Source organism: Streptomyces sp. NPDC014656, assembly GCF_043084305.1.
Lineage (GTDB): Bacteria > Actinomycetota > Actinomycetes > Streptomycetales > Streptomycetaceae > Streptomyces.
The window spans coordinates 395276-510618 of record NZ_JBIBZN010000005.1; the positions used below are offsets into that span (position 1 = coordinate 395276).

At 73.9% G+C, this 115343-nt stretch carries 95 protein-coding genes and 3 pseudogenes (1 of these 98 cut by a window edge); 52 read left to right on the plus strand and 46 right to left on the minus strand.

Annotated elements, in window-relative coordinates:
* The first annotated feature begins 19 nt into the window (after positions 1-19).
* Positions 20-1990, plus strand: a complete 1971-nt coding sequence (locus ACF1ED_RS15210; RefSeq protein ID WP_391760418.1) for a helix-turn-helix domain-containing protein — start codon at positions 20-22, stop codon at positions 1988-1990.
* Positions 1991-2116: 126 nt separating this feature from the next.
* Positions 2117-3853, plus strand: coding sequence for a fibronectin type III domain-containing protein (locus ACF1ED_RS15215; protein ID WP_391760420.1), 1737 nt, complete (start codon positions 2117-2119; stop codon positions 3851-3853).
* A gap of 15 nt (positions 3854-3868) precedes the next feature.
* On the opposite strand, the gene ACF1ED_RS15220 is transcribed toward ACF1ED_RS15215, so the two are convergent.
* The 7 genes from ACF1ED_RS15220 to ACF1ED_RS15250 all read right to left on the minus strand — a co-directional run bounded on the left by ACF1ED_RS15220 (position 3869) and on the right by ACF1ED_RS15250 (position 11905).
* A complete protein-coding gene (locus tag ACF1ED_RS15220) occupies positions 3869-5359 on the minus strand; it encodes a hypothetical protein (RefSeq protein WP_391760422.1) in 1491 nt (496 codons plus the stop codon).
* 40 nt (positions 5360-5399) lie between these two features.
* On the minus strand, positions 5400-5807 hold the full coding sequence (locus tag ACF1ED_RS15225; protein ID WP_391760424.1) for a type II toxin-antitoxin system PemK/MazF family toxin: 408 nt from the start codon (positions 5805-5807) through the stop codon (positions 5400-5402).
* A gap of 100 nt (positions 5808-5907) precedes the next feature.
* Entirely contained in the window at positions 5908-6252 is a 345-nt protein-coding gene (locus ACF1ED_RS15230; RefSeq protein ID WP_391760426.1) for a hypothetical protein, read from the minus strand.
* Positions 6253-6427: 175 nt separating this feature from the next.
* Positions 6428-8821 carry a beta-glucosidase gene (locus ACF1ED_RS15235; RefSeq protein WP_391760428.1) on the minus strand — a complete coding sequence of 798 codons (2394 nt, stop codon included), beginning with the start codon at positions 8819-8821 and terminating at the stop codon, positions 6428-6430.
* Positions 8818-9636, minus strand: a complete 819-nt coding sequence (locus tag ACF1ED_RS15240) for a carbohydrate ABC transporter permease (RefSeq protein ID WP_391760430.1) — start codon at positions 9634-9636, stop codon at positions 8818-8820. Before ACF1ED_RS15240 ends, ACF1ED_RS15235 begins: the two co-directional genes overlap by 4 nt.
* Positions 9636-10583, minus strand: coding sequence for a carbohydrate ABC transporter permease (locus ACF1ED_RS15245; protein ID WP_391760432.1), 948 nt, complete (start codon positions 10581-10583; stop codon positions 9636-9638). Before ACF1ED_RS15245 ends, ACF1ED_RS15240 begins: the two co-directional genes overlap by 1 nt.
* Positions 10584-10600: 17 nt before the next feature.
* Positions 10601-11905, minus strand: a complete 1305-nt coding sequence (locus tag ACF1ED_RS15250; protein WP_391760434.1) for an ABC transporter substrate-binding protein — start codon at positions 11903-11905, stop codon at positions 10601-10603.
* A 153-nt stretch (positions 11906-12058) separates the two neighbouring features.
* Here ACF1ED_RS15250 and ACF1ED_RS15255 point away from each other — a divergent pair, with 153 nt between their 5' ends.
* The 3 genes from ACF1ED_RS15255 to ACF1ED_RS15265 all read left to right on the plus strand — a co-directional run bounded on the left by ACF1ED_RS15255 (position 12059) and on the right by ACF1ED_RS15265 (position 17136).
* The gene (locus ACF1ED_RS15255) at positions 12059-13180 is read left to right on the plus strand and encodes a LacI family DNA-binding transcriptional regulator (RefSeq protein ID WP_391760436.1); all 1122 of its coding nucleotides are present in this window, start codon (positions 12059-12061) and stop codon (positions 13178-13180) included.
* Positions 13181-13662: 482 nt separating this feature from the next.
* Complete coding sequence (locus ACF1ED_RS15260) at positions 13663-16107, plus strand: SpoIIE family protein phosphatase (RefSeq protein ID WP_391760438.1); 2445 nt, start codon at positions 13663-13665, stop codon at positions 16105-16107.
* 222 nt (positions 16108-16329) lie between these two features.
* Entirely contained in the window at positions 16330-17136 is an 807-nt protein-coding gene (locus tag ACF1ED_RS15265; protein WP_391760440.1) for a nucleotidyltransferase domain-containing protein, read from the plus strand.
* A 358-nt stretch (positions 17137-17494) separates the two neighbouring features.
* Here the strand turns inward: ACF1ED_RS15265 and ACF1ED_RS15270 are convergent, their stop codons facing one another.
* A complete protein-coding gene (locus ACF1ED_RS15270; protein WP_391760442.1) occupies positions 17495-18034 on the minus strand; it encodes an ATP-binding protein in 540 nt (179 codons plus the stop codon).
* A 551-nt stretch (positions 18035-18585) separates the two neighbouring features.
* On the minus strand, positions 18586-19854 hold the full coding sequence (locus ACF1ED_RS15275) for an NAD(P)/FAD-dependent oxidoreductase (protein ID WP_391760734.1): 1269 nt from the start codon (positions 19852-19854) through the stop codon (positions 18586-18588).
* Between the two features lie 255 nt (positions 19855-20109).
* Here ACF1ED_RS15275 and ACF1ED_RS15280 point away from each other — a divergent pair, with 255 nt between their 5' ends.
* Entirely contained in the window at positions 20110-20505 is a 396-nt protein-coding gene (locus ACF1ED_RS15280) for a helix-turn-helix domain-containing protein (protein WP_391760444.1), read from the plus strand.
* Positions 20506-20515: 10 nt separating this feature from the next.
* On the plus strand, positions 20516-21073 hold the full coding sequence (locus ACF1ED_RS15285) for a hypothetical protein (RefSeq protein ID WP_391760446.1): 558 nt from the start codon (positions 20516-20518) through the stop codon (positions 21071-21073).
* Here ACF1ED_RS15285 and ACF1ED_RS15290 read toward each other — a convergent pair.
* From ACF1ED_RS15290 to ACF1ED_RS15335, 10 genes are all read right to left on the minus strand, one after another.
* The gene (locus tag ACF1ED_RS15290; protein WP_391760448.1) at positions 21037-22020 is read right to left on the minus strand and encodes a SigB/SigF/SigG family RNA polymerase sigma factor; all 984 of its coding nucleotides are present in this window, start codon (positions 22018-22020) and stop codon (positions 21037-21039) included. The genes ACF1ED_RS15285 and ACF1ED_RS15290 overlap by 37 nt on opposite strands.
* A gap of 96 nt (positions 22021-22116) precedes the next feature.
* Positions 22117-22647, minus strand: a complete 531-nt coding sequence (locus ACF1ED_RS15295; protein WP_391760450.1) for a hypothetical protein — start codon at positions 22645-22647, stop codon at positions 22117-22119.
* Positions 22648-22939: 292 nt separating this feature from the next.
* Positions 22940-23209: a DUF1905 domain-containing protein gene (locus ACF1ED_RS15300; protein ID WP_391760452.1), complete on the minus strand. Its 270-nt coding sequence runs from the start codon at positions 23207-23209 to the stop codon at positions 22940-22942.
* A 16-nt stretch (positions 23210-23225) separates the two neighbouring features.
* Complete coding sequence (locus tag ACF1ED_RS15305; protein ID WP_391760454.1) at positions 23226-23591, minus strand: VOC family protein; 366 nt, start codon at positions 23589-23591, stop codon at positions 23226-23228.
* A 358-nt stretch (positions 23592-23949) separates the two neighbouring features.
* On the minus strand, positions 23950-25194 hold the full coding sequence (locus tag ACF1ED_RS15310; protein ID WP_391760456.1) for an MFS transporter: 1245 nt from the start codon (positions 25192-25194) through the stop codon (positions 23950-23952).
* Positions 25191-25865, minus strand: coding sequence for an ABC transporter ATP-binding protein (locus tag ACF1ED_RS15315; protein WP_391760458.1), 675 nt, complete (start codon positions 25863-25865; stop codon positions 25191-25193). Before ACF1ED_RS15315 ends, ACF1ED_RS15310 begins: the two co-directional genes overlap by 4 nt.
* Positions 25862-26818 (minus strand): ABC transporter ATP-binding protein, encoded by a 957-nt coding sequence (locus tag ACF1ED_RS15320; RefSeq protein WP_391760460.1) that lies wholly within the window; start codon positions 26816-26818, stop codon positions 25862-25864. Before ACF1ED_RS15320 ends, ACF1ED_RS15315 begins: the two co-directional genes overlap by 4 nt.
* Positions 26799-28604: an ABC transporter permease subunit gene (locus ACF1ED_RS15325; RefSeq protein ID WP_391760736.1), complete on the minus strand. Its 1806-nt coding sequence runs from the start codon at positions 28602-28604 to the stop codon at positions 26799-26801. Before ACF1ED_RS15325 ends, ACF1ED_RS15320 begins: the two co-directional genes overlap by 20 nt.
* Before the next feature lie 125 nt (positions 28605-28729).
* Positions 28730-30256 (minus strand): ABC transporter substrate-binding protein, encoded by a 1527-nt coding sequence (locus ACF1ED_RS15330; RefSeq protein ID WP_391760462.1) that lies wholly within the window; start codon positions 30254-30256, stop codon positions 28730-28732.
* 185 nt (positions 30257-30441) lie between these two features.
* Positions 30442-31323 carry a winged helix-turn-helix transcriptional regulator gene (locus tag ACF1ED_RS15335; RefSeq protein WP_391760464.1) on the minus strand — a complete coding sequence of 294 codons (882 nt, stop codon included), beginning with the start codon at positions 31321-31323 and terminating at the stop codon, positions 30442-30444.
* 138 nt (positions 31324-31461) lie between these two features.
* On the opposite strand from ACF1ED_RS15335, the gene ACF1ED_RS15340 reads away from it, so the two are divergent.
* The 3 genes from ACF1ED_RS15340 (at position 31462) to ACF1ED_RS15350 (ending at position 34587) form a co-directional block, all read left to right on the plus strand.
* Complete coding sequence (locus tag ACF1ED_RS15340; RefSeq protein WP_391760466.1) at positions 31462-32718, plus strand: MFS transporter; 1257 nt, start codon at positions 31462-31464, stop codon at positions 32716-32718.
* A 515-nt stretch (positions 32719-33233) separates the two neighbouring features.
* The gene (locus ACF1ED_RS15345) at positions 33234-33953 is read left to right on the plus strand and encodes a helix-turn-helix domain-containing protein (RefSeq protein WP_391760468.1); all 720 of its coding nucleotides are present in this window, start codon (positions 33234-33236) and stop codon (positions 33951-33953) included.
* A 79-nt stretch (positions 33954-34032) separates the two neighbouring features.
* The gene (locus ACF1ED_RS15350) at positions 34033-34587 is read left to right on the plus strand and encodes a dihydrofolate reductase family protein (protein ID WP_391760470.1); all 555 of its coding nucleotides are present in this window, start codon (positions 34033-34035) and stop codon (positions 34585-34587) included.
* A gap of 105 nt (positions 34588-34692) precedes the next feature.
* On the opposite strand, the gene ACF1ED_RS15355 is transcribed toward ACF1ED_RS15350, so the two are convergent.
* Positions 34693-35073, minus strand: a complete 381-nt coding sequence (locus tag ACF1ED_RS15355; protein ID WP_391760472.1) for a hypothetical protein — start codon at positions 35071-35073, stop codon at positions 34693-34695.
* Positions 35074-35352: 279 nt separating this feature from the next.
* Between ACF1ED_RS15355 and ACF1ED_RS15360 the strand changes: the two genes are divergently transcribed.
* Positions 35353-36090, plus strand: a complete 738-nt coding sequence (locus ACF1ED_RS15360; protein ID WP_391760474.1) for a barstar family protein — start codon at positions 35353-35355, stop codon at positions 36088-36090.
* A gap of 319 nt (positions 36091-36409) precedes the next feature.
* The gene (locus ACF1ED_RS15365; protein ID WP_391760476.1) at positions 36410-37093 is read left to right on the plus strand and encodes a class I SAM-dependent methyltransferase; all 684 of its coding nucleotides are present in this window, start codon (positions 36410-36412) and stop codon (positions 37091-37093) included.
* A 60-nt stretch (positions 37094-37153) separates the two neighbouring features.
* Here the strand turns inward: ACF1ED_RS15365 and ACF1ED_RS15370 are convergent, their stop codons facing one another.
* On the minus strand, positions 37154-37546 hold the full coding sequence (locus ACF1ED_RS15370; protein WP_391760738.1) for a GNAT family N-acetyltransferase: 393 nt from the start codon (positions 37544-37546) through the stop codon (positions 37154-37156).
* Between the two features lie 108 nt (positions 37547-37654).
* Positions 37655-38563 (minus strand): EamA family transporter, encoded by a 909-nt coding sequence (locus tag ACF1ED_RS15375; RefSeq protein WP_391760740.1) that lies wholly within the window; start codon positions 38561-38563, stop codon positions 37655-37657.
* 51 nt (positions 38564-38614) lie between these two features.
* Between ACF1ED_RS15375 and ACF1ED_RS15380 the strand changes: the two genes are divergently transcribed.
* Positions 38615-39127, plus strand: coding sequence for a MarR family winged helix-turn-helix transcriptional regulator (locus ACF1ED_RS15380; protein ID WP_391760478.1), 513 nt, complete (start codon positions 38615-38617; stop codon positions 39125-39127).
* Between the two features lie 217 nt (positions 39128-39344).
* Positions 39345-39920, plus strand: a complete 576-nt coding sequence (locus ACF1ED_RS15385) for a hypothetical protein (RefSeq protein WP_391760480.1) — start codon at positions 39345-39347, stop codon at positions 39918-39920.
* Positions 39921-40087: 167 nt separating this feature from the next.
* On the opposite strand, the gene ACF1ED_RS15390 is transcribed toward ACF1ED_RS15385, so the two are convergent.
* From ACF1ED_RS15390 to ACF1ED_RS15405, 4 genes and pseudogenes are all read right to left on the minus strand, one after another.
* A complete protein-coding gene (locus tag ACF1ED_RS15390; RefSeq protein ID WP_391760482.1) occupies positions 40088-42199 on the minus strand; it encodes an MMPL family transporter in 2112 nt (703 codons plus the stop codon).
* Positions 42200-42355: 156 nt separating this feature from the next.
* A pseudogene (locus ACF1ED_RS15395) lies at positions 42356-42760 on the minus strand (CoA-transferase); the annotation flags it as partial.
* 79 nt (positions 42761-42839) lie between these two features.
* Positions 42840-43373 (minus strand): hypothetical protein, encoded by a 534-nt coding sequence (locus tag ACF1ED_RS15400; protein ID WP_391760484.1) that lies wholly within the window; start codon positions 43371-43373, stop codon positions 42840-42842.
* A gap of 377 nt (positions 43374-43750) precedes the next feature.
* Positions 43751-44353: a TetR/AcrR family transcriptional regulator gene (locus ACF1ED_RS15405; RefSeq protein WP_391760486.1), complete on the minus strand. Its 603-nt coding sequence runs from the start codon at positions 44351-44353 to the stop codon at positions 43751-43753.
* Between the two features lie 137 nt (positions 44354-44490).
* Between ACF1ED_RS15405 and ACF1ED_RS15410 the strand changes: the two genes are divergently transcribed.
* The 10 genes from ACF1ED_RS15410 (at position 44491) to ACF1ED_RS15455 (ending at position 56222) form a co-directional block, all read left to right on the plus strand.
* The gene (locus ACF1ED_RS15410) at positions 44491-45984 is read left to right on the plus strand and encodes an APC family permease (RefSeq protein WP_391760488.1); all 1494 of its coding nucleotides are present in this window, start codon (positions 44491-44493) and stop codon (positions 45982-45984) included.
* A gap of 5 nt (positions 45985-45989) precedes the next feature.
* The gene (locus ACF1ED_RS15415) at positions 45990-46862 is read left to right on the plus strand and encodes a carbon-nitrogen hydrolase family protein (protein ID WP_391760490.1); all 873 of its coding nucleotides are present in this window, start codon (positions 45990-45992) and stop codon (positions 46860-46862) included.
* 290 nt (positions 46863-47152) lie between these two features.
* Complete coding sequence (locus tag ACF1ED_RS15420; RefSeq protein ID WP_391760492.1) at positions 47153-47959, plus strand: MBL fold metallo-hydrolase; 807 nt, start codon at positions 47153-47155, stop codon at positions 47957-47959.
* A gap of 107 nt (positions 47960-48066) precedes the next feature.
* Positions 48067-48543 (plus strand): nuclear transport factor 2 family protein, encoded by a 477-nt coding sequence (locus ACF1ED_RS15425; protein ID WP_391760494.1) that lies wholly within the window; start codon positions 48067-48069, stop codon positions 48541-48543.
* A gap of 127 nt (positions 48544-48670) precedes the next feature.
* The gene (locus tag ACF1ED_RS15430; RefSeq protein WP_391760496.1) at positions 48671-49411 is read left to right on the plus strand and encodes a class I SAM-dependent DNA methyltransferase; all 741 of its coding nucleotides are present in this window, start codon (positions 48671-48673) and stop codon (positions 49409-49411) included.
* Between the two features lie 108 nt (positions 49412-49519).
* A complete protein-coding gene (locus tag ACF1ED_RS15435; protein ID WP_391760498.1) occupies positions 49520-50146 on the plus strand; it encodes a DUF6338 family protein in 627 nt (208 codons plus the stop codon).
* Entirely contained in the window at positions 50146-50292 is a 147-nt protein-coding gene (locus ACF1ED_RS15440) for a hypothetical protein (protein WP_391760500.1), read from the plus strand. The genes ACF1ED_RS15435 and ACF1ED_RS15440 overlap by 1 nt, the downstream gene beginning before the upstream one ends.
* A gap of 3 nt (positions 50293-50295) precedes the next feature.
* Positions 50296-53814, plus strand: coding sequence for a CHAT domain-containing protein (locus tag ACF1ED_RS15445; RefSeq protein WP_391760502.1), 3519 nt, complete (start codon positions 50296-50298; stop codon positions 53812-53814).
* A gap of 211 nt (positions 53815-54025) precedes the next feature.
* The gene (locus tag ACF1ED_RS15450; RefSeq protein WP_391760504.1) at positions 54026-54274 is read left to right on the plus strand and encodes a DUF6479 family protein; all 249 of its coding nucleotides are present in this window, start codon (positions 54026-54028) and stop codon (positions 54272-54274) included.
* A 148-nt stretch (positions 54275-54422) separates the two neighbouring features.
* On the plus strand, positions 54423-56222 hold the full coding sequence (locus ACF1ED_RS15455) for an FG-GAP repeat domain-containing protein (protein WP_391760506.1): 1800 nt from the start codon (positions 54423-54425) through the stop codon (positions 56220-56222).
* Between the two features lie 75 nt (positions 56223-56297).
* Here the strand turns inward: ACF1ED_RS15455 and ACF1ED_RS15460 are convergent, their stop codons facing one another.
* Together ACF1ED_RS15460 and ACF1ED_RS15465 are read right to left on the minus strand one after the other, a co-directional pair.
* A complete protein-coding gene (locus tag ACF1ED_RS15460; RefSeq protein WP_391760508.1) occupies positions 56298-56903 on the minus strand; it encodes a dihydrofolate reductase family protein in 606 nt (201 codons plus the stop codon).
* A gap of 237 nt (positions 56904-57140) precedes the next feature.
* On the minus strand, positions 57141-57803 hold the full coding sequence (locus ACF1ED_RS15465; RefSeq protein ID WP_391760510.1) for a deoxynucleoside kinase: 663 nt from the start codon (positions 57801-57803) through the stop codon (positions 57141-57143).
* Between the two features lie 405 nt (positions 57804-58208).
* Here ACF1ED_RS15465 and ACF1ED_RS15470 point away from each other — a divergent pair, with 405 nt between their 5' ends.
* Positions 58209-58772: a dihydrofolate reductase family protein gene (locus ACF1ED_RS15470; RefSeq protein ID WP_391760512.1), complete on the plus strand. Its 564-nt coding sequence runs from the start codon at positions 58209-58211 to the stop codon at positions 58770-58772.
* Between the two features lie 33 nt (positions 58773-58805).
* Here ACF1ED_RS15470 and ACF1ED_RS15475 read toward each other — a convergent pair whose 3' ends face one another.
* From ACF1ED_RS15475 to ACF1ED_RS15490, 4 genes are all read right to left on the minus strand, one after another.
* Entirely contained in the window at positions 58806-59720 is a 915-nt protein-coding gene (locus ACF1ED_RS15475; RefSeq protein ID WP_391760514.1) for an AAA family ATPase, read from the minus strand.
* A gap of 2 nt (positions 59721-59722) precedes the next feature.
* Entirely contained in the window at positions 59723-60940 is a 1218-nt protein-coding gene (locus ACF1ED_RS15480) for an RNA ligase (protein WP_391760516.1), read from the minus strand.
* 108 nt (positions 60941-61048) lie between these two features.
* On the minus strand, positions 61049-63580 hold the full coding sequence (locus tag ACF1ED_RS15485) for a collagenase (protein ID WP_391760518.1): 2532 nt from the start codon (positions 63578-63580) through the stop codon (positions 61049-61051).
* A 276-nt stretch (positions 63581-63856) separates the two neighbouring features.
* On the minus strand, positions 63857-64717 hold the full coding sequence (locus ACF1ED_RS15490; RefSeq protein ID WP_391760520.1) for a TauD/TfdA family dioxygenase: 861 nt from the start codon (positions 64715-64717) through the stop codon (positions 63857-63859).
* 483 nt (positions 64718-65200) lie between these two features.
* Here ACF1ED_RS15490 and ACF1ED_RS15495 point away from each other — a divergent pair, with 483 nt between their 5' ends.
* Positions 65201-66709 carry a right-handed parallel beta-helix repeat-containing protein gene (locus ACF1ED_RS15495; RefSeq protein WP_391760522.1) on the plus strand — a complete coding sequence of 503 codons (1509 nt, stop codon included), beginning with the start codon at positions 65201-65203 and terminating at the stop codon, positions 66707-66709.
* Between the two features lie 24 nt (positions 66710-66733).
* Here the strand turns inward: ACF1ED_RS15495 and ACF1ED_RS15500 are convergent.
* Positions 66734-66829: pseudogene (locus ACF1ED_RS15500) on the minus strand (winged helix-turn-helix transcriptional regulator); the annotation flags it as partial.
* 256 nt (positions 66830-67085) lie between these two features.
* On the minus strand, positions 67086-69314 hold the full coding sequence (locus ACF1ED_RS15505) for a sigma-70 family RNA polymerase sigma factor (protein ID WP_391760524.1): 2229 nt from the start codon (positions 69312-69314) through the stop codon (positions 67086-67088).
* Between the two features lie 392 nt (positions 69315-69706).
* Here ACF1ED_RS15505 and ACF1ED_RS15510 point away from each other — a divergent pair, with 392 nt between their 5' ends.
* Together ACF1ED_RS15510 and ACF1ED_RS15515 are read left to right on the plus strand one after the other, a co-directional pair.
* Complete coding sequence (locus ACF1ED_RS15510; protein WP_391760526.1) at positions 69707-71212, plus strand: pectinesterase family protein; 1506 nt, start codon at positions 69707-69709, stop codon at positions 71210-71212.
* A 62-nt stretch (positions 71213-71274) separates the two neighbouring features.
* On the plus strand, positions 71275-72771 hold the full coding sequence (locus tag ACF1ED_RS15515; protein ID WP_391760528.1) for an RICIN domain-containing protein: 1497 nt from the start codon (positions 71275-71277) through the stop codon (positions 72769-72771).
* A 236-nt stretch (positions 72772-73007) separates the two neighbouring features.
* On the opposite strand, the gene ACF1ED_RS15520 is transcribed toward ACF1ED_RS15515, so the two are convergent.
* A complete protein-coding gene (locus ACF1ED_RS15520; RefSeq protein WP_391760530.1) occupies positions 73008-73586 on the minus strand; it encodes an HPP family protein in 579 nt (192 codons plus the stop codon).
* A gap of 213 nt (positions 73587-73799) precedes the next feature.
* On the opposite strand from ACF1ED_RS15520, the gene ACF1ED_RS15525 reads away from it, so the two are divergent.
* Entirely contained in the window at positions 73800-74072 is a 273-nt protein-coding gene (locus ACF1ED_RS15525) for a DUF6296 family protein (RefSeq protein WP_391760532.1), read from the plus strand.
* A gap of 490 nt (positions 74073-74562) precedes the next feature.
* Here the strand turns inward: ACF1ED_RS15525 and ACF1ED_RS15530 are convergent, their stop codons facing one another.
* The gene (locus ACF1ED_RS15530) at positions 74563-75792 is read right to left on the minus strand and encodes a serine hydrolase domain-containing protein (RefSeq protein WP_391760534.1); all 1230 of its coding nucleotides are present in this window, start codon (positions 75790-75792) and stop codon (positions 74563-74565) included.
* A gap of 376 nt (positions 75793-76168) precedes the next feature.
* Between ACF1ED_RS15530 and ACF1ED_RS15535 the strand changes: the two genes are divergently transcribed.
* A complete protein-coding gene (locus ACF1ED_RS15535) occupies positions 76169-76939 on the plus strand; it encodes a MerR family transcriptional regulator (protein ID WP_391760536.1) in 771 nt (256 codons plus the stop codon).
* A 147-nt stretch (positions 76940-77086) separates the two neighbouring features.
* Here ACF1ED_RS15535 and ppk2 read toward each other — a convergent pair whose 3' ends face one another.
* The gene (ppk2, locus tag ACF1ED_RS15540; protein WP_391760538.1) at positions 77087-78070 is read right to left on the minus strand and encodes a polyphosphate kinase 2; all 984 of its coding nucleotides are present in this window, start codon (positions 78068-78070) and stop codon (positions 77087-77089) included.
* A gap of 64 nt (positions 78071-78134) precedes the next feature.
* The gene (locus tag ACF1ED_RS15545) at positions 78135-80096 is read right to left on the minus strand and encodes an acyl-CoA dehydrogenase (protein WP_391760539.1); all 1962 of its coding nucleotides are present in this window, start codon (positions 80094-80096) and stop codon (positions 78135-78137) included.
* Positions 80097-80269: 173 nt separating this feature from the next.
* Between ACF1ED_RS15545 and ACF1ED_RS15550 the strand changes: the two genes are divergently transcribed.
* The 3 genes from ACF1ED_RS15550 (at position 80270) to ACF1ED_RS15560 (ending at position 83724) form a co-directional block, all read left to right on the plus strand.
* On the plus strand, positions 80270-81964 hold the full coding sequence (locus ACF1ED_RS15550) for an alkaline phosphatase D family protein (RefSeq protein WP_391760541.1): 1695 nt from the start codon (positions 80270-80272) through the stop codon (positions 81962-81964).
* A gap of 306 nt (positions 81965-82270) precedes the next feature.
* Positions 82271-83470 (plus strand): cytochrome P450, encoded by a 1200-nt coding sequence (locus tag ACF1ED_RS15555; protein WP_391760543.1) that lies wholly within the window; start codon positions 82271-82273, stop codon positions 83468-83470.
* A 50-nt stretch (positions 83471-83520) separates the two neighbouring features.
* Complete coding sequence (locus ACF1ED_RS15560; RefSeq protein ID WP_391760545.1) at positions 83521-83724, plus strand: ferredoxin; 204 nt, start codon at positions 83521-83523, stop codon at positions 83722-83724.
* Positions 83725-83937: 213 nt separating this feature from the next.
* Here the strand turns inward: ACF1ED_RS15560 and ACF1ED_RS15565 are convergent, their stop codons facing one another.
* Positions 83938-84333 carry a hypothetical protein gene (locus tag ACF1ED_RS15565; RefSeq protein WP_391760547.1) on the minus strand — a complete coding sequence of 132 codons (396 nt, stop codon included), beginning with the start codon at positions 84331-84333 and terminating at the stop codon, positions 83938-83940.
* A 577-nt stretch (positions 84334-84910) separates the two neighbouring features.
* Here ACF1ED_RS15565 and ACF1ED_RS15570 point away from each other — a divergent pair.
* The 16 genes from ACF1ED_RS15570 to ACF1ED_RS15645 all read left to right on the plus strand — a co-directional run bounded on the left by ACF1ED_RS15570 (position 84911) and on the right by ACF1ED_RS15645 (position 105348).
* Positions 84911-85885: a nitrilase-related carbon-nitrogen hydrolase gene (locus ACF1ED_RS15570; RefSeq protein WP_391760549.1), complete on the plus strand. Its 975-nt coding sequence runs from the start codon at positions 84911-84913 to the stop codon at positions 85883-85885.
* Between the two features lie 747 nt (positions 85886-86632).
* Positions 86633-87814 (plus strand): ROK family protein, encoded by a 1182-nt coding sequence (locus ACF1ED_RS15575; RefSeq protein WP_391760551.1) that lies wholly within the window; start codon positions 86633-86635, stop codon positions 87812-87814.
* 398 nt (positions 87815-88212) lie between these two features.
* Positions 88213-89736: a sugar ABC transporter ATP-binding protein gene (locus ACF1ED_RS15580; protein ID WP_391760553.1), complete on the plus strand. Its 1524-nt coding sequence runs from the start codon at positions 88213-88215 to the stop codon at positions 89734-89736.
* The gene (locus tag ACF1ED_RS15585; RefSeq protein WP_391760555.1) at positions 89733-90764 is read left to right on the plus strand and encodes an ABC transporter permease; all 1032 of its coding nucleotides are present in this window, start codon (positions 89733-89735) and stop codon (positions 90762-90764) included. The genes ACF1ED_RS15580 and ACF1ED_RS15585 overlap by 4 nt, the downstream gene beginning before the upstream one ends.
* Positions 90765-90906: 142 nt before the next feature.
* Entirely contained in the window at positions 90907-91950 is a 1044-nt protein-coding gene (locus ACF1ED_RS15590) for a substrate-binding domain-containing protein (RefSeq protein WP_391760557.1), read from the plus strand.
* 75 nt (positions 91951-92025) lie between these two features.
* Positions 92026-93264, plus strand: a complete 1239-nt coding sequence (locus tag ACF1ED_RS15595; protein WP_391760559.1) for a Gfo/Idh/MocA family protein — start codon at positions 92026-92028, stop codon at positions 93262-93264.
* Positions 93265-93293: 29 nt separating this feature from the next.
* Entirely contained in the window at positions 93294-94301 is a 1008-nt protein-coding gene (locus ACF1ED_RS15600; RefSeq protein WP_391760561.1) for a sugar phosphate isomerase/epimerase family protein, read from the plus strand.
* 432 nt (positions 94302-94733) lie between these two features.
* Positions 94734-95852: an inositol-3-phosphate synthase gene (locus ACF1ED_RS15605; protein ID WP_391760563.1), complete on the plus strand. Its 1119-nt coding sequence runs from the start codon at positions 94734-94736 to the stop codon at positions 95850-95852.
* A 59-nt stretch (positions 95853-95911) separates the two neighbouring features.
* Positions 95912-96946 carry an SCO3242 family prenyltransferase gene (locus ACF1ED_RS15610; protein WP_391760742.1) on the plus strand — a complete coding sequence of 345 codons (1035 nt, stop codon included), beginning with the start codon at positions 95912-95914 and terminating at the stop codon, positions 96944-96946.
* On the plus strand, positions 96943-97821 hold the full coding sequence (locus tag ACF1ED_RS15615; RefSeq protein ID WP_391760565.1) for a sugar phosphate isomerase/epimerase family protein: 879 nt from the start codon (positions 96943-96945) through the stop codon (positions 97819-97821). The genes ACF1ED_RS15610 and ACF1ED_RS15615 overlap by 4 nt, the downstream gene beginning before the upstream one ends.
* Positions 97818-98447 (plus strand): EboA domain-containing protein, encoded by a 630-nt coding sequence (locus ACF1ED_RS15620; protein ID WP_391760567.1) that lies wholly within the window; start codon positions 97818-97820, stop codon positions 98445-98447. Before ACF1ED_RS15615 ends, ACF1ED_RS15620 begins: the two co-directional genes overlap by 4 nt.
* A complete protein-coding gene (locus ACF1ED_RS15625) occupies positions 98447-99295 on the plus strand; it encodes a TatD family hydrolase (protein ID WP_391760569.1) in 849 nt (282 codons plus the stop codon). The genes ACF1ED_RS15620 and ACF1ED_RS15625 overlap by 1 nt, the downstream gene beginning before the upstream one ends.
* A 9-nt stretch (positions 99296-99304) precedes the next feature.
* Positions 99305-100474 carry a metabolite traffic protein EboE gene (gene eboE, locus ACF1ED_RS15630; RefSeq protein ID WP_391760571.1) on the plus strand — a complete coding sequence of 390 codons (1170 nt, stop codon included), beginning with the start codon at positions 99305-99307 and terminating at the stop codon, positions 100472-100474.
* The gene (locus ACF1ED_RS15635) at positions 100471-101874 is read left to right on the plus strand and encodes an alkaline phosphatase family protein (RefSeq protein WP_391760573.1); all 1404 of its coding nucleotides are present in this window, start codon (positions 100471-100473) and stop codon (positions 101872-101874) included. The genes eboE and ACF1ED_RS15635 overlap by 4 nt, the downstream gene beginning before the upstream one ends.
* Before the next feature lie 58 nt (positions 101875-101932).
* Positions 101933-103093, plus strand: a complete 1161-nt coding sequence (locus ACF1ED_RS15640) for a sugar phosphate isomerase/epimerase family protein (protein WP_391760575.1) — start codon at positions 101933-101935, stop codon at positions 103091-103093.
* Positions 103094-103227: 134 nt separating this feature from the next.
* Positions 103228-105348, plus strand: coding sequence for a PQQ-dependent sugar dehydrogenase (locus ACF1ED_RS15645; RefSeq protein WP_391760577.1), 2121 nt, complete (start codon positions 103228-103230; stop codon positions 105346-105348).
* A gap of 105 nt (positions 105349-105453) precedes the next feature.
* Here the strand turns inward: ACF1ED_RS15645 and ACF1ED_RS15650 are convergent, their stop codons facing one another.
* Both ACF1ED_RS15650 and ACF1ED_RS15655 read right to left on the minus strand, forming a co-directional pair.
* Positions 105454-109227, minus strand: coding sequence for a hypothetical protein (locus tag ACF1ED_RS15650; protein ID WP_391760579.1), 3774 nt, complete (start codon positions 109225-109227; stop codon positions 105454-105456).
* Between the two features lie 416 nt (positions 109228-109643).
* Positions 109644-110042, minus strand: coding sequence for a hypothetical protein (locus ACF1ED_RS15655; RefSeq protein ID WP_391760581.1), 399 nt, complete (start codon positions 110040-110042; stop codon positions 109644-109646).
* A gap of 301 nt (positions 110043-110343) precedes the next feature.
* Here ACF1ED_RS15655 and ACF1ED_RS15660 point away from each other — a divergent pair, with 301 nt between their 5' ends.
* The 3 genes from ACF1ED_RS15660 to ACF1ED_RS15670 all read left to right on the plus strand — a co-directional run bounded on the left by ACF1ED_RS15660 (position 110344) and on the right by ACF1ED_RS15670 (position 112216).
* Positions 110344-110823, plus strand: coding sequence for a hypothetical protein (locus ACF1ED_RS15660; protein WP_391760583.1), 480 nt, complete (start codon positions 110344-110346; stop codon positions 110821-110823).
* A 187-nt stretch (positions 110824-111010) separates the two neighbouring features.
* Positions 111011-111385, plus strand: coding sequence for a VOC family protein (locus ACF1ED_RS15665; protein ID WP_391760585.1), 375 nt, complete (start codon positions 111011-111013; stop codon positions 111383-111385).
* Positions 111386-111517: 132 nt separating this feature from the next.
* The gene (locus tag ACF1ED_RS15670) at positions 111518-112216 is read left to right on the plus strand and encodes an alpha/beta fold hydrolase (RefSeq protein WP_391760587.1); all 699 of its coding nucleotides are present in this window, start codon (positions 111518-111520) and stop codon (positions 112214-112216) included.
* Between the two features lie 50 nt (positions 112217-112266).
* Here ACF1ED_RS15670 and ACF1ED_RS15675 read toward each other — a convergent pair whose 3' ends face one another.
* The 5 genes and pseudogenes from ACF1ED_RS15675 to ACF1ED_RS15695 all read right to left on the minus strand — a co-directional run.
* Positions 112267-112449 carry a hypothetical protein gene (locus ACF1ED_RS15675; protein ID WP_391760592.1) on the minus strand — a complete coding sequence of 61 codons (183 nt, stop codon included), beginning with the start codon at positions 112447-112449 and terminating at the stop codon, positions 112267-112269.
* Between the two features lie 118 nt (positions 112450-112567).
* On the minus strand, positions 112568-112957 hold the full coding sequence (locus ACF1ED_RS15680; RefSeq protein ID WP_391760593.1) for a hypothetical protein: 390 nt from the start codon (positions 112955-112957) through the stop codon (positions 112568-112570).
* An 81-nt stretch (positions 112958-113038) separates the two neighbouring features.
* Positions 113039-113520 (minus strand): annotated as a pseudogene (locus tag ACF1ED_RS15685) (transposase); the annotation flags it as partial.
* A gap of 42 nt (positions 113521-113562) precedes the next feature.
* Positions 113563-113793 carry an e9imm peptide gene (locus tag ACF1ED_RS15690; RefSeq protein ID WP_391760595.1) on the minus strand — a complete coding sequence of 77 codons (231 nt, stop codon included), beginning with the start codon at positions 113791-113793 and terminating at the stop codon, positions 113563-113565.
* A gap of 532 nt (positions 113794-114325) precedes the next feature.
* Positions 114326-115343 carry the 3' portion of a hypothetical protein gene (locus ACF1ED_RS15695; RefSeq protein ID WP_391760597.1) on the minus strand. The gene runs 8 nt beyond the window's last position, so the window shows 1018 of its 1026 coding nt (coding positions 9-1026); its start codon lies off the right edge, out of view — the gene reads right to left on this strand; the stop codon is at positions 114326-114328.

A 115343-nucleotide genomic window follows, 5' to 3' on the forward strand; every position in this document is an offset into this window, starting at 1 on the left:
CCCCCCGCCAGGAGGCCCCATGACCGCCGGCCGTCGCGCCGACACCCGCAGACCGTCGCCCACCGAGGCCGCCGCGCGCCGCGTGCTCGACCTCCTGGCCGCCGGCGCCCCCGGCGAGGAGCTCGCCGCGCAGCCCGCCCGGGCCAGGGCCGCGGGCGCCTCCCCGGACGAGGTCGCCTGGATCGAGGAGACCTGCGGGACCGCGCTGGCGGTGCGGCGGGTGCTCGACCAGTACCGGCGCCGGGAGGCGGAGCTCGTCGCGCTGTACGACACCGCCGGGGACCTGGCCGGACTGCGGGACCTCGACGCCGTCCTCCGCGCCATCGTCCGGCGGGCCCGTACGCTGCTCGGCTCGGACGTCGCCTATCTGACGCTGAACGACCCCGCCGCCCACGACACGTTCATGCGGGTCACCGAGGGATCCGTCTCGGCGGCCTTCCAGCAGCTCCGCCTCGGGATGGGGGAGGGCCTGGGCGGCCTGGTCGCGCAGACCGCCCGCCCGTACGCGAGCACGGACTACCGCACCGACCACCGCTACCGGCACACCGGGACCATCGACGACGGCGTCGCGGAGGAAGGGCTGCGCGGCATCCTCGGCGTCCCCCTCCGGCTGGGAGGGGAGATCATCGGCGTCCTGTTCGCGGCCGACCGCACCCCGCGCGAGTTCACCCCCGACGCCATCGCGCTCCTCGCCTCGCTCGCCGACCACGCCGCCGTCGCCATCGACAGCGCCCGCCGGCTGGACGAGACCCGCACCGCCCTCGCCCGGCTCGAAGCCGCCAACGCGACCGCCCGCGCCCACAGCGAGGCACTCCACCAGGCGTCCGACGCCCACGACCGGCTCTCCCGGCTGGTGCTGCGCGGCGCCGGGACCGACGAGGTCGCCGCCGAGATCGCGGCACTGCTGGGCGGGGGAGTGGCCGTCCACGACACCGACGGCAGCGAACTCGCCCGCGTCGGCACCGGACCGGTGACGCCCTCCGCCGCCAACCTGGCGGCCGCGCACACGGAGGGCCGCGCGGTCCGCGCCGACGGCGTCTGGACCTGCGCCGTCCTCGCCGGCGCCGAACCCCTCGGCAGCATCGTGCTGACCGGCCGCGGCGACCTGCCCGAGGCGGACCGGCGCCTGTTCGAACGGTCGGCGCTCGTCACGGCGATGCTGCTGCTGATCCGCCGCTCGGTCGCCGAGACCGAGGACCGGGTACGCGGCGAACTCCTCGACGACCTGCTCGCGGGCCCCGCCGCCTCGGCCCACTGGGACCCGGACAGCCTCGCCCTGCGCGCCCGGCGCCTCGGCGTCGACCTCGCCCGCCCCCACGCCGTCGCCGTCGTCGACTGCGAACCCGCCCTGCGCGCCCGGCTCGCCGCCGAGGCCGCCCGCGTGGTGCGCGGCCTCGGCGGACTCGCGGGCACCCGCCAGGGCCGTACCGTCCTGCTCGTGCCGTGCGACCGGACCCGTGCCCTCGCCCGTGACCTCGCCGCCGGCCTCGCCCGGGGCATCGGCGCACCCGTCACCGTGGGCACGGCCGGCCCCGGCACCGCCCCCGACCGCCACGCGGCCCTCCACGCCGAGGCGCTCCGGTGCCTCACCGCGCTCCACGCCCTCGGCCGCACCGGGGAGGGCGCCGACGTCGCCGCCCTCGGCTTCATCGGCGTCCTGCTCGGCGACCGCGCGGACGTCGCCGCCTACGTGGACCGCGTCCTCGGCCCCGTCCTCGCCTACGACACCGAGCGCGGCACCGAACTCGTCCGCACCCTGCACGCCTACCACGACCAGGGAGCGAGCCTCGCCCGCGCCAAGGACGCCCTCCACGTCCACGTCAACACGGTCGTACAGCGCCTCGACCGCGTCGCCCGGCTCCTCGGCCCCGACTGGAACACCCCCGACAGCGCCCTGGAGATCCACCTCGCCCTCCGACTCCACCAGCTGTCCCGCACCACCCCCGGGACGCCCGCCCCGGCACCGGAGGCGACCGGCCGGACGGCCTGATCCCTCCGCTTCTATGGCAAGGCGCGACACAACCCGGGCGGTGGAAGTGGTGGGACGACATGTGGGCCGCGATCCCCGTCGTTCACCAGGATGTCGCCATCTCTCACCCCCCGTCTGGAGATGCGCATGAAGATCAGGAAGTTCCTCGTCGCCGCCCTCGCGGCCGTCGGCATCGCCGCCACGACGGCCGGTGGCGCGACGGCCGCCGTCCCGGCTCCGACCGCCGGGTCGCTGCGGCAGTACGACATCAGCGCGACGTACGTGAGCGGGCTTTCGTCCGGCGGGTTCATGGCCAACCAGATGCACGTCGCGTACTCCGACGTCCTCGACGGCGCCGGCATCTTCTCGGCGGGCCCCTACGACTGCGCGCAGAACAACCTCAACACGGCCCTGTACGGGTGCATGGACACCTTCATGGCCCGCAAGACCCCAGCCCAGCTGGAGCAGTTGACCCGCGACCGGGCCACGGCCGGGAAGGTCGACCCGGTCGCGAACCTGTCCGGGGACAAGGTGTGGCTGTTCCACGGCACCAACGACAGCACGGTCAAGGCACCGGTGAACGACGACCTCGCCACCTACTACCGCGACTTCGGCGCGGACGTCGTCTACGACAACACGTCCGCCTCCGGCCACGCCTGGGTCAGCCCGATCGGCCCCAACGCCTGCACCTCCACCAGCTCGCCGTACGTCAACAACTGCGGCGGCGACCCGGTCGAGGAGATGCTCACCCACCTGCTCGGCGGCGTGAACCCCGCGAGCTCCTCCGCCCTCACCGGCCAGCTGGTCCGGTTCGACCAGAGCGCGTACACGCCCGGCGGCAGCCCGAGCGCCATCAGCATGGGCGACGAGGGCTTCGCCTACGTCCCCCGGTCCTGCCAGAGCGGCGCCTCCTGCAAGCTGATGGTCACCCTCCACGGCTGCTACCAGTACTTCGGCCTGGTCGGCAACGCCCTCATGGACAAGGCCTACCTCAACGAGTACGCCGACACCAACGACCTCGTCGTGCTCTACCCGCAGGCCACCACCATGACCGGCAACCCGCGCGGCTGCTGGGACTGGTGGGGCTACAAGTCCGCCGACTACGCCCAGAAGAGCGGCCCGCAGATGACGGCCGTGATGAACATGGCCAAGGCGCTCGGCGCCGGTGCCACGACCACCACCCCGGCCCTGCCCGCGCCGGCCGGCCTGACCGCCACCACCACGGCCGGCACCGCCGCGCTCACCTGGAACGCGGTCCCGGGCGCGGCTTCCTACCACGTCTACCGAGACGGCACCAGGGTCAACTCCGCGCCGGTCACCGCCGCCGCCTACACCGACTCGGGACTGACCGCCGGCACGACGTACGCCTACGCCGTGGCCGCCGTCGACGCCTCCGGCACCGTCGGCACCAGGTCCGGCGCGGTGCACGCCACCACCACCGGCACCCCGGCCACGCTCCCCGCCCCGACCGGCCTCACGGTCACCGGCACGACCTCCACCGGCGCCTCGCTGTCCTGGAACGCGGTCCCGGGCGCGGCCTCGTACGCCGTCTACCGTGACGGCACGAAGGTGAACGGCGCTCCGGTCACCGCCGCCACCTACACGGACAGCGGGCTGACCGCCGCCACGGCCTACTCCTACGCCGTGGCCGCCGTCGACGCCTCCGGCACGGTCGGCGCCAGGAGCACGGCCGTCACCGCCACCACCGCCCCCGCCGAGGCGTGCGTGACCGCCAGCAACTACGCCCACACCACGGCCGGCCGCGCCCACCAGTCCGGCGGCTACGCCTACGCCAACGGCTCCGGCCAGAACCTCGGCCTGTGGAACGTCTTCGCCACCAGCACCATCAAGCAGACCTCCCCCGGCTACTGGGTCACCTGCTGACCCCGGCCCGCCCCGTCACGCGGGGGCGGCCCCGCCCAGGCAGTCGTCGAGGAGCGCGTGCATGCGGGCGACGGGGAGCGACGGATTGGCCGCGGCGCCCTCCGCGGTGTCCGGGGCGGCGAGGAGGACCTCCAGGGCCTCCGGCGCCAGCCCCGGGTTGGCGGCGGCCGCCCGGCGCACCGACGGGTCGGGGTCCGTCACCGGAGGGTCGGACAGGGCGGGATCGCCCGCGGCCACGGCCCGCACCTGCGGATCCGGATGGCCGATGAGGTGGGCCGTGCCGGTGCGGGGGAAGGCGGGCAGGGTCAGCAGGTGCGGGCGGTGGACGGGGTGGGCGACGAAGACGTCCAGGAGGAGGCGCGGCGGAGCCAGGGGGTGGTGGCAGGCGAGGCGGATCCGCACCTCCTCGTCCTCGTCCCGCGCGAGGGTCGCGGCGAGTGCGGCGGGCAGGCCGGGCCAGCTCGCGGCGACCTGCCGGAGCAGCGGCTCCCCGGACCCGGCGCAGGCGGCGAACCACTCGTCGGGAGGCTGGGGGACGTAGTCGGTGATCGGACAGGTGCAGTCCCGGCCGTGGCCGACGATCCTGTTCATCACGTCGTGTTCGGCCCAGGTGCGGGAGAAGGGCTGGATCCGCGCGCGCTCCCGCACCCCTTCGTGCGGGTCCTCCCTCAACTCCGCGACCAGCTCGGGCGCCAGGTCAGGGCGGGTGGCGACCATCGCGCGGAACCTCGCCGCGGGATGGCGGGCGAGCCGGGCGACCGCGTAGCCGGGGGCGTGGCGGTTCTCGGCCAGGGCCGTCAGCAGCAGGTCGTCCGAGAAGCACCGCTCGACCATCGCCGGCGTCAGCGCGCACCCGCCGTACACGAAGCCCCACCCGCGCGCCTCGTAGGACGGCGCACGGGCCTCCACCTCTTCCGGGTCCAGCACCCAGGCGTGCTCCCGCGCCGACCGGCGGACGGTGGGGTCGGGGTCGTCGAGCAGCTTCGCCCGCTGCTCCGGGGTGAGCAGCCCCCACCCCCAGGTGGCCTGTATCCGGAGCTCGGGGTGCTCGCGGTCGGCCAGGGAGTGGCGGAACGACAGGGAGACCTGGCCGGACCCGTCGAGCCCCGAGGCGATCTCGTTCGCCGTGACCCGGCCGTCCTCGCCGCCGTCCTCGGCGGTCAGCAGGGTCACGAGGACCTCGTCCGGGAGCGGCCGGACCCGTCGGGGGGACCGGGGGCGGGGGCCGTCGGCGAGCCAGGCGCGGACGATTCCCGACGGGTCCTGGGCCAACGGGACGAGCGCCCGCGGGTCGACGTGGTGGTTGCGGGCGAGGGCGCCGCGGATGGCGCGGTCCGGATGGCGCAGGGCCGCGTCGAGCGCGGCGCCGGGCAGGTCGCGCCCCTGGCACATGGCCGGGCCGGTCTCACCGGCCGCCCGGTCCATCAGGCGTATCAGGACGTCGGAGGGCGCCGCCGGGTTGAAGGCGACGCCGCGCAGCCACAGCGGGCGGAGAGACGCGGACATCGCGTCATCCTGTCACCTCGGGGGAGGTGGTCTCGGCAGGTCACCCGTCGACCGCTCCGGAACGGAGGGCCGCCTTCATCGCCTCGAACCCGGCGGCCGTCATCGGCGTCCACTCCCTCGGCCGCGCGGCGCGCCGGAGGGCCGCCTCCACGGCGTCGAGCTTGGCGGAGGACAGCGCGCCGGCCCGCTCGATGAGGTCGTCGCGGGTCAGGGTGGCCGTCCAGGTGCACGGGGTGGAGCCCGGGTGGGGGAAGGCCCATCGCAGCACGCCGTCGAAGGGCAGTCCTTCGGAGGGGCCCACGGGCACTTCGACGCCGAGGCCGGCCAGGTCGATTCCCGCCGGAGGGACGACCTGCATGGCCCGGAAGCCGGACGGCTCCTCGTCCGAGAGCAGCACGACCGGCCGCCGCTCGTCGAACACGGCCCACCAGACTTCACCGCGACGCATGGGTCCTCCTGGCAGGGGCTGGGGGCGAACGCCGGCCGAAAGGCCCCAGCGTAGCCCCGCGGGCGGCGGCCGGTCCGGGATCGGCCGCCGCCCGCGTCCGTCAGGAGAAGACGACCGACCGGACGAGGAGCCGGTCCGAGGCGCCGCCGCCCGGACGGATGCTGTAGAAGGCGTCCCCCGAGCAGTCGGCCTCCAGGAAGACCACCGCCGTCGCGTCCGTGCGGTTCTTCGGGGCGTAGGCGGGCGAGCCGGGCTCGGAGCCCGGTCCCTGGATGTTGACGCAGGTGCCGCTCTCGGGGTTGTTGAGGAAGCCGACCGCCTCGTAGCCGTCGGACGTCCGGTACGTGTAGCGGAACTGGCCCTCGGCGGCGGACGCCGGTCCGGGGGCGGTGACGAGGAGGAGGGCGGCGCCGGTGGCGGCGGCGAGGGCGGAGCGAAGACGCATGGGGTTCCTTGTTCGCACGGGTGGGCAGTACGTGCGAGCGCTGCCCCTCGCGGCGGCGGGGCAGTCCCGCTGTCACCCGTACGGCCGTCGCGGAATCGTTTTGTCCGCCCTCGAACGGCGGGAACGGCTCGGGCCCGCCCGTGGGACGAGGGCGGGCCCGAGCCGTTCGGTCAGGTCAGGCGGTGGCCTCCGTCGGACGGGACGCGAAGGCCGCGTGCAGGTGGCGGGTGTGGTCCGGGGTGCGGACCGGGCCGGTGAGGGTGACCCGGGCGGTCAGGCGGGGGTCCGTGCTGGAGGCGGACAGCCTGAGCTCCAGCTCGCCGGGTTCGACGCGGCGGACGCCGTCGCGGCCGGTGAAGGAGGCGAGGTCGGCGGGGACGGTGACCTGGAGGCGGCTGCTCTCGCCGGGGGCGAGGTCCAGCCGGTGGTAGCCGATCAGGCGCTGGACGGGCTGGACCACGGAGGCCACCGGGTCGTGGAGGTAGAGCTGGACGAGTTCCGTGCCGGCGCGGGCGCCGGTGTTGCGGACCGTGAGGGCCAGGGTGAACGCCCCGTCCGTGGGCGCCGACTCGTCGGCGACGGTCAGGTCCGTCCACGCGAACGTGGTGTACGTCAGCCCGTGGCCGAAGCCGTAGGCCGGCGTGGGGTCGATGCTGGAGACCTCGCTCGCCTGCCCCAGGCGGGCGGCCAGGTAGGTGGACGGCTGGGCGCCGCGGTGGCGGGGCACGCTGACGGGCAGCCGGCCGCTCGGGTTCGTCCGCCCGCTGAGGACCGACGCGACGGCGGCGGTGCCGGCCTCGCCGGGGAAGAACGCCTGGAGGATCGCGGCGCTCTCGCCGGCCGCCCGGCCGAGCGCGTACGGGCGTCCGGCCAGGAGCGTCGTCACGACCGGCGTGCCGGTGTCGAGGAGGGCGTCGAGGAGCTGTTGCTGGACGCCGGGGAGGGCGAGGGACTCCGCGTCGCAGCCCTCGCCGCTGGTGCCCCGGCCGAAGAGGCCGGCGCGGTCGCCGAGCGCGGCGATCACGAGGTCGGCGCCGCGGGCCAGGGCGACGGCCCCGGCGATGCCCGACGCGTCGGGGTCGTCCACGCCGCAGCCGGTGGCCGTGACCAGTTCCGCGTCCGGGAACTCGGCCCACAGCGCGTCGCGCAGCGTCGGCAGGCCGATGCCGAGGGGGACGTCCGGGTGCTGTCCGCCGACGTGGACGGGGAAGGAGTAGCAGCCGAGGACCGCCGTGGGGCTGTCGGCGTTGGGGCCTATCAGCGCGATCCGGCGGGGGGTGCCCGGGTCGAGGGGGAGGATGCCGTCGTTGCGCAGGAGGACGACCGCCCGCTCGGCGACCCGGGCGGCCAGCTCCCGGTTCGCGGCCGGGTCGAGGTCGATGGTGCCGCGGAGCGTCTCGGGGTCCGCGGCGGGGCCGACGCCTTCGAGGGCGGCGGGCACGGGGGACCAGCCGGGGTCGAGGAGGCCGAGCTCGACCTTCTGGGTGAGCACTCTGCGTACCGCGCGGTCCACGAGGTCCAAGGTGACCTCGCCCTTCTCGACGGCTTCGAGGAGCGGGGCGCCGAAGGTCTTCACGGTGGGCAGCTCGACGTCGACGCCGGCGGTCAGCGCGGCCGCGGCGGCTTCGCCGAAGGTGCCGGCCACGCCGTGCAGGGTCTTCAGGAAGGCGATGCCGAAGTAGTCGGCGACGACGGTGCCGGTGAAGCCCCAGGTGTCGCGGAGCAGCCCGGTGAGCAGGTCCGCGTCGGCGGCGGAGGGGACGCCGTCGGTGTCGGTGTAGGCGTGCATCACCGACCGGACGCCGCTCTCGCGGACCGCCATCTCGAACGGCGGCAGGATCACGTCCGCGAGCTCGCGGCGGCCCATGCCGACCGGCGCGAGGTTGCGGCCCGCCCGGGAGGCGGAGTAGCCCGCGAAGTGCTTGAGGGTGGCGACGATCCCCGCGGACTCCAGGCCCTGGACGTAGGCGGTGGCGAGGGTGCCGACGAGGTACGGGTCCTCGCCGATGGTCTCCTCGACGCGCCCCCAGCGGGCGTCGCGGACGACGTCGAGGACCGGGGCCAGGCCCTGGTGGACGCCGACGGCCCGCATGTCCCGGCCGATGGCCGCCGCCATCTCGCGGATCAGGCCGGGGTGGAAGGTCGCTCCCCAGGAGAGGGGGACCGGATAGGCGGTGGCCCCCCAGGCGGCGAAGCCGGCCAGGCACTCCTCGTGGGCCACGGCGGGGATGCCGAAACGGTTGGCGGCGGCGATCCGCCGCTGGGTCCGCAGGAGGGAGAGGGCGCCGACGGCGGGGTCGACGGGGACGGTGCCGAAGGGGCGGGTGAGCTGCCCGAGGCCGTCGGGGAGGAGCGCGTCGAGGTCGACCGCCTCCTCCATGTCGTGCTGGTGCGGGGCGACTTCGGCGCCCTCGTCGGACGCGCCGACCCAGATGCCGAAGAGCTGGGCGATCTTCTCCCGGAGCGTCATCGCCCCGAGCAGGGCGTCGACGCGCGCCTCGGTGCCGAGTCGGGGGTCGTTCCAGGCGGGGAGCGGGGACTGGGGCTCTGTTGCCACGGTGGCGGTCACTTTCCTCCGACCCCCATCAGACCCTGCACCAGGGCACGACGGGCGAACAGATAGACGAGCAGGATGGGGAGCATGGACAGGACGACGGCCGCGAGGAGGCCGGGGATGTCGACGCCGTGCTCGGTCTGGAAGTCGTACAGGCCCATGGTGATGACCTTGTTCTCCGAGGACTGGGTGAGCACGAGCGGGAACAGGAAGCCGTTCCACGCCTGGAGCGAGGAGAAGACGACGATCGTCGACAGGCCGCTCTTCGACAGGGGCAGCACCAGGTCGCGGAAGATCCTCCGGGGGGAGGCGCCGTCGACGGTCATCGCCTCGTACAGCTCGGGGGTGATGTCCCGCATGACGCCGGAGAGGATGAGGGTGCAGACGGGCATGGCGAAGGCGGCGGTCGGCAGGATGACGCCGAGCAGGTTGTCGTACAGGCCGGCCTCGTTGATGAGGTAGAACATCGGCACGATCACGGCCTGGGACGGGATGGCCAGGCCGAGCAGGAAGAGCCGGAAGACCCTTCCGGTGGCCTTGCCGTCGCTGCGGACGATGGCGTACGCGAGCGGCGGGACGAGGACCAGGATGATGGCCACGACGGCGACGGTGACGACGACGGTGTTGAGGAAGTACTGCGCGAAGCCGTCGTTGAGGTCGTTGACGTAGTTGTCGAGGGTGAGGTTCTTCGGCAGGCCGAGCGGCCCGTTGGCCGCGTAGTCGGCCCTGCTCTGGAAGGTGGCGACCAGCATCACGTACAGCGGCAGGCCGACGACGAACAGCCAGACGAGGGAGCCGAATCCGGCGAGGTAGTGGGGGCGCTTCCGCATCAGACGCCCTCCATGGTGCTGCGCATCTTGTCGTAGCCGCTCAGTTTCACCATGACGAGGGAGACGAGGGTGGCGACGAGGACGAGGAGGAGCGCGATCGCGGAGGCGGCTCCGAAGTCGAAGCTCTTGAAGGCCTTCTGGTACATGTAGTAGGCGCTGTTCGTGGTGTCGGTGCCGGGCCCGCCCTGGGTGAGGATCAGCACGGTGTCGAAGGTCGTGAGTCCGCCGACCACCATCAGGATCGTCGAGGTGATGACGGTGTTGCGCAGCTGCGGCAGGGTGATGTGGAAGAACTGGCGGTAGCGGCCGGCGCCGTCGATCTGCGCGGCCTGGTACAGCACCTGGGGGATGGCCCGGGCGGCACCCTGGTAGAGCAGGGTGTGCAGGGGCGTGAACTGCCACGTGCTGACGAAGACCAGGACGCCGAGGGCACTGGACTGCACGCCGAAGAGGTTGCCGTCGCCGAACAGCCACGTCGCCTGGGAGGGGACGCCGAAGTTGGGGTCGAGCACGGCTCGCCACAGGACGGACACGGCGGTGATGGAGAGCAGCAGCGGGACGAAGTAGATCGCGGAGAGGACGGCCCGGTTGCGCTGGTGGCCGGCGGCCCACACGCCGAGCAGGATGCTGATCGGGGTCTGGACGGCGACGCCGAGGACGGTGAGGAGCAGGCTCAGCCAGAGGCTCTTGACCATCACGGGGTCGTCGAGCAGCTTGCTCCAGTTCTCCAGACCGGCGAACTCGGGGGAGCCGAGGCCGTTCCAGCGGGTGAAGGAGAGCACGACGACCAGGGCGAGGGGGACGAGGGCGAACAGGCCGAAGAAGACGGCGGCGGGCGCCGCCCAGGCGAAGCCCGGGCGGCCCACCCCGGTGCCGGGGCGATTCGGCCGCCTCCGGGTCCCGGGCTTCTCGACGCTGTCCACGGCGGGGGCTGTGGCAGTGGTCATGTCAGACGTTCCGGTGGTCAGGCCGCGGGCAGGCTCTGCATGGCGGCGATGAAGGCGTCGGTGTCCATCTGTCCGTTGAAGAACTGCTGGACGGCCTGGTGGATCGTGGTCGTGGCGGCCGGAGGGAACGCCTGGTCCCAGGAGAGCTGGAAGGCGGGCGCCTTCTTCACCAGGTCGTACTGGAAGGCGGAGTAGGCGGGGTTCGCCGAGGTGTCCAGGAACTTCTCGGTGTTGGTCGTGGTCGGCAGGTTGCCGACCGAGAGCTGGGCCTTGACGAACTCGTCGGAGTACATGAGCTTCAGGAACTCGGCGACGGCCTCGGGGTGCTTGGTGGTCTTCACCACCGAGTAGAAGTTGTTGGTGTTGCCGGCGACGTTGGCCGGGTCGCCCTTGCCGCCCTCGACGGTCGGGAAGGCGCCGTAGCCGAGGTCGTTCTTCACGAAGTCCGGGTGGGCGTCCTGGAGGGTGGAGTACTCCCACGAGCCCATGAGCTCGAACGCGGCCTTGCCGGTGGCGAGGAGGGCCGGGGAGCCGCCGTCGGTGAACTTCACCGAGTCGTAGTTGCTGCCGAAGGCGCCGGCGTCGATCAGCTCCTTGAGCTTGCCCAGTGCCTTCTTGCTGTCCTCGCTCGCCCACGCCTCCTTGTCGCCGCCGACGGCCTTCTGGAAGAGCTCGGGGCCGGCCACCCGGTCGTAGAGGTACTGGAACCACATCTGGGTCGGCCACTTGTCGCCGCCGCCCAGGGCGATCGGGGTGACGCCCTTGGCCTTGAGGGTCTTGACGGCGGCCAGCAGCTCGTCCCAGGTGCGCGGGGCGCTCAGGCCCGCGTCCTTCAGCACCTTGTCGTTGCTGAACAGCAGGACGGGCTGGGTGCCGCGCATGGGGACGCCGTACGGCTTGCCGTCGACGACCGCGGTGTTGAAGACCGACGGCAGGAAGGAGGACTTGAGCTCCGGGGTCTTGGCGATGAAGTCGTCGAGTGGCATCAGCAGGCCGGCGTCGACGTAGGGCTTGATGCTGCCGCCGCCCCAGTTGAAGAACACGTCCGGCGCCTGCTTGCCGCTGATGATCGTCTGCAGCTTCGACTGGTAGTCGGCGCCGGGGATGGTGTCGAGGACCGCCTTGACCTTCGAGGTCTTGTTGAAGGTGTCGACGAGCTGCTTCTCCACCTTGTTCGTCGCGTCGCCGTAGACCAGCACGTGGATCGTGTCGGAGTCGCCGGAGGCGTCACCGGGGCCGCCGCAGGCGGCGAGGGAGAGGGTCATGGCGAGCGAGGCCCCACCGACGGCAGCGGTTCTCAGCAGCTGTACGGGTCGCTTCATCGGCTCTCACCTTTCGAAAGAGTTTCGGTGATGTTTCCGAAACTTCATGCCCGGGACGGTAGGGTTGTCGTCGTGAAGCGGTCAACCCTCCGGGGGTGCGTTACCAAAGCGTGACCAATCTGGAGGTCCGAAGGCGTGCCTTATGCTGCTCGGATGCGAGATGACGAGGACACGCGGCGGATCACGCTGGCGGAAGTCGCCCAGGAAGCCGGCGTATCGCTTTCGACAGTTTCGAAAGTCCTCAACGGCCGGCAGGACGTCTCGCCCGTCACCCGCGGCAAGGTGGAGCGCCTGCTGGAGGCGCACTCCTACCGGCGGACCACCCGGGCGGCCGGCGAGGCACCGCTGATCGAGCTCGTCTTCCACGAGCTCGACAGCGTGTGGTCGATGGAGCTGATCCGAGGGGTGGAGAACCTCGCCAAGGCGCACCAGGCGAGCGTCGTCCTGACGGAGAGCGGCACCCGCCACGCCCCGGCCGCCGACTGGATCGAGGGAGTGCTCCAGCGCAGGCCCATCGGCGTGGTCCTGGTGTTCTCCTCCCTCCCCGACGCCGTCAAGCGCCAACTCGGCGCGCGGTCCATCCCCTTCGTCATCGTCGACCCGGCCGGCGACCCCGAACCGGACGTGCCGTCCGTCGGCTCGGCGAACTGGTCCGGCGGCGTCGCCGCGACCCGCCACCTCGTCGACCTCGGCCACCGCCGCATCGGCATCATCACCGGACCCGAGGACATGCTCTGTTCCCTGGCCCGCCTCGACGGCTACCGCTCGGCCCTGAACATGGCCGGCATCGCCCCCGACGCCGCGCTCGTCCGCTACGGCGACTTCCACGTCGAAGGCGGCTATCGGCACGCCATGGAACTCCTCCGCGCCCCCGACCGGCCCACCGCGATCTTCGCGGGCAGCGACCTCCAGGCCCTCGGCGTCCTCGAAGCGGCCCGGGTCTGCGGCCTGCGCGTGCCCGAGGACCTCTCCGTCGTCGGATACGACGACGTGATGATCGCCCGCTGGTCGAGCCCCGCCCTCACCACGGTCCACCAGCCGCTGCGCGCGATGGGCGAGGAAGCGGTCCAGATGCTGCTCCGGCTGCGCGCCGGGGAGCCCTCGGTGACCCGCCTCGAACTCGCCACCAGCCTCGTCGTCAGGAACAGCACGGCACCGCCGTCGAGGGGGACGGGCGCGGGGACGGAGCAGGGGGAGACCGGGACGGAGCAGAGGGGGACGGGGGCGGAGACGGGCGCCGAGCGGTCGCGGCCCGCGACGCCCGGCCTCCGCTGAGGTCCGCCCGCGTCCGGTCGCGGCGCGGTTCCGACAGCCCGTGACCGGGGGCGGAGCCGCCGGGCTCTCCGCCGCCGGAGCCGCCGAGGATGCCGAGGATGCCGAAGCCGTCGAGGACGCCGAAGCCCTGCGAAAGAGTTTCGGCTCCCCTCTCGCAGCAGTTCCGGGCGGCACGAATCAGCCCTCTGCGGGGCTGGAATCGGGGCAGGGCCAGAGCCGGGGGCAGGTCGGGGCCGGGGGGCGGAACCGGGGCGGAACCGGGGTGGGGCCGGTAGCGAGGCCAGGGCCGAAGGCGGGGGCCAGGGCCGGGGCCGGGACCCGGAGGCCGCGACTTCCCGGAGCAGGATCACCACGTCCGTCCGAGCGGGAACGGAGGGCCTGAGGGAGACTGGACGCAGGCGGGCCACAGCGGACAGGGCCGTCATCGCACAGGGCCGGCCGTCCGCAGGGCTCGGCCCCCGGAATCCCCGTGGAGGACCGCGATGGCGCTCTCCGGCTCCGCCTCCCCGCCCCGCGACCCCTCCGGCGCGCCCGAAGCCGTCACGGCCACGGCCGACGAGCACGGCATCGTCACCGGATGGAGCGAGGGCGCCACGCGCCTGCTCGGCTACCGCCGCGAAGACGTCGTGGGACGGCCCCTCCGCGAGCTGCTCGCCGACGACGCGCAGGCGATCGGGGAGCGGGTGGCCGGCCGGCGGACCTGGAGGGGGCCGGTCACCGCCCGCCACCAGGACGGCCACCGGGTCACGGGCGAACTGATCGCGCACCGCCGCCTGGTGCCGGACGGAACCGACTGGCTCCTCGTCTGGGGCGGCGCCCAGGAGCCGCTCGCCTCACCGGACGGCCTGCCCGTCGAGTGGTGCTTCGCCCAGGCGCCCTGCATCATCGCGGTCTTCGACGCGAACCTGCGGTACGTCCACGCCAACGCCGAGGAGGAGCGGGCCGTCGGCCTCTCGGAGGCGCAGCTCCGCGGACTGCGCGTGACGCAGGCGGTCCCGGACCCGGAGTGCGAGAGGATCGAGCGGGCCATGCGCCGCGCGATGGAGACCGGCGAGCGCCAGTACCTCGAGATCCACCTGCGCGTCGCGGGCGCGCGGCGCGCGCACGCGTGGACGGTCCACCTCGCCCCGCTGACCGACCCGGACGGTCGCGCGTGCGGAGTGGGCCTCGCGGCACAGGACACCACCGAGCAGGACGAGGCCCGGCGGCGCCTGCTGCTCCTCAACGAAGCGGGCACGCGCATCGGCACCAGCCTCGACATGGCCCACACGGCCCGACAACTCGTCGAACTGGCCGTTCCCCGGCTCGCCGACGCCGCCGTGGTGGACCTCCTCCCCGCCCTCGGCGCGGCGACGGAGCCGCCCCGCACCCCGCTCGCCGACCCGGTCGCCCTCCGCCGCGTCGCCCGGGAACCCGCCCTCCAGGACGCGGCCGGCGCCCCGGAGGAGCCGGTCGACGCCTTCCTGCCCGTCGAGTGGCTGACGGTGCGGGAACCGACCGTGTACCGGCCGGACGACCCCGTCCTCGCCCGGTGGGCGCGGTACGACCCCCAGGCCGCCCGGCTCGTCGGGGAGGGCGCCCACGAGGTGATGGCGGTGCCGCTGCGGGCCCGAGGGACCACCCTCGGCACGGCCCTCTTCCTCCGCCGCGGCCCCTCCGCCCCCTTCGTACGGGAAGACCTGCTGCTCGCCGGAGAACTCGTCGCGCGCACGGCCGTCTCCGTCGACAACGCCCGCTGCTACGCCCGCGAACGCGCGATCGCCGTGACCCTGCAGCGCAGCCTGATGCCCCGGCGGCTGCCCGACCGGACGGCGGTCGAGGTGGCCTCGCACTACCTGCCCGCCACCGCCCGGGCGGGGGTGGGCGGAGACTGGTTCGACGTCATCCCCCTCTCCGGCGCCCGGGTCGCCCTGGCCATCGGGGACGTGGTGGGCCACGGGCTCCAGGCCTCCGCCGCCATGGGCCGGCTCCGCACCGCCGTACGCACCCTGGCCGACATGGACCTGCCGCCCGACGAACTGCTCACCCACGTCGACGACCTCATCGTGCGCCTGGCCACGGAGGAACCCGGCGACGGGACCCACGTCCACGGCGAGATCGGCGCCACCTGCCTCTACGCCGTCTACGACCCGGTCTCCCGCGCCTGCACCCTCGCGAGCGCGGGACACCCGCCGCCCGCGCTGCTCCGGACGGACGGCACGGTGGAGTTCCTCGACCTGCTCGCGGGGCCTCCCCTCGGCCTGGGCAGCCTGCCGTTCGAGGCGACCGAGATCGAACTCCCCGAGGGCTCCCTGCTGGCGCTGTACACCGACGGCCTGATCGAACGCCGCGACCGCGACTTCGGGAAGGGACTGGAGACGCTGCGGCACGTCCTCGCCCGGCCCGCCGACTCCCTCCAGGACGTCTGCGACGCCACGGTCCACGCGATGCGCCCCTCCCGCCAGGACGACGACGCCGCGCTCCTCCTCGCGCGCACCCGCGTCCTGCCGCCCGGCCGCGTCGCCACCTGGGACGTACCGCCCGACCCGACCGCCGTGGCGCCGGCCCGCCGCGATGTCCGCGACCAGCTGACCGCCTGGGGCCTGGAGGAGCTCTCCTTCGTCACCGAGCTGATCGCCAGCGAGCTCGTCACCAACGCGATCCGCTACGGCCGGCCGCCCGTCCGGCTCCGGCTCATCCTCGACCGCACCCTCATCTGCGAGGTCACCGACAGCAGCGGCGCGGCCCCCCGCCTCAGGCGCGCCAGGACCTTCGACGAAGGCGGACGGGGCCTCCTCCTCGTCGCCCAGCTCACCCGGCGCTGGGGGACCCGTTACGCCCGGGGCAAGACCATCTGGGCGGAGCAGGACCTCCCCGACGGCCCGCCGGCCCCCGACGGGCCGCCACCCGGGGACACGGCCGTGACCGAGCCGCCCCCGGCGGCTTGACGGCCCCCTCGCCCGCGTCCGGTACGACGAGGGGAACGCCGCCGCGCTCGGCGCCACCGAGAAGGCCCCGGCCGCCCGGCCGCGCCGCTACGACCCCGCCGCTACCGACCGCACGGAGCGCCTGAGTATCCGAGCGCCGGCCGGAGCCGGCACGGCTCGGCACGCCCCCGGGACCCCGAAACCCGTTCGCGCGCGGAGGGGGCGGTGCGGCAGGGTTCCGTCATGACCGGTGAAGGGCTGGACGACGACGGATTCATCGCCCGGGAGGGCTCCCTGAGCCGCGTCCCGGAGGAGTTCACGCCCGTGGTGGCCGCCGCACGCGCGCTGATCGCCGAGACCTTCGACGACGACCGGCTGCACAGTGCCTACCTGTACGGCAGCGTCCCCCGCGGCACCGCGGTCCCCGGCGTGTCCGACCTCGACCTGCTGCTCGCCCTGCGCCAGGAGCCGACCCGCGCCGACCGCGCGGACGCCGACGCGCTCGAAGCCGCGCTCGACGCCTCGTCCGGGCAGATCGACGGCGTCGGCGTCCTCCTCTTCGGCACGGGCACGCTGCTGAGCGAACTCGAACGCCACGACCTCGGGTGGTTCGTCGCCTGCCTGTGCACCCCGCTGCTCGGTGACGACCTCGCCGCCGCCCTGCCCCGCTACCGCCCCACACCCCTGCTGGCCCGCGAGACCAACGGGGACCTCGCCCTGGCCCTGCCGCGCTGGCGCGAGCAGTACGCCGCGGCCTTCACGGACGCCCGGCGCAGGACGCTCAGCCGCGCCGTCGCCCGCCGCATCGTCCGCAGCGGCTTCACCCTGGTGATGCCCCGCTGGGGCGGCTGGACCAGCGACCTCACCCGATCCGCCGAGGTGTTCGCCCGCTACTACCCCGAACACGCCGCGCGGATGCGCCTGGCCGCGGCCACCGCCCGCACCCCGACGGCCGACCCGGCGGTCCTCGGCATGCTGATCGATGAACTCGGCCCCTGGCTGGCGGCGGAGTACACGGCCGTCCACGGACACAAGACGCCCCGGACCTGACACCCGCCCCTGGCGCGACCGGCTTCCCGAAGGGGCCCGCGCCGCCGACCGCACCGCCGGATACGGGTGGGCCACCGCTCTCGCCCCGGCCCGCCTTCCTCGCCCGGCCGTGTCGCACCGGTTCCGGCCGGAGCGGTTCCCCTCCGGGGGGCGTCACCGTCACCCGAGGCCGCCCGGAGGCCTTGGTCCGGTGAGGGCGCCAGGACGGCGGCCGCCCCGGTGCCGGCGAGTGGAGGTTCCGGCCGGGCTTCGGTCTCGTGCGCGGTCATGACCGCGGATCCCAGCCCGTGCCACCCGGACCGGCCCGGCGCGGCGCGACCGTCCGGAGCGGACGACTCGCCGTCCACGGGAAGGTCGTTCATGTCGTTCCCGGCGCCGTGGGCAGCGCCTCCGCGATCCGGAGGGCGGCTTGTGCGGGGGTGAGGTGCGTGGTGTCGACGACCTCCGCCTCGGCGTGCAGCCATGTGCGGGCGGCCTCGGCGTAGGGCTCGAGGTGGCGGAGGCGGAAGGGGGAGTCGGGGCCGATGACGGTGTCGCCCGCGATGCGCCCGCGGAGGGTGTCCTGGTCGGCGTGGAGGACGAAGTGCCGGACCGGAATGGCGTGCCGGGCGAGGCCCGAACTGATCTCGCGCCAGTACGGCTCGACCAGGACGGTCATGGGCACCACCAGGGTGCCACCGGTGTAGTCGAGGACGCGCCGGGCGGTCTCGACCACGAGGGGCCGCCACGGCGGCCAGTGCTGGAAGTTGTCCGTGGCGGGCAGACCCGGCGTGATGTCCATGAGCGTCTCGCCCACCTTCTCGGCGTCGAACACCCGTGAGTCCGGGATCAGTCGCTGTACGAGCGCGCTGGTCGTCGTCTTGCCGGCGCCGTGGGTGCCGTTGAGCCATACGATCATGGGACTCGACGCTAGCGTCACGCGGCCCGGGGGAACAGGCCCGGCGGAGGGGCCGCTCCGCTTCCGAGGCTCCGGGGCCGGGGGCGGGGGCGGGGGCGGGGCCGGGTGGTCGTCGCGCGGCCCGAGGCGGCCGGGACCGGCCACCGGCTTGTCCGGAGACGAGTGGCGGAGCCGGACCGCCGGGGCGTGCGGGACCGCCGGTCCGTCCGCCTGGGTCCGCGCGTCGCGTTCCGCGCGCCGTTGGGCGCGCTCCTCGAACTCCTCGGAGGCGATCGGCCCCCAGCGGTCGGTGACTCCGTCGGCGTGGACGAAGAGGTCGGTGGGGGAGCGTCGGCCGTCGCGGAGGGAGACGTGCCGCCGGGTGGCGGGTGCCCGGACGCCGTCCACGGCGCGACGGGCGATCCGTCCGCCGGCCGTCCCGCGACGGGAGCGCGGGCGCCGCGCCAGCCGCCTCACGCGCGCGGATCGGCGGGCGGACCGGGACCGTCCGGCGAAGCGGTGGACGCGTGAGGACGTCAGGTGACCGGCGGACGAGCACGCGGTGTCCGTCGTCAGCCGGTCTCGCTCCCGGTGGGCGCGACGGGCTGGAGGGGTTCGGCCGCGGGCCGCGTCCGCGGGCTCGGGGAAGCCGTCGTCGCGGCGGCCGGTTCCGGCGCGGTGGTCAGACGGTGCTTGAGCTTGGGCAGGCCGAAGGTGGGGTGGGAGGTGCTCCACAGCGCCATCCGGAGGATGCCCGCCTTGAACCGTGCGGCGTTCCGCCCGCCCAGGTACTTCGGACGGGCCCGCGCGGCGTGGTCGACCGGCTGCAGGATCCCGTCGCTCCGCCCGAGGCTGATGTGGTTGCCGACGTACGCCAGGCCGGTGTGCGTGACCTCGCGGCCGGTCAGGCGCGCCACGATCGCGGTCGTGGCCTGCCGGCCGGTGAAGCCGGCCGAGGCGCAGGACATCGGCAGGGGAAGGCCGTTGTCCCCGAGGACGTGGGCGCTGTCGCCGACCGCGTAGACGTTCGGGTGCGAGACGGAGCGCATGGTGCGGTCGACGACGACACGGCCGTCGTCCGCGACCTCCAGCCCGGCGGCGGAGGCGATCGGGGAGACCGCGAACCCGGCCGCCCACACGGTCGCGTCGGACGGCAGGACGGTGCCGTCCGCACACCGCACCCCCGCCGCTTCGACGGCCACGGCCTCGGTGTCTTCCAGCACGCCGACGCCCAGCCGGTCACAGGCTCGCCGCAGGTGGTCGCGGGCTCCGGCCGAGAGCGGGCTGCCCAGCGTGCCCCGCGCGACCAGCGTCACCGACAGGCCGGGCCGGGACTCGGCGATCTCGGTGGCGGTCTCGATCCCGGTCAGGCCGTCGCCGACGACGCACACCCGGCCGCCCCCGCCCCGTGCCTCCAGACCGTCCAGACGTTCGCGCAGCCGCAGCGCGGAGGGGCGCCCGGCGACGTCGAAGGCGTGCTCGGCCGCGCCCGGGACGCCGTGGTCGGCGCCGTGACTGCCGAGGGCGTAGACGAGCGTGTCGTAGCCGACCGAGCCGCCGCCGCCGGCTTCGGTCACCTCGACGACCCGGCGCCCGGGGTCGACGGCGGTGACCCGGGCCAGACGCAGCCGGACCCCGGTTCCGGTGAAGACGTCGGTGAGCTGCGGGGCGTCGATGTCCTGGCCGGCCGCGAGCTGGTGCAGCCGCAGCCGCTGGACGAAGTCCGGCTCGGCGTTGACGACGGTGATCTCGGCGTCCTCCGGGGACAACCGGCGGGCCAGGGTCCCGGCCACGTAGGCCCCGGCATAACCGGCGCCGAGGACGACGACGCGGTGCTTCATGACGCTCCCGTGGGACATTGCTTCCTCCTGTGCCTCGATGCGTTCGCCCTCAAGACACCGCGCCCCCGGCGGCTGTGACAGGAAGTGACGCAGGTCACTGCGGTTACCGCGGCCTCCATGGCGGGGCGGCGGTGGGAGGACCCTCTGTCGTACGGCCACACCGTCTTCGATGCATGCGAATTTCGTATACCTGATGTTAATTCGGTATGCGTGTTGGGTGCGGAAGAGGTTCTCAGGCTGACGGCGGCAGCGCTCATGTCACGGGCGGGGGAGCGGCAGGGGGACCTGGCCACCGCGATCGGGCTTTCCCGGGCGCAGGTGTCGCGCAAGCAGAGCGGCGCGGCGCACTGGTCCCTGGACGACGTCGACCTGCTCGCCGCCCACTACGGCCTTCCCGTCCTCGGCCTGCTCGCGGGGCCGACCCGTGCCGTGGCCTTCCTGCACGGCGCCGCGGCCCCGCCGCGGCCCCAGGAGACCGCCCCGCCCGGCCCCGGCGCGGCGGCACATGCGCCCGCCCCCGAGGACGCGCCGGATCTCGCGGCCGCTCTTTCGCCGGCTGGTGTGCCGGATGCTCCGGCCCTGCCCTTGGGGTCCCGCGTGCTGTGCGGGCAGGAAGCCGTCGAGGAGGTCGACGGCTTCCCCAGCACTTGAGCGCGGAGGCGTGCGCCGCCCCCGCGACCGCCGCCCCCGCGCCCGTGGTCCCCACGGAACCGGCACCGTCCACTCCTCCGGCATCGCCTCGCCCGTCACCTCCAGGCGCGGCCTCACCGCCCGGCTGCGCTACCTCGACGGCAACGCCGGCCGCGCGGCGCTCCAGGACCAGGGCGTCACGCCGCGCACCGTCCGCGCCTGGATGAGGGCCAAGAACACGATCACCCCGACGCAGGCGAGCCGGGAGAAGATCGACGCCGCCTACGGGCACCGCCGCCGCGACGACCTCATCCGCTCGGGCTCGCTCGCCCGCCACCTCGACAACGACGGCCGCGGCAGCAGCATGGAGATCTACCCCGTCGACACGACCCTGACGGCCCCCGAGCACCTCCGCCCGGGCATCAGCCGACGCACCATCACCGTCCGCTGCATCTGGGGCGACCTCGTCGACGCCCGGGCCCGCAAGGACGCCGTCACCGTCGACGAGATCTGGGACGACGTCATCACGGACCCCGGCTCCGACTACAACGCCTACGCCTCCGTCTCCTCCGTGGGCATCAGCGCCTGACACCCCCGCCGGTGGTGGCGCGGACCGCCCGCCGAGCCCGTCTCGTCCGCGTCGCTCGCGTGGTCCGGCTCATCGGTCAGCAGGCCCGTGCGGAGTTCGCCGAGGATGTGGGTGAGGATGCGGGAGACGTGCATCTGGGAGAGGCCGACGCGACGGCCGATCTCGGCCTGGGTGAGGTCCTGGCCGAAGCGGAGGGAGAGGATCTGCCGTTCGCGGGGGCCGAGGCGGTCGATCAGCGGCCCGAGGGACGTCAGGTCGTCGATGAGTTCGTAGGCGGGTTCGGTGACGGCGGTGCGGTGGCCGTCGGCGCCCCGGGGGGACTCGGTGTCGTCGTCGCCGACGGGCGCGTCGAGCGAGCGGGCGGTGTAGGCGTTGGCGGCGAGTTCCGCCTCGGCGACCTCGGCTTCCGTGAGGTGGAGCCGGTCGGCCAGCTCCGAACGGCTCGGCCGGTGGCCCGTGTCCTGTTCGAGGGCGTCGGAGACCTTGGCGACCTCGATGCGGAGTTCCTGCATGCGACGGGGGACGTGGACGTCCCAGCCGGTGTCGCGGAAGAAGCGCTTCATCTCCCCGACCACGGTGGGCAGCGCGAAACTGGAGAAGTCGACCCCGCGACCGGGGTCGAAGCGGTCGATCGCCTTGATCAGCCCGATGGTGCCCACCTGGAGGATGTCCTCGGTCGGTTCGGGGCGGCCCCGGAAGCGCCGGGCGGCGAACTTCACCAGGCTGAGGTTCAGCTCGACCAGCGTGTTGCGGACGTACGCGTGCTCCGCGGTCCCCTCGGCCAGGTGCCGCAGCCGCGCGAAGAGCGATACGGACAGCGTGCGGGCGTCGTCCGTCGACGCGGAGGTCGGGTCCGTGGGCTCCTGAAGCCCGCCCAGGGCCCGCCGCCGGACGGCGGCCGCGGTGCGCGGGCGGCGCGTGGGGGTGGGGCGTGCTGATCGGCCCATGGCGATGAGTCTCCTTCGGCTGTCCGGTGGACGGATGTCGGCCCGGAGAGGGGCGGGTGGTGCCGCGGCCGGCCGTGCGTACGGCCGTACGTCCGCTCAGTGGGGAGCGTTCGGGGTACGCCGTGAGGACGCGGGGGCGGTGCGGGCGGCCGTTTCGGTGAGCGGCGAGAGGCGCAGGGTTCCTCCGGGGTGGGGGAGCGGGGTGTAGCCGGCCTCCTGGAAGACCGTCATGAGCGCCGTCTCGATCGCGGCGCGGAGTCCCGGGATCTCGGCCGCCCGGTGGACTTCGGGGTCCGCCGAGTGCGCCGTGATGAGGGGCCGGATGAGCGAGTCGGGATGCCAGGAGACCAGGATGTCGGGGCCGTCGACGGTCGCCGTCAGCCCGTTGCCGGGCTCGTAACCGGCTTCGGCGAGGATCTGCTGGGCCCGGCGGAGCAGCTCGTCGTTCACGGGGCCTTTCGCGCCGGACGACTCCGCGGCCGGGCCCCCGTCGGTGTCGGCGCTGAGGCGGAGAACGGTCCCCGGGCCGGCCGGATCGCTCCGCGCCCGGATCCGGGCGGCCGTGGCCGTGGCCGGGGCCGTGCGCCGGGGGGAGGCGGGCAGGAGAGGTGCGGGTCGTCGAGTCATGCCTCCTCCTCCAGGACGGAAGGGCCTACGAATCGAGTGTCCGATTTCATCGCATATACGTCAATATTTACGTGAAAGGGGCTTCGCATAACGGTCGCGGACCGTGACCCCTCGCATGCCCGGCGTGCGAGCGCACGGTACGTGTGCCGGGGCCGCCCCACCGCGAGCCGGGCCCCGAGCGTGCCGCCGACGCCCCCGGCGCCCGCTTTCGCGCACCGAGCGGGAGCCCCCGGCCACGACGCGGATCTGCCTCCCGGCCCCGCTCCCGTTGCCGCTCGCGCTCCCGCTTTCGTCAGGCGTCCAGGCGCTCCTCCAGGCGGACCGTCACGGAATCCCCTTCGGCCTTGCCGATCGCCTTGCGCACCTCCGCCTTCACCGGGAGTTTGTGCGTGCCGTCGCCCATGGCCATGAAGGAGCTCCGGAACGGATGGCCGTCGATCGTGCCCCGGACCTTCACCAGGCCGCGGGTGCCGAAGAACGCGGCCGACTCCGGCCACACGACGTACGTCCAGCCGCCCTCGGCCGGGCTCTTCCGCAGGGTCGCGGTGAACTGCTCGTCCATGACGGACACCACCTGTTCAGGAGCTTTCGACGAGAATGAGGTCGTTGCCGTCCGGGTCCCGCACGGTGAACATCGGCGGCACCCCCGGCCCCGTCCGTACGAGCTCCGCATCCGCGTCGACGCCGCGTGCGCGCAGATCCGCGTGGTCGGCCTCGGCGTCCCGCGTGGCGAGACGGACGCCGACCGGGACGCCTTCCGGAACGAGCGCCAGGGTCGTCGCGGCGCCGGGGGGCGCCACCTCGATCCAGCGCCCGCCCCCGAACGGCACGTCCCGGCGCACCTCGAAGCCGAGCTCACCGACGTAGAACTCCGTTGCCTTCTGCTGGTTGGTGACGCGAATCCCCACCGTGGCCACCTGTGTGATGCGGGTGATGCCGCTCATCCCGTGCCTCCACTTCCTCCTGTATCCACCAGATACGCAGGTATGACGGGGACCGGCACGGAAACTCATCGCCGCCCACGAAGGGCGCGGCGGGTCCGCCGCCGGCAAGGGCGTCGTCGAAGCCGATGCGCTCCAGGACCAGGACCACGACCAGGACCAGGGCCAAGACCAGGGCCGGGGACGGCCAGGGCCACGTGCCCGGCGCGGAGGGTGTCGGTAGGGGCGGAGAGCAGGCTCCCGCCGGCGCGGTCGCGGGTCTCCAGAACGATCACGTCGAGGCCGGCGGCGTGCGGCGCTGGCCGTCGCCGCACCGTCGCCTCCCTCCTGCCGGACCGGACGGAGCGAACGGGCCGGACGGTCACCGGCGGGGTGCCCGAGGGCTCGCTGCCGGGACGAGACCGGCCCCGAGGAGCGGCAGCGCGCCCAGGACGAGCCACGGCAGGGCGCCGCCGAGATCGAGCAGGGCGCCGACCGGGGCGCCGGCCGCGAGCACGGCCGTCCCGGCCAGCGAGGACAGGGCCCCCGTGAACAGCCCGAGGTGCCGGTGGCCCGCCAGGTCGGGGAGCATGGCCCGGGTCGCGGGCAGGACCAGCATCTGGCCGACGGTGAGCAGCACCGTGAACACCACGGCGGCCCCCACGCCTCCCGGCTGCCGCAGCAGCGCCGCCCCCGCGAAGGCCCCGGAGACCACGAGGAGCCCCGCCCGCGCCATGCCCGCGTGGCTCAGGCGAGCGGCGGCCCGCCTCTCCAGCGCCCCGGAACCGCACACGACCAGCGCGGCGGAGAGCGCGAACAGCCAGCCCAGCGCGGCCTGTGAGCCGGTGGAGCGTTCGAGCTCCGCCGGCAGCGCCAGATAGAGCTGGTTGTACGCCAGCAGATAGGCGGTGTACGCGCCCGCGAGGCGCAGGAAGCGACGGTTGCCGAGGACCAGCCGTCCCGCCGCCACCGCCCCCTCGCCACCGGCGGCGGCCCCCGCCCGAGTCCCGTCTCCGCCCCCGTCGCTTCCGTCGCCCCCGTCGCCGTTTCCGTCCTTCCGCGGCATCAGCCGGGCGTGGGCGACGAGCACCAGCAGGAAGACGGCCGCTCCGGCGAAGCACGCCGTGCGGAAGGCCCCGTCCCCGCCCCGGGCGACCAGCAGGGCGCCGGCGACCGGGCCGACCAGGGCGCCGGCCTGTCCGCCGGCCGAGAACCGGGCGAGGGTGCGCGTGCGGCGGGGTCCCCCGGCGCGCTCGACGCGCAGCGCCTCACGGGTGATCTCGGACTCGACGGCGGGGGAGAACAGCGCGGCGGCGAAACCGACGAGGACGACCGCCCCGACGACCGTGCCGGCGCTCGACGCCTCCGCGAGCCAGCAGAACCCGGCGGCCCGCAGCGCGCAGCCGGCGAGGACCACGGGCCGCGGCCCGTACCGGTCGGTGAGCACGCCGCCCACGACGAAGAGCCCCTGCTGGCTGAAGGTCCGCAGCCCGAGCACGAGTCCGACCAGCGCCCCGCCCAGCCCGAGCGTCCCGGCCAGGTGCTCGGCGAGGTACGGCAGGACGGCGAAGAACCCCACGTTGAAGGCGAACTGACTGCCGATCAGGAGACGGCCGAGCGGCGTCACGGCAGGAGCTTCCCGTCGCGCATGGTCAGGACGCGGTCGCAGACGTGCCGGACGGCCGCGTGGTCGTGGGAGATGAGCAGGAAGCCGACCCCCAGGGTGTCCTGAAGGTCCATCAGCAGGTTGAGGATCCCCGCGCGCAGCGACGGATCGAGAGCGGAGGTCGGCTCGTCGAGCACGAGCAGTTCCGGCCGCGTCGCCAGCGCGCGGGCGAGGGCGACGCGCTGGCACTGGCCCCCGGACAGCTCGTGCGGGAGCCGCTCTCCGTGGACGGGAGCGAGACCGACGAGCTCCAGCAGTTCCTCGACGCGGGCCGGCCCGTCCGTGCCGTCCCAGCGCCCGTGGACCCGCAGAGGTTCCGCGATCTGGTCGCGGACCCGGCGGCGCGGGCTCAGCGCCTCGTACGGATCCTGGAAGACCGGCTGGAACCGGGGGCGCAGGCGGCGGAGTTCACGCTCCGGCAGGCCGGTGAGCTCGACGCCCGCGAAGCGCACCGAGCCGGCGTGCGGCCGCAGCAGCCGCAGCACCGCCCGGGCCGTCGTCGACTTCCCGCAGCCCGACGGCCCGACCAGCCCGACCGCTTCCCCGGCGCCGACGGTGAGGGACAGCCGGTCGACCACCTTCCGCGTCCCGTACCGCACGACGAGGTCCCGCACCTCCAGGAGGGGGTTCACGCCGCCTCCCCGTAGGGGTGGTGACAGGCCACGGCACGCCCGTCCACCGGGCGGGGCGCCGGCTCCTCGCCCCGGCAGAGGTCGTCGGCGTGCGGACAGCGGGGCGCGAAGGAGCACCCCGCGCCGGCCGTCCCCGGGACGGGCGGCGCGCCGGCGAGGACGGGAAGGCGCGAGCGGCGGGGAAGGCCGGTCCGCGGCAGGGAGGCGAGCAGTCCGCGCGTGTACGGGGCGACCGGCCGGTCCAGCACCGCCTCCGCCGGGCCGAGTTCGGTGATCCGGCCGGCGTACATCACGGCCACCCGGTCGGCGTGCCGCCGTACCGCCGCCAGGTCGTGGCTGACGAGCAGCAGAGCGGCACCGGCTGCCGCGCAGCGCTCCCGCAGGAGGGTGAGCACCTGCTCCTGGCGTTCCGGGTCGAGCGCGGTGGTCGGCTCGTCGGCCACCACCAGGGCCGGCCCGTTCACCAGGGCCATCGCGATCACCGCGCGCTGCCGCATGCCGCCCGACAGGGCGTGCGGGAAGGCGCCGGCGGCGTCCCGTCCGAGACCGACGCCCGAGAGCGCCGCGCGGGCGGCGGACAGCGCCTCACGGCGTCCCGCCCGTGCCACCGCCCTGACGGCGAAGGACAGCTGGTCCTCGACCCGGTGCACGGGCGACAGGGCCGACATCGCGTCCTGGGGGATCCACGCGAGGCGGCGGCCGAGATCGGCCGGGGTGACCGGGCGGCCGTCCAGCAGGACCCGGCCGTGGACGGCGGCCCCGCGCGGGACCATGCCGAGCAGCGCCCGCGCGGTGAGGGACTTGCCCGCCCCGGACTCGCCGACCAGAGCGAACACCTCGCCGGCCGGCAGATCGAAGGAGACGCCCCGCACGGCCTCGCCGCCGGCGAGACCGATCCGCAGGCCGTCCACCCGGAGCAGGGGAGCGGGGGACTCAGGAGGGGGGAGCGACACGGGACCGGACTTTCCTCGAAGCGGGAACGGAAGGGGGGAGGGAGGGGGTGTGGGGGAGGGAAAGGACCCCGGGGGCGCGGCGCGCGGGCGGACGGCCGGCGGGCCGGCGGCGCGGGGACCGGCGGTCCTGGGGCCGGCGCGTCCCGCCGAGGGACGACAGGCAGACCGCGAGCGCGGCGAGCAGCGCGAGGGCCACGGCCGGGGCGAGCGCGGGGACCGGGGCCCGCTCGACGTAGTCGGCCGACTCGTCGAGCAGCAGCCCCCACTCGGGCGACGGGGGCCTGGCGCCGAGCCCCAGGAAGCCGAGCGACGCCAGCGCGAGCGCGACGCCCGGCAGCCGCAGCACCGCGTGCCGGGCGACCGGCCCGGCCACCGACGGCAGGACGTGCCGGGTCCACACCCACAGCGGCCCCGCGCCGATCGCCCGTTGCGCCGCCAGGAACCGGGAGGCCCTCACCTCCCGCACCAGCGCCGACGCGTGCGCGGCGAGCGGCGGCCAGGACACCAGGGCCACGGCGAGCGCCGCCGCCCCGCTCCCCGGGCCAGTCACCGCGGCGACCAGCAGTCCGGTGAGCACCGGCGGCAGCGCGTTGGCGATGTCCGCGAGCCCGGCCGCCGCCCCGGGGACGAAACCGAGCACGAGCGCGATCAGCCAGCCGGTCGCCGTCACGGCGGCGGCCGTGCCCACCGTGGCCGCCGCGCCGTGTCCGAGCCGGGCGAGCACGTCCCGGCCCAGCGCGTCCGCCCCGAGCGGGTGCGCGCCCGACGGCGCGGCGAGCCGGGCCGCCACGTCCACCGCGTACGGATCGCGCAGCAGACCCCAGCCGATCACCACCGCCAGGACCGACGCCAGGGCCACCGGCACGGCCAGGGGGATCCGGCGCGGACGCGGCGCGGGAAGACCGAGCCCGGCCTCCCGCGAGGCGGGCCCGAGCAGCCGGCGCCGGGCGAGCGAGGCCCCGGCCCCGGCGAGCAGCCCCAGCCCGAGCAGCGCGAGGACGCACCCCTGGAGCAGCGGCAGGTCCTGGGACGTGGCCGCGCCCAGCGCGGTACGGCCGATCCCGGGCACGGCGAACACCGTCTCCACGGCGACCGCGCCCCCGGTCAGACCGACGGCCACCATGGCGAACTGCCCGGCGAGCGCGGGCAGCGCCCGGCGCACCGCCGCCCCGGTGATCCGCCACCTGCCGATGCCCGCCCCGCGCCACGACTCCACCCACCGCTCCTCCAGGACGGCCGGCAGCGCGTCGGCGACCAGCCGTCCCAGGAGCGCGCCGGCCGGCACGCCGAGGGTCACGGCGGGCAGCACCAGGTGGGCCGGGCCCGCCCAGCCGGAGGTGGGCAGCCACCCCAGCCACACGCCGGCCGTGAGCAGGAGCACCAGGGCGAGCAGGAACTCGGGCACGGCCGCGAGGACCGCCGCGACCGTCCCGCCCGTGGCCCGGCCCCGCAGGAGCGCCGGCGCGGCGAGCGGCGTCGCGACGAGGAGGGCGACCGCCAGGGCCGCCCCCATCAGGGTCAGGGACACCCCGAGCCCGGCGGCGACCGTCGGCAGTACCCCGGTGCCCGACACCCAGGACACGCCCAGGTCGCCGTGGAGCAGCCGGACCAGCCAGCCGCCGAGCAGGCCGGCGGGGCCCGCGTCCAGGCCGAGCCCGGCGCGGACGGCGGCGAGCGCCTCGGGCGTCGGGGCCTGCTCGGCGGACCGGGCGCGCAGCACCGTGAGCGCCGGGTCCCGGCCGGAGAGCCACGGCAGCAGTCCGACCGCGGCGACGACGGCGGCCAGGGCGGCGAGCCGCGCGGCCCCCGCCCGTACGGCCGCGGCCGAAGGCGCGCGCGGAGGGGCGGCGGGAGGCTTCGGGGGCGCGGCCGGGGGGATGCGGCCGGACCCTTCGCGGAGGGCGGGCGTCTTCACCGGACGTGGGTGTCGACGGTGACGAGTTCGCGCTCGCGGGGGTCGTGCGCGGCGCCCACCACGTTCTCGGCGTCGCCCTGGATCACCCGCTCGTGCAGCAGCGGCACGGCCGCGTCGGTGGCGAGCACGGCGCTCTCGGCGGCGACGACGGCCTTCCTGCGCGCCTCGCCGGTCGCCGTCGAGGACGCGGTGGCGAGCGCCGAGTCGACGGCGGGATCGGAGAGCCGGGAGAGGTTGAAGGACCCGTCGCCCGCGAAGTCGCTGTACAGGTACGCGGCCGGGTCGCCGGAGTCGAGCACGGTGGCCCGCGACAGGACGAAGGCGTCGAACTTCCCGGCCAGGGCGTCGGCTTCGATGTGCGCGTACTCCCGCACGTCCAGCTCGACCTCGAACCCCGCCCCGCGCAGCTGCTGCTGGAGGAGCTGGGCGACCTCGGGCAGCTCGGCCCGGTCCGTGAACGTGCCGATGGTGATCCTGGCGCCCTTGGGGTCTTTGGCCGCCGTGCGCCGGACCGGGGTGCGCAGCTCCGCCGCCCACGGCAGCGCCGGTCCCAGCAGCCCGCCGGCCCGGTCCGCCCGGCCCTCGTACACTCCCGCCACGATGCTCCGCGCGTCGACGGCCTCGCGGGCGGCGGCCCGCAGCGCCGGATCGCGGAAGGCGCCGCGCTCGGTGTTCAGGTACAGGGTGTTGGTCCGGGGCATCGGCACCTCGGTGACGAGGTCCGGGTCCAGCAGTCCGGCCTGGGAGACGGGCACCGCCTCGACGATGTCCGCCTCTCCGCTGCGCAGCGCGGCGGCCCGAGCGGTGCCGTCGGGCACGTAGCGCACGTCGATGCCCGGGGCCTCGGCCCGGCCGCCCCAGTAGCGGTCGTACCGGTCGAGGGTCGCCGACGCGGTGCCGTCGGCGCGCACGAGCACGAACGGTCCGGTGCCGGCGCCGACCGGGTCGACGGTCCGTCCCCGGTACGCCCTGGCCGCCAGGATCGACAGCTGCGGCGAGCTGAGCCGGTGCGGCACGAGGGGGTCGGGCCGGGTGGTGGTCACGGTCACCGAGCGGGGGCCGTCCGCCCGGACGGTGAGGTCGACGCCGTCGAGGATCCGCGGCTTGGGGGAGGCCGTCGCGGCGGCGGAGAGCGAGCGGACGACGTCGGCGGGGGCGAGCGGGCTGCCGTCGTGGAAGGTGACGCCCTCGCGCAGGGTGAACGTCCAGGTCCGGCCCTCCTGCCGCCAGTCCGTCGCCAGGGAGGGGAGGGCGTCGCCGTCGGGGTCCAGCCGGACGAGCGTCTCCGCGGTGCACCAGCGCGACAGTTTGAAGGCGTCGTCGGAGAGCGGCGAGAGCCCCGACCTCGGCGGCTGCATCATCGCCACCCGTATCCGCTTGCCGTCGCCCCCGCCCCCGCCGTCACCCGGTGTCGCGCCGCCCGCGAAGCAGCCGCCCAGCAGGGCCGAGGCCGTGGCGGTGGCGAGGAGGGCGGTGAGGCCGCGGCGGCGGGTGTGGGGGGTGTTCCCGGGCGGGCGAGACATGGAGATCCTCAGGGAGTGCGGAAGCGGAGCCCCGACCCTAACAGAATGAAAATCATATTCGTTAAGGGGTTCCCCTGCCCCGGGCCTCCCGCTTCCCGCTCCCGGCGGCGGGGGCGGCCGACCGGGGCGGCATCCGTCCGCCGCGGGGGTGCCCGTCGGGCGCCCGTCCGGTACGGGGGTGCCCGTCAGGCCTCCGCCGCCAGGCGCCGCACCTCCCTCAGGGCTTCGTCCACGGCGGCAGGGATGTCCGTCACGGGGAAGCGGGTGTGCCGCACGACGCGGTCCCGGTCCACCACCAGCACCGCCCGCTTCAGGCGCAGCAGTTGCCCGGCGCGGAAGGTGGGCAGGCGCAGGGCGGCGGCGAGGCGCAGGTCGACGTCCGAGAGGAGGGTGAAGGGGAGGCCCTCCTCGACCGCGAACACCCGCTGCTCGTCCGGGCGTTGGGTGCTGACGCCGCGCACCTCCGCGCCCGCCGCGCGGAAGTCCTCGTATGCGTCCCGGAAGAGCCGGTTCTCCAGCGTGCAGCCGACGCTGCCGGGGATGCCCGCCCAGCCGTCCGGCAGGGGGCCGGGGGACCCGGTCGCCGGATAGCAGAACAGGACGGTGGCCGCCCCGCCGGCCACCGGGTCCACCGGCGCGCCGCCGGGGTGGCCCGGCAGCTCCAGGTGCGGCAGCCGCTCGCCCGCCAGCCCCGCGACGCGCCGCGCCTCCGCGCCCGCCCCGTCGGCGGTGCCGCTGAGCGAGCCGTCGCCGAAGACCCAGCGGTCCGCCCAGTCCTGCATCGACAGCAGCACCGGCAGCAGGCCCCGCCCGCTCTCCGTCAGCCGGTACTCGTGCCGCACCGGCCTCTCCTGGTACGGGACCTTCTCCAGGACCCCCGTCTCCACCAGGTGGGCCAGGCGCTCGGTGAGGACCTTCCGGGAGATCCCCAGCTCCTCCTGGAGCGCGTCGAACCGGTGGTGCCCGCGCGCGGTCTCCCGGATCAGGAGCAGGCTCCACCAGTCGCCGACCACCGCCGCCGCCTGCGCGATCGCGCACGCCGCGTCCCGCTCGGGCACCGACCTCATCACAGCGTCTCCACTCCTGCGCGCACGGCGGCGCTCATCGGGACCATCTTGCGCCATCAGGTCGGTTCCCGATAGAAACTCACTCGGAACAAGTGGGTTCCCAAAAGAGACTGACTAGAAGCAGGGGGTGGGCGCCGCATGAGCGGAACGCGAGCGATCCCGAAGCACGACCGGCCCGACGACGAACAGGAGACCTCGCCACCGGACGTCTTCTGGCGCTACTGGGGCGCCGCCACCGTCAGCGGCGCGGGCACCGCCGTCACCGCGCTGGCCCTGCCGCTCGTCGCCCTCACCGTCCTCGACGCCGGCGCCTTCGAGGTCGCCCTGCTCGCCGCCGCCGGCCAGGTCTCCTGGCTGCTGCTCAGCCTCCCGGCGGGCGTCGTCGCGCAGCGCGTACCGCTGCGCCGGCTCCAGGTCGCGCTCGACCTCGTACGGTTCGCGGCCCTCGGATCGCTGCCGCTCGCGTGGTGGCTCGGCACCCTCACCTATCCGCACCTGCTGCTCGCGGCGCTCGTCACCGGCGCGGCGACGGTGCTGTTCGACATAGGCAACTCGACCTTCCTGCCCGCCGTCGTCCCGGCCCGGGAACTGGCCGCCCGCAACAGCGTCATGTCCGGCACCCACGCCGTCACCGACACCGCGGGCCCCTCCCTCGGCGGCGTCCTGATCGGCGCGACCGGCCCCGTCGGCGCGCTCGTCGTGGACGCCGCCAGCTACCTGGCCTCCGCCGTGCTGCTGCGCACCCTCCCCGAGAGCCGCCCCGCGCCCCGCACCGGCGAGAGCGCGCTGCGGCTGATGCGCGAGGGCTGGCGGTACGTCACCGGACACCCGGTCATGAGGCCCTGCATGATCTGGGCGACCGCCGCCAACTTCCTCAACGCGGCCCTCGTCGCCCTCACCCCCCTCTACCTCGTCCGCGAGGCCGGCCTCGACTCCGTGCAGCTCGGTCTCGTCCTCGCCATGGACGGGGTCGGCGCGCTCGCCGGCGCCGCCGTCGCGGTCCGGGTGACCACCCGGACCGGCACCGCGCGGGGCATCATCCTGGCGGACCTGACCGGCGGCGCGCTGCTCCTGCTCGCCCCGCTGACCACCTCGGCGGGGGACGCGTACTGGTTCGCCCTGGGCAACGCCGGCTTCGCCTTCGGCACCGTCATCGGCTCGATCACCACCCGCACCTACCGGCAGACCCAGTCGCCCCCGGAGCTGCTGTCCCGGGTCATGGCCACGGTCCGCTTCGTCTCCTGGGGCGCGATGCCGCTCGGCGCGCTCACCGCCGGCCTCCTCGCCACCCACGCCGGCGCCCACACCGCCCTCTGGGCCGTCTGCGCCGCCGCCCTCCTGCCCCCGCTCTACCTCCTCTCCACCAAGGTGGGCCGCCACCGCGACCTCGTCTGACCTCCCGGCCCCACGGGCCGGGAGGAACCGGAGCCCCGCCGGACGGCGGCCCGCTCCCCGCCCGGGTCGGGACGCTCCCCGCGCGGGGCCGGACCGCACGCGTCAGGCGGCCGCCACGGCGAACCCGCCGGCCACGCAGGCGAGCCCGAGAACGGCGTGCCCCACGCGTTTCGACTCGACGGGGAATCGGTGCCCGTACCGAGCACGCGCGTCACCAGCGGGAAGACACCGCCGCCGACGACGAGGGCGAGCACCACCACGGAAGCCGTGCCGGTCGACGTCGAGGCCGGGATCGAGGCCGGCGTCGAGGGTCGATCTTCCTCGGGGCCTGTCCGACGTGGCTGATGTCCCCTCGGATGGGGGAGGCGTGCCGGACCGGGTGTCGTCCGAGCCGTCTCGTGCCGCGGAACGCGCGGGCCGGGTGATACTGCCTGTGCCGCGCCCGGGGATCGACGCCGGGCCGCGGAACCGGTGGTCCCGCGCGGGTCGTGCGGTCGGGCGAGGAGGGGACTCGGATGGGTCTGGCGATCGAGAGCCGGCATTCGGAGCTGCCGTTCGTCGAGCGGGTGTGGCGCAGCCGGAGCGACGACGTCGGCCGGATGATGTCGGTCGCGACGCCGCACTGGGAGCTGGTGTTCTGGCGGCACCGGGGCGAGGTGCGGGCGGCGGTGCTGGGGCCGGAGGCGAAGGCGTCCGTCGCGCCGGTCCCGGAGGACGCCGAGTTCTTCGGGATCAGCTTCGCGCTGGGGACGTCGATGCCCCACCTTCCGATCAGCCGCCTGGTGGGCGGCACCGCGCAGATACCCGACGTGACGCGGCGTTCGGTGTGGCTGAAGGGATCTGCCTGGCACGTCCCCGACTACGACAACGCCGAGGCGTTCGTACGCCGGATGGCGCGGGAGGGCATCGTGGACGCGGACCCGGTGGTCCCCGCGGTGCTCGGCGGAACCGCTCCGGACGTCTCCGAACGGACCTTGCAACGGCGCTTCGTGGCGGCGACCGGCCTGACCCAGGGCGCCGTGCGGCAGATCGACCGGGCACGCCGGGCGGCCGTGATGATCCAGGAGGGCACGGCGGCCCAGGAGGCCGTACACCTGCTGGGGTACTTCGACCAGCCGCACCTGGCACGGTCCCTGAAGCGGTACGTGGGGCGGACCGCGACCCAGCTCGGCACGCCGGATCCGGGGGAACCGCTGTCGCTTCTGTACAAGACCCGGTCCCGGACGCCCGCCTAGTGTTCCCTCTGTGGCCGAAGGGCCGGTCCGCCCCGACCGGGGCGGTCGAAGGGCCCTCGGGAACCGTCATGGAGGAAACATGCGCAAGGTCGTCTCGGGTCTGTTCGTCTCGCTCGACGGCGTCGTCCAGTCGCCGAACGAGTGGCAGTTCGCGTTCGACGAGGAGATGGGCGCGGCGCTGGCGGGAACGCTGGAGACGGCCGACACGATCCTGCTGGGCGGGGTGACCTTCGGCGAGTGGGCCGGCTACTGGCCGACGGTGACCAGCGGCGAGGACGCCGGTTTCGCCAAGTGGATCAACGAGTCGCCCAAGTACGTCGTCTCCTCCACGCTGGACACCGTCGAGGACTGGGCGAACAGCACGCTGGTCAAGGGCGACCTCGTGACCGCGGTCAACGGGCTCAAGGCGGGCGAAGGCAAGGACATCACCGTCGCGGGCAGCCCGACGCTGGTGCGCTCGCTGCTGGACCTCGACCTGCTGGACGAGCTCGTGCTGCTGATCCACCCGGTGGTGGCCGGGGAGGGCCGCAGGAAGCTGTTCGCCGACGACGCCCCGATGAAGAGGCTCGAACTCGTCAGCGCCCAGCCGACCGGCAGCGGGGTGATCATCGCGACCTACCGCCCGGTGCGCTGAACCGGCGGGGGGAGGGCAGGGGCGCCGGCCGCCTGGCGTCCCCGCGCCGCCGCCCCTTCGGGCCACCGGCGGGGACGGGCCGGCAGGCGGCGCCGGACGGGTCCGTCAGCTGTCGGGCCGCCCCGCCCGGCCGACCCGCAGCGCCCAGAGCACGAGCGGGGCCTGGAGCGGGAGCCGGGCCAGCGCCGCCGCGCGGAGCGGCGCCGGCCGGTGGCGCCAGTCGTACGCCATCTTCACGTTGGCCGGGAACACGGCGGTGAACAGCCCGGCCGCGGCCAGCGCGCCGGCCCGCCGGGTGCGGGGCGCTGCGATCGCCGCGCCGACGGCGATCTCGGCGACGCCGCTCAGATGGGTCCACGTCCGGGGCGAGCCGGGCAGGCTCCGGGGCACGATGGCGTCGAACTGCCGCGGAGCGGCGAAGTGGGCGACGCCGGCACCGATCAGCAGACCGCTGAGCAGCCGGGCGGAAGTCGTGGAAGCAGGCATGTCCCGTCCCTGGTCGAAGGCGTGGCCGTGCGGAGGCACGCTCAAGTTACCTGACAGTAGGGCCTGGTGGCGGACGGGGGAACTTGTTTCTCCTCACACGGCTCGACGTCTCGCCCGCCGGGCCCGCCGGGGCCTACCGGGGCCCGCCGGCCGAGCGGGCCGAGTGGGCTGAACGGGCCGAGGGGAACGCGCCGCAGGTGTGGGCCCGGGCGCACCAGCCGGCGGCGACAGGGCGCGACCCGAGGCCGTCGGAGAAGGGGCCGTGCGAGGATCCCGGCCATGACCACCGCGCCCACTCTGACGGAACCCCGATCCCCGTGGGTCGTGTTCACCTCCCCGGCCGACCGCTGGCCGGCATCGGAGACGGCCGCGCTCGTGCGGCGGAACGGCCTGGTCCTGCGGCTGGACGGCCGGCACCTGCGGGATCCGGCGTCCGTCTTCCGCGCCTTCGCCCGCGAACTGTCGTTCCCCGGCCACTTCGGCCACAACTGGGACGCGCTCGTGGACTGCCTCCAGGACTGGCACGGCCCCGGCCACGGCAACCAGGACCTCGCGATCCTGATCGAGCACGCGGACGACCTGCTGGAGGCGGACTTCCTCGGACTGCTCGTCTCGGTTCTCGCCCAGGCGGCCTGGCACTCCAACCTGCGCCTGGACGCCGACGGAGAGCCCGACGAGTGGCGCCGGCGTACGGCCCAGCACTTCGTCTTCCTCCTGGACCGCACCGCGCCCGCCGCCTTCGCGGAGAAGGCGGCCCGTGGCGCCGACGTGGCGGTGGCGCTCTCGGACGGCCGCCTGCTCGTCACCCTGACCGACGCCGGCCGGCCCGGTGGGGACGCCGCCTCCGCCCCCTGGACCGCGGGCCCGCTCTCCTTCGCGGACGAGGAGATCCTCGGCGGCGCGACCGTCAAGGCCGTCGAGGCGTTCCGAGACCGCCTCGGCTGCCCGGTTCACGAGGCCGTGGACGTCCTCCAGTCCCGCGCCGAGCACCTGAACCGCGCCCCTGCGGACGGCTGAGCGACGGGCCGGGCACGGGCTGCGCGGGTCGGGCGGCCGGGAGCCGGAGGGGACGACGGGGGCGACGGGACGGCGCGCTGCCCGCTTCCCTCCCCGCACCGTGGTCGCGCGGCCCCGCCTTCGCCCCGGCGGCCCCTCCGGCGTACTGGTGCGCCTGCCGGACCCGGCGGCGGGGAGGACCGGCCGGTTGGCGTGCGGGGCGCGCGACCTGCCCGACGCCGTCGTCGAGGCGGCCGGCGAGGCCGGGGAAGGGTCCGTGCTTTTGCCGTTCCGGCAACAGGACTGGCCAGGGGGAGGGGCGCTGGACGACGGTGGGGCCATGGCCGACGACACCGCAGCAGAAGCCCTCCCCACCGACAGCGCCCCTTTCGCCGACGGCTACGTCGGCGACCCCGCCGTGCGCGACGAGTGGGACAGCCGCTATTCCGAGCGCACGCAGCTCTGGAGCGGGCAGCCCAACGGGGCGCTCGTCGCGGAGACCGCCGGCCTCCCGGCCGGGCGCGTGCTCGACGTCGGGTGCGGGGAGGGCGCGGATGCCATCTGGCTCGCCCGCTCCGGCTGGGACGTCACCGCCCTGGAGGTCTCGGGCGTGGCGCTGGCCCGGGCCGCCGCCCATGCGCGGGACGCCGGCGTCAAGGTGCGCTGGGTGCACGCCGGACTGACCGAGGCGGCGCTCCCGCCCGCCTCCTTCGACCTGGTCTCCGCGCAGTACCCGGCGCTGCTCCGAACCCCGGGGGCGACGGCCGAGCACGCCCTGCTCGACGCCGTCGCGCCCGGCGGGGTCCTGCTGCTCGTCCACCACGCGGGCATGGACGAGCACCGCCCCGGCCAGGACGGCGCCTTCGACCCCGCCGACTACGTCTGGCCCTCGATGGTCGCCGCGCTCCTCGGTGAGGACTGGCGGATCGAGGTGGACGAGGAGCGGCCCCGCGTGCTGCCCGAGGGCGGAGCGGGCGCCCATCACACCCACGACGTCGTGCTGCGGGCCCGCCGCCTCCGCTGACGCCCCGCGCCCCGAAGCCCCGCCGGCCAGGCCCTGATCGCCTGGCCCGGTGGGGCTTCGTCACACGGTGCGGTGCATGCCGACCGACGCGGGAGCCGTGTGCCTGAATCCGAACTTCTCGTACAGGAACGGGGCGTCTCCGTCGGCGATGAGCGAGACGTAGGCGCCGTCCGGCGCGCGCCGCTCCAGTTCGCCGACCAGCTCCGTCATGATCCGCTTGCCCAGTCCTCGGCCCTGGTGCTCGGGCACGACGCAGATGTCGACGATCTGGAAGGCGCAGCCGCCGTCTCCGACGACGCGGCCCATTCCGACCGGCTCGTCCCCGCACAGCACCGTCACGCCGTGCCAGGTGTTCGGCAGGCCCGCCTCCGCGGCCTCCACGGTCTTCGCACTCAGCCCCGAGGCCACCCTCAGCCGGAGGTAGGTCTCCACGGGCGGCGAGCCGGCACGCATCAGGTAAGGGGCAGTAGAGGTCTTCACCTAATACATCTTAGGGGAGGCGGGGTCGCTGACCAAGGGCCGCGGTCGCGGTCGGGCCACCCCGGCGCCGCTGTCGGCGCCTCATCCGCGGCGGCACCGGACGCCTCCGCTCCCCGCGCCGGCGGACCGGCGGACCGGCTCGGCCCCGGCGCGCCGGGTCGCGTGGCCGAGGAGCACTCCCGCCAGGACCAGTGCCAGTCCGCCCAGTTGTCGGACGGTCAGCGCCTCGGAAGCGACGATCGTGCCGAGCAGGACGCCTGTGACGGGGTTGAGCAGTCCGAGCAGGCCCACGGTTCCCGCCGGCAGGCGCCGCAGTCCGGCGAACCAGACGGTGAAGGCCAGCGCGGTGGCGACCAGGGCGACGTAGGCGAACGCGAGGAGCGCCGGTGCGGAGAGCGCGGGGGGAGGCCCCTCCACGACCGCCGCCGCGGGGAGCAGCAGCAGGCCGCCGGCGGTGAGCTGCCAGGCGGTCGAGGCGAGTGCGCCGGTGTCGGTGCCGGTGTTCCAGCGTTTGGTCAGGATGTGGCCGAAGGCCGAGACGAGCATGGCGCCGGCCGACGCGAGGACGCCCCGTACGTTCACTCCTTCCGTACCGGTGAGCAGCATCAGGCACACCCCGGCGAGGCCGAGCCCGGCACCGGCCAGGTGGGCGGCCCGGGGGCGTTCGGAGACCAGGGGCCAGGCGATGAGCATCATCGCCAGCGGGGACACCGCCATGACGGTCGAGGCCAGGCTCGTCGGCAGGGTCTGGGAGGCGACGTAGACGAGGACGAAGAACACGCTCACGTTGAGCAGGCCCAGTACGGCGGACCGCCACCACCACGCGCCGCGCGGCAGCCGCCTGCACAGGGCCATCAGGACGAGGCCGGCGGGCAGGGCGCGCCACGCCGCTCCGTACAGCGGGTGGCCGGTGGGCAGGAACTCGTGCGTGACGAAGTAGTTGGTCCCCCAGGCCACCGGCGCGACCGCGGTCAGCGCCATCCACCGTATATTAGCTTCCATGGAAGCTAATATACCTTCCCGGGAAGGTATCGTGGTGTCATGGACGACGACCGGGAACCCCTGGACCACGTGGCCCGCATCCAGGCCGACTGGCGTCGGCAGCGGCCTGACGTCGACGTCTCCCCGCAGGGGGTGATCGGCCGGCTGCACCGCCTGGCCGGCGGGCTCACCGAGGAGCTCTGCCGCGTCTACGCCCGCCACGGCCTCAGCGAAGGGGAGTTCGACGTCCTGTGCGCCCTGCGCCGGGCCGGCGAGCCCTACGAGCGGGCACCCGGCGAGCTCGCCGAACACACCATGGTCACCACGGGCGCGATGACGAAACGGATCGACCGCTTGGAGCGGGCCGGTCTCGTCACCCGCCGCCGGGCGGAGGGCGACCGGCGCGGCCGCGTCGTCGCCCTCACCGGGCCGGGCCGCGAACTGATCGACCGGGCGTTCACCGACCACATGCGCAACGAACGCCATCTGCTGGACCTGCTGACACCCGATGAGGCCGAGAGCCTCGAATCGCTGCTCACCACCTGGCTCCGCCGCATGGAGGACGGCGTGTGAGAGCGGACGGCCGGCCGCCTCCCGCACACGGCGGATCGCGCGGCAGGGCCGCTCCTCGCCGAACGTCCACGGACCAAACGTCCACGGCGGCATGTCATCCTTCCGGGCGGCCCGGCCCGTGAGGCGAACCGTTTCGCCGCCTGCGGGGATAGTCTCTCCGGCCGGGGGAGACCGTGCCCCCGGCAGGTCATGTCAGGCACGACGGGGAGAGCTGAGCATGTCGACCATGGAGAACGGCTGCGACGAAGAGGACTGCGGATTACCGGCGCCGCCCCGCACGCTCGTCCACACGCGCCAGGAACGCGAACTGGCCGCCGCCACCTGGCTGCTGCTGGCCGCCGCGGACAGCCGTACGGCCAGGCGGGAATGGGCCGTCTTCGGCGTGGCCCTCCTGCGCTGCGGAGTCCTGTTCTCCGCGGTGCGCGTGCCGGCGGACATCGTTCACCGCGCCGCCGGTACGGAAGACCGCCGGGGCGTCGCGGCCTTCCTGAGGGAGGCGCTGGCCGGCGGGCCGGTCTTCTACGACGAGGGCGGACGCCAGTTCTACGCCCTGACCCCGGTGAGCACGGCACGCATGTGGAACCTTCCGGAAGCGGAGTGCCTGGGGCACGACACGCTGCTCGGCGTGCCGGCGACCGAACTGACCGAACGCGACCCGCGCTGCGCGGCGTTCTGGGTCGTGCCGATGGAAGGCCCCGCGGCGCTGTGCCTGCCCGGGGAAGTGGCCCACCTCGTGCTGTCGGCGAGGCCCGGGACGGGGAAGGGGCCCCACGCGGACCCGGGACGCCGGTAGGACCCGGCGGGCGCGGCCCGGCGCGGGAAGGGCCGTCCGCCGCACGCGGGGCGCGCGGCGGACGGCCCTCGGCGGTGCCGGGAGGAGGGGGGCCGTGCTCAGGGCCCTCCCGGAACCGTCGGCCGGGTCGGTGACCGGTCGTGGAGACGGCCGAGGACCCGGGATCGTCAGCGGGGTGAGCGGGGGACGTCGAGGTCGGGGTTCTCGGGGGCGGCCTCGTGCGCGAGCCGGCTGGGCCACCAGACCTTCGGGCCGATGTCGCGTACCAGGGCGGGCACCAGGAGCGACCGCACCACGATCGTGTCGAGGAGCACGCCGAAGGCGACGATGAAGGCGATCTGCGCCAGGAAGGCGAGGGGGATGACGATGAGGGCCGCGAAGGTCGCCGCGAGGACCACTCCCGCCGACGTGATCACACCGCCGGTGGCGATGAGCCCGCGCAGCATGCCCTGCCGGGTGCCCAGCCGCAGGGTCTCCTCGCGCACCCGGGACATGAGGAAGATGTTGTAGTCGACTCCGAGCGCCACGAGGAAGACGAATCCGTACAGGGGTACGGAGGCGTCCGTCCCGGAGAAGCCGAAGCCGTGCTCGAAGACCAGTCCCGCGATGCCGAGGGTCGCCAGGTAGTTCAGACCGACGGTGGCCACCAGGAGGACGGGCAGGAGCAGGGACCGGAGGAGGACGACCAGGATGACGAGGATGATGGCCAGGACGACGGGAATGATCAGGTTCTTGTCGTGTTCCGCGGTGCGCTGCGTGTCGTACTGCTGCGCTGTGTAACCGCCCACCAAGGTGTCCGCGTCGGCGGCGTGCACCCGCTCGCGCAGGTCCCGGACGGTCCGCTTGGCCGCGTCGCTGTCGGGGGCGTCGGCCAGGGTGGCGTCGATGCGGACCCTGCCGTCGACGACCAGGGGCTGACCGCCGGGGGTGCTGGTGGCCACCCGCGCGTCGGCCACCCCGGGCGTCGCGGCCGCCGCCTCCCGCACCGCGGTCCGGCTCGCGGCGTCGGCGATGATGACCGCGGGCTGGCCGGAGCCGCCGGGGAAGTGCCGGCCCAGCGTCTGCTGGGCGGCGACGGACGGGGCGTCGTTGACGAACAGTTCGTCCAGGGGGACGCCCTTCGACTGCAGGGCGGGGAAGAACGCCGCGCCGGCCAGCAGGAAGCCGGTGGTGACGATCCACAGCCGGCGGGGGCGGGCGTCGACCCAGTGGGCGACGCGCCGCCAGACGCCGTGACCGCCCGTCTCGGCGTCGGCCGACTTCGGCTTGGCCGGCCAGAACGCGGTCCTGCCCATCAGCGCGAGGACGGCGGGCAGGAACGTGAGGGTCGTCAGGACGGCGCAGACGACGCCGATCGCGCCGACCGGTCCGAGGGCCCTGTTGTTGGTCAGGTCGCTGAGGAGGAGGGCCAGGAGGCCGAGGGCGACGGTCGCGGCGCTGGCGGTGATGGCCTCGAAGGAGCCCCGGGTGGCGGCCCAGGCGGCGGCGGAGCGGTCCCGGCCGGCGGCGAGCTCCTCGCGGAAACGGGCGGTGAGGAGGAGCGCGTAGTCGGTGGCCGCGCCGATCACCAGGATGGACAGGATGCCCTGGACCTGGCCGTCGACGCGGACGACGTCGTTGTCGGCGAGGACGTACACGATCGCGCCGGCGACTCCGAGCGCGAAGACGGCGCTGATGATGATCAGGAAGGGGAGCAGGACGCTCCGGTAGACGAGCAGCAGGATGAGCAGGACGGCGGCCAGCGCCACCCCGAGCAGGAGCCCGTCGATTCCGGCGAACGCCTCTCCCAGATCCCCCTGGGTCGCCGCGGGCCCGGCGAGCTGGGCCCGGGTGTCCGGCACCTCGGCCGCCGCGCGCTCGATGCCGTCCAGGACCTCACCGAGTCGTTCCCCGAGGTCCGGCGAGAGGGGCACGACACCCTGCAGGGCCTTTCCGTCCTCGGAGCGGAAGGCGGGCGAGGGCGTCCCGTCGACGCCCTCGGCGTCCGCCAGCGACCGCAGGGCGGCGGTGGCCGCCTTCTGCTGGGCGTCCGAGACGTCGGCGCCGTCGGGCACGGTCCAGACGACGACGGCGGGAAGGGTCTCCTCCTGGGCGAACGCCTTCTGCTGTGCGATCACCTTGGTGGACTCGGCGTTCTGGGGCAGGAAGGCAGCCTGGTCGTTCGTGGAGACCTCGCCGAGCTTGCCCGCGTAGGAGCCGAAGGCTCCTCCGAGGCCGAGCCAGACGATCACGAGGACGAGGGGGACCAGCCATCGGACCGGTCGGCGCGCGCTGTTCATCGACTCCCTAACGAGGGGCGGTTGAGTAAAGGTATCTCAAAGAGAATGTATCTCAATGATTGAGTGACCTTGTGCTCGCCCCGTGCGGCCGCCTCCGGGCGGAACGCGAGGTGTGGGAGCGGACCGGCACGGCCGGGAGGGCGGTCGGCGGGCGGCGACGTCGAGGACGCCGAGGTGGGTGGTGATCCGGTCGACGCGGCGGCGGCCGGTGAGCGGGAGGGGGCAGTCCTCCACGGTCTTCGGGGTGCCGTCCTTCGCGGTGTGCTCCCTCGGCACGACGACCTTGCGCGCGCCGTGGACGAGGTCCATGGCGCCGCCCATGCCCTTGACCATCTTGCCGGGGACCATCGGGTCGGCCGGGTCGCCGGTGGCCGAGACCTGCAGGGCGCCGAGGGCGGCGGTGTCGACGTTGCCGCCGCGGATCACGCCGAAGGGCGGGGCAGAATCGAAGAACGAGGCGCCGGGCAGGGCGGTGACGGTCTCCTCGCAGGCGTTGATGAGGTCGGGGTCGACCTCGGCCTCGGACGGGTGGGGGCCGGTGACGAGGGCGCCGTTCTCGCCACCGGACGGCGCCGATGGCCCAGGCCTTGAAGTGCCGCGGGGCGAGACCCTCCCCGCGGCGGCCGGAAGGCGGGCCCGGTCAGCCGGGGAAGGAGAAGTAGAGCGCCTCGCTGTAGAAGGACGCGAAGTGCCTCTGCCAGTCGGTCCGGACCGAGTCGAGCCAGTCGCCGTTCCGGCCGGCGATCGCCGCCTCGGCCTCGGCGACGGCGCCGGGGATCTCCTCGGACGCCAGACGCCGCACGCTCGCCACCGGATCGTCGTCCGTCATCGAGACGATCTCCCCGGCCTCGAGGACGAAGAACTTCGCCTGCTGCTTCTCGAGGTGGGCCGTGGTCCTGGTGACGCATTCGGCGAACTCGGCGTCGCCCTCCAGGCCCTCGCCGACCACGCGCAGGAGTTCGCGGAGCAGGGCCGCCCCATCGGCGTAGTCCGCGGCGATGCCGACCGGAGGGTTCCAGATCATGGACGGGACGACCGTCGTCCCGCGCCCCGCCAGGAGCTTGTGCGCGAGCGGGACGTCCCAGTTGTGCTCCGATATGCATCGGATCCGCCGGGGGGTCCCCGCCTCGTCCGGCATCGAGTCTGCGGAATAGAGATACGAACGGTTTGCCATGGCGGCGACGTTAACACCGGGGACCGACAGCCCCGGCCCCGTGAGGGCGGTCCCCGTTCCTCGCCGTGCCCCGGCCTGGGGCGGGGCGGGGACTCCCTGGGTTCCGGCCTCTCCGTGTGGAGGTCCGAGAACGGTGAGCCGGTGACGCCGGATACAGGCGTCGCGCACGGCCGCCGCCCCCCCCGCCGACCCCGAGCGGGCAGTTCGGCGATGGGGAGCGGCCGGTGGAGCCGGTCGTGCCGAAGGTGACCGCGTCCGTATGTTCTCTCGATCGAGATGTTCTCTCGATCGAGGCGCCCGGCTCGGTCACTGCCGACGGCGAGGCCACGCGCTCCCCCCGGCCCCACCCGGCCGTCGGGAAGAGGGGCGTGGCGGCGTCAGGGTCCGTCCGGGAGGTGGCCGGTCGCGGCGCGGGCGTAGGAGTGCAGGGCCGTGATCACTTCGCGGGGCGAGCGGCGTCCGGCGAGGACGTCCATCTGGTAACCGTCCTCCATCGCCACGAAGTTGGCGGCGATCAGACGGGCCGGGTCCGTCAGGGTGAAGTGGCCCTGAGCCTCACCGAGTACCAGGATCCCCTGATAGACGCTGATCTGACGCTCGGTCAGAGCGCTGTCCAGGGCGGCGGCCTTGGGATCGCGGAGCGTACGGGGCCAGTACTCGAAGAGCAGCCGGGGCAGCCGGTCCTGGGGGCCCGACGCCACCCCGGAGGCGATGCAGCTGCGCAGCCGGTCGCGCGCGTCCGCCTCCCGCTCCGCCGCCGTCTCGCGCTCCCGGCAGAACCGTTCGATCGCCTGCTGGAAGGTCTCGTACATCAGGGCGTCGAGGTCCTCGTAGTAGTACAGGACCGCCGCGGGGGTGACCCCGGCCTCCTCGGCGACGTCCTTCAGGCGGAGCCCGTCGAGTCCCCGGTTGAGCAGGGCGCGTGCCGCGGCCTCGCCCAGCTGGGCGCGCCGGGCCTCCTGGTCCTTGTTCCGCGCCACCGAGCTCCTCCGTCATCCCGTGGACTGAACCGAGACCAAAAGATACATCGCCAGCCCTTGACTGCGTTGAAGCCGATTCCTTAAATCTCTGTTTAACGAATGCGGCATGTCCGTACCCCATCCCCCGGAGGGCCCTCATGACCAGCGCGTCCGCCGTTCCACCGTCCGAGGCACCCCCCGCCGCCAAGGGCCTGCGGAGCGACTCCGTCGGCCTCCTGGCCACGATCGCCCTCGGGCTCGCCTCCGTCGCACCCGCCTACAGCATCGCGATCACCCTGGGCCTGGTGACCCTGGTGGCCGGCGACCAGGCCCCCGCCGCTCTGATCCTGGGCTTCGTGCCGATCCTCCTCACGGCCTTCGCGTTCCGCGAGCTCAACCGGCGCATGCCGGACTGCGGCACCACCTTCGTGTGGAACACGCGGGCGTTCGGCCCGGCCGTCGGCTGGGTGGCGGGGGGCTGGACGGTCCTGGTGGCGACCGTCCTCGCGATGACCGCGCTCGCCCAGGTCGGAGCCTCCACGCTGTTCGCCGCCCTCGGGCTCGACGCGGCGGCCGGCAGCACCCCGGCCGTGACCGCCGCCGCCGTGTTCCTGCTCGCCCTGGTGGTCACCGTCGCCTACCGGGGCATCCAGCTCGCCGCCCACGTGCAGTACGCGATGCTCGGCCTCCAGCTCCTCGCCCTGCTCGCCTTCGGGATCGCCGCCTTCGCCCGGGACGGCGCCGCCGCTCCGTCCCTGAGCTGGGTCGACCCCTTCGCCTTCGGCGACTTCGGCTCCTTCGCCGAGGCGGTGCTCCTCTGCCTGTTCATCTACTGGGGCTGGGACGCCCTGATCACCTTCAACGAGGAGACCGTCGACAGCGACCGCGTCCCCGGCAGGGCCGCGGTCGCCTCCACCCTGATCCTGCTCGTCACCTACCTCTTCACCGCCTTCGCCGCGATCTCCTTCGCCGGAACCGGCACCGGCGGGCTCGGGCTGGGCGACGAGCGGAACGCGGCCGACGTCCTCACCCGCCTCGCCCCCACCGTCCTCGGCGACGCCGCGAGCAGGGTCGTCACGCTCGCCATCGCCGTCTCGGCCGTCGGCGCCCTGCTGACCTGCGCGGGCTCCACACCCCGCAGCACGCTCTCGATGAGCGCGCACGGCGCCCTGCCCGCCGCCTTCGGCCGCGTCCACCCGCGCTTCCGCACCCCCGCCTTCGGGACGGTGTTCTGCGGAACCGCGGCGGCCGTCGCCCTGGTCCTGCTCACCCTGGTCTCCGCCGACTTCCTCGGTGACGCCATCCTGTCGATCGGCCTCCTGATCGCCTTCTACTACGGCGTCACCGGCTTCGCCTGCGTCTGGTACTTCCGCCGGGAGCTGCGGAACTCCCCGCGCGACCTGCTGGTCAAGGGCGTCCTCCCGGCGGCCGGCGGCCTGATGATGCTGGCGGCGTTCGTCCGCAGCGCCTACGACATGGCCGACCCCGGCTACGGCTCCACCTCGTTCGGCGGAGTCGGCGGGGTCTTCCTCCTCGGCATCGGCTCGATCGTCCTCGGCGCCCTCGTCATGCTGTTCGTCCGCACCCGCCACCGCCGCTTCTTCCAGGACGGCCGCACGGCCGTCGCCACCCCCTTCGTCACGGAGAACTGACCCCCATGCGCACCCTCGCCCTCGCCGCCCTCCAGACCACCCCCGTGGCCCACGACCCGCAGGCCAGCTGGGAACGGTTCGCCGACCAGGTCCGCGCGGTACGCGACACCTTCCCGCACGTCCAGCTCGTCGTCGTACCCGAGCTGCTGCTGAGCGCGGAGGCGCCCCTGCTCCAGGCCCGCCCGCGGTGGATGCGGGAGGCCGCCGTGCCGGTCCCCGGACCGCTGACGGACCGGCTCGGCGCCCTGGCCCGCGAAACCGGCCTCTGGCTGGTCCCCGGCAGCGTCTACGAACAGGCCGACGACGGCCACGTCTACAACACCGCCCTCGCCGTCTCCCCCGACGGCGAGATCGCCGCCCGCTACCGCAAGGTCTTCCCCTGGCAGCCGTACGAACAGACCCGTCCCGGCAGCGAGTTCGTCGTCTTCGACCTGCCCGGCATCGGCCGCGCGGGCCTCGCCGTCTGTTACGACGGCTCGTTCCCCGAGACGGCGCGCCAGCTGGCCTGGCTGGGCGCCGAGGTGATCATCCAGCCGACGCTGACCACCACCCGCGACCGAGAGATGGAACTGGTCTGCGCCCGCGCCAACGCCTGGACCAACCAGGTGTACGTCGTCAACGTCAACGCCGCCGACCCGGCCGGGGTCGGCGCCAGCGTCATCGTCGACCCGGAGGGAACGATCCGCCAGCAGGCCGGCACCGGCGAGGAGGTCCTCGTCGACGTCCTCGACCTCGACACCGTCACCCGTGTCCGCACGTACGGCTCCGCCGGCATCAACCGCCCCTGGGCCCAGCTCGCCCGCTACGGCGACCAGATCGAACTGCCGATGTACGGCGGCGCGTTCCGACCGGTGCCGACGCGCGAGGGGACGGTCTGAGAGGTCCTGCCCCAGCCGTCGACCGTGTGACCGCCGGTGCGCCGGAGGCCCGCCGGCCCTCCGGCGCCCCTGCCCCGCCGGAGGCCCGGCCCCTCACGGGCCGGGCCTTCGGTGTCCGACGGCCCGGCTCCCCGCACCCGTCCGGGCGGGGCACGGCCGCAACCGGAACGGCATTTTTCGCTTGCTCCCGCGGTCTCCCCGGGGTCGACTTCCAGGGACGCGCCGGCCGGGGCGCTCCCGCGCCCCACCGCCTTCCCGTCCCCGTCCCGCCCCGAAGGAGCCGCACCAGCATGACGTCACCTTCTCCCCTTCCCCGCCACGAAGGCCAGGCCCTGGTCGTCGGCGGCCCCACGACCGTCCTCGATCTCGGCGGCCTCCGCATCGTCTCCGACCCGACCTTCGACGCCCCGGGCCCGCACGGCCGGCTGACCAAGACCGAGGGCCCGGCCCTCGCCGAGGACCGGCTCGCCGACGCCGACCTGGTCCTGGTCAGCCACGACAACCACGCCGACAACCTCGACGACCGAGGCCGCGCCTTCGCCCTGGCCGCCCCGCTGCTGCTCACCACCACCGGCGGCGCCGACCGGCTCGGCGCCCCCGCGAAGGGCCTGGCCGCCTGGGACGCCCACACCCTCGCCCGCCCGGACGGCGGCGAGCTGACCGTCACCGCCGTACCGGCCGTCCACGGCCCCGAGGACGGTGAACGGGACGCGGACGGCGAGGTCAACTGCCAGGTCATCGGCTTCGTCCTCACCGGGACCGGACTCCCCACCGTCTACATCAGCGGCGACAACGCCTCCCTGCGCACCGTCACCGAGATCGCCCGCCGCACCGGACCCGTCGACGCGACCGTCCTGCACGCCGGTGCCGCCCGCGTCCCCGGCAAGTTCCGCCGGCGCCCGCTCAGCCTCGACGGCGCCCGCGCCGCCGCGGCCGCCGCGATCCTCGGAGCCCCCGTCAACATCCCCGCCCACTACACCGGCTGGGCCCACTTCACCGAAGGCCGCGACGCCATCGAGCTCGCCTTCGACGACGCCGGCCTCGCCCCCGCCCTCCGCGTCGCGGACCACGGCACCTGGCTCTCCCTCAAGCCCTGAGCACCCCTTCGACCGCGGGAACCCCTTCGACCGCGGGAACCGTTTCAACCCGCAGGAACCGCCTGCCGTGCCCCTCGTGCACACCGACGTCCCGGAAGGACACCCTGATGTCCCGCACCCCCGACCCCCAGGTCCGCCCTCCCCTGCCCCCGTTCACCGAGACCGACGCGCTCGCGAAGGTGCAGGCCGCCGAAGACGCGTGGAACACCCGTGACCCCGATCGCGTCGCCCTCGCCTACACGGAGGACTCGGTGTGGCGCAACCGCGACACCTTCGTGACCGGCCGGGCGGAGATCCGGCGGTTCCTCGCCGAGAAGTGGCGCAGGGAGCTCGACTATGCGCTGCGCAAGGAGCTGTGGTCCTTCGGCGACGACCGGATCGCCGTCCGCTTCCAGTACGAGTGGCACGACGCGGACGGCGGACACTGGCGCTCCTACGGCAACGAACTGTGGGAGTTCGACGCCACCGGCCTGATGCGCCGGCGTGAGGCGAGCATCAACGACGTACCGATCCGGGCGGAGGAGCGGCGCATCTTCGGCCCGAGGGCCCCGGAACAGCACGGGGAGGCGCTGCCCCTGGCGTGACGCGGGTCCGAGGGGGGAGCGGGGCACCGCACCACGGGGGCGACCCCGCGCCCGGGCCGTGCGGTCGGAGCCGGTGAAACGTAAATGCGTCGACGGCGACCCCCGGCGCACGGCAGAGTGGCCACCCGTGACGAGCAGTGAGCTGTGGACCCGAGCGACCGCCGACCGCTACGACGCCGAGAAGACCGACGCGTTCTCGGACGCCGTTCTCGGACCGACCCTCGCCTTCCTCGCCGGACTCGCCGGAGACGGCCGGGCGCTGGAGTTCGCCATCGGAACCGGGCGGGTGGGAGTCCCGCTCCGGGAACGCGGCGTGCCGGTGACGGGCATCGAACTGTCCGAACACATGGCGGCGGTGCTGCGGCGCAAGGCCGACGAGCACACCCTCCCGGTGGTCATCGGCGACATGGCCACCACCGTCGTCCCCGGCGAGTTCGCCCTGGTCTACCTCGTCTACAACACCATCACCAACCTGCTCACGCAGGACGAGCAGGTCGAGTGCTTCCGCAACGCCGCACGGCATCTGGAGCCCGGCGGCCGGTTCGTCATCGAGCTGGGCGTGCCGCCGCTGCGGCTCCTGCCGCCCGGCCAGGTCGCGGTGCCCTTCGACGTCTCCGAGCGGCACACCGGCTTCGACACCTTCGACCTGGTCGAGCAGATGCTGGTCTCGCACCACTTCACCCGCGACGGCGACGACGGCCGCTACCGCCGCGGCAACTCCCGGCACCGGTACGCCTGGCCGGCGGAGCTCGACCTGATGGCACGGATCGCCGGGCTCGAACTGGAACGCCGCCTCGCGGACTGGGACGGCTCCCCGTTCACCCAGGACTCCACGAAGCACATCTCCGTGTGGCGCAAGCCGGTCTGAGGCCGTCCCGTTCGCCACGGGGCCAGCGCTCACGGACGCGAGCCAGTAGCCTGACCGGGCGGAGCCCGCGAGACCTGGGGGTGGAAAGTGCAGGCGCCTGCGACCGTCGTGCAACTCGCTCTGCTCGTCCTCCTGGTGCTGCCCGGGGTCACCTATCAGTTCGTCCGGGAACGCCGCCGTGGACCGGTGCCCGGTGAGCGTGACCTGGGTGAGCGGGTGCTGCGGGCGATCGTCGCGTCGATCGCGCTGGACGCCCTGTACGCCGTGGCGGCGGGACCGGCGCTGGTCCGCCTGGCTCGAGGCACCGGTGGCTGGGAGGGCTTCGTGGAACGGCCGCGAACGGTCGGCTTCGTCGCCGCGGCGCTGTTCCTCGTCGTGCCGGCCGTGGCGGCGGTCGCCGTCTCCCTGGTGGACCGGCGGCGGAGCAAGGCCCGGTTCCTGCCCACGCCCAGCGCCTGGGACCACGCGTTCCGCGACCGCGAAGCGTGCTTCGTGCGCGTGCGGCTCAAGGACGGCAACTGGGCGGGCGGCTGGTACGGCGACCGGTCGTACGCCTCCTCGTACCCCCACCCGGCCGAGCTGTACCTCGAATCGGCGCGCGTGATGGGTACGGACGGCACGTTCGGCGCGCGCGTGCGCGGGACGGCCGGCCTGCTGCTGCGGGCGGAAGACTTCGACGTGCTGGAGTTCGTCGAAGCCGGAGAACCGGCGACCCCGCCGGGGGAGGAGCGATGATGGCACAGGAACCCGAGCTCTCGCCCGAAGAGGCGGCGCTGCTGCAGGAGTCCACGGAGCGCGGCTACACCCCGAAACGCACGGTCGCCGAACCGGACGAGGCGCCCGGCGGTCCGGCCGGCACCTCGAACGGCAGCGAGGACTGACGCGTGGCCGGCGGGCCCGCGAACGACCCGGCCGAGCGGTTCTGGGAGGCGTTCCACGTGGCCCGGCACAGCGCGGACCCCGCCTCGGTCGAGAAGGCGATCGTCCTCGGCCGTGCCCTGCCGGCCACCGAGGACGACGCCGAGCGCCGCTCGGTCCTGTCGAACCTCGGAGGCCTGCTGCAGACCCGCTATCACCAGACCGGCGACTTCGCGTTCCTGCAGGAAGCCGTCCGGGCGGTCACGGAGGCCTACCTCCTGGCGTACGGAAGCCCGGAGGATTCGGCGGGCTACGCCAACAACATCGGCATGCTGCTGCACACCGCGTTCCAGCGGAACCAGAACCTCGAAACCCTGGCCGACGCCCTGGACTGGAGCCGGACGGCCGTCGACGAGGAACCGTCCACGAAGAAGGCGCTCCACCTGGACAACCTCGTCGTCGCACTGCGGACGGCGTTCACCGCGACGGGAGACCTCGCCCTCCTGGCGGAAGCCGCCGACCACGCGCGGGCCGCCGTCGCGTGCTCCCCCGATGACGCGTCCACCGCCAGGAGCCTGCACTTCCTCGCCGTCATCCTGCGCGACTGGTCCCGGGAGACCGGGGAGACCGGCGTCGTGGAGGAAGCCGTCGACGCCGCGCGGCGAGCGGTGGAGCTCACGCCGGCCGGGTCGTCCGACGTGCTCGACCGGCTGAAGAACCTCGCGTACCTGCTCCACGACCGCCACCGGGCCCGCGGAGCGCGGGACGACCTGGCCGAACTGCTTCGGGTCCGGCAGGCGCTGGTGGCCCACACCCCGGTCACCGATCCGCGGCACTCGCAGAACCTCTCCGAACTGACGACCACGGAACGGGACTGGGCCGCGCTCACCGGCGAGCACCCGCAAACCGACCAGGGCTGGGAACGCGCCGACACCGAAGCCGAGATGTGCGGCCGGTACGCCGCCGAATTCAAGCGGACCCGGGACCCGGCCCTGCTCGACCGGGCGATCGGGCTCGGGCGTTCGGCGGCGGCGGCGACCCCCGCCGGACACTCCCGCCGGGGCGTGCGGCTGGACCACTTCGCCACGGCGCTGGCCACCCGGGGCGAGGAGCTCGGGGACCACGCCGCGCTCGCGGAGGCCGTCGGCATCGAGCGGGAAGCGGTCGCGTGCACGCCGGCGGGCCACCCGCTGAGGGTCCAGTTCATGGGCAACCTCGCCGTCAACCTGAACGCGTTGTTCCACGCGACCGGAGACCTGGCCCACGTCATGGACGCCATCGGCGTCGCCCGCCGGGCCGCCGAGGCCACGGCCGGACAGGGCGGCCACCCGAGGTCGCTCGCGATCCTCGCCGTCATGCTGCACAACCGGTTCCGGGTGACCGGCGAGCTCCAGGTGCTCTCCGAGGCGGTCGACCACGCCCGGGAGTCCGTCCGCCTCGGCGCGAACCTGGTCGCCGAACAGGCCCAGCGGCTCTCCAACCTCGGCGCCATGCTGTCCGACCGGTTCACCAGGACGGGCGAGGCGCGCGTGCTCGACGAGGCGATCGCCGCGCACCGCGCGGCCGCGGACGTGACGTCGGACGACGACCCCGGCCGGGCCCTGCGGCTCGCCAACCTCGGCGGGGTGCTGGGGACGGCGTACGAGAAGTTCGGCGACCGGAACGCGCTGAGGGACGCGATCGCCGCGCGCCGCGCGTCCGTGGCCGCGACTCCGCGGGACAGCCCGGACTGGCCCGGGTACACCGCGAGCCTGGCCGCCGCGCTCGGCGACTGGTGCACGGACCCCGTCGCCCCCGCCGCCGCGCGACGGGAGCCGCCGGATCCGCAACTCCTCGCCGAGGCGGTCGGCCTGGCCCGGAGCGCGGCGCGGAGGGCCGGACAGGACGCCTACTCCCGGGCGGATCTGCTGACCCGCGTCGCCAACGTCCTGGCGCTCGGCTTCCGGCACCTCGGCGACGGCGACGCGCTGACCGAGGCGCTCGGCCACTACCGGGAGGCCACGGCGTCCGCCGGATCGCCGACGGACAGCCGGGCGGAAGCGGCGGACCGGTGGGGCGACCTGGCCGCCCGGGCCGGACGGTTCGACGTGGCCGCCGAGGGGTACGCCGCCGCGGTCCGGCTGCTGCCCCGGCTCGCCGGGCGCCGCCTGGACCGCGAGGACGCCCAGTACTGGCTCGGCCGGTTCGCCGGAGTCGCCGCCGACGCGGCCGCGTGCGCGCTGGCCGCCGGCGACGAGGCGAGCGCCGTGACCCTGCTCGAATCCGGACGCTGCGTGCTCGCCGCCCAGGCCCTCGACAGCCGCGGCGACCTCTCCGACCTGCGCGAGCGGGCGCCCGAGCTGGCCGAACGCTTCCGGACGCTCACCGCGGAGTTCGAGACCGACACCACGAGCGACCGCGTGGCCCTCGCCGACGAGCTCGACGCGGTGACCGAACGGATCCGCGCGCTGCCCGGGATGGAGCGGTTCCTGCGCCCCCCGCTGCTCACCGACCTCACCGCGCAGGCGCACGAGGGCCCCATCGTGTACGTCAACGTCAGCCGGTACCGGTGCGACGCGCTGATCATCACTCCGGACGGGGTCAGGTCCCGCGCGCTGGACCGGCTGAGCGAGGAGACCGTGAACCAGCGCGTACGCGCCCTGCACACCGCGTTCACGGAGGGGCGGCCGGCCGCCGAGCGGACGATCCACGACACGCTCGAATGGCTGTGGGACACCGTGGCGGGCCCCGTGCTCGGCGAACTGGGGCTGACGGCCGAACCCGCGGCGGACGGTCCGTGGCCGAGGATCTGGTGGGCCCCGGTCGGACCGCTCAGCCTGCTCCCCCTGCACGCGGCGGGCCACCACCGCGACGGCGGACCCGTGCTCCTCGACCGCGTCGTCTCCTCGACGACACCGACGATCCGCGCTCTGGGCCACGCCCGGGCGGGCCGCCGCGACGACCGGAACGAGCCGCGGCTGCTGGTGGTCGCGATGCCGCGCACTCCCGACGCCCCGGACCTGCCCGGCGCACAGGCCGAAGCCGACCACCTGTCCGCCCTCCTCCCCGGCGCCACGGTCCTGGCCGGCGCGGAGGCGACGCGTGACGCCGTTCTCGACGCCTTGCCGGCCCACGGCTGGGCACACTTCGCCTGCCACGGGTACAGCGACCCGGACAACCCTTCGGACAGCCACCTCGCGCTGTACGACCACGACCGCGCGCCGTTCCGGGTGCGGGACCTCTCCCGGCTGCGCCTGCGGAACGCGGAGTTCGCGTTCCTGTCGGCCTGCGACACGGCCCGCACCACCGCGCGCCTGTCCGACGAGGCGATCCACCCGTTGGCCGCTTTCCAGACAGCCGGGTTCTCCCAGGTCGTCGGCACGCTCTGGCGCGTCGACGACGCCGTGGCACCGGCCTTCAGCCGGCAGATCTACGGCGAGTTGACCGCGGACCGATCCGGCACGCCGCACGCGGCGGCCGCGGTGCACCGCACGGTCAGGCGGCTCAGGGCGACGTATCCGAACCTGCCGTCGGTGTGGGCCGCGCACGTCCACGCGGGCGCCTGACCACGCGCACTCCGCCGCACCGGAGGGGCCGGCGCCCCGGACGCCCGGGCCGGTCCGCACGCCACTGGGGCCGCCCCGAGGAGGAGGCGGTGCCGCTTCGACCCCGGCGCGGCGTTTGCGGAGCCCGTTTCGGGAGAGACGCGCCACGTGTCCAGATTTGCGGGGCTCGGCCGAGCCCCGCTTCCGTCCGTCGCTCGATCGGAAGGCGCCCATGACGAGCTTTCTCCCGTACGCGTCCGCAGACCCCCTCGCTTCCGCCGGATCGAACGCCCTGGGCTTCGGTCTCGTCATCGGCCTGATCGTCGTGGCCCTCCTCATCGGCGCCTTCTGGTGGGGCAGCCGCCGCGTCGCACGCCGCCGCGCCACCGGCGACGCCACGCGCGTGCAGCCCGGCGCCCCCCGCGACGACTCCTGGTCCACCCCGGCCGAACAGCGCCGGGACGACGAGCCCCGCCCCTGACCGGCCCCGCCGGCGCCGCCGGGCGCGACGCGGACCGCGACGATCGCGTCCGGGCGCCGGGGCTCGTACAACCTCGGGCACGCCTCGTGAGTCTGACCGGGCACGGCACGGACGCCGTTCGTGTCCGCTCATCCTCCGGGGGGTTTCCTTGCAGTTCCGCACCACCGGCTCCACCCGCCTCGCCGCCTCCGTCGCGGCCGTCATGGCCCTGACCATCGGCTCGGGAGCGCTCGGCTCGCCCGGGGCGGCGGCCGCCACCGCCGACGCGTCCGTCCTCCCTTCGCTCATCCCCGGGACCAAGCTGCTCAGCGCGGGGGCGCAGGGCTACGTCCTGTACGTCCCCACCGGGCACCAGGACTACACGACGTACCGCTGGGTCCCCTACGCGGGCGGCCCGTCCCGCGACTTCACCCCCGCCTATTACGAGGGCCTGAGCGAGGTCTCCGGGGAGCTCCTGGCCGGCGCGGACGACGGCTACAACGGCACGGGCGTCGACCTGGCGACCGGCGAGAGCTTCCGCACCGAACAGCTGCCCGGCGTGCTGGACGCCCTCTACGAGGGTGTCGCCGGCTCGGCCATCGCGCTGAGGCCGGACAACGCCCTGGGCGAGAAGAACCCCGTCTGGCTGGACACCAAGGACGCCGCGCCCCGCGAGGTCCGGGGGCTGCCGGAGGGGACCGTCTACCTGAAGGTGCGTCCGGCGACCGCGGCGGTCGGCCTGCTCGACCACCGCACCGCCGGGGGCGAGCAGCGGGTGGGCCTGATCGACCTGGCCACCGCCACCGTCTCGGAGACGTACGCGAAGGTGGAGGCGGTGTCGGCGACGCGGGTCGCGTGGACCGAGCCGGCGACCGCCGCCGACCCCCGCCGGGTGGTGGTCCGGGACCGGGCCACCGGCAAGGACACCGTCGTCCCGGCGGAGGGCACGGGGGCCCTCGGCGTCGGTCTGCTGGGCGACTGGCTGCTCTTCGGCGGCCAGGCCCGGCACCTGGTGACGGGGGAGACGGTCACCCTCTTCGACCGGGCCGACGCCCTGGTCACCGCGACCGACGGCACGGCCGCCGTCGTCCAGGGCGTCCGGGGCCGGAACACCGGCATCCACCGCGTCACGCTCGGTACCGACGGCAAGCCCGTCGTGTCGTTCGTGGCCCGGAGCACCACCCCGGGCGGCCTCGTCCACGACATCGACGCCGACGGCTACCCCGACCTCCTGGGCCGGGACTCCGCCGGGACGCTGTGGCGGGACAGCGCCGCGGACGGCCGCCCCTGGGCGTCGGCCGGCACCGGCTGGCAGGGCTACGACAAGGTCGAGGTCGTCGGTGACGCCGTCGTCGCCGGCGTCGGCGACAACTACGCGGCGGACGTCGTCGCGCGGGACGCGGACGGCGTCCTGTGGCTGCACCAGGGCGACGGCCGGGGCGGCTTCGCCCCCCGCACCCGGATCGGCGGCGGCTGGCAGGTCTACGACAAGATCGCCGGCGGCAGCGACCTCACCGGAGACGGCCGCGCCGACCTCGTCGCCATCGACACCACCGGCGGGCTCTACCTCTACGAAGGCACCGGTGACGTCGGCTTCCCGTACGACATCCGCAAGAAGATCGGCACCGGCTGGGGCATCTACAACCAGCTCACCGCCGTCGGCGACATCGGCGGCGCCACGGGCGGGGACCTGGTCGCCCGCGACGCGGACGGTGTCCTGTGGATCTACCTCGGCAAGGGGGACGGCACGTACACGGCCCGCACGGCCATCGGCGGCGGCTGGCAGGTCTACGGCCAGCTCACCGGCGCGGGGGACGTGGACCACGACGGCCGCAACGACCTCCTCGCCCACGAGCCCTCCACCGGCCGGGTCTACCTCTACTCCGGCACCGGCGACTGGCGGAAGCCCTTCCTCCCCAAGGCCCTGACGGACATCCAGGCGGGTTCCGCGTACAACCACATCGCCTGATCGGCCCGGCCGGAGGCGTGACCGGGTGCGACGCCCGCCGGCCCGGGACCGTCCGGGCCGGCGGGCGGGGCGACGTCACGCGGGGACGGCGAGCGGGGGATGGTCGAGTACGCGGGGCTTGTACTCGACCAGCTGGATGCGGCTGTCGAAGGTGCGGTGGTCGATCATTTCCAGGGCGACGTCCGGATAGCCGTCGTAGACGCGTTCTTCGCCCGTGGCCCCGGTGATCACCGGGAACATCACGATCCGGAAGCGGTCGACGAGCCCGGCCCGGAGCAGGGACCGGCACAGGCTGAGGCTGCCGATCGTGCTGAGGAGCCCCGGGCCGCCCGACTTCATCGCGCGGACCGCCTCGACGGCGTCGTCACGGACGAGCGTGGAGTTGGCCCACGTCAGCGGCGCCTCCAGCGAGGAGGAGAACACCACCTTGGACGCTCGCGTGAGCTCGTCGACGGACGCCTCCTCCTCGGGCCTGAACTCGTCCTGGCCACTCGGGACCCGGCCCGCGGCGAAGCCCGACATCAGGCGGTAGGTGTTCGCCCCCATCAGGTAGGTGGCCTCGGGCTGCTCGCCGAGCCAGGCGAGGTACTCCGGGCCCTCCAGGCCCCAGAACCCGGGCCACCCCTCTCCCGACGCGTAGCCGTCGAGGGAGGTGATGAAGTCGACGAGAAGCTCCGGCACGGTGGTGTCCTTTCGTAGGCTGACACCAGCTTGGACCGGCGGGGAGCCGCGAACTCATCGGCCGCGCGGTGGAACGACGAGAAACCCCCCACGTCGCGCCCGAGCGGACCGTTCCGGCTTTCCCGCCGGCGGCCCGCAGGCCGGCGCCCGGTCGGCTCGTGGGCCTGTGCCGGCGCCACGGCCCGCCCCGTACCGGTGCGGCGCGCGGCCGAACCGCCGCCGGCGCGGGGCCGGTGCTCAGGCCCGGCGGGCGACCGCCGCCAGGGCGTCCTTGACCTCCTGGGCCACGCGGGCCGCGTCGTCGGCGTTGTTCACCACGTCCGTGCGGTTCATGTCGACGACGAGGACGTCACTGGCCGAGTAGTGCTTGTGCACCCAGTCGTCATAGCCGGACCACAGGGTCCGGTAGTACTCGACGAGGCTCTCGTCCTGCTCGAAATCGCGTCCCCGCAGGCCGATGCGGTGCAGGACCGTCTCGAAGTCCGCCTTGAGGTAGACCATGAGGTCGGGGGCCTTGCGGTAGGGCAGGCCGTCGATCTCGCGCATCATCTCGTCGAGCAGCCCCTCGTACACCCGCATCTCGAGGGAGCTGATCCGGCCCAGGTCGTGGTTGACCTTGGCGAAGTACCAGTCCTCGTAGATGGACCGGTCGAGCACGCTGTCGTCCTGCTTGTACGCCTCCTTGATCGAGGCGAAGCGGGTCTGCAGGAAGTACAGCTGGAGGAGGAAGGGGTACCGCTTCGCCTGGATCTCCTCGGCGCTCGCCGAGTAGAAGAGGGGCAGGATCGGGTTGTCCTCGACGCTCTCGTAGAAGACCTCGGTGTCCAGCTCCTTGGCGAGCAGTTCGGCCACACTCGTCTTGCCGATCCCGATCATGCCTCCGACGCAGATCACCGGCATACCTCACTTCTCCCTGGGGTCTTCTGTCCGTGGACGGGGCTGTGTCTCCCGTACCACCGGGACGCACGCCGGCGGTCACGCGATTCCCCGGATCCGCGTGATCGACGTCATGGGAGCCGCCGGACCGCGACCCTCGCCCCCGACCGCTCGCCCGGACCGGACCACGCGCCCCGACCGGTGAACCGGCCGTTCCGCGGTCGCCGCCCGGAGCGGCAGGCCACAGCCCGCGGCCGCCTAGAATCCTAGATGACGATTCACCCCGTGCCGTCCGGCGCCCGCGAACGCGGACCTCCCCGCCCGGCCGGCCCGAGCGGTGCCTCCGGGGAAGACGTTCTCGCGCGTCGCGATGAGTTCCGGGGCGTTCGGCGGTCTTACCGTCGAAGCCGATGTCGAGGAGGTCTTCGGATGCGCAGCGTGACCTATGCGATGGGTGTGTCGCTCGACGGGTACGTCGTCGGGCCGGACGGCAGGTTCGACTGGACGGATCCCGACGACGAGGTCTTCCGGTTCTGGATCGAGGAGATCCGGACGGTCGACGTCCACCTGCTGGGGCGGCGGCTGTACGAGACGATGCTGTACTGGGAGACGGCCGACCAGGATCCCGCGCTCGACGAGGCGACGCGCGAGTGGACCGCGCTCTGGAAGCCGCTTCCGAAGGTGGTGTTCTCCCGCACCCTGTCGGCGGTGGAGGGCCGGGCCCGTCTCGCCTCCGGTGGCCTGGCGGAGGAGATCGAGCGCTTGCGGGCCGAGCCGGGGGAGGGCGAGATCGCGATCGGCGGGGCGACGCTCGCCGTCGAGGCGGCCGAGGCGGGGCTGATCGACGAGTACCGGGTGATGGTCCACCCGGTACTCGTCGGCGGCGGGATCCCGTACTTCTCCCGGCACGAGCGCCGGGTGGACCTCGAACGCGTCGAGACCCGCACCTTCCCTTCGGGCGTCGTCTACCTCCGCTACCGCGTGACCCGGTAGCCGGCCGCTCCGCCGGGCCCGGGCGGCGCGGGATCAGAAGTTGCCGTAGTTGACCTGCCAGGTGGGCAGTCCCATGCGGCGCCAGACCGCGACCACCCGGTCGCGGTCGTCGAGGGACACCCGGACCGCGTAGCGGTGGCGGACGTGGGCGTCGAACAGTTCGGCCTTGACGATGTCGTCGGAGCGGCCGTCGCCGGAGGCCCGCATCCACAGCTCGTCGTAGGGGACCTCGTACCGCTCCAGCCACGCCTCCGTCAGGGCGCGGTGGTCCTCGCTGCGGCCGGACAGCAGCACCACGCGGTCCTGGTGGGAGCCGCGGAAGGCGCGCAGCGCGTCGCGGACCGAGACGTTGAGCAGGTCGAGGTCGCAGCGGCCGAAGTCGTACGGGCCGCGGTCGCCGCGCAGCGCGAGGGTGCCGTCGATGTCGCACAGGACCGCCGACGGCAGCGCGGCGTCGGGGACGTACGGGGTGGCGGCGGGCCGGTCGCCCAGCCACTCGGCGGTGAGCCGCCAGCCGCCGCGGGTGGCCTTGGCGTGCTTCTGGGCGAGGATGCGGATGATCTCCTCGCCGACGGGACGCTCGCGGGCCGCGTCGCGGCGGACGCACTCGTCGGTGGGCACGGCGGTGAAGTCGTGCACGACGAAGGTGACCTCACGACCGGTCAGGGCCGCCTTCAGCCGCCTCGGGACGTGCGGGGTGAGGTGGGTGTTGTCGACCACGACGTCGAAGCCGTCGTCGACGGCGCCGCGCACGGCGACGTCCTGGATGCCGAGCACCGTCTGCTCGTGGGCGCGCGAGCGGCCGTCGCCGCCCGGCAGGTCGAGCATGGTGCGCAGGTCGTCGAGGTTGACGCGGCGCATCCGGCCCTCGGAGCGCTCCTGCAGGGCGCGGGCCGCCGTCGTCTTGCCGGAGGCCGGCAGTCCGGTCATCACGTGGACCACGGGCACGGTCAGTTCTCCTCGTCGGTGGTGAAGGGGTCGGCGGTCTCGGGGCGCAGGCCGCGCCACACGAAGAGGTCGGTGGGACGGCCGTCGAGGCGCAGGAACATGGCGGAGCGCAGCTCCGGTTCGGCCAGCCGCTTCACGGCCCGGGCGAACGCGGCCCGGTCGGCCGCGAGCGGCGCGAGCCGCTCGTAGGCCTCGTCGATGGCGCGCTCGCGGGCCGCGAACGCGTCCTCGAGGCCCGCGATGACGGACCGGACCCAGGCGTCGAACTCGTCCGGCACCTGCTCCAGCAGCGCGTCCAGGGGACGGCCGCCCTTCGCCCGGATGCCCCCGAGCTCCGGGACGGACAGGCCGAGGCCCTGGGCGAGGCGCTTGGCGGAGACGCCGGCGAACCGCTGGATGCCGTGCCCGCGCCAGATGTCGCGCTCCGTGACACCGGTGAGGACCTTGTGGAGGCGTACGTACTCGGCGAGCTTGGCCTTGGCCCGCACCCCGGACGCGAAGCGCAGCACGAAGCCCTCGGCGTCGGTGCCGGTGGCGGCGGCGCCGTCGGGCAGGGTGTTGGTCTCGGTCAGCTTGACGAGCGCTTCGAGCGGCATCGCCGGGTGCACGGTGACGACCGAACCGATGCCGCTCCACGCCGCCGTGGCCTCGGCGAGGCCGATCTCCGTGCCGTCGGGGCCGAACGCGGCGAGCAGGACGAGGTCCCGCCGGTCGCCGTAGTCCACGACGATGCGGTTCTGCGGGTAGACGATCTCCATCAGGTACGTCGTCCCGGGCACGAGCCGCGTGGTGTCGGCGGCGTCGAGCCGGCGCTGCGCCCAGGTCGCCTGGGTGCTGGTGAAGGAGCCCTTGGACGCGACCCGCCAGCGGCCCTCGTAGTGGAAGACCAGGCCGAGGCTGCCGTCGACCTTCTCGTACACCTCGAACGGCTCGTCGGGCAGCGCGGGCGCGTAGGGACGGCCGGACTCGTGCTCGGAGACGTTGAAGAACTTCGGCAGCGGCAGGGCGACGATCCGGCCGGTGCGGTCGTCGGCGACGAGGCCGCGGCAGCGGGTGGTGACGTCGTTCCAGATGCCTTCGTACTGACAGCTGCGCGTGTACGTGTAGATGGACAGCGGCAGCTCGGGGTGCGACTTGCGGGTCACATGCCCGGCCTCGACCGCCGCGGCCAGTTCCCGGGGCGGCAGCAGTGCGTCGAGAGTCAGGTACGCCTGGCTCATGGGTTCCCTCCTGGGTTCGAGGGGACCCATCCTTCCGCGTGGGCCGTGCCCCCGACCAGCGAATTAGCGGGTCGGGGGCACGGCCGGGGCCGGCCCGGTGCGGGCGGCTCAGTAGCGGACGGTGACGCTCGCCCCCGTGAAGCCCTGCTGGGCGTGGAGGCTGATGTAGACCCAGCCGGCCGGCGGGTTGTCCACCGTGAGGGTCTCGGCGCTGCCGGCCCGGGCGGAGCGGGCGGTGTACGCGCCCGTGGTGGCCCAGGAGGCGGCGTTGTAGTACAGGTCGGCGTTGCCGTTGGGGCCGGTCGTGGTGATGGTCAGCCGCGGGGTGCCGGCGGGGACGTACAGGTAGTGGTAGGCGTAGTTGCCGGTGGTCGCGGAGACGTTGCTCCGGGTGCAGTCGCGGTCGAGGCGGCGGGCGTCGGGGGCCGTGCACTCGGGGAGGACCGCGACGGTGACGGTGCGGCTGGTGGTGGCCGTGGCGCCCTTGTCGTCGGTGACGGTGAGCTTCACGGTGTAGGTGCCGGCCGCGGTGTAGGTGCGGGAGGGGGCGGCGGCTGTCGACGTGGTGCCGTCGCCGAAGTCCCAGGAGCGGCCGGCGATGGTGCCGTCGCCGTCGCGGGAGGTGTCGGTGAAGGAGGCCGTCATGCCGCTGACGGTGGCCTCGAAGGAGGCCGTCGGGGCCTGGTTGCCGGGCGGGGTGGCGGAGCAGGCGCCGGCGGCGCAGGCGGTCAGCCAGGTGTCGAAGTCCGCGTCGTACCGGGTGCCGATGGTGGTCTTCAGGAGGGCGCGGGCGCCGTTCCAGTCGCCGGCCCGGTACTCGGCGAGCACGGCGTCGACGTCGGCGCGGCGCTTCTCCAGCATGTAGCGCACGGCCAGGTAGCCCCAGCGGTAGGTGCGCTCGGTGTCGGAGTTCTCGTAGGTGGTGTCGAAGAGGGTGCTCAGCTTGTACGTGTGCCGCCCCGCCGCCGCGACGGCCGCGTCGTAGGTCAGGTTGCGGTAGGAGTACGAGACGTACTCGGCGAAGCCCTCGATCCACCAGATGGTGGGGGTGGAGACGCCGGCGGTGAAGTCGCCGTACATGTTGAAGCGGCCGTCGAGGTAGTGCGTGTACTCGTGGTTGAGGTTCCACACCTGGAAGTCGGGCAGCACGCGGGTGTCCTCGTAGGCGAGGAAGCGGGGCAGGTTGCCCGGCACGGCCGGGTCGCCCTCCAGGTACATGCCGCCGTTGTCGGTGTTGATGCCGTAGATGGCGGCGGCGAACACCTGGTAGTCGTAGCTCTTGTCGAAGACGACGACCTCGATGGCGGTGTTGTGGTCGTCGGCGACGGGGCCCCGGTCACGGGCGACGGAGTGGAAGTACGCGTCCTGCTTGATGAGGCTGTCGCAGGCGGCGGCCAGGTTGGCGGCGGTCACCTGCTGGGCCAGCACCCGGATGGACGGGCTGCACGAGTGGCTGGTGACGAGGATGCCGGCGCGCAGCCGGGCCGCGGCGTCGGCGGTGCCGTAGTCGGCGGCGCGGGAGGGGTCGTAGGCGTCGACCATCTCGGCGAGGGCCGCCAGCAGGTAGGCGGTGTTCCCGCTCGGGGCGCTCTGGTCGGCGAGCCCGCGCACCAGCGGCTGGAGCGTGGGCCGCAGCGCCGGGTGCTGGAGGAAGCGGCCGAGTTCGCGGGCGGTGTTGTAGGGCAGGTAGCCGTGGGTGCCGCCGAGAAGAGCCTTGTTGCGGGAGGTGAAGGCGGCCAGCGTGTCGAGCAGGCCCGGGTCCGCCTGGACGGCGGCGAGGAAGCCGTCGGTCTGGTGGCCGCGGAAGAGCACGGTGTTGACGTTGTTGACCGCCGCGGTCATGCCGGCGACGGCGTTGTGGGTGGTGGCGTCGTATTCGGTGAGCAGGCGCTTGACGACCGGGACGTACCGGGCGTTCTCCTGGGCGCTGTCGATCAGGATGACCGACTCGCCGAGGATGCCCGCGTTGGCGGCGGTGACGTCGCGGGAGCGGGCGCTGCCGAAGAAGCCGTCGAGGGCGCCCCGGATCGCGGTGGTCAGGGCCGGGCCGTAGCTGCCGACGTCCGAGGAGTTGTACCACTGGACGTAGTAGCCGGCGCGGAGGAAGAGCACCAGTTGGTGGGTGGAGGTGCTGTTGTCGCCGGGGTACGCGGCGGAGCCGGCGCGCAGCGCGTCGGCGACGGTCACCATCTGCGCCTCGCGGAAGGCGCCCCTGGCGTCGCTGCCGGTGAGCTGGAAGAGGTCGTCGACGCAGCCCGGTTCGGACGCCTTGACCAGCTGGACCAGGGCGCTGCCGGTGCGGGTGGTGAAGTCGGCGACGTTGCAGGCGGCGGCGGTGCGGGCCCGCGCCCCGGCGGAGGGCTTCGCGGCGGCGGCCGGGTCCTTGGCGGGGAGGATCGGCGGCCGCTGGGAGGCGGGGACCCTCCCGGCGGAGCGGTCGGCCTCCAGGGTCTCGGGGGCGGGGACGCTCGCGGGCTGCGGCGCGGCGGCCGCGGGGACCGCGACCGGGGCCGGAGCGGGGGCGGGAGCGGCGGCGGCCTGGCCGGCCGGGGCGAGCACCCCGAGCGCCAGACAGGACGTCAGGGTGGCGGTCAAGAGCCGTACGCGGTACGGCAGTCCCGGTATGCGGGCGGTTTTCACCTAGGCCTCCTGGCCTTGTACGGCCGTGTGACAGGGCCGGACACAGTGGGGGAGTGAGGGACAGCGCTCCGCCGAGGAAGCTCGGAGCGCCCGTACAATTTCACACGTCACATGGCGACGGGAAGGGGTGTGACAGAACCCGTCGCGTCACCTCGGCGTCATCCGCCCGTCGCGGGCCTCTTCACGGGCACGCCGACGGCACGGCACGCGGAGCGCCCCTTGATCCCCCCGCCGAGGGGATCAAGGGGCGCTCCGCGTGCCGGAAGCGAGCCCCCGTCAGTCCGCCCAGATCCGCGCGTAACAACGTCGGGCCGACGGCTCGGCACCGTCCCTGAACGGCCTCCTGCCGTGCAGGACGGCCCCGTTGTTCACGAGGAGGAGGTCTCCGCGGCGGAGGGGCAGGCTCTTCACCATCGCCGGGTCCTCCAGCAGCGTGTCCATCGCCCGCAGGGCGTCGCGCCGCTCCGGGCCGAAGGGCACGCCGGTCTCCTCCTGACCGCGAGCGATCCAGTAGCGGTTGTAGTGCACCCGGAGGACCCGGCCGTCGCGCTGGAACACCGGACGGACGCGGTCGAAGCCCTGGCCGCGCCCGAAGCGGAACTCCCGGTACAGCTCGCGCAGCGCTTCCGGACGTTCGGCGGCGAGGCGGTCGTGGAGCGCCGGACCGCTGGCCAGGAGGGACTCCCCGCCCTCGGCCGCCGGCCGGACGCACAGGAGCGCCAGGAGCCGGGGCGGCCGGGGGCCCTCGCCGCGGTCCATGTGCGGGGGGAGCACCCGGTCGTCGCCGTCACGGGCCGCGGGGGCGCCGGGCTCCGACGGCCGCGGGACGGCGGGCGCCGTGGCCGCCGTCAGGAGCTCGTTGCCGGACCGCTGGAGGCGGAGCCCCGCCGGGGCGCACACCCGGCCGACGACGCGTGCGCACAGCTCGACGCACTGCGGATCGGTGAGGCCCGTGAGCTCCAGTCCCCGGAGCACGGCGAACCCGGTCCCGCGCCAGAGACGGGCGCCGGCCGCCCCGGCCGGCGCGTCTCCCACCGGTGCGTCCGGCGCCGGCGCCACCGGCAGCAGCCACTCCTCCTTCCGGAGCGTCTCCGCATCCCAGCCCGACGGCCCGTCACCACCGCGGAGTTCAGTCATCGCGGTTCCCCCTCCACTCCCTCACAGCCTGGCGGCGCCGGGACCCTTTCAAACCGAGCGGGGCCCGGCGGGCCGAGGGCGCACCGGGACGGGCCGTCACCCGAGAGGGGCCGGCTCCGGCGCCCTCCTCGCCGCGAGCCGTTCCAAGAGGGTGGAGCGGTGGTCCGGGCCGGGACCTTCGGCGATCTGCCGGGGCCGCACTCGGCGGACACCTCCCTGCTGATGCGCACCCACAAGCGGGCGGGCGTGCTCGCCCGTCTGTGAACGGCGCCGCAGGCGGTGGGTGGTGCCCGCGCCTTCCGTGGGCGTGCGCGGGCCCGTGCGCATGTGCGTGGGCGACCGGCTCGGGGTGAGCGCGCAGGACTCGTTCAATCGCCCATCACGTGATCGAAATTCGATCAATCGACAGGATCGCATTGACTCGATCATCGCCCGCGCCTAGCTTCTGGCGGCACCGGACCGTCAGAAAGGGCGTCGCCTTCCATGACCACCAGAGCTTTCCCCCTACGGCAGTTGACCGGCCGCGGCCTCCTCGCGGTCACCCTCGCGCTGGGCGGCACCGCCGTCCTCACCTCCGCGCCCGCCTCGGCCGACGGGGCCGTCACCTACGTCGACTGCTCGCGCCCGACCGCCGGCGACGGCAGCCAGGCCGCGCCCTTCAACAGCATCGGGCAGGCCAACGGCAGGACGTACGGCCCCGGCGACACCCTCGCCTTCGCCTCGGGCACCACCTGTACCGGCGCCCTCGCCCCGCAGGGCAGCGGCACCGCCGCCGCCCCCGTCACCCTCACCCGGTACGGCACCGGCGCCCTGCCCGTGATCGACGGCGGCGGCGCCCCCGACGCGGTCTCCCTGACCAACCAGGACCACTGGCGCATCGGCGACCTCAAGCTCACCAACCCCGCGCCCGCCCTCGCCCGCCGCACCGGCCTGCGGATCTCCGCCACCGACGGGAAGGCGCACCGGGGCTACGACATCGGCAACCTCGTCATCGACCGGGTGGCCGGCCAGACCAGCAAGAACAGCCCCACCACCGAGGACTTCGTCCAGTCCGCCGGCATCGTCACGGGCGCGAGCGGCACGAACTCCACCCTCAACGACGTCCACGTCCACGACAACCGGATCAGCAACACGGGCGGCGGCGGCCTGAAGATCCGCGTCGGCGCCATGGCCGTCAAGGGCACCGGAGTCCTCATCGAGAACAACACCGTCAAGGACGTCGGCGGCGACGGCATCATCGCCAGCTACGCCGACGCGCCCATGATCCAGTACAACAACGCCTCCGGCGTCGGCAACGGCGTCTACCCCTTCTCCGGCGGCAACTTCGCCGGAATCTGGGTGCTCGGCGACCACAATCCGACCATCCAGAAGAACGCCGTCCACGGCATCACCCGCATGTCCGTGGCCGACAGCCAGGCGTTCGACTGCGACTGGGGCAACACCGGCACCTGCACGATCCAGTACAACTTCAGCCGCGACAACATCGGCGGCTTCTTCCTCGACTGCGACGGGTGCGGCACCATCGGCGCCGCCAAGCAGATCATCCGCTACAACATCTCGGAGAACGACTGCCGCATGAGCAGCGTCAGTGCCGGACGCTCCGCGCTGCACATGTACAACAACGTCTTCTACTGCACGGACAGGAAGTTCAGCGTCACCCTCCCCGACGAGAGCGTCGTCGAGAACAACATCTGGGTGGGCACCACCGACTCCCGGCTCCCCACGGGCCCCGGCATCACCTGGCTGTGGAACGTCTTCCAGGGCGTGCCCCGGCCCACCGCCAACGGCATCGCCGGCGACCCGCGGTTCGTGAACCCCGGCACCGGCGGCGACACGATCCACTCCGTCGACGGCTACAAGCTCCGCGCCACGTCCCCCGCCCTGGACAACGGCTCCGTCATCCCCGGCAACGGCGGCCGTGACTACTGGGGGAACCCGGTCTCCGCGACGACGAAGCCGCACCGCGGCGCGTACGACGGCCCGGGACTGTAGCCCTCCCGGATCGGCGGACGTCGTGGCCGGGACGGTCGGGTACACGGTGCGCCGCACGAGGCCGTCGCGTTCGAGCCCGCGCACGGTGAGGGTGAGCACGCGCGGGGAGATGCCGTCTCGGATCCGCGCCGGCGCACCGTGCCACCGAACGCCCGGTGCGGGCGAGCGGACCGCCCTGGACCGTCCCTGCGCAACGGCCTGTACGCCGAGCTCTTCGGCGGCCTGATGACCCGGGCCGACGACGGCGTGGAGTCCCCCTTCGGGGACGGCGCCCCGGCGGTGGTCGTGCGGGAGGAACCCGCCGGAGCCGCGGCGATCGTCGCGGCGGATCCCGCGGGACACGACGGGCGCGTCCACGACCTCGTCGGCAGGCCGGTCACCGCGGGGCGGATGGCATGCGGGCGCCGACCGCGGCCCGCGGATCGCGGGGCACCAGGAAGGTCGAGGCGGGCAGGGCGCCGTCCGTTCGGCGTGGCCCTTCGGCGGTGCGCGGGTCCGTCGAGCGGAGGCCGGTCACCGGCACCGCTGTCTCCGCGCCGTTCCAGGTGTTGGAGGAGGAGCGGACAGAGGGACCGAGGTCCGTTTCGCGCGGGTTGCTCCAGGCGGCGTTGCCGGTGAGGGTGCCTGCGGCGTCGGTGATCCGGAAGCCGGCGATGCCGTTGCGGTACGCGCTGTTGCGCTCCAGGGCGAGCGCGCCCGGGTTGCCCTCGTCGTTGAAGCCGTAGCCCTCGTTGTCCCAGGCGGCGTTGTTCCTCGCCACGTGCGCCACCGCGGTCCGGCCGCCGCCGCCTCCGAAGGTGAAGCCGTTGCTGTTGCGGTAGGACCAGTTGCCTTCGAGGACGGTGGGGCTGGTGAAGCCGCCCAGGTCGATGCCGTCGCCCCCGTTCTCCCAGGTACGGCAGTACCGGACGGTGTTGCCCGCTCCGGAGCCGAAGACGATCGCCAGCCCCGAGCCTCCGCCGCTGGCGTCGCGGTTGTGGTGGAAGTCGCTGTTCGTGATGGTGTTGTCCTCGGTGCCGGCGTCGCGCAGCACCAGTCCGGACCGTGCGTTGTGGTGCATCGTCAGGCCGCTGAAGACGTTGTGCGCGCACCCGCTGCACACCCAGGCGTGGCTGCTGGAGCCCCGCACCTCCAGGTTCCGTACCGTCCAGTGGTCCGCGCGCTGGGTGACGGCCCACTGCCCGTCGGGGACCGCGGAGACGTCGATCACCGGTCGTTCGCCCTGGTAGGCGGTGAGCACGATCGGTTGACGGGCGGTTCCGTCGGTGTCGATGGTGACCGGTCCGGTCGGCCGGTAGGTGCCGCCGCGCAGGGCGATGGTCTGGCCCGGGCGGACCAGGCCGACCGCCTTGCCCAGGGTGGCGTAGGGGCGGCCGGGACTGCCGTCGCCTTCCGCGTCGGAGCCGTCGGGGGCGACGTGCAGGACGGCCGCCGTACCGGCTGGGGCGGGCCCCTGGGGCGTAGACCTAGACGTGGCCGCGGAGATGGAAGCGGAGGCGGAGGCGGAGGCGGTCGCGGCCCCGGTCGTGGAACCGGGCGCCGGCGTAGCGGACCTGGTGGCGGCCGTGCTCGGTGCCGAGCGCGGCATGTCGTCCGGTGCGGGTTCCTGCCGGATGACGAGGGCGAGACCGGCGAGCAGCATCGCGGTGCCGACCGCGGCGGCGAGAACCGCCCTGGGGCGAAGCTGCCGGACCGCCTCGGTGACGCGGTCGAGCAGTGCTCCCGTCGTGGACGTGGCTCCCGCGGCGGAGGCGGAGTCCAGCAGTGGTCCGATCCCGGCCAGCAGGGCGGCGGGTACGGCGGGTACGGCGATGCCGGGCAGCAGGTGTTCCGGGGGTATCAGCCCCTCGCCCAGGGCTCCGCACGCCGGGCAGTCGCGGACGTGCCGGGCCATCCGCTTGCGCCACACGGAACTCGGCCGGCCGTCCCAGCCCTGTACGACGGCGGCGAGTTCCTGGCAGCGCGGGGTCGAAGCGAGCGCGCGGACGAGGACGCGGCACGTGCGGAGCTGTTCCTTCACGCGCTGCACCCGGACCGCGGCGTGACCGCGGGAGAGGTTCACGGCCCTGGCGAGTTCGGCACGGCTCAGCGCGCCGGCGACCTCCTCCCACCACAGGGCGAGCAGCTGACGGTCGGCGGGTTCCAGCCAGTGCGTGGCGCGCAGGGCTTCGTGGCGCTGGTCGGACATGACCGCTTCGGCGACGGACCGTTCGGCGAAATCCGCCGAGGGCTCGTCCCACTCCTGGACCAGCCGCCGGGAAGAGAGGTCGTGCGCGTGGCGGCGGTGGTGCTGTTGTACCTCTCGGTAGGCGATGGCCACGATCCAGGAGCGGAAGCGTTCCGGCTCGCGGAGCCCGGGAAGCCCCCGCACGATCCGCAGCATGACCTCCTGCGCCACGTCGTCCACGTCGGCGCGGTGGTGGAGGGCCCGCCCGACGACCCGGTGGACCAGCGGCAGGCAAGCGGAGAGAAGCTCCTCCAGCGCTGCCCGGTCGCCGGCTCCCGCGGCCCGGACCAGGGCGGTGTCGTACGGGGAGGCCGCGTCGGGGACGGCGTCGGTGACGGCGGTGTGGTCCGCAGGCCCGGAAGGAGAGTCGAGATCCATGCGGAGGGGGTCTCCTTCGCCCTGTCCTGTCCAGCCCTGTTCTGTCCAGCGCTGCCCTGTCCAGCGCTGCCCTGTCCAGCGCTGTGCCGGCCGGCGGCCTCGTCGTTCGCGGGCCGCGCTCGAGCACTTGATCTTTGCGGGATGGCGATCCTGACACGGTGCCGACCGCCTGTAAAGCCGCTCCTCGGGGCTTCTGACGCAGCGCCAAATGCGTGACGCACATCACATAGGGCGAGGGCTTCAAATTTTTGTTATCCCCTCCCGTTCGCCGCGTCTACCTCTGCGCCGCGGTGCCCACACCGGCGGCAGGCCCCGACCACCGGGCTCGGAGCACCCCCTTCCACCGAGGGCGCACGAGACCCGTCAGCAGCGAAGGAAAGGAAGAGCGCCCCATGGCACCCGCCCCCTCTCGAAGGCTCGACCGCGAACAGAGCGAGCCCCCCGTGCCCCGGCACGCCCGCCGTCGAAGCCGCCTCATCGGCCTGGTCTCCGCCGTGGCGGTGGTGGCGGGTGGGGTGGCCGTGTCGACGACGGGGACGGCTCCCGCCGAGGCCGCGACCCTGCCCGAGACCGGCGTCTCGTACCAGTTGGTGGTGAAGAAGTCGGGCAAGTGTCTCGACGTGCCCGGTGCCTCCCGGGCCGACGGTGCGAAGCTCCAGCAGTGGGGCTGCACCGTGAACTCTCCCTGGCAGCAGTTCACCCTCAAGTCGGCGGGCAGCGGCGTGTACACCCTGGTGGGTGTCGACAGCAAGCTGTGTGTCGATGTCCCCGCCGGTTCGACGGTCAGCGGGACTCAGGTGGTGCAGTGGGCCTGTGGGGCGGGCAAGACGAACCAGCAGTGGCGCCTCGCCCCCTCCGGGACCGGCACCTACCAGGTCATCAGCGTCAAGTCCGGGCTGTGCCTGTCGGACCAGGGAGCCTCGACCGCCAACGGCGCCGCCGTCATCCAGGAGACCTGCACCCACAACAGCAACAAGCAGTGGACCTTCACACCCGTCAGCGGCTCCAGCCGGCCCGCCACGGTGGCCGCCGACGGGAGCGGCAAGTACCGGACGGTGCAGGCGGCGGTCGATGCGGTTCCGGCGGGCAACACCAAGCGGGTGACGATCACCATCAAGCCCGGCACGTACCGGGAGAAGGTCACCATCCCGGCGAACAAGCCCTACGTCACCCTTCGCGGGAACGGCGACTCGCCCGACGACGTGGTGATCATCGGCAACCGGCACGCCGGTGGCTACGGAACGTCGGGCAGCGCCACGGTCGTCGCCCTCGGCCACGACTTCAGCGCCGCCGGACTCACCATGGCCAACGACTACGACGAGAACAGCTCCGACACGGGCGACCAGGCACTGGCCCTCTACCTGGACGCCGACCGGACCACCCTGGACGACGTCCGGCTGCTCGGCGACCAGGACACCTTCCTGGTGAACAACAACGCGCGCGCCTACGTCAGCGACTCGTACGTCGAAGGCACCGTCGACTTCATCTACGGCGGCGGCATCGCCGTCTTCGACCGCTGCCGCATCCACGAGAAGCGTCCGACCGGCGGCCCGATCACCGCGGCCAGCACCCCCGCCGACCGCGCCTACGGCTTCCTCTTCTACCGCTCCACCATCACCGGCGCCAACACCGGAAAGACCCAGCTCGGCCGGCCGTGGCGGCAGAACGCCCAGGTCCTGTTCCGCGAGTCCAACCTGTCCGCGGCGATCGCCACCACGCAACCGTGGACGGACATGTCCAGCAGCACCTGGAAGAACGCCCGCTTCCTCGAATACCGCAACACCGGCGCGGGCGCGGGCGTCAACGGCAACCGGCCCCAGCTCGCGGACAGCCGGGCCCCGCAGTACACGCCGCAGAAGTACCTGGCCGGCGCGGACGGCTGGAACCCGGTCGGCTGACCCCGGCGCTCAGCCCCGCTTCCGCAGCACCCCGGACCATCCTCATACGAAGGGCAGAAGTCATGATCGAACGTCGCACCACCCCGAGCGGAACCCACCGGCGGCGCAAGGGCAGAATCGCCGGGATCGTCTCCGCCGTGGCGGTGGTGGCGGGTGGGGTGGCCGTGTCGACGACGGGGACGGCTCCCGCCGAGGCCGCGACCCTGCCCGAGACCGGCGTCTCGTACCAGTTGGTGGTGAAGAAGTCGGGCAAGTGTCTCGACGTGCCCGGTGCCTCCCGGGCCGACGGCGCGAAGCTCCAGCAGTGGGGCTGCACCGTGAACTCTCCCTGGCAGCAGTTCACCCTCAAGTCGGCGGGCAGCGGCGTGTACACCCTGGTGGGTGTCGACAGCAAGCTGTGTGTCGACGTCCCCGCCGGCTCCACGGTCAGCGGGACTCAGGTGGTGCAGTGGGCCTGTGGGGTGGGCAAGACGAACCAGCAGTGGCGCCTCGCCCCCTCCGGGACCGGCACCTACCAGGTCATCAGCGTCAAGTCCGGGCTGTGCCTGTCGGACCAGGGAGCCTCGACCGCCAACGGTGCCGCCGTCATCCAGGAGACCTGCACCCACAACAGCAACAAGCAGTGGACCTTCACGCCCGTCGGCGGAAGCGGGAACGGCCGGTCCTGGCCGAACACCGCCGACGGCTTCGCGTCCACCGGGGGCGGCACCACCGGCGGTGCGGCCGGGACCACCGTCACCGTGAGGACCTACGCGGACCTCGTGAAGTACGCGACGGCGGCCGAGCCGTACACCATCAAGGTCGCCGGCACCATCAAGGTGACCCCGTACGGCCACGAGATCCCCGTCAAGTCGAACAAGACGGTGATCGGGGTCGGCACCTCCGGCCACATCGTCAACGGCGGCTTCTTCCTCGGCTCCGGCACGAAGAACGTGATCATCCGGAACCTCACCATCCGCGACACCCGGATGACCGACGACGACCCGGACGACAAGCTCTACGACTACGACGGCATCCAGATGGACACCGCCCACCACGTCTGGATCGACCACAACACCATCGAGCGGATGAACGACGGCCTGATCGACAGCCGCAAGGACACCAGCTACCTGACCGTGTCCTGGAACAAGATCGGAGAGTCCAACAAGGCCTTCGGCATCGGCTGGACCGACAACGTCACCTCCCGCATGACGATCCACCACAACTGGATCCACGACACCAACCAGCGCAACCCCAGCATCGACAACGTGGCCCTGGCCCACCTCTACAACAACCACCTGGAGAACATCACCTCGTACGGCAACCTCTCGCGCGGAAAGTCCAAGGTCGTCATCGAGAACAGCTACTACGACCACGTCGCCAACCCCTACAACATCGACACCGCCGCGGCATCCCTGACGCAGAAGGGCTCCATCGTGGTCGACTCCACCGGCAAGCAGCAGACGGGCGGCACCACGTTCGACCCCCGGGCCCACTACGGCTACTCCCTCGACGCGGCCAAGGACGTACCGGCGATCCTGAGCGAGTACGCGGGGCCCCAGAGCAACATCGGCCAGTAGTTCCCGCCCGGCCCCGCCCAGGCCCCGGCGAGACCCCATCCCGCCGACGGCACAGCCCGCGCGCCGGCAGACGACGACGTCATACGGGGTGGAGGCGGGTGCGACACGTCGCACCCGCCTCCACCCCCCTCTGACCCGCGTCGAAGGCGACCGGCTCGGCGGAACCCCCGGGGTCACGCCCGCCCCCGGCGGGTGCTACCTGTACGACCCCGGGGGCGCCCCGGGCCGGTCGCGGCTCACCACCAGTAGGCGGGGTACTTCGGTGCCGCGCGGCGTACGCGGGACGCGGCGTACGCGGTCAGGACGAGCAGGACGGTGGACCCGAGCAGCAGGGGGACGAACCTGCCCGGAGCGGGCTCCTGGAGGACGATGACGACGGCGGTGGCGCAGGCGGGCGAGTGCGGGGTCCGGGCGAGTGTCGTCAGGGCGAGGGCGGCACCGGCGGCGAGGGCGGCGGCCCAAGCGCTGCCGTGCGCCGCGAGGGCCACCGCGTATCCGGCGGCGGCGCCGAGGAGGTGGCCGACGACCACGCTCCGCGGCTGGGCCAGCGGCAGCGCGGGGGCGCAGTGGACCAGTGCGGCGCTGGCGGCGAGCGGGGGTATGAGCACCGGCTCGTGGAGGGCGGCGCCGATCGCGACGAGCGCGAGGAGGGCCGCTGTGGCGGCGCTGACGCTGTGGGCGGCGGCGGCCGGCGTCGGCCGCGCGGGGGCGCGGCCGGCCATGCGGGCCAGGTGCGGGCGCCGGCCGCGGGGGCCGGTGGCGGAGCCGGTCGCGGCCGGGGCGGGGTCGGGGTGGGGAGCGGTGTCGGTACTCATGTGATGCGGGGTTTCCGGGGCAGGCGGCCGTGGGCCGGACGGGACGGAGGGCGGTCGGTCGCCCGGGACCCTGTGGTCGACAGCCGGCCCGGTCTCGCGCCCGGTCCTGGTGCGGCGGCGCGGCCTCGCACCACTCTAACCAGCGGGTTCTCGGCTGCTCGGCCGGGGGCACGGCCCGGGGCGCGGCAGGACCTCCGGCGTAAGATGGGTGGAATGAGCCCAGTCCGATACGAGCTGGTGTTCTCCGACGACACGGGTTCGGCCCAGGACGTCGCGATCGTCGAGCGCACCTCTTCCAAGGGACCCGGCGGCCATCCGGTCTACGCCGACCCCACCGGCATCATCCGGGCGGAGATCAGCGACCGGGGCGAGGTGCGCATCCTCGCCTCGGGCGGCCACCAGGCTCCGCCCCAGCACGTCCTGGCCCGCCGTCTCGCCGCCACCGATCCGGAAGATCCCGGCGGCCCCTCCGCCTCCGCGGCCTGACCGGTGCGCGACCCGGCGGCCCCTCCGCCGGGTCGCGTCGCGCGTGCGGCCCTGCCCCGGGCCGCCCCGACCGGGTTCCCGGCCGGTCACCGGCCGCCCGCCCCGCCCGGTACGCCGCCCGCCGGATCGGGAGGTGTGAGCGGGGAATGCGGGGGTACGCGCGGAGCGAGCGCATGGGACTGCACTCGATCGCGGGCCGGTGGCAACCCCGCCGCCGGTCGCGATGCGACGGCCCCGCACCCTCCTTTCCGGTGCGGGGCCGTCGCCGTGCGTGCGCGTCCGCGCACCGTCCGGCCGTTTCGGTTTCTTCGCCGCGGGAGGAGTACGGGCGGGACGCGGGGGCAGGCGCTCGGTGAGCGCAGCGACTGCGCTCGCCCGCCCGTCGGCGGCTCTCCCCCCCTGCCGCCGGCCCGCGGTGCGGCCGTCCCGTACGCCTTCCCCCCTCGTACGGGACGGTCCCCTGTCCGCCGCCCGGCTTCCGGCAGCCCGCTCAGTCGACCGCCTGGTACAGCGTGGTCCAGAAGTCGTGGATGAGGCGTGCCGAGTCCGGCGTGGACATCCCGACCTGGGTGAGCAGGATCCCGACGAGCCCGTTCTCCGGGTCGGCGTACACGCTGGTGCCGGTGCCGCCGTCCCAGCCGAACTGGCCGAGGGGCGCGTAGTCGACGCGCTGGGTGCGCACCGCCATCCCGAACCCCCAGCCGCCGTGCTGCGCCTGGCCGGCCGCGAGGTGGGCCATGTCGCGGAACATCGAGGCCCGGGCGGCGAGCTGGCCGGGCGTCAGGCGGTTGGTGGTCATCAGCCCGACGGCGGTCCGGGACAGGATCCGCTCACCGCCGAGCGTGCCGCCGGCGAGCAGCATGCGGAAGTAGGCGTGGTAGTCGTCGACCGTCGAGACGAGCCCTCCGCCGGCGCCCTGGAACGCCGGGGGACGGCTGGACCGGCCGCCCGCCGCCTCGTCCCAGACGAGGAACTCCCCGGTCCGAGGGTCGGGCCCGTAGAGGGTCGGCAGCCGGTCGATCTTCTCCGGGGGCACGTGGAAGCCCGTGTCCCGCATGCCCAGCGGATCGAGGACGCGCTCGCGCAGGAACGCCTCCAGCGGCACGCCCGCGACCCGGGAGACCAGGACGCCGACGACCTCGTTGCTGAGGTCGTACTGCCAGCGCTCGCCGGGCTGGTACGACAGCGGGAGCTCGCCCAGCCGCCGCATCCACTCGTCCGGCTCGGGCGCGGGGCCGGACACGATGCTGTAGTCGGTGCGCTCGAAGAGCGCGGCCCGGATCGGCGCGTCCAGCAGCTCGAAGTCCGTGCCCAGCCCGAACGTCGAGGTCAGCAGGTCCCGCACGGTGATCGGCCGCCGCGCGGGCACGGTGTCGTCGAGGGGGCCGTCGGGCCGCTTCAGCACGCGCCGGTCGGCGAGTTCGGGCAGCCACGGGTCGACCGGGTCGTCCAGGCGCAGCCGGCACTCGTCGAGCAGGACCATCGCCGCGGCCATCGTCACCGGCTTGGAGGCGGACGCCATCCGGAAGACGGTGTCCCGCCGCATGGGCGGACCGCCGTCGTGGCGCATCGTCCCCATCGCCTCGACGTGGGTGTGCCCGCCGCGGCCGACCAGGGCGACGAGTCCCGGGATCCTCTTCGACTCGACGTGCCGGGCCAGCACCTCGCGGAGCCGCCGCAGTCCCGCCTCCGGGAAGCCGTCGCCGTTCCGTGCCGTCATGGGTCTCTCCTTCGCCCGGGGCCGCGAGGGACCCGTGTCCGGTCGGTACGGCCGCCGCGCGGAGGCCGTACCGGAAGCCTGCGGCCTTGACCCTGGGGCAAGGTCAAGCCCGTATCTCCGGGCACGGCAGCCGGAGCCGGAACGGGAAGGGGGGAGGGGGAAGGGGGATGGGGCAGGGGAGGGGGGCGGAATCAGCGGGAGACGAGCGAGGGGACCGGCACCGCGAGAGGCGGCGGAACGCGCGCGCTACCCTCGCCCGTGCGAGCGTGCGCGGCCGGGCGTCCGGGCGCGGGGCGGAGGAGACCGGCGCCCGCGGCCCGAGCCCGCCCGAGGGCCCGGAGCCGCCGGCCGGGCGACACGGAGGGGTACCGATCCGATGGCAGGCGGACTCACGATCGGCCAGGCGGCCGGGTTCATCGGCGTCACCATCAAGACCGTCCGGCACTACCACCGGCTCGGCCTGGTGGCGGAACCGGACCGCGACGGCTCCGGCTACCGCCGCTACGGATCGGCCGACCTGTTCCGCCTGCTGCGCGTGCGGACCCTCGCCGAGGCCGGCGTACCGCTGGCCGAGATCGGCGGCCTCCTCGACGCGGGCCCCGAACGCTTCGCCGCCGCCCTCGACGACGTCCACCGCCGCCTCACCGACCAGATCGAGGCCCTGACCGCCCGCCGCGACCGGCTGCACCGCCTCGACCACGGCGACCGCGCCCTGCTGCCCGACCGGGCCTGCGCCGTCCTGGAGCGGCTCACCGCCCTGGGCTTCGAGCCCGGTTACGTCGCCGGGCAGCGGGAGGCCCTCGTCCTCGCCCGGGCCGGCGTCCCGGAGATCTTCGACCGCTTCCTGACCCGGCTCGAACGCTCCCTGGACGACCCGGAGTCCGTCGCCCTGACCCGCCGCGGGCTCGAAGCGGCGACCTGGGACCCCGCCGACCCCCGCATCCCCGAACTGGCCCGCGTCTGGGCCGCCAAGCTCCTGGCCGACCGCTCCCAGTTGGAGGCCCCGCCGGAGTTCCGCGCCCGGCCGGACGCCGCCTCCCGCTACGACCTGGTCAACCACCACCGCGAGGCCCCCGCCCTCGCCCGCCTCAACGCGCTGATCGAGGCGAACCTGAGCGCGGCCGGCGTCGAGGTCCCCGGCCGCTGACCCGACCTGCTCCGATCGAACCCGACCCGCCCCGACCCGCCCCGACCCGCCCCGACCCGCCCCGACCCGCCCCGACCGGACCTGGCTGGTCCGGTCCGGTCCGGCCCCGGAGCGGCCGCCCCGGCGTACGACACGGGCGGGCGCGCGTCAGGTACGGCCCTCCGGAGGATCGGGGTGCAGACCGGGGCCGGAGCGCGCACCCGCCAGGGGAGTGGGAGAGAGGTCGGCGGGCTGCTCGCCGGCCTCCAGCAGGGTGTCGGCGGCGCCGACGATGAGGGGGTCGGGACGGCCCACCGCCTCCTCGTCCTTACTGGTGTAGTCGACGCGCCACAGCAGGCTGCGCATGGCCTCCAGCCGCCCCCGCCGCTTGTCGTTGCTCTTGACCACCGTCCACGGCGCCGCCTCGGTGTCGGTGGCCCGGAACATCTCCACCTTCGCGTCCGTGTACGCGTCCCACAGGTCCAGCGAGGCGAGGTCGGTGGGCGACAGCTTCCACTGCCGCACCGGATCGACCTGACGGATGGCGAAACGGGTCCGCTGCTCGGCCCGGGAGACCGAGAACCAGAACTTCACCAGCAGGATCCCGTCCTCCACGAGCATCGCCTCGAAGTCGGGACACTGCCGCAGGAACAGCGCGTGCTGCTCGGGGGTGCAGAACCCCATCACCTTCTCCACGCCCGCCCGGTTGTACCAGGACCGGTCGAAGAAGACGATCTCACCGGCCGCCGGCAGATGGGCGGCGTACCGCTGGAAGTACCACTGCCCCGCCTCCCGCTCGGTCGGCTTGTCCAGCGCCACGATCCGCGCCCCGCGCGGATTGAGCCGCTCGGTGAACCGCTGGATCGTGCCGCCCTTGCCCGCCGCGTCCCGGCCCTCGCAGATCACCACCAGCCGCGCCCCGGTCTCCTTCACCCAGCGCTGGAGCTTCAGCAGCTCGATCTGCAGGACGCGCTTGGCCCGCTCGTACTCCGCACGGCGCAGCTTGCGCTCGTACGGGTAGTTCTCCCGCCACGTGCGGATCGGCTCCCCGGAGGAGTCCAGCAGGACGGGCTGCTCCGGCCGCCGGTCGTCCACGCTCAGCCCCGCCAGCAGGTCCTCGGCCTCCGGCCGCGATGATTCCTGATCGTCCACACCCCACACCTACCCTCGGGCCCGCTCCTCCATGGCCGCCATCAGGGGTTCCCGCCGGCCCGCCTCACCCCAGCAGGTCCGGTGCCCGCAGCAGCCGTGGCGGGACGCCCCAGGCGTCGACCAGGCCGACGGCGAGCGGGCGGACCTTGCGGCACAGGTCGTTCACCTCGCGGCTGATCGCCTTGGACCGCTGCACGGTCAGACGGCCGTGTTCCATGAACCAGGCCCGGTCCGCCTCGATCACCGACAGGGCGTACAGGTCGCACAGCAGGCCCAGCGCGACCTTGTTGCCGCCCTCGGGCGCGGCCTCGGACGCGTCGACGAACGATTCGAGCACCAGCCGCTCCACGTGCGCGTGCGCGAGCGCGATCACGTGGTCCTGCGCCGACGAGAACACCGCCCCGGGATCGCGCCCCTTGTCGACGCCCGCCTTCAGGCGCCGGGCCAGGCCGCCGAGCATGTGCTCCTCGCGGTAGCGCAGCATGGCCAGCTGGTACTCCGGGTCCAGCAGCCCGGCCTCCCGGTCCCACCGGTCGCCTCCGGGCAGCAGGTCGCGGACCCGTTCCAGGAGCTTGTGGGCGGAGGTCTTCTCGATGACGGTCTCGACCGCGAGCCCGGCGACGTGGCGGACCATGCCGAGCTGGTCCAGGTCCTCGAACTCGCCCGCGTGGTCGGTGAGCAGGCCCTTCGCCACGAGCTGGAGCAGGACGTGGTTGTCGCCCTCGAAGGTGGTGAAGACGTCGCTGTCGGCCTTGAGGGCGGCGAAGCGGTTCACCGCCAGGTACCCGGCGCCGCCGCACGCCTCGCGGCACTCCTGCACGACGCGCGTGGCGTGCCAGGTGCCGAGCGCCTTCGTGCCGGCGGCCCGCGACTCCAGACGCCGACGCGCCCGCGGGGTGTCGTCGTGGCCGGAGAACACGTCGTGGAGCTGCCCGCGCACGGTGTCCTGCGCGAAGTGGAGGGCGTACGTCCGGGCGAGCAGCGGCAGCAGCCGGCGCTGGTGCAGCCCGTAGTCGAGCAGCGGCTGCTCCCCGGCGCCCGGGGACGCCTCGAACTGGCGCCTGCGCACGGCGTACTTGACGGCGAGGGTGAGCGCGACCTTCGCCACGCTCACGCCGGCGCCGCCGACGCAGACCCGGCCCTGCACGAGCGTGCCGAGCATGGTGAAGAAGCGGCGGTCGGGATTGTCGATGGAGCTGACGTACGCGCCCTCGGGCGTGACGTCGGCGAAGCGGTTGAGGAGCGCCTCGCGCGGGACGCGGACGCCGCGGAAGCGGATGCGGCCGTTGTCGACGCCGTTGAGGCCCATCTTGAGGCCGTCGTCCTCGATCTCCACGCCCTCCACGACCTCACCGCCGGAGCGCAGCGGCACGACCAGGGCGTGCACGCCGCGGGCCTCGCCGCCGACCTCCAGCTGGGCGAAGACGACCGCGAGCTCGGCGTGGCGGGCGGCGTTCCCGATGTAGTCCTTGCGGGCCGCGTCGCCCTCGGTCGTGACGACGAACTCCCCAGCGGCGGCGTCGTAGCGGGCGACCGTGCCGAGCGCCTGCACGTTGGAGCCGTGCCCGGTCTCGGTCATCGCGAAGCAGCCCAGCAGCCGGCCGGCCACCAGGTCCGCCAGGTAGGCGTCGTGGTGGCGGGCGGTGCCCAGCTGGAGGATCGCGCCGCCGAACAGGCCGAACTGCACCCCCACCTTGACCAGCACCGACAGGTCGCCGAAGGCGAGGGTCTCGAAGGCCGCGACCGAGGCGCCGATGTCGTCCCCGCCGCCGTACGCCGCGGGGAAGCCCATCCCGGTCTGCCCGGTCCCCGCCATCTCGACCGCGACGTCCCGCACCCGTTCGCGGAACGCGTCCCTGCCGAGCCGCTCGGCGTCCTCCAGGACGGAGGAGTGGGCGGTCAGATTGGTCCGGACGAGGTCGCGGACCCCGGCGTACTCCCCGTCGAGGAGCCGTGCCAGGGCCTCGACGTCGATCTCGGGCGGTGCGGAGCCGCTCGCGGCGGCGGAAGCGTCGTCGGATGCCATGGGCCTCCGTTACCCCGCCGCGCCCGGGTCATACCGGACGTGATCACGGGAGCGGGCGGTGCGGGGCCCCGCCGACGCTCCGTTTCGCTACCGTACGGACGAGGGCCCGTTCCGTTCGAAAGGGCCGTGGTGGGCGCGGCGGCGTCCGTGCGGGTGGCGGAAGGGGACGTGCGATGGCCGGTCTGAGGCTGGGGCCGCTGGTGCGGTACGTCGACTGGGAGACGGGCACGAGCGCGACCGTGTGGGCGGAGACCGACCGGGCGTGCACGGTCGAGGTCCGGTGCGCGGGCGGCGGCGGGGGCACCGCCCGCACGTTCCTCGTCGCCGGCCACCACTACGCGCTGGTCGTCGTCACCGGCCTGACCCCCGGATCGGCCGCGGAGTACGAGGTGGTCCTCGACGGCGAGCGGGCGTGGCCCCCGGCGGACCCGGCCCTGCCGCCCAGCACCCTGAACACGCCGCCGGTCCCGGCGACGGGCGCGGTGGTCGCCTTCGGCTCCTGCCGGTGGGCGGCGCCCACCGAGGGCGGGGCCGACCCGGTCGGCCCCGACGTCCTCGACACGCTCGCCGCCCGCCTGGCCGCCGACCCAGACGACGGCCGTCCGGACGTCCTCCTCCTCCTGGGCGACCAGGTGTACGCCGACGAGACGTCCGCCGCCACCCGCGCGTGGATCGCCCGGCACCGGGCGGACGCGGGCACCGGCGCCGACGCCCCGCCCGACCAGGTCGCCGACTACGAGGAGTACACCCGCCTCTACGACGAGTCCTGGGGCGACCCCGACCTCCGCCGGCTCCTGTCGACCGTGCCCACCTGCATGATCTTCGACGACCACGACGTCATCGACGACTGGAACACCAGCGCCGCCTGGCTCGCGGAGATGCGGGCCACGCCCTGGTGGCACGAGCGGATCATCGGCGGCCTGATGTCGTACTGGGTCTACCAGCACATCGGGAACCTCTCCCCGGCCGAGCTCGCCGACGACGAGCTGTACGCGGCGGTCCTCGCCGCCGACGACGGCACCGAGGCGCTGCGCGCCTTCGCGGAGCGGGCCGAGGCCGATCCGGCGTCGGTGCGCTGGAGCTACCGCAGGGACTTCGGCCGCACCCGGCTGCTGATGGTCGACACCCGGGCCGCGCGGGTCCTGGAGGAGCGGCACCGGGCGATGCTCGACGCCGAGGAGGCCGAGTGGCTGCGCGAGCAGGCCTTCGACGACCCCGGCGGCGTCGACCACCTGCTGGTGGGGACCTCGCTGCCGTGGCTGCTGCCCCCGGTGGTCCACTTCGCGGAGGGCTGGCACGCGGCCCTGTGCCGAGGCGAACGCGGCCCGCGCTGGGCGAGGTTCGGGGAGTGGCTGCGTCGGCGCGCGGACCTGGAGCACTGGGCGGCGTTCACCACCTCGTTCCACCGGCTGACGGACACCATCGCCGAGGTGGGCCGGCAGGACGCCGCCCCGGCGACCGTGAGCGTGCTGTCGGGCGACGTCCACCACGCGTACGTGGCCGAGCCCACCTGGCCCGCCGGGCAGCGGCCGCGCTCCCGCGTCTTCCAGCTCACCTGCTCGCCGCTGCACAACTCGGTGCCCCTGGTGATGCGGATGAGCTTCCGCTTCGGCTGGAGCCGCTTCGCCAAGGCCGCCGGCCACCTCCTGGCCCGCCACGGCCGCGTCGCCCGGCCGGCGATCCGGTGGGAACGCGGCGGCGGCCCCTGGTTCGGCAACCAGCTGATGACCCTGACGCTGCGCGGACGCACGGCACGCCTGCGCCTGGAGAAGGCCGAGGCGGGCACCGAGCGGGCCCGCCGGGACACGGACCGGGCGGGAGCCCGTCTGGTGCGGGTCCTGGAAAGGAGCCTGACGGAAGGAACGTGACGGAAAGAGCCTGACGGAGGGGAGCGGCGGGGGCGGAGGGCGGTGGGGCGGAGAGCGCCGGTGCGGCCCCCGGTGCCCGGAGGGGACCGGCCACGGCCGTGCGGCCGAGAGCCGCGTGACGGGACGGACGGGGCCTGCCGCGCCACCTCGTGCCGAACGGCGAACGGTTCCTGCGCGCCCGGTGGAACGGCGCCACCCGTTCCGGGGGATTGGCCGAACTCCGCGTAGACCAAGTAGATGCCTGGGGCATGTAGTGGAGGTGGCACCAACGCCGGAGCCAACGATCCGCCGTCTGCGAGGTTCCTGATGACGACAACGGAAGACGCCGTCGCCTTTCCCCAGAGCCGATCCTGCCCCTATCACCCCCCGGCCGCCTACGACCCCCTGCGCGAGGACCGCCCCCTGTCCCGGGTCACCCTGTGGGACGGCCGGGAAGTGTGGTTCGTGACCGGACACCGGACCGCGCGGGCCCTGCTGGCCGATCAGCGCCTGTCCACCGATTCCACCCACCCGGACTTCCCGATCCCCACGGAACGGGCCCAGGCCCTCCGCAGCCGCCGGCGCGCCGCGCTCCTCGGGTGGGACGACCCCGAGCACAACGTCCAGCGCAGGATGCTGATCCCGAGCTTCTCGCTCAAGCGCACGGAGGCCATGCGCCCCCGGATCCAGGCCACCGTGGACAGGCTGCTCGACGCCATGGAGGCGGCGGGGCCGCCGGCCGAGCTGGTGAGCGCCTTCGCGCTGCCGGTGCCCTCGATCGTCATCTGCGACCTGCTGGGCGTGCCGTACGAGGACCACGACTTCTTCGAGGAACAGTCCCGGCGGCTGCTCCGCGGCCCGACCGGCGAGGACATCGAGGACGCGCTGGCCCGGCTGGAGGGCTACCTCGGCGACCTCATCGACGGCAAGCGCGCCAAGCCCGGCGAGGGCGTCCTGGACGACCTGGTCGCACGGCAGGCGCGCGAGGGCGGCCCCGACCGCGAGGAGCTGGTGCAGCTGGCGACCATCCTGCTCGTCGCGGGGCACGAGACCACCGCCAACATGATCTCGCTGGGGACGTACACGCTGCTGCGTCACCCCGAGCGGATGGCCCGGCTCCGGGCGGATCCGAGCCTGCTGCCGACGGCCGTGGAGGAGCTCCTGCGGTTCCTGTCGATCGCGGACGGCATGCTGCGCGTGGCCCGCGAGGACCTGGAGATCGACGGGTCGGTCATCCGCGCCGGCGACGGGGTGGTGTTCTCCACCTCCCTCATCAACCGCGACGGCGCGGTCTACGCCGACCCGGACGCGCTGGACTGGGACCGCACGGCCCGGCACCACGTCGCCTTCGGCTTCGGCATCCACCAGTGCCTGGGCCAGAACCTGGCGCGCGCGGAGCTGGAGATCGCCCTCGGCACGCTGCTGCGGCGACTGCCGGGCCTGCGGCTGGCGGCGCCCGCCGAGGAGATCCCGTTCAAGCCGGGCGACACGATCCAGGGGATGCTGGAACTCCCCGTCGCCTGGTGAGCGCCCCGGCCCGGCCCGAACCCGGCTCCACGAGGAAGGAAAGCCCACCGGTGCGCATCTCCATCGACCCGGACCTCTGCATGGGAGCGGGCCAGTGCGCCCTGGTCTCCCCCGACGTCTTCACCCAGGACGACGACGGCTTCGGCACCGTCCTGCCCGGCCGCGAGGACGGGGCGGGCGGGACCCTGGTCCGCGAGGCCGCCCGCGCCTGTCCCGTCCAGGCGATCAGCCTGGGGGAGGCGCCGGAGCGGTAGAGGCGGGGGTGGCAGGCGCGTCGTCGTCCTCGCGGGGAGGACCGGACGGTTCGAGCCCGGCCGCCGAGACGCCCGGAGAAGCGAGCGACGGCTCTCGGCCATCCCCCGCCGGCGAGGCCGCGACGCCCGCCCGGTCCACTTCGGTCCGCTCCGGACCGAAGCGGACCGAAGCGGTTCAGTCCGGTTCAGTCCGGGCCGGGCGGCCTGGAGGTCCTAGCCGTCGTCCGTGGACGCTCGCACGGGGCGCGGCAGCGGCCGGCGCCAGTCGCCCGGCCCGGTGAGCGGAAACCGGCGGACGAGAGCACGTATGTCGTCCCACGCCGGATCCGTGGCCAAGGCGTCGGCCCAGGGGCCGACGCGGCAGGCGGTGTCGATCTCGCCGAGGCGACGGTGGACGGCCCGAAGGCCACGCAGCTCCATCGGCTCGAACACTCCGCGCTCCGAGACCCCTTCGGCCACGCGGCAGAGGAGCTCCGCCTCTTCGGCCACGTCCTTCGTCTCGATCCCACGCGCGCCCGCCCAGGCGAGCTGGTCCTGGGCGTCGGCTGCGAGGAGGGCCATGAAGCGCAGCGTCCAGGTGCGCAGGTGTGCGTCGCCGAGATCGTTCATCCGCACAGGATCGCACCCGGCCAGGCGGCTCCTCCGAGGCGCGGCACAAGCCGCGGCCCGTCCGGTCGAGCCGCTCGTGCGGCGGACCGACGCCCACGCGGCCGAGCCGTATCTCAGGACCGTCCTTCACCAGCGGCACACCGTCGACCGGACCGCTTCGATCGGCTGACGGGCGATCAGGGAGGCGGGTCCCGGGCCGGCCCCCCCAGTGGTCCGAGGCACCCCGGCCGGCACCCGTACGCACCACGCACCGTCCCACCCGACCAGGAACTTCACCGACCCGAAGTGATCAGGTGGCTGCCCGCCCTGCGGGGTGAGGGGCACCCGAACGGCCCCTGAGGAAACGATCCGGCCCCACCCGCCGGCGGCATCCCCCGCCTTCGCGGACCTCGCCCCTGCCCGGGGCCGGACCCGGGACGAGCCGCGCGGCGGCCCCGCCGCCGCTCTCGCCGTAGCGGTGCGGGAACACGCCATGCGGGCGAGCAACGCGCTGACCTGCGGTGCCGAGGTCTGGAACCCACTGTGCCAAGGTCCGGAACCCACAAGGCCGTTCTCCGCAAGCCCGTAGTCTCGACGCATGACCTCTCCCGACTCCGACTCCGCCCCCACCGCGGCGGCACCCGAGCCCGGCCGCACCGTGACCGTCGCCGTCGTCCAGGCGGCCGCCCCGCTCTTCGACACCCCGGCCGCGGTGGCCCGCGCCGAAGGGCTCGTCCGCGAGGCGGCCGCCCGGGGCGCCGAGGTCGTCGTGCTCCCCGAGGCGTTCATCGGCGGCTACCCCAAGGGACTGGACTTCGGCATCACGGTCGGCAGCCGCACCCCCGCGGGCCGCGACCTCTTCCGCCGCTACCACGCCGCCGCCGTCGAGGTACCCGGCCCGGAGACCGACACGCTCGCCGCCGTCACCCGGGAACTCGGCTGCCACGCCGTCATCGGCGCGGTCGAACGCCAGGGCGGCACGCTGTACTGCGTCGCGCTCTTCTTCGGCCCCGACGGCTACCTGGGCCTGCACCGCAAGCTCATGCCCACCGCCGCCGAGCGCTACCTCTGGGGCCAGGGCGACGGCTCCACCCTCCCCGTCATCGACACGTGCGCCGCCCGGATCGGCGCGGCCATCTGCTGGGAGAACTACATGCCGCTCCTGCGCACCGCGATGTACGCCAAGGGCGTCGACCTGTGGTGCGCGCCGACCGTCGACGACCGCGACGCCTGGCAGGCCACCATGCGCCACATCGCCCTGGAGGGCCGCTGCTTCGTCCTCAGCGCCTGCCAGTACCTGCGCCGCGACGCCCTGCCCGACGACCTCCACCCGGTCCAGGGCGACGAGCCGGGCACCGTACTGATCGGCGGCGGCTCCGTCATCGTCTCCCCGCTCGGCGAGGTCCTGGCCGGGCCGCTGCGCGACCGAGAGGGCATCCTGACCGCCGAACTCGACCTCGACGACCTCACCCGCGCCCGCTTCGACCTCGACACCACCGGCCACTACGCCCGCCCCGACGTCTTCACCCTCCACGTCGACGAAACGCCCCGCACGACCGTCGCCACCAGCTGACACGCGTCGGGGGACGGGGACCGGAGCACAGCCGCAGCACACGGTCCCTTTGCCCGGAGGAACGTGCCGGCGGCGTCGATACCGGGTGAAGCGGGAGATCCGCCTCCGCCTTCCCCTCCCCCTCCGCCTTTCTTCCCTCTCCCGCGAAGACCGGGCATCACCCGGGCCCCGCACGGCACCAGCGCCGCCGTCGGCCTCACGCCGTGCGGGGTGGAGGGCGTGACGCTGTGGAGGGGGACCGGCCCCGGGGTCCAGGCCCCGGGGCCTGTCGCCGTAGAGAACCGCTGGACACTTCTGGCGCCCGGCCGCGCCCCGGACGGACCCGGCGATCGCGTCGTGCGCGCACTCGCCCTCGACGGCGCCCCGGCCGGTTCGACGGCGACCGGCCCGCCGCACCGGACGCGGCCGTCGAAGGCGCCGCCGCGATCGGCCTGGACCACCTCGTACGCGATCCGGTCTCCGCCTGCAACGCGGTGCGACTGCGCAGCGACCGCTCCGGGTTCCGTTCCCGCGCCGGCGCGTTCGAGGCCGTTCGCCCGCGCCGAGGGCCACGGCTTCCGGGCGTGGGGCGAGAAGGCCCCGTCTTTGTCCCGGGAGTGGAAGAAGTCGTGTTCGTTTCCTGCTCAAGTTCTTCCCAGGCCGGTGGAGCGCTGCTACGTTCCTCTCGAAAGCCCGGCGGAACGGCGACGCGGACGGGCATTCGGGTCCCCGGCCGAGGGCGGGGGAGGGGAGGGATTCGTGAGACGGATGACTGCTCGACCCGCGAACGTGCACCAGGCGCGGCTGCTCCGGCTGTTGCGTGACGGAGGCCCCAACTCCCGTGCGCAGCTGGGCGATCTGGTGGACCTGTCCCGTTCCAAACTGGCGGTCGAGGTGGACCGGCTGCTGGAGACGGGTCTGGTGGTCGCGGACGGGCTCGCCGCCTCCCGCGGCGGCCGGCGCTCGCACAACCTCCGGCTCGCCCCGGCGTTGCGCTTCCTCGGGGTCGACATCGGCGCCACTTCGATCGACGTCGCCGTCACCAATGCCGAACTCGAGGTCCTGGGCCACATCAACCAGCCCGTCGACGTACGCGAAGGCCCCGTAGCCGTCTTCGAACGGGTGCTGGCCATGGCGGACAAGCTGAAGGCCTCCGGAGTCGCGGAGGGTTTCGACGGCGCGGGGATCGGTGTCCCGGGTCCCGTCCGCTTCCCGGAGGGCGTGCCCGTCGCCCCGCCGATCATGCCCGGCTGGGACGGCTTCCCGGTCCGGGAGGCCCTCAGCCAGGACCTCGGCTGCCCGGTGATGGTCGACAACGACGTGAACCTGATGGCGATGGGGGAGCAGCACGCCGGTGTCGCGCGCTCCGTCGGCGACTACCTCTGCGTCAAGATCGGCACCGGTATCGGCTGCGGCATCGTGATCGGCGGTCAGGTCTACCGCGGGACGACGGGCAGCGCCGGCGACATCGGGCACATCCAGGTCCAGCCGGACGGCAGGGCCTGCGCCTGCGGCAACAGCGGCTGTCTGGAAGCTCACTTCAGCGGCGCGGCGCTGGCCCGCGACGCGGAGGACGCGGCGCGCACGGGCCGGTCCGCGCAGCTCGCCGCGCGGCTGGAGGCGGCCGGACAGCTGACCGCCGCGGACGTCTCGGCCGCCGCGGCGGCGGGCGACACCGTGGCGCTGGAGCTGATCCGGGAGGGCGGGCAGCGACTGGGCCAGGTCATCGCCGGCCTGGTCAGTTTCTTCAACCCGGGTCTCGTCGTCATCGGCGGCGGCGTCACCGGGCTCGGACACACACTGCTGGCCAGCATCCGCACCCAGGTCTACCGCCAGTCGTTGCCGCTCGCGACCGGCAACCTCCCCATCGTGCTGGGCGAACTGGGCCCCGCCGCCGGAGTGATCGGCGCGGCCCGGCTCATCAGCGATCACGTCTTCTCCCCGGCCTGACCCCGGCCGCACCGCTCCGATCCCGGCCTTACCGCTCCGACCGCTCCGACCGCTCCGCCCGCTTCACCGCTCTCACCGCCTCACCGGTCCGATCCCGGCCTCACCGGCCCGACTCCGGCCGGCCACGGACCGCCACCCCGGTCCTCCGCACGCCGAAAACCGTCCGTACCCGACCCGGCACGCCCGCACCTCACCGCACCGCCCCGCACCACCGGGCACCCCCACAGGTCCCGTACCCCACGAACCACCGCACCGGTCCCGTGGCCGTCAGGCGTACCCGCTCGCCCGGTACGCCCCGGCACGCCCGACGGCGCGCGCCTCTCCGAGCCGCCCGTCCGATCCGCCGCACCGCGCCCAGCCCTGTCTGCTCACGGCCGCACCCGCCGAGGGGATCCTTCATGGCACCACAACCACCCCTGCTCACGATGAACCGCATCACCAAGTCGTTCCCGGGCGTCCGCGCCCTCGACGGCGTCGACCTGGAAGTCCAGGCCGGCGAGGTCCACTGTCTCCTCGGCCAGAACGGCGCCGGCAAGTCCACCCTGATCAAGGTCCTCGCTGGAGCCCACCAGCCCGACGACGGCGAGATCACCTGGTGTGGCGAGCCCGTCTCCCTCACCTCGCCGATCGCGGCCATGCGGCTCGGCATCGCCACCATCTACCAGGAGCTGGACCTGGTCGACGGGCTGTCCGTCGCGGAGAACGTGTTCCTCGGGAACGAACCGACCTCCGCCGGATTCATCGTGCGCGGCGCCACCGCCCGCGCGGCCACCGCCCGGCTGCTGGAGCGCCTCGGCCACCCGGAGATCGATCCGGCGGGGCTCGTCGGCGAGCTGTCCGCGGCCCACCAGCAGATCGTCTCCATGGCCCGCGCGCTCTCCCACGAGGTGAGGCTGATCGTCATGGACGAGCCGTCCGCCGCACTCGACCCCGACGAGGTCGACAACCTCTTCCGCATCGTCGCCGACCTCACCGCCGACGGCGTCGCCGTCGTGTACATCTCGCACCGGCTCGAGGAGATCCGCCGCATCGGCGACCGGGTCACGGTCCTGAAGGACGGCCGTGCCGTCGCCGGCGGCCTGCCGGCCGACTCCACCCCGACCCGCGACGTCGTCGCCCTCATGACCGGGCGCACCGTCGAGCACGTCTTTCCCGACCGCCCCGACAGCGCCGCCGCCGCTGCCCGGGAGCCCGTCCTCAGGGTCGAAGGCCTCACCCGCGGCGGCGAGTTCGCCCCTCTCGACCTCGAACTGCGTCCCGGGGAGATCGTCGGCCTCGCCGGCCTGGTCGGCTCCGGGCGCAGCGAGATCCTGGAGACGATCTACGGGGCGCGCAAGCCCGACGCCGGCCGCGTCCTCGTCGACGGCGCCCCGCTGCGCCCCGGCAGCGTCCGCGCCGCCGTCCGGGCCGGGATCGGACTCGCCCCCGAGGAGCGCAAGGCACAGGGCCTGCTGATGCTGGAGTCCGTCGGCGGCAACGTCTCCGTCTCCACCCTCTCCCGCTACTCCCGCGCCGGCTGGCTCGACCGGCGTGCCGAGCGCGCCGCGGCGCACCGGGCGGTCCGCGAGCTGTCCCTGCGGCCCGACGACCCGGACGCCGCGATCAGGACGCTGTCCGGCGGCAACCAGCAGAAGGCGGTGCTCGCGCGCTGGCTGCTGCGCGGCTGCAAGGTGCTCCTCCTCGACGAGCCGACCCGGGGCGTCGACATCGGCGCCCGGGCCGAGCTCTACGCAGTGATCCGCCGGCTGGCCGACGAAGGCCTGGCCGTGCTGCTCGTCTCCAGCGAGGTTCCCGAGGTCCTCGGGCTCGCCGACCGCGTGCTGGTGCTCCGCGAAGGCACCGTCGTGCACACGGCGGAGGCCCGGGAGCTCGACGAGCACCGCGTACTCGATCTCGTGATGGAAGGGAACCCGACGCCATGACGCAGCCGGCCTCCACCGCCCGGAAGGACGCGCCGACGTCCGCAGCCGCCTCCGCGACGGAGGGGAGGGGGACACGCCGACCGCCGGGCCTGCGGTGGGACGTGCGCAGCCTGTCGCTCCTCGGCGTCCTCGCCGTCCTCGTCGCCGTCGGCGGGATCACCCGGCCCGACGAGTTCCTGGCCGCGAGCAACCTCCAGCTCGTCCTGACCCAGGCGTCCGTCATCGGCGTCGTCACCGTCGGCATGACGTTCGTCATCACGAGCGGCGGCATCGACCTGTCGGTGGGCGCGATCGTGGCGCTCGCGTCGGTGTGGGCGACGACCGTGGCCACCCAGGAGTTCGGCTTCGCGGGCATCCTGTTCACCGCGGTGGTCGTCGGGGTCGGCTGCGGCCTCGTGAACGGCGTGCTGATCGCGTACGGCGGCATGGTGCCGTTCATCGCCACCCTGGCCATGCTGGCCGCCGCCCGCGGTCTGGCGCTCCAGATCACGGACGGCAGGACCCAGATCGTGACCGTGACCGACGTGCTCGACCTCGGGGTCAGGGACGCCTACGTCCTCGGCGTCCCGCCCCTCGTGCTCGTCTTCGCCGCCGTGACCGTCGTCGGATGGCTGCTGCTCAACCGGACGACGTTCGGCCGCCGCACCGTCGCCGTCGGCGGCAACGCGGAAGCCGCCCGGCTCGCCGGCATCGACGTGCGCCGCCAGCGCCTCTACCTGTACCTGCTGTCCGGCCTGTGCTGCGGGATCGCCGCCTTCATGCTCATCGTGCTCGCCGGATCCGGCCAGAACACCAACGGCAACCTCTACGAACTCGACGCCATCGCCGCCGCCATCATCGGCGGCACCCTCCTCAGCGGCGGACGCGGCACCATCGTCGGCTCCGTCCTCGGCGTCCTGATCTTCACCACCATCACGAACATCTTCGCCCTGAACAACCTGGAGACCGCCGTCCAGCAGATCGCCAAGGGCGCGATCATCGTGGCCGCCGTCCTCGTCCAGCGCCGCACCCTGCGCGGCGACGCCTGACCCCGGGCGCCCACCGTCCGGCCCGTCCGGCACCGCGCCCCCCGGCCACCACCGGCCCCCTCGGCCACCACCGAGCCCCCGTCGTCCCCGCCCCGCGTGACCTCCCCTCACCCGCCCCGCCCAGTCGAAGGGTTGATCCGTCATGTCCCGAACCTCCCCCAGCCGCAGAGGACTTCTGTTCGGCACCGCCGCCGTCTCCGCCGGAGCCCTGCTGACCGCCTGCACCAGCAACGAGCCCGAGCGGCAGGAACAGGCGGCCGGCAACACCCCGGCCGCCGAAGACAAGCCCGGCAAGCACGTCACCATCGGCTTCGCCGGACCCCAGGCCGACCACGGCTGGCTCAACGCCATCAACCAGAACGCCAAGTCCCGCGCAGGGAAGTACTCCGACGTCACCCTGGAGATCACCGAGGGCTCCAACGACACCGCCGCCCAGATCGGCCAGGTGCAGACCCTGATCAACAAGAAGGTCGACGTCCTCGTCATCCTCCCCGCCGACGGCAAGGCGCTCACCCAGGTCGGACTCCAGGCCATGCGGGCGGGCATCCCCGTCGTCAACCTGGACCGCGTCTTCGCCTCCCCGCAGGCCTACCGCTGCTGGATCGGCGGGGACAACTACGGCATGGGCCTCAATGCCGGCACCTACATCGGCGAACAGCTCAAGGACAAGCCGAACGCCAAGGTCGTCGAACTCGCCGGCCTGGACAACCTCGAACTGACCCGGCAGCGGACCCAGGGCTTCGACGACGCCCTGAAGAACTACCCCAACATCACCAAGGTCGCCCGCCAGGCCGCCGACTTCACCGTCGAGTCCGGCCAGGCCAAGATGGCCCAACTGCTGCAGGCCCAGTCGGCGTTCGACGCCCTGTGGAACCACGACGACGACCAGGGCGTCGGCGCGCTCCGCGCCATCGCGCAGGCCGGGCGCGACGACTTCCTGATGGTCGGCGGCGCCGGAGCCAAGTCCGCCATGGACGCCATCAAGGCCGGCAACGGCGTCCTCAAGGCCACCGTGCTGTACCCCCCGACCATGGCGGCATCGGCCATCGACCTGGCCCGCGCGCTCGGCCAGGGCAAGGGCATCGGCGGCATGGCCGAGCTGGAGATCCCGTCCGCGCTGACGCTCTACTCCGCCGTCGTCACCAAGGACAACGTCGACGAGTACCTGCCCACCGGCTTCAACTGACCGGACCGGGCCCGGGGGAACGCCCGAACCGCAGCACACCGATGAGACAGTGACTCTCCGACCAGGAGGAACCGTATGGAACAGCGGCACAGCGACGCGACCGCGCCGCCCGAACTCGGCGTCGGCATGGTCGGATACGCGTTCATGGGCGCCGCGCACTCACAGGGGTGGCGCAACGTGAGCCGCGTTTTCGACCTGCCGCTGCGGCCCGTCCTCGCGGCGGTCGCCGGCCGGGACGCGGACGCGGTGCGCGCCGCGGCCGGCCGGCACGGCTGGGCGGCGACGGAGACGGACTGGCGAGCCCTGATCGCCCGGGACGACGTGCAGCTCGTCGACATCTGCACCCCGGGAAACAGCCATGCGGAGATCGCGATCGCCGCCCTGGAAGCCGGCAAGCACGTCCTGTGCGAGAAGCCGCTCGCGAACTCGGTGGCCGAGGCCGAGGCCATGGCCGCCGCCGCCGACGCCGCCCGCGCACGGGGGCAGCTGGCGATGGTCGGCTTCAACTACCGGCGGGTGCCCGCCCTTTCGTACGCCCGCCGGCTCATCGCCGACGGCCGGCTCGGCACCCTGCGCCACGTCCGGGTGAGCTATCTCCAGGACTGGCTGGTCGATCCCGACTTCCCGCTGACCTGGCGGCTGGAGCGCGAGCAGGCCGGATCGGGGGCGCTGGGCGACCTCGGGGCGCACATCGTCGACCTGGCGCAGTACCTGGCGGGGGAACCGATCGTCGGCGTGTCGGCCCAGACGGAGACCTTCGTACGGGAACGGCCCCGGCTCGCGGTCGCGTCGACCGGCCTGACCGCGTCGACCGGCCCGGCCGCGTCCGCCGGCGTGCCGCGCGGGCCGGTGACCGTCGACGACGCGGCCGTGTTCACCGGCCGGCTCGCCTCGGGGGCCCTGGCCGCCTTCGAGGTGAGCCGGATGGCCTCCGGGCGCAAGAACGCCCTTCGTCTGGAGATCAACGGGGAACGGGGCTCGCTCGCCTTCGACCTGGAGCGGCTCAACGAACTCTCCTTCCACGACCACGGCGAACCCGCCGCCATCGCGGGCTTCCGGCGGATCCTCGTCACCGAGGCCGACCACCCCTACCTGGAGGCATGGTGGCCGCCGGGCCACACCCTCGGCTACGAACACACCTTCACCCACCAGGCCCGCGACCTGGTCGCCGCGATAGCCGCCGGCACCGACCCCTCCCCGTCCTTCGCCGACGGGCTGCGGGTGCAGCGCGTCCTCGCCGCGGTGGAGGAGAGCGCACAGAAGAACGCCGTCTACACCCCCGTCCAGGAACTGCCGCCCGAGGTCCGTCGGTGACCCGGCGGGACTCACGGTTTGGAGGCTCCATGCCACGTCCGTTCACCCTGTTCACCGGCCAGTGGGCCGATCTGCCGCTGGAGGAGGTCTGCCGGCTGGCCCGCGACTTCGGCTACGACGGACTGGAACTCGCCTGCTGGGGCGACCACTTCGAGGTCGACAAGGCCCTCGCCGACCCCTCGTACCTGGCGGGCCGGCACGCCCTGCTCGACAAGTACGGCCTCCGGTGCTGGGCGATCTCCAACCACCTGGTGGGCCAAGCGGTCTGCGACCATCCGATCGACGAGCGGCACCAGGGCATCCTGCCGGCCCGGATCTGGGGTGACGGGGAACCCGAAGGCGTACGGCGGCGCGCCGCCGCCGAGCTGCGGGACACGGCGCGCGCCGCGGCGGCCTTCGGCGTCGACACCGTCGTCGGCTTCACCGGCTCCTCCATCTGGCACCTGGTGGCCATGTTCCCGCCCGTCCCGGAGCACATGATCGAGCGCGGGTACGAGGACTTCGCCGAACGCTGGAACCCGATCCTCGACGTCTTCGACGCCGAGGGCGTCCGCTTCGCCCACGAGGTCCATCCGGGCGAGATCGCCTACGACTACTGGACGACGCGCCGCGCCCTGGAGGCGGTGGGACACCGGCCGGCCTTCGGGCTCAACTTCGACCCCAGCCACTTCGTCTGGCAGGACCTGGACCCGGTCGGCTTCCTCTACGACTTCCGGGACCGGATCTACCACGTCGACTGCAAGGAGGCGCGCAAACGCCTCGACGGCCGCAACGGGAGGCTCGGTTCCCACCTGCCCTGGGGCGACCCGCGGCGCGGCTGGGACTTCGTCTCCGCCGGGCACGGAGACGTGCCCTGGGAGGACGTCTTCCGCATGCTGCGGTCCATCGGCTACGAGGGGCCCGTCTCGGTCGAGTGGGAGGACGCGGGGATGGACCGGCTCACCGGCGCGCCCCAGGCGCTGGCGCATCTGAAGCGGTTCGACTTCGATCCGCCGGCCGCCTCGTTCGACGCCGCCTTCTCCGGCGGCGACCGGTAGGACCCCCGGTCGGAGCCCGGTGGCGGAGGCGCCACCGGGCGGTCCGGCACGCCCGGAACCGCCTTTGTCCTGACCCTGGAGAAAGTTCGGCCCAACTGCCGCGCAAGGGCTTTCGGTTCCGGACGAACGCGGCTACGGTCCCCTCTCGTAACCACCGCCCCGGTCTCCCCGTCACCCCCGCCGCGGTGTTCTCGCACTCACCGTCACGGCCCTCTCGCCCCCGCCACCCCGGCCCCCTCGCCCCACCGCGCAGCCGGCCCCGGAGCGACCGTCCCCCTTCCCGCCGGAGCGACCCCCTTCCCGCCGCACCGGCCCACCGCCCACCGCCGGCTCCCGGCCCCGGCCCCGACCCGGCGGCGGACACCGAGGCACCGCACCTCACCCGAGCCCTCCACCGCAACACACCCCTCGACATGGCAGGGAGGCAGCCCCATGACTGACAGGCACCCACGCACCGGAGTCTGGTTCGTCGGAGCACGCGGCTCCGTGGCGACCACGGCCGTGGCCGGATGCGCGGCGGTCCGCGCCGGACTCCACCCGGCGACGGGCATGGTCACCGAGACGCCCGCGTTCACCGGCACCGGGCTGCCGTCCCTGTCCGCACTCGTCTTCGGCGGCCACGAGACCGCCTCCTGCCCGCTCCCCAAGCGGGCCGAACACCTCACCGGCGCCGGCGTGCTCCCGCCCGGCCTCGCCGCCGCCGTCCACCCCGAACTCGCCGCAGCGGACCAGGAGATACGCCCCGGAGGCCCGATCCCGGGCGACCCCCGCACCGACGACGAACTCGTCACCGACTTCGCCGCCGACCTCGTGTCCTTCCGCACCCGCCGCGCCCTGGCCCGCGTGGTCGTCGTCAACGTCTCCTCCACGGAGCCGCTGCCCGCGCCCGACGCCGTACGACTGCCGCCCAGCTCCCTCTACGCCGCCGCGGCCCTGCGGGCAGGCTGCCCGTACGTCGACTTCACGCCGTCCACCGGGCTGCGCACCCCGGACCTCTCGGCCGCCGCCGAGGCCGGCGGGCTTCCCCACGCGGGCCGCGACGGCAAGACCGGTCAGACCCTGCTGCGCGCCGTGCTCGCCCCCATGTTCGTCCAGCGCGCCCTGGACGTACGGGCCTGGTCCGGCACCAACCTGCTGGGCGGCGGCGACGGGGCGGCCCTGGCCGACCCCGCCGCCGCGGCGGCGAAGAACGCCGGCAAGGAACGCGTCCTCGCCGAGACCCTCGGCCACGTGCCGGAGGGCCGGGTCCACATCGACGACGTCCCCGCGCTCGGCGACTGGAAGACCGCCTGGGACCACGTCGCCTTCGAGGGCTTCCTCGGCTCCCGCATGATCCTCCAGACCATCTGGCAGGGCTGCGACTCCGCCCTCGCCGCGCCCCTCGTCCTCGACCTGGCCCGGCTGGTCGCCCGCGCCCACGAGGCCGGGATCTCCGGGCCGCTCCCGGAGCTCGGCTTCTACTTCAAGGACCCGGACGGCGGCCCCGCGGGCCTCTCGGAGCAGTTCGCCGCGCTGCTGGCGTTCGCCGGCCGTCTGCGGGAGGCGAAGTGACCCGCTCCCTCCCCGCCCCGGCGCGCCCCTCGGAGCCCCGCCGCCGGCGCCGGGACCGGCTGCGGGACTGGGCCGAACTGCTCCGCGTCTCCGCGCTGTTCACCGTGCCCGGAGACGCCCTCGCCGGCGGGGCGGCCACCGGACTGCGCGCCAACCGGGGCACGGCGTACGCCATCGGCGCCTCGCTCTGCCTCTACGAGGCGGGCATGGCGCTCAACGACTGGGCCGACCGCGAAGAGGACGCCGTCGACCGCCCCCACCGCCCCCTGCCCTCCGGCCGGATCGCACCGGCCGCGGCGCTGGGCGCGGCCGGGCTCCTGACGGCGGCGGGCCTGCTCCTCGCCGCCCGCGCGGGCCGGCCCGCGGGCGCGGTGGCCACGGCGCTGGCCGGGACGGTGTGGGCGTACGACCTCCACCTGAAGCACACCCCCGCGGCCCCGGCGGCGATGGCCGCGGCCCGCGCCCTCGACCTCGTGCTGGGCGCGACGGCCACGGCGTCCGCGCACACGCCCGGCCGACGACCCGCCGCCACGACAGGGGGCGCGAGACCGACCCGCGCCCTCGTCCCGGGCACCACGCCGACGAGGCCCGCGCGCGTCACGGCATCCGCCACCACGAGGCCCGCCGCCGTGGCCTCCGCCGCCGCGGCGCGCGCCGCGACGCCTCGTACCGCCCTCCGCGTCGCGGCCCCCGCCGCCGCGCTCGCCGCCCACACCTACGCCGTCACCGCCGTCTCGCGGCACGAGGCACGGGGCGGATCGACGCTCGCCCCGCTCGCGGCGCTCGGTGCGACCGCCGTCCTCGGGACCGCCACCGCCCTCGGCGCGCTCCGGGCACCGGAACGCGCGACGCCGGGGCTCCCCCCGGTGCTGCCGGCCGCCGCCTACGTGCGCACCGCCGCCGTCCCCCTGCTGCACGCCGCGCTCAACCCGTCCCCCCACCTCACCCAGCGCGCCGTCGGCGGCGGGATCCGCGCCGTGATCCCGCTCCAGGCCGCCCTCGCCGCCCGGTCCGGGGCGGACGTCACCGGGTGCTGCCTGCTGGGACTCGTCCCCCTCGCCCGTACCCTCGCACGGAAGGTGAGCCCCACATGAGCCGGCAGCGGCCGCTCCGCTTCGGATACGGCACCAACGGACTCACCGACCTCCGCCTCGACGACGCCCTCGGTCTGCTCGCGGAGCTGGGCTACGACGGCGTCGGGCTCACGCTCGACCACATGCACCTGGACCCGTCGGCCCCCGGCCTCGCCGCCCGCACCGCCCGGGTCGCCCGCCGGCTCGGCCGGCTCGGCCTCACCGCCACCGTCGAGACCGGGGCCCGGTACGTGCTCGACCCGCGCCGCAAGCACGGCCCGTCGCTGCTCGACCCCGACCCGCGGGACCGTGCCGCCCGCCGGCGCCTGCTGGTCAAGGCCGTCCGCGTCGCGGCGGACCTCGGCGCGCACGCCGTGCACTGCTTCAGCGGCGTCGTCCCGCCCGGCACCGGAGCCGACACGGCCTGGCGGCGCCTGGAGGAGGAGCTGGAGCCCGTGCTCGACGCCGCCGACGGCGCCGGCGTGCCGATCGCGATCGAACCCGAACCGGGACACCTCCTCGCCACCCTCGACGACTTCCACCGGCTGCGCGCGGCGCTCGGCGACCCCGCACCCCTCGGCCTCACCCTCGACATCGGCCACTGCCAGTGCCTGGAGACGGCCCCGCCCGCCGAGTGCGTCCGCGCGGCGGCGCCCTGGCTGCGCCACGTGCAGATCGAGGACATGCGGCGCGGCGTGCACGAGCACCTGCCGTTCGGCGACGGCGAGATCGACTTCCCGCCCGTCCTGGACGCCCTCGCCGCCACCGGCTACCAGGGCCTCACCGTCGTCGAACTGCCCCGCCACTCCCACGCCGGCCCCCGGCTGGCCGCCTCCTCGCTCGCCTTCCTCCACGACGCGGCGGCCACCGCCACGAAGGGAGCACCGGCACCGTGACGCCACCACCCCCCTGGACCCGTGACCGGATCGCCGGCCGACTGCCCGACGACAGCGCCCGCACCTGGTTCGACGAGGCCCTGACCGAGGCCGCGCACGCCGCGACGACACCCCCGGCGCCATCCGCCGCGCCCGGCTGGGAGCTCTCCTTCGCCGCCGCCGGACGGCACTGCGGCCCGGACGTCGCGGACGCCGTGCGCACCCTGCTGCTGATCGAGGCCCGGGCCGACGCCGGGACACTGAGCCGGCTCTACCGGCACGGCAGCGCCGCCGAGCGCCGCGCGGTGCTCCACGCGCTGCCGTACCTCGTCGACGGCCCGCACGCCACCCACCTCGTCGACGACGCCCTGCGCACCCACGACACCCGGCTGATCGCCGCCGCGCTGGGCCCCTACGCCGCCGCCCACCTGGCCCCGCACGCCTGGCGCCACGCCGTCCTGAAGTGCCTCTTCACCGGCGTACCGCTGAGCGCCGTCGCGGACCTGGCACGGCGGGCCGCGGGCGACGCCGAACTCGCCCGCATGCTCACCGCCTACGCGGCCGAACGCACCGCCGCGGGCCGCGACGTCCCCCGCGATCTCGCTCACGCCCTGACCCTGACCGGCGCACAGACCGAGGAGCCGTGATGCGCATCTTCGACCCGCACATCCACATGACGTCACGCACCACCGACGACTACGAGGCGATGCGCGCCGCCGGGGTACGCGCCGTCGTCGAACCCTCCTTCTGGCTCGGCCAGCCGCGCACCTCGCCGGCCAGCTTCCTCGACTACTTCGACGCGCTCCTCGGCTGGGAACCGTTCCGCGCCGCCCAGTACGGCATCGCCCACCACTGCGCCCTCGCGCTCAACCCCAAGGAGGCCAACGACCCGCGCTGCACGCCCGTCCTCGACGCGCTGCCCCGCTACCTCGTCAAGGACTCCGTCGTCGCCATCGGCGAGATCGGCTACGACGCGATGACCCCCGCCGAGGACCACGCGCTCGCCGCCCAGCTCGGGCTCGCCGCCGAGCACGGCCTGCCCGCCCTGGTCCACACCCCGCACCGGGACAAGCTCGCCGGACTCCGGCGCACCCTCGACGTCGTCCGCGAGTCGGACCTCCCCGCCGAGCGGGTCCTGCTCGACCACCTCAACGAGACGACGGTCGCCGCCGCGCTCGACAGCGGCTGCTGGCTCGGCTTCTCCGTCTACCCGGACACCAAGATGGACGAGGACCGCATGGTGACGATCCTGCGGACCCACGGCACCGAGAGGATCCTCGTGAACTCGGCCGCCGACTGGGGGAGGAGCGACCCGCTCACCCCGCGCAAGGTCGCCGACGCCATGCTCGCGGCCGGCTTCACCGACGACGACGTCGACCGGGTCCTGTGGCGCAACCCCGTCGCCTTCTACGGCCTCAGCGGCCGCCTCCAGCTCGACGCCCCCACCCCGGACGCGCTGCACGAGGGCAACTCCGTGCTCCGCGGCGGGGAATGAGGAGGACCCGTGCGCTTCCGCCACCCGGACGGCACCGTCGTCCACCTCTCCTACTGCACCAACGTCCACCCCGCCGAAACCCTCGACGGCGTGCTCGCCCAGCTCCGCGACCACTGCGAACCGGTGCGCAGACGCCTGGGACGCGACCGGCTCGGCATCGGCCTGTGGCTCGCCAGGCCCGCCGCCCGCGCCCTGACCGCCGACCCCGCGGCCCTGCGCGCGCTCCGGGCCGAGCTGGACCACCGCGGCCTCGAAGTCGTCACCCTCAACGGCTTCCCCTACGAGGGATTCGGCGCGCAGGAGGTCAAGTACCGCGTCTACCGGCCCGACTGGACCGAACCGGAACGCCTCGCCCACACCACCGACCTCGCCCGCCTCCTCGCCGCCCTCCTCCCCGACGACGTCACCGACGGCACCCTCTCCACCCTGCCGCTCGCCTGGCGCACCGGCTTCGACGAGCACGCCGCCGGCACCGCCCGCGCGGCGCTCACCACCCTGACGGAACGGCTCGACGCCCTGGAGGAGCTGACCGGCAAGTCGATCCGCGTCGCCCTCGAACCGGAACCCGGCTGCGTGGTGGAGACCACCGCCGACGCCATCGGACCGCTCACCGCCCTGCCCGGCGACCGCGTCGGCGTATGCGTCGACACGTGCCACCTCGCCACCTCCTTCGAAGACCCGGCCACGGCGCTCGCCGCACTCGACGCCGCCGGCATCGGCATCCCCAAGGCCCAGCTGTCGGCCGCCCTGCACGCCGACCACCCCCACCGGCCCGAGGTGCGCGCCGCCCTCGCGGCCTTCGCCGAACCGCGCTTCCTGCACCAGACCCGCACCCTCACCGCCGACGGACCGCGCGGCACCGACGACCTGCCCGAGGCCCTCTCGGGCGGCTCCCTGCCCGACACGGCCCCCTGGCGCGCCCACTTCCACGTCCCCCTGCACGCCCCGCCCGCCCCGCCGCTCACCTCCACCCTCCCCGTCCTCCAGGACGCCCTGACCCGTCTGGTGGGAGGCCCCCGGCCGCGCACCCGCCACCTGGAGGTCGAGACGTACACCTGGCAGGCGCTCCCGCCCGCGGCACGACCCCGCGACCGCGCCCGGCTCGCCGACGGCATCGCCGCCGAACTCGCCCTCGCCCGCGACCTGCTCACCGACCTCGGCCTGAAGGAACTGCCGTGAGCGACACGAAGACCCCGGCCGGCCACCGCCCGACCCCCCTCCTGGTCCTGGACGTCGTCGGCCTCACCCCCCGGCTCCTCACCCACATGCCACGCCTCCGGGCACTCGCCGCCTCCGGCTCGCAGGCCCCCCTGTCCACCGTGCTGCCGGCCGTCACCTGCACGGCCCAGTCCACCTTCCTCACCGGCACCCTCCCCGCCGAGCACGGCATCGTCGGCAACGGCTGGTACTTCCGCGAACTCGGCGACGTCCTGCTGTGGCGCCAGCACAACGGCCTGGTCGCCGGCGACAGGATCTGGGACGCCGCCCGCCGCGTCCACCCCGGCTACAGCGTGGCCAACATCTGCTGGTGGTACGCGATGGGCGCCGACACCGACATCACCGTCACCCCCCGCCCCGTCTACTACGCCGACGGACGCAAGGAACCCGACTGCTACACGCGTCCCCCGGACCTCCACGACGAACTCACCGAGAAGTTCGGCACGTTCCCCCTCTTCCAGTTCTGGGGGCCGGGCGCCGGCATCGCCTCCAGCCGGTGGATCGCGGACGCGACCCGCCACATCCTGCGCACCCGCCGCCCCGACCTGGCGCTCTGCTACCTGCCGCACCTCGACTACGACCTCCAGCGGTACGGCCCCGACGACCCCCGCTCGTACCGTGCCGCCGCCGAACTCGACGCCGTCATCGCGCCCCTGCTCGACGAAGCCCGCGCCGAGGGCCGCACGGTCGTCGCCCTGTCCGAGTACGGGATCACCCGCGTCAGCCGCCCCGTCGACGTCAACCGCGCCCTGCGGCGCGCCGGGCTCCTCGACGTCCACACCCAGGACGGCATGGAGTACCTCGACCCGATGGCCTCCCGGGCCTTCGCCGTCGCCGACCACCAGCTCGCCCACGTCTACGTCCGCCGCCCCGAGGACCTCGCGGCCACCCGCGCGGCCCTCCAGGACCTGCCCGGCGTCGACCGGCTCCTCGACGACGAGGGAAAGAAGGCACATGGCCTGGACCACCCCCGCTCCGGCGAGCTCGTCGCCGTCGCCGCCCCCGACGCCTGGTTCACGTACTACTACTGGCTGGACGACGCGCGCGCCCCCGACTTCGCCCGGCTCGTCGAAATCCACCGGAAGCCGGGCTACGACCCCGCCGAGCTGTTCATGGACCCCCAGGACCCCTACGTGCGGCTCAGGGCGGCCACCGCCGTGGCCCGCAAGAAGGCGGGCATGCGCTACCGCCTCGCGGTCGTGCCCCTGGACCCCTCGCCCGTCCGCGGCAGCCACGGCCGGCTCCCCGCGAGCGACGACGAAGGCCCGCTCATCCTCTGCTCCACCCCCCGCGCCCTGTCCGGCCGCACCGCGGCCACCGAGGTGAAGTCCCTCCTCCTCCGGCTCGCCGGCCTCGCCTGAGCCGGCCGCCGCCCCCGTACCGCACCCGCACCCCCGTGACAACGAAAGCGAGAACGCCGTGACCCCGTCCCACGAAGAGACCGCCACCGGCGACGCGCTCCGCCGCACGCTCGGCGTCAGCCGCCGCCGCTTCCTCGGCACCTGCACGGCCACCGCGGCCGTGGCGATCGCCGCCCCCGTCTTCGGCGCCTCGCCGGCACTGGCGCGGACCGAGCCGGAGACGGTCGAGGACCACGGCCGTTCCGCCCTGGTCCCGCCGGACAAGCGCGGACTGATCCTCTACACCGTCCGGGACGCGGTGGCCCGCGACCCGCTGGCCTCGGACCTGCCGTCCGGCTTCCGCGAGGTGTTCCAGCGGCTGGCGCGCTTCGGGTACAAGCAGGTCGAATTCGCCGGCTACCGCCAGCACGCCAACGCCCCCGGCGGCGCGGACCTGGGCACCGTCGAGGGCGCGAAGCTGCTGCGCTCCTGGCTCGACGCGTACGGCCTGCGCGCGCAGGGCAGCCACGGATTCATCCCCGGCTCCTGGCCGCTGACCCCGGCCGACCTGGACGCGTTCCAGCGGGCCCTGGAGATCGCCAACATCCTCGGCATGGAGCACATGGGCACCGGCGGCGACCCCACCGGAAGCCCCTACCGCGCCGACTGGGACGCGGCCGCCGAGAAGTGGAACGCGCTGGGCGCCCTCGCCGCCCGGGAGGGAGTCAAGCTCTACACCCACAACCACGACAGCGCCTACGACTTCCTCCTCGACGGCGGCCCGCTCGACGCCCAGGGCCGACCGACCCGCAGCTCCGGCATCCGGAAGCTGGAGTACTTCCTGACGGTGAGCGACCCCGGCAGCGTCTACCTGGAACTGGACGTCTTCTGGGCGCACGTGGCCCAGTACAAGTTCCACACGTACACCGCCCACGACGGCTCGCGGCACGAGCAGGTCTTCGACCCGGCCGGGCTCGTGGCCCGCCACACCCGCCGCTTCCCGCTCTTCCACGCCAAGGACGGCGCGGTCAACCCCCAGAGCGGCATGGGCTACGACATGGTGCCGTTCGGCACCGGCGACATCGACTACCGCCGGTTCTTCACCCGGGTCGGGGCGAAGAACCGGCACCACCCGATGGTCGAGCAGGACACCGCGCCGAGCACCGCCGTCCCCGGCCAGTCGCTGGAGTACGCCCGGATCGGCTACGACAACCTCGCGGCCCTCCGCGCCCGCCGCTGACCCCGCCCCCGCCCTCCACCGCGACATCCCGCCCGGCGCTCTCTCCGGCGCCGGGCGGGACGCGGGCCCCGGCCGCCCCGCGGCCCGCCCGCGTACGACGCATCGCCCCGAACCAGAGACGAATGGAGTTCCGCGTGCGCAACAGACGGATCGTCACCCTCCTGGGAACGGCGGTGCTGGCCGGGACCCTCGGGCTGCTGCCCCTCTCCCCGGTCCAGGCCACCGCCCCGGACACGACCCCACCGGCCCCCTCGGCCTTCCAGAAGGTCACCCTCAACGACCGGCCGGGCGAGCCCATGGCCCTCGCCGTCCTGCCCGACCTGCGGGTACTGCACACGGCGCGCACCGGCGAGATCCGGATCCACGACCCGAAGAGCGGCGTGAACTTCCTCGCCGCCGACATGAAGAAGAGCCCCGCCGGCCTCTACCAGCACGACGAGGAAGGCGTGCAGGGCATCGCCGTCGACCCCGACTTCGCCAAGAACCACTGGGTCTACCTCTACTACTCGCCCCGCCTCGACACCCCCATGGACGACCCGGCCACGCCCGGCGTGAACGAAGGAGACGCCCCCCAGTCCGGCACGCCCGCCGACTTCGCGAAGTACCAGGGCCACACCCGACTGTCGCGGTTCAAGCTCACCGGCAACAAGCTGGACTTCGGCTCCGAGCAGAAGATCATCGACATCCCCGCCGACCGGGGCATCTGCTGCCACGTCGGCGGCAAGATCGACTTCGACCACCGGGGCAACCTGTTCCTGTCGACCGGCGACGACTCCAACCCCTTCTCCTCGGACGGCTACGCCCCGATCGACGACCGCCCCGACCGCAACCCGGTCTACGACGCCCGCCGCACCTCCGGCAACAGCAACGACCTGCGCGGCAAGGTGCTGCGCATCAAGGTCAAGCGCCACGGCGGCTACGTGGTCCCGGACGGCAACCTGTTCGCGCCCGGCACGCCCAAGACCCGCCCCGAGATCTACGCCATGGGCCTGCGCAACCCCTTCCGCTTCGGCGTGGACGAACGGACCGGCGCCGTCTACGTCGGCGACTACTCGCCCGACGCCTCCCGGGCCAACCCGGACCGCGGCCCCCAGGGCCAGGGCCGCTGGATGGTCATCGACCGCCCCGCCAACTACGGCTGGCCGTTCTGCGTGACCCGGGACCAGCCCTACCAGGACTACGACTTCGCCACCCAGAAGTCCGGCGGCGCCTTCGACTGCGCCAAGCCCGTCAACGACTCGCGCCACAACACCGGCCTGAGCGAGCTGCCGCCCGTCACGGACGCCGAGGTCGTCTACGGCTACGGCGCCTCCGCGGAGTTCCCGGAACTCGGCACCGGCGGCATCGGCCCCATGGGCGGCCCGGCCTACCGCTACGACCGGCGCAACACCGCCGAGAACCGCTGGCCCGCGTACTTCGACGGCAAGCCGCTCTTCTACGAGTGGACCCGCGACCAGCTGAAGGCCATCACCCTCGGCAGGAGGAACGAGGTCCTCGCGATCGAGGACGCCGCCCCGTCGATCAGGACGGACGGCCCGATCGACGCCGAGTTCGGCCCCGACGGCGCGCTCTACGTCCTGGAGTACGGCACCGGGTACTTCGCGGAACTGCCCGAGGCCCAGCTCTCCCGCATCGACTACACGCGGGGCAACCGCACCCCGGAACCCAAGGCCGCCGCGGACGTGGTCAACGGAGTCAACCCGCTGACGGTGCGCTTCTCCAGCGCCGGCACCAAGGACGCCGACGGTGACGCGCTCCGCTACGCGTGGGACTTCGACGCCGACGGCGCGGTGGACTCCACACAGGCCGACCCCACCCACACGTTCACGGCGAACGGCGTCTTCGACGCCACGCTGAAGGTCACCGACAGCACCGGACGCTCGGCCTCGGTCTCCGTCCCGGTCGTCGTCGGCAACAAGGCACCGGTCGTCTCCCTCACCACCGACCCGGCCCCCCACGGCGGCACGGCGTTCCACTGGGGGGACACCGTCACCTGGAAGGTCGACATCACCGACGACCAGCCCGTGGACTGCTCAAAGGTCACCGTCTCGTTCATCCTCGGCCACGACGCACACGGACACCCGCTGTCGTCGAGCAACGGCTGCTCCGGGTCGTTCCGGACGTTCGTGGACGGCGGCCACTCCGGCGCGGACAACCTGAAGGCCGTCTTCAACGCCACCTACAAGGACACGCCCCCGGCGGGACTGCCGTCCCTCTCGGGCAGCGCCGAGGTGGCCCTGACCCCGGCCGACTGACGCACGGCAGGCCCGAACGGGCGGGGCGCCACCCCTCGGGGCGGCGCCCCGCGACCCACGACGACGCGACGACCGGGGCCCGCACACCCGCGGGCCCCGGTCGCCTCACGGCGCTGACGTGCTGGTGGACGGGGGCTGCCCCGACTCCGAGGACCGCGGTCCGGCCCGCTGCGACGCCGCGCTCAACTCCTCCAGCAGGTCCCGCACCAGGCTCTGCAAGGCGTCGCCGTCCAGGCGCGCGAGCTCCGTGACGACCCTCGGGCCGAACGAGAGGGACAGGGCTTCCGCGAAGAGCCGGCGCGAGCCCGTCGCACGGGCGATCCCGGCGAGGGCGCGGGCCCGGTGCCCCGGATGGGGGAGCGCTCGGGCGAGGTCCAGCCCCCGGGCCGGGGAGCCGCCTTCGGCCAGGGCCACGGCGACCTCCGCCCGGTCCCCTTCCGCCGGCTTCGGAACGAGAGCGAGAGCGGCGTCGACGGCCCCGTCGCGGTCCCCGCACCTCGCCGCCGCGACGGCGATGCCCGCGAAGGCCTCGGTCCGGCTGTCCTCGTCCGTGAGGGTGCGGGCGAGTTCCAGCGCCGCCCCGTGGTCCCCGGATTCCGCGACGGCCACGGCGATGCCCGCGAGGGCCTCGGCACGCAGTTCGGCGTGCGGGATGGTGCGGGCGAGCTCGACGGCCGCCTCTCGCTCCCCGGCCGCCGCCGCGAACCCGGTGATGTCCGACAGGGTGCGGGCCTGAAGGACGGGCAGGGTGAGGGACCGGGCGGCCTCGACGGCCCCGTGGAGATCCCCGGCCTCCGCCAGCGACACGGCGATGCCCGCCTGCGCCTCCTGCCGCCGCCCCGGATGCGCGAGCGTGCGGGCGAGCTCGACGGCCGCGTCACGTTCTCCGGCCCTGGCCATGAGCGTCGCGATGGAACCGATCGTCCGCCCTTGCCACGAGGGGACGCCGACCGTGCGGGCGCGCCCGATCGCGGCCTCGTGCCTCCCCGCCGCCGCCAGGGCCACGGCGATGTCCGCGAGCGCCCAGGCCCGGGGATCGGCATGGGGGACGGCTTCGGCGAGCTCGACCGCCGCGTCGTACGCGCCGGCTTCCGCCAGCGCCCGGGCCACGTCGGCCAGCGTCCAGGCCCGCTCCTCGTGGTGCGCGATGCCACGGGCCAGCCCGGGGACGGAACCGACCAGCCCGGCGGTGGCCGCGGCGAACTCGGGCCCGACCGCCGCCGACGCCCCGATAGCGGCAGCCAGCAACCGCATCCGGTGGGCGGCGGCACTGCTGTGGGCGAGGCGGGCCGCCCTCTCGGCCAACTGATGGGCGGCCGCCGCGTTTCCCGCCTCGGCCATCGCCTCGGCCGTGATCCCGAGCACGTCCAGGTCGGTGACGAGATCGGTGGTGTCGCAGGCCAGCTCGATGGCCGCCCGATGGGCACCGAGCCGTGCCGCGGCCAGTACGATGCCCTCGAACGCGCTGGCCCGGGCGTCGGCGTCGGCGATCGCATGGGCGAGGCCGACCGCCGCCTCGTGGTCCCCGCTCTCGGCCGTCGCCCGGGAGACTCCGGTGAACGCCCAGGCCCGCGCCTCGGGGTCCGCGATGGTGCGGGCGAGCGCGACGCCGCCGTCCGGGTCCCGGGCCGCCGCCATCGCCCGGCAGATTCCCATGAGCGCCTGGGCCTGCTGCGCGGGGTCGGTGATCGTACGGGCGAGCTCGACCGCCGCGTCGTGGTCCCCGTTCTCGGCCGTCACGCGGGCGACCTCGGTGAGCGTCCGGGCCTGCTGCTCGGTGTCGGTGATGGTGCGGGCCAGCGCGGCTGCTCCCGCGTGGTCGCCGGCCTCCGCCATGGCCACCGTGATGCCCGTGAGCGCCTGGGCGCGTTGCCCGGGGTGCCCGAGAGTGCCGGCGAGTTCGATCGCCTGGCCGTACTCCCCTCCTTCCGCCATGGCCACGGCGATACCCGTGAACGCCTCGCCCCGCTGCTCGGTGCCGGTGACGGTGTGGGCCAGCGCGGCGGCCCCGGTGTGATCGCCGGCCTCCGCCATGGCCCACGCGACGCCGGTCAGCGCGCGTGCCCGCTGCCCGGGGTCGGGGATGCCACGGGCCAGCCCGACCGCGTCCTCGTACGCGCCTGCCTCCGCCATCGCTCTGGCCACGCTGGTGACGGCGTGTGCCCGCAGCTCGGGAACAGCGATCTCCCGGGCGAGCCGGACGGCGGCACCGTGCTCCCCGGCCGCCCCCATGGCCACGGCGATGCTCGTCATCGCCTCGGCGCGCCGGCCGCGATCGGCGAGGGAGGCGGCCAGCCGGGTCGCGTGCTCCCACCGGGAACGGGCGGCCAGGGCCTGCGTGATCTCCGCGAGGGCCCTGGACCGCGTCTCGGGGGCGGGGAAGGCCTGAGCCGCTTCGATGACGTGCGCGGTCGCCTCGGCCGTGGTGCCGGCCGCGGTCAGGATGCTGCCCAGCAGGGTCTCTCCCCGTGTGCCGGCCAGGTGGCTCCGCTGCGTCGCGGCGGTCACGGCCCGGCGCAGCAGGCCCAGCCGGGCCCAGGTGGTGATGACGGTCGCGGGCAACACGTCGGCGGTGTGCTGGAGGCTCTCCCGGTGATGGGCGAGCCGGACGCAGGCGGTCAGGTCGGGCGCGGACGTGGACGTGGACGCGGGCGTGGGTGTGGGTGTGGGCGTGGACGTGGACGTGGGTGTGGTGGCGAGGTGGAGGCGGAAGGCGTCGGCGATCTCGGTGAACGTCTGGCTGTCGGTGCCGGTGGTCTGCCACAGGCATTCGTGCCGGGCGCGATCGGTCGCCAGTGCGGTCAGGCGCGCGGTGTCCCTGAGCTCATGGAGCAGTTGGGGATACCCGCTCAGCAGGTACTCGGAGGTGGCCGCGGGCCACGCGTCCCGCCGGGCGCGGTCGGCCCAGGCGTGGATACGGGCGCGGTAGCCGTTCAGCTCGCCGTGGTCGAGGAGGCCGCGGGCACCGTGGAGGAGGTCTTGATGGGCGAACGAGTAGAGGACTTCCGGCCGGCCTTCGGCGTCGGTCGTCCACTGGGCGGGCCGGTGCTGGAAGGCCCGCCCGGTGCTGCCGCCGAGGACGAGTTCGATCCGCCGCCGCGGGGCGGTGCCGAGCCGGGCGAAGTCGGCGGGGCTGAGCCCGCCCCCGGCGGCCGCGGTCAGACCGACCAGTTCGAGGCTCAGCCCGCCGGAGGCGATGAGGGCTTCGAGGTTGCGCTCGGCGTCGGCACGCACCGCCTGCGCGGCGGGTGAGACGGCCAGCTCGTGGTCGATGGCGTCGGTCAGGAGAGGTCCGGTCAGGACGTCGGCGGGGACCGGCGGGTGGGGCCGGCCGGCGAGGATGACCCTCATTCCGGCCGGTGGCGTGTGCGGCAGGCAGGCCGCGATGCTGTCGCCGCCCACCGCGCTGGGGAGACCGGCGTCCTCGTCCATGCCGTCCACGACGAGGACGAGACGGCGCCCGGTGGCCCGGGCCCGGGCGGCGGCCCGTTCGAGGCCGTCCAGGAATCCGCCGGGGGCGGAGCAGTCGACGTCACCGTCCTGGAGGTAGGCGCGGAGCTGCCCTTCGAGCGTGCTCAGGAAGGCCGTGCGGTCGGCGCGGCCGGCCATGCGCGCGGTGACGAAGAAGGCGAGGACGTCGACGCCTTCGGGCGGGTGGAGAACGAACTGGGCCATCAGCGCGGTCTTCCCGGCCCAGGCGGGCCCCAGCCACCGCCAGTACCCGCCGTGCCGCCCGCCACCCTCACCGTCCTCGGCGGCCTCACCGCCCCCACCGCCCCCACCGTCCTCGGCGGCCGTCACGAAGGCGGCCATGGCCGCGAGCTCCTCCTCGCGGCCTTCGAACCGGTCGGTGGCCGCGAGGTGCCGGACTTCACGCACATACGCCGACCGCGGGCGCGGGGCCGGGGGAGCGACGACGAGATCGCCTTCGATCCGGATCCGATTGCCGTCACCGCTGACACCGAGACCGATCCCCCCGCCGGCGGTGACCGCCCGCTCGCCCCCGACCGCCACCGCGCCGCCTTCGACGAGGTTCGTACCGACGAACCTGTGGGCGACCGGGGCTGGGGCTGGGGCTGGGGCCGGGGGCGGGGGCGGGGGCGGGGGCGGGGCAGGGGCCGGGGGCGAGGTGGGGACCTCGGCCGGAACGGACGCACCCGGACCGGACGCACCCGGACCGGACGCACCCGGGCAGCCCGTACCGCCGGAGCCGAGCGATCCATCCGGACCAGGAGGAACCGGCGTCGACTCCTCCGAGGAGGAGCCACGGGACCGCCGCCGGGGTAACCGCCACTTCATTCCTGCGCGTTCCCGTCCCCCGTGACCGCTTCACCGATGCCGCCCACCGCGGCGACGCCCCGCTCACCCGGAACGGGCGCACCGGATACCGGGTCCGAGGACGTTCCTGGCGAGGGTGCCTCGGGCGCAGGCCCGCGGAAACGATTGTTGTCACCGGTGACAGCACGCCCGATGCCCCGCCCGGACTGGACCGAGCGGGCACCGGCAGCCGGTGGACCCGCAGCCGCGGGCCCGGCCTGGGCGGGCCGGTTCAGCCCGTACACGGCCAGCGCGACGCCACCGACACCCGTCACCGCGCCCACCACACTCGCCACGCGGTCCCCGGTGTCCAGATCCACCAGCAGAGAGACGAGCACCAGGGCGACGGCCACCGACGCCGACAGCACGCAGACCACCCACCAGAGCCACCGCCTGCCCCTGGAACCATCCATCCCCGTCACCCCTCCCAGCCCGCCGTCACCAGCCCATCCGGACGAGTGTCCAGCCTCCCCCAGGGCACCGCCACCCCTCTGGAAGACCGAAGGCAGGCACCCACGAACACCACGAACCGCTCTTCCCCGCCCCGCCCACGCCCCGAAGAACATCACCCCTCGTACCGAAAGCGGCTCCTGAACCGTGAGCGGTCAGGGTTCAAGAGCCGGGACCAAGGCACAAATCTGTTCGACCCGGACGCGCCGTGAGGGGAATCATGGACGAGTGACGCCGACCGAAGCAGCAGCAGTAGAGGCTCTCCAGGACCACGCAGCCCTGTGGAGCATGGGAGAGATCCGCGCGAGCGAGGTCGTCGATGCCGCCTGTGACGCGCTCGTCGCCGGACTCGACACCCCCGGCCTTCGGATCCTCGCCGCCTGCACGCGCGCCGAGGCGGACTACGACATTCACGACCTGCTTCCCGCAGCGCTCGCCGAACTCGGCCTCACCTTCTACCCGGTCGCCAGTGAAGCCGGCCAGGAAGCCGCCGCCCGGTCCCTCGCACGCCACATGCTCGCCGGCGAACTCACGCCCCGGGAGTTCACCTTCCGGATCCACCAGCGCTACGGGCATCGGCTGCCCCTGACCGAGCGCCTTGCCGCACTCGACGACGAGTACGACATCCTCGAATACGGCGACAGGACCGTGGACCAGCTCGATGCAGAGGTCACGGCCGAAGCCCGCCGCCTCGCAGCCCACCCCTAGGTTCCCGCCGGATCCACGGCCCGGAAGGTGCGGAACACGCGGTCGTCCCGGACGGTGGCACCGGAGGCGTCCCCGCTGGGACGCTCATGCCGCATCAGGCGACGTCCGCCCTGTCGTGTCGCGCGGACTGACTCACTCCGGTGCCGACGCATGGTGACGGCGGGTACGGGGCTCTCGGACAGGCGCCATGTGGTGGGGCACCACGATCGAAGCGCCGGACCCCAGCGGTTTGGCGAAGTTCCACGCCGAACTCCTCGATGGGCACATCGGGCACGAAGAGCCGGGAACAGCCGTTGTGGCCGCCTCACCGCAGGGACCGTTCTTCGTGTTCCAGCAGGCGGAGGGCCATCGGTCCCCGGTGTGGCCACCGGCCGACGGTGACCAGCGCCCGATGACGCCCTTCGACTTCCAGGTAGGCGACCTGGACTCGGCGGTCGCCGAGGCGGTGGCCCTGGGGGCCACCCTCGCGGAGATCCCACCACGGGAGAACGTCCGGGTGCTCTTCGACGGCTCAAGGCAGCGCTTCAGGTCCCAGGGCAGGCGGTCATCGCTGTGGAGGTGACGCCGCTGCGGGCGAGCGGTGACCCGGCGGCCCGTTTCACGAGGTGAGGGCGGTCGCCCACGTGGTTCGTCCAGGGGCGAGACCGAAGATATCTTCAAGGCGATCGTCGGGCTGCCCCGCTACGGTGCGGCCATGGTGAATTTTGTGCTGGTCGCAGGTGCGCGGCTCGGGGCGTGGGCGTGGGACGAGGTGGTGCCGCATCTGCGTGCGGCCGGCCACGGCGTCCACCCGTTGACGCTGTCCGGTCTCGCTGACAGACGGGGCGTACCGGCGGGACAGCAGACCCACGTCCAGGACATCGTTGCCGAGGTCGAACGCCAGGGTCTGCGTGACGTCGTCCTGGTCGGTCACAGCTATTCGGGGATCCCGGTCGGTCAGGCCGCGGAGCGGATCGGCGAGCGGCTGGCCCGCGTGGTGTTCGTCGACTCCAGTGTTCCCACTGATGGCGAGTCGTTTGTCGCCGCCTGGCCGGACGGCGGGGCGGGGGTGAAGGCATCGATCGCCGAGAACGGAGGGTTCTGGCCGCTCGCGCCCGCGACTCACTACGACGGTGAGGGCCTCACCGATGCGCAGATCGCACGCCTCGTGCGTGGCTCGACACCGCACCCGGGCGCCACGCTGACCGAACCCGCCGTGCTCGCAGGGCCGCTCGGTGAACTTCCGGGGACGTACATCCAGTGTCTGCTCGGCGGTGCTGAGCTCGACGACGACGTGGCAGAGCTGCTGAAAAGCAAGCACTGGCGGTTGGTGACGATGGACACCGGCCACTGGCCGATGTTCTCCCAGCCGTGTGAACTGGCACAGATCCTGCTTGGCGCGGCCGGGGAGTGATGCGGGCCCGAACTCGCGCGCTCCGTTCGGGTGCGTAGCACATGTGCTGGTCACAGCCGTTCGTCGATGGCCGCTACGAGGACCACGGCCCCGTAGCGGACCCGCGCCTTGTCGTAGCGCGCGGCCACGGCCCGGTGCCTCTTGAGCCGGTTGATGCCGCACTCGACCGCGTGGCGCCCCCGGTGGCCGGCCGGGTCGAACGCGGAAGGCCGACCGCCCCGGGATCCTCGCATCCTGCGGTTGTGGGCCCGGTCGGCTTTGCCGGGGACGGTGCAGTGGATGCCACGCCCCCGCAGGCAGGCACGGTCGCCACGGGACGCATACGCCTTGTCCGCCCGTACCCGCCGGGGCCTACCGGGCCGGGCGAGGAACCCGTACACACTTCAGGTCCGTCGCATCCGGGTAGTGGCGACGAAGCTCGCTGAGTACGCGCTCGTCGACAGCCTTGACGTCCCAGAAGGAACTGTCCACTTCGGTCAGGACGACGACCAGCACGTCCTCAACGAACCCACACGCCTCAGCGTCGATCAGCTGGATGCCAGGCGCCGTCAGCGAAAGCAACGTCGACGTGTCCATCCCGCCTCCCACGGAACGGCCCTCCAGTTCCGCGGTGAGGTCCCACGTCTCGTCGCACTCCACACGCCAACGCAGTCCCAGGCCGAAGCTGCCGAGCCGGACCAGCAGCTCAGCGAGCGTCACATAGTGCTTTCCCTGCCAGGCAGGGAAGGTGATCCCCTTCATCCCCGCCTCAGCTTCAGCTGTATACCGCGACAAGCGATCCCCCTCGTCCGGCACCACACACTAGGCCACAGAAGAGACACTTCACCTGACCCATCGGACAGGCCCTGAGAGGTCCTGACGAAGGCGTGGGACGTGTCGGTGGGTGATGAGGGCAGGCGGCGAGACCGGGGAGGGCCTCGTGGGTGTCGTCGCGTCGTTCCCATCGGACGCGTAGGCGCCGGAAGCCGTGCGGCCATGCGATGGTCCGCTCGACGACCCAGCGGTGGATGCCGAAGCCGAAGCCGAAGCTGAAGCCGTGGCCGGCCAGGCCGGCCACGGGCGGGATCTTCGCGAGCAGGGGCATCAACTGGGTGACGTCGTCGCGGTTTCCGCCGGTCAGCGACACCGCGAGCGGGATGCCCTGTCCGTCGGCGAGGACGTGGTGCTTGCTGCCCGGACGTGCTCGGTTGACCGGGCTGGGTCCGCTTCTGGCCCGCGTCGGGCGGCCCGGACGTGGGGCTGGAGTCGATCACCACCCGGGACCAGTCGAGCTGCTCGGCCGCCCCCAGCTTCGAGACCGCAACCGCAGCAGCCCCGTCATCCGGCTCCGCACCTGAGCACGTGTGTCACCACGCGATCGCCCGATAGGCCAATGCCTGATCGACCACCTCATCGGCAGAAAGCTCTTGTTCTGACGGCCAGAAGATCAGACCGCTGACATGGCCCGATGGACAGGCCAGGGCTCGGTCAAGCCTGTCCAGCCACCCGTCCACCTCGTCCTCGGACGCATAGTCCGCATCCATGATCCGCCGCACGAGCACGACCGCTTCAGTCCGGCTCATCTCCACGGCACCCATCACAGCCTCCCTGGGCGCCAGCCTAACCAGCAGCATGATCGGCCGGACAAAAGTCCTAAGCGGCGCGGGCTCAGCCCCGCGAACGGGGTTGTCCAGGGCGGCTCCGATGCCGTGATCACACTCCTCACATCATGATCATCACTCAGGCCGGCCCAGTACCGAGGCCATCCCACAGTTACGCCGATCAGGGCGGTCCACAGCGCGTCAAGACACGGGAGAACCGTGACCGACCACTGCTGTTCCTCGACACGGACGGGCCGCTCAACCCTTACGCGGCCAAGTCGGAGAGGCGTCCCGACTGCCACACCACACTCCGGGGCCCCGAAACGACGTCCGTCGGGACGACAGTGACCTCTCGCCCCGACGACCCCCGCGGGCCTGGCTCAACCTGGGGCGATGCGTCGCGGTCGTGCCAGGGATGGCCGGCTCCTTCTCGGATGACGGGCCGCGGGTAGGCACTCCGCGTCTCGCGGCCATCCGGCGTCACGGCATGCCCGCGCCGTGACGCCCCGGCTTCCGCACTGCGGACGGGCTACGTCATCAACTCGATGTGCGGATGCTCGGGCTCCGCCGGGCAGACGAACAGGTGCTGCCGGTAGCCGCTGCCTATCTGGACTCCGGTCGCGTTGTAGCCGCGGTGGCCGGGGTACGGTCCAGCACCCGGGTGGGGGTGCGGAGACCAGCTGTTCCCGGCGTCGTCCCCTTCCTCGAACGTGGCGACGGTCATCAGGACCTCCATGCGGGTGCCGCACTCGGAGCAGGGCTGCGGGCTGGGGTCGGTGGAGTTCCAAGCGGGCCAGCCGCCGACCTTCCAGCCGGGTGCGTTGGACAGCACACAGTCGTAGTACGTGTCCGGTTCCATGTCTTCCTCTGCTGCCTGCGGCACACTCCACCGCTTGAGCTGCTCCCGCAGTTCTTCGCTCAGCTCCAGATGGTCGGGGTACTCGGTGATCTGCTCCGGTTCGAGCACGCACGGTTCCGGCAGATAGCCGTCGAACTGCACCGCGGGTGGCTCGGGGGGCGTCTCGAGAACGTCGGTGACGGCGGCTGCAGAACGCCAGAAGAGCAAGGTCCTGGGCATGATCGGGTGATCGAAAGGGCACCACAGAACCTGCAGCAGGTCCTTGCCCTCCGGCGGGCTCAGATCGGGCACATCCCATACGTAGAGCTGCGCGACGGGCAGCATCGCTATGGGGCCGTCGAACGACTGGACCGCCAACCTCACCGGATACGTCTGAGGGGGCCGGAGCCGTTCGAGAGTCGCCCGTTCCGCCGGAGTCAGGTCCCGGCCGTGCGAGGCGGCGAGGATCCGTCGTTCCAGCCGCAGATCCGTCGGGGACTGGGCCGGGTTGATGCCGTCCACCACATGCGGTTCCCGGCAGTGCGGCCACGGCTCCTCGGCGGGCCACAGCAGCGGCCCGCCGATCGAGCTGTCGTGCCGCGTCGGCGCCCCGGGGCGGGGGTGCAGGCGGGTCGCCGTGCGGGCCAGCGGAGCCAGTTGGGGAAAGACCGCGGCAACGTCGATCGGCCGTGGCGGAGTGACAGGAGTG

Excerpts from the sequence above, each read along its gene's own strand:
- ACF1ED_RS15210 (WP_391760418.1), top strand. The coding sequence starts at position 20 with ATGACCGCCGGCCGTCGCGCCGACACCCGCAGACCGTCGCCCACCGAG.
- ACF1ED_RS15215 (WP_391760420.1), top strand. The coding sequence starts at position 2,117 with ATGAAGATCAGGAAGTTCCTCGTCGCCGCCCTCGCGGCCGTCGGCATC.
- ACF1ED_RS15220 (WP_391760422.1), bottom strand. The coding sequence starts at position 5,359 with ATGTCCGCGTCTCTCCGCCCGCTGTGGCTGCGCGGCGTCGCCTTCAAC.
- ACF1ED_RS15225 (WP_391760424.1), bottom strand. The coding sequence starts at position 5,807 with ATGCGTCGCGGTGAAGTCTGGTGGGCCGTGTTCGACGAGCGGCGGCCG.
- ACF1ED_RS15230 (WP_391760426.1), bottom strand. The coding sequence starts at position 6,252 with ATGCGTCTTCGCTCCGCCCTCGCCGCCGCCACCGGCGCCGCCCTCCTC.
- ACF1ED_RS15240 (WP_391760430.1), bottom strand. The coding sequence starts at position 9,636 with ATGCGGAAGCGCCCCCACTACCTCGCCGGATTCGGCTCCCTCGTCTGG.
- ACF1ED_RS15245 (WP_391760432.1), bottom strand. The coding sequence starts at position 10,583 with ATGACCACTGCCACAGCCCCCGCCGTGGACAGCGTCGAGAAGCCCGGG.
- ACF1ED_RS15250 (WP_391760434.1), bottom strand. The coding sequence starts at position 11,905 with ATGAAGCGACCCGTACAGCTGCTGAGAACCGCTGCCGTCGGTGGGGCC.
- ACF1ED_RS15255 (WP_391760436.1), top strand. The coding sequence starts at position 12,059 with ATGCGAGATGACGAGGACACGCGGCGGATCACGCTGGCGGAAGTCGCC.
- ACF1ED_RS15260 (WP_391760438.1), top strand. The coding sequence starts at position 13,663 with ATGGCGCTCTCCGGCTCCGCCTCCCCGCCCCGCGACCCCTCCGGCGCG.
- ACF1ED_RS15265 (WP_391760440.1), top strand. The coding sequence starts at position 16,330 with ATGACCGGTGAAGGGCTGGACGACGACGGATTCATCGCCCGGGAGGGC.
- ACF1ED_RS15270 (WP_391760442.1), bottom strand. The coding sequence starts at position 18,034 with ATGATCGTATGGCTCAACGGCACCCACGGCGCCGGCAAGACGACGACC.
- ACF1ED_RS15275 (WP_391760734.1), bottom strand. The coding sequence starts at position 19,854 with ATGAAGCACCGCGTCGTCGTCCTCGGCGCCGGTTATGCCGGGGCCTAC.
- ACF1ED_RS15280 (WP_391760444.1), top strand. The coding sequence starts at position 20,110 with ATGTCACGGGCGGGGGAGCGGCAGGGGGACCTGGCCACCGCGATCGGG.
- ACF1ED_RS15290 (WP_391760448.1), bottom strand. The coding sequence starts at position 22,020 with ATGGGCCGATCAGCACGCCCCACCCCCACGCGCCGCCCGCGCACCGCG.
- ACF1ED_RS15295 (WP_391760450.1), bottom strand. The coding sequence starts at position 22,647 with ATGACTCGACGACCCGCACCTCTCCTGCCCGCCTCCCCCCGGCGCACG.
- ACF1ED_RS15300 (WP_391760452.1), bottom strand. The coding sequence starts at position 23,209 with ATGGACGAGCAGTTCACCGCGACCCTGCGGAAGAGCCCGGCCGAGGGC.
- ACF1ED_RS15305 (WP_391760454.1), bottom strand. The coding sequence starts at position 23,591 with ATGAGCGGCATCACCCGCATCACACAGGTGGCCACGGTGGGGATTCGC.
- ACF1ED_RS15330 (WP_391760462.1), bottom strand. The coding sequence starts at position 30,256 with ATGTCTCGCCCGCCCGGGAACACCCCCCACACCCGCCGCCGCGGCCTC.
- ACF1ED_RS15335 (WP_391760464.1), bottom strand. The coding sequence starts at position 31,323 with ATGAGGTCGGTGCCCGAGCGGGACGCGGCGTGCGCGATCGCGCAGGCG.
- ACF1ED_RS15340 (WP_391760466.1), top strand. The coding sequence starts at position 31,462 with ATGAGCGGAACGCGAGCGATCCCGAAGCACGACCGGCCCGACGACGAA.
- ACF1ED_RS15345 (WP_391760468.1), top strand. The coding sequence starts at position 33,234 with ATGGGTCTGGCGATCGAGAGCCGGCATTCGGAGCTGCCGTTCGTCGAG.
- ACF1ED_RS15350 (WP_391760470.1), top strand. The coding sequence starts at position 34,033 with ATGCGCAAGGTCGTCTCGGGTCTGTTCGTCTCGCTCGACGGCGTCGTC.
- ACF1ED_RS15355 (WP_391760472.1), bottom strand. The coding sequence starts at position 35,073 with ATGCCTGCTTCCACGACTTCCGCCCGGCTGCTCAGCGGTCTGCTGATC.
- ACF1ED_RS15360 (WP_391760474.1), top strand. The coding sequence starts at position 35,353 with ATGACCACCGCGCCCACTCTGACGGAACCCCGATCCCCGTGGGTCGTG.
- ACF1ED_RS15365 (WP_391760476.1), top strand. The coding sequence starts at position 36,410 with ATGGCCGACGACACCGCAGCAGAAGCCCTCCCCACCGACAGCGCCCCT.
- ACF1ED_RS15370 (WP_391760738.1), bottom strand. The coding sequence starts at position 37,546 with ATGCGTGCCGGCTCGCCGCCCGTGGAGACCTACCTCCGGCTGAGGGTG.
- ACF1ED_RS15380 (WP_391760478.1), top strand. The coding sequence starts at position 38,615 with ATGGACGACGACCGGGAACCCCTGGACCACGTGGCCCGCATCCAGGCC.
- ACF1ED_RS15385 (WP_391760480.1), top strand. The coding sequence starts at position 39,345 with ATGTCGACCATGGAGAACGGCTGCGACGAAGAGGACTGCGGATTACCG.
- ACF1ED_RS15390 (WP_391760482.1), bottom strand. The coding sequence starts at position 42,199 with ATGAACAGCGCGCGCCGACCGGTCCGATGGCTGGTCCCCCTCGTCCTC.
- ACF1ED_RS15400 (WP_391760484.1), bottom strand. The coding sequence starts at position 43,373 with ATGGCAAACCGTTCGTATCTCTATTCCGCAGACTCGATGCCGGACGAG.
- ACF1ED_RS15410 (WP_391760488.1), top strand. The coding sequence starts at position 44,491 with ATGACCAGCGCGTCCGCCGTTCCACCGTCCGAGGCACCCCCCGCCGCC.
- ACF1ED_RS15415 (WP_391760490.1), top strand. The coding sequence starts at position 45,990 with ATGCGCACCCTCGCCCTCGCCGCCCTCCAGACCACCCCCGTGGCCCAC.
- ACF1ED_RS15420 (WP_391760492.1), top strand. The coding sequence starts at position 47,153 with ATGACGTCACCTTCTCCCCTTCCCCGCCACGAAGGCCAGGCCCTGGTC.
- ACF1ED_RS15425 (WP_391760494.1), top strand. The coding sequence starts at position 48,067 with ATGTCCCGCACCCCCGACCCCCAGGTCCGCCCTCCCCTGCCCCCGTTC.
- ACF1ED_RS15440 (WP_391760500.1), top strand. The coding sequence starts at position 50,146 with ATGGCACAGGAACCCGAGCTCTCGCCCGAAGAGGCGGCGCTGCTGCAG.
- ACF1ED_RS15450 (WP_391760504.1), top strand. The coding sequence starts at position 54,026 with ATGACGAGCTTTCTCCCGTACGCGTCCGCAGACCCCCTCGCTTCCGCC.
- ACF1ED_RS15465 (WP_391760510.1), bottom strand. The coding sequence starts at position 57,803 with ATGCCGGTGATCTGCGTCGGAGGCATGATCGGGATCGGCAAGACGAGT.
- ACF1ED_RS15470 (WP_391760512.1), top strand. The coding sequence starts at position 58,209 with ATGCGCAGCGTGACCTATGCGATGGGTGTGTCGCTCGACGGGTACGTC.
- ACF1ED_RS15480 (WP_391760516.1), bottom strand. The coding sequence starts at position 60,940 with ATGAGCCAGGCGTACCTGACTCTCGACGCACTGCTGCCGCCCCGGGAA.
- ACF1ED_RS15490 (WP_391760520.1), bottom strand. The coding sequence starts at position 64,717 with ATGACTGAACTCCGCGGTGGTGACGGGCCGTCGGGCTGGGATGCGGAG.
- ACF1ED_RS15495 (WP_391760522.1), top strand. The coding sequence starts at position 65,201 with ATGACCACCAGAGCTTTCCCCCTACGGCAGTTGACCGGCCGCGGCCTC.
- ACF1ED_RS15505 (WP_391760524.1), bottom strand. The coding sequence starts at position 69,314 with ATGGATCTCGACTCTCCTTCCGGGCCTGCGGACCACACCGCCGTCACC.
- ACF1ED_RS15510 (WP_391760526.1), top strand. The coding sequence starts at position 69,707 with ATGGCACCCGCCCCCTCTCGAAGGCTCGACCGCGAACAGAGCGAGCCC.
- ACF1ED_RS15515 (WP_391760528.1), top strand. The coding sequence starts at position 71,275 with ATGATCGAACGTCGCACCACCCCGAGCGGAACCCACCGGCGGCGCAAG.
- ACF1ED_RS15520 (WP_391760530.1), bottom strand. The coding sequence starts at position 73,586 with ATGAGTACCGACACCGCTCCCCACCCCGACCCCGCCCCGGCCGCGACC.
- ACF1ED_RS15525 (WP_391760532.1), top strand. The coding sequence starts at position 73,800 with ATGAGCCCAGTCCGATACGAGCTGGTGTTCTCCGACGACACGGGTTCG.
- ACF1ED_RS15530 (WP_391760534.1), bottom strand. The coding sequence starts at position 75,792 with ATGACGGCACGGAACGGCGACGGCTTCCCGGAGGCGGGACTGCGGCGG.
- ACF1ED_RS15535 (WP_391760536.1), top strand. The coding sequence starts at position 76,169 with ATGGCAGGCGGACTCACGATCGGCCAGGCGGCCGGGTTCATCGGCGTC.
- ACF1ED_RS15545 (WP_391760539.1), bottom strand. The coding sequence starts at position 80,096 with ATGGCATCCGACGACGCTTCCGCCGCCGCGAGCGGCTCCGCACCGCCC.
- ACF1ED_RS15550 (WP_391760541.1), top strand. The coding sequence starts at position 80,270 with ATGGCCGGTCTGAGGCTGGGGCCGCTGGTGCGGTACGTCGACTGGGAG.
- ACF1ED_RS15555 (WP_391760543.1), top strand. The coding sequence starts at position 82,271 with ATGACGACAACGGAAGACGCCGTCGCCTTTCCCCAGAGCCGATCCTGC.
- ACF1ED_RS15565 (WP_391760547.1), bottom strand. The coding sequence starts at position 84,333 with ATGAACGATCTCGGCGACGCACACCTGCGCACCTGGACGCTGCGCTTC.
- ACF1ED_RS15570 (WP_391760549.1), top strand. The coding sequence starts at position 84,911 with ATGACCTCTCCCGACTCCGACTCCGCCCCCACCGCGGCGGCACCCGAG.
- ACF1ED_RS15575 (WP_391760551.1), top strand. The coding sequence starts at position 86,633 with ATGACTGCTCGACCCGCGAACGTGCACCAGGCGCGGCTGCTCCGGCTG.
- ACF1ED_RS15580 (WP_391760553.1), top strand. The coding sequence starts at position 88,213 with ATGGCACCACAACCACCCCTGCTCACGATGAACCGCATCACCAAGTCG.
- ACF1ED_RS15585 (WP_391760555.1), top strand. The coding sequence starts at position 89,733 with ATGACGCAGCCGGCCTCCACCGCCCGGAAGGACGCGCCGACGTCCGCA.
- ACF1ED_RS15590 (WP_391760557.1), top strand. The coding sequence starts at position 90,907 with ATGTCCCGAACCTCCCCCAGCCGCAGAGGACTTCTGTTCGGCACCGCC.
- ACF1ED_RS15595 (WP_391760559.1), top strand. The coding sequence starts at position 92,026 with ATGGAACAGCGGCACAGCGACGCGACCGCGCCGCCCGAACTCGGCGTC.
- ACF1ED_RS15600 (WP_391760561.1), top strand. The coding sequence starts at position 93,294 with ATGCCACGTCCGTTCACCCTGTTCACCGGCCAGTGGGCCGATCTGCCG.
- ACF1ED_RS15605 (WP_391760563.1), top strand. The coding sequence starts at position 94,734 with ATGACTGACAGGCACCCACGCACCGGAGTCTGGTTCGTCGGAGCACGC.
- ACF1ED_RS15615 (WP_391760565.1), top strand. The coding sequence starts at position 96,943 with ATGAGCCGGCAGCGGCCGCTCCGCTTCGGATACGGCACCAACGGACTC.
- ACF1ED_RS15625 (WP_391760569.1), top strand. The coding sequence starts at position 98,447 with ATGCGCATCTTCGACCCGCACATCCACATGACGTCACGCACCACCGAC.
- ACF1ED_RS15665 (WP_391760585.1), top strand. The coding sequence starts at position 111,011 with ATGTGGTGGGGCACCACGATCGAAGCGCCGGACCCCAGCGGTTTGGCG.
- ACF1ED_RS15670 (WP_391760587.1), top strand. The coding sequence starts at position 111,518 with ATGGTGAATTTTGTGCTGGTCGCAGGTGCGCGGCTCGGGGCGTGGGCG.
- ACF1ED_RS15675 (WP_391760592.1), bottom strand. The coding sequence starts at position 112,449 with ATGCGAGGATCCCGGGGCGGTCGGCCTTCCGCGTTCGACCCGGCCGGC.
- ACF1ED_RS15680 (WP_391760593.1), bottom strand. The coding sequence starts at position 112,957 with ATGAAGGGGATCACCTTCCCTGCCTGGCAGGGAAAGCACTATGTGACG.
- ACF1ED_RS15690 (WP_391760595.1), bottom strand. The coding sequence starts at position 113,793 with ATGGGTGCCGTGGAGATGAGCCGGACTGAAGCGGTCGTGCTCGTGCGG.